The sequence below is a fragment of the Stenotrophomonas sp. WED208 genome, from assembly GCF_040984485.1.
GTDB lineage: Bacteria > Pseudomonadota > Gammaproteobacteria > Xanthomonadales > Xanthomonadaceae > Stenotrophomonas > Stenotrophomonas riyadhensis.
The window spans coordinates 341,226-454,047 of record NZ_JAZARB010000001.1 but is presented as its reverse complement, the minus strand read 5'-3'; the positions used below and the strand labels follow the sequence as shown (position 1 = coordinate 454,047).

The following is a 112,822-nucleotide window of genomic DNA, read 5'->3' as shown; positions in this document are numbered from 1 at the left end:
TCGGGCAGCTACTTCGGTGTGCCCGGGCGCGTGGTGGTGATGCTCAGCAGCCTGGGCATGAGCCTGTTCTTCATCACCGGCTGGATGCTGTACCTGGACCGCCGACGCAGCCAGCGTGCGGCGCGAGGGCTGCGCCGGTCGCTGCCCACGACGTCTGCCGCGGGTGCCGGCGCACCGTGGCTGGTGGTACACGCCAGCCAGAGCGGCCTGGCCGAACAGCTGGCGTGGCGTGCGGCCGCACAGCTGCAGGCCGCCGGTCATGCGGTGCAGGTGCTGCCGCTGGCCCGCGCCGATGCCGCGAAGCTGCAGGCCAACTCCCAGGCATTGTTCGTGCTGAGCACCTTCGGCGACGGCGAGCCGCCGGATGCAGCGCGGCGCGCTGCACGGCTGCTGCTCGCGCAACGCCTGGACCTGTCGCGCCTGCAGTTCGGCCTGCTCGCACTGGGTGACCGCCAGTACCCGCAGTACTGCGGCTTCGGCCGCCAGTTCGATGGCTGGTTGATCGGCAACGGCGCGCGGCCGCTGTTCGAGCGCATCGATGTCGATGCCGCCTCGGTGCCGACCCTGCGCCAGTGGCAGCAACAGTTGGGCGCACTGACCGGCATCACCACCGATGACAGCGTGCTGCCAGCCGCGACGCAGATGCATGACTGGCGCCTGCTCGGCCGTGACCGTCTCAACCCGGGCAGCATCGGTGGCGCGATCTGGCGTATCCGCCTTGCCACGCCGGCCGATGTGCAGTGGCAGGCAGGTGACATCCTGCACATCGCGCCGCGCCACAACGCGCGGCATGCCAGCGCGGTGTTGAAGGCACACGGGCTGGACCCGCTGCAGCCGCTGCTGGTCGATGGCCATCCGCGCACGCTGCTGGCGCTGGCCAGCGAACGCGACCTGCCCGAAGCCGATGCTGCGCTGGCGGTGCAGGATGCCTGCCTGTGGCTGGCCGGGCTGCCACTACTGCCCAGCCGCGAATATTCGATCGCCTCCTGCACGGATGACGGCGTGGTGGAGCTGGTGGTGCGGCTGGTGCATGACGCCTCCGGTCGAGCCGGGCTGGGCTCGGGCTGGCTGTCGCTGCATGCGCCGATCGGTGCCAGCATCGTCGCCCGTGTGCACCACAATCCTGGATTCCATCGTGTCGGCACTGCCCCGATGGTGCTGATCGGCAACGGCACCGGCATTGCCGGCCTGCGCAGCCTGTTGCGCGAAGCTGCCCACGCAGGCGAGCACGGGCACTGGCTGCTGTTCGGTGAGCGCCAGCGCGCACACGACTTCCTGTTCGCCGACGAGATCGAGGCCTGGCAGGCCGACGGCCATCTTGCACGGGTGGACCTGGCGTTCTCGCGCGATGGTGAGGGTGGCTACGTGCAGGATCGCCTGGGTGCGGCCGTCGATGCGCTGCGCGAGTGGATGCAGCGCGGTGCGGTGATCCATGTCTGCGGCTCGCTGCAGGGCATGGCCGAAGGCGTGGACCAGGTGCTGCGCGCCGCGCTGGGTGATGACGCGGTGGAAACGCTGCTGGAGACCGGGCGCTACCGCCGCGACGTGTATTGAGCCACAAGGGTAGTGCCGGCCGCTGGCCGGCATGATCATGGACGGTGCCGGCCGGCGGCCGGCACTACCGGAACAGAATCAGGCCGCAGCGCGCGCCCGTGGCATTGGCTGCAAACGGAACGCGCCCACGGCTTCTGCCAGGGCATGCACCTGCGCCTGCATCTGCGCAGTCGAGGCCCCCGCCTCTTCCACCAGACTGGCGTTGCGCTGGGTACTGGCCTCCATCTGCACGATGGTCTGGTTCACCTGTGCGATGCCGGCATGCTGGTCCTGCGACGCGCTGCGGATCCCGGCCAGCAGATCCGCCAGCTGCTGCACGCTGCCGACAATTTCGCCCATCGTGGTGCCAGCCTGCTCGGCCTGCTGGTTGCCCTGCCCGACACGCGTCACCGAATCCTCGATCAATCCCTTGATCTGCTTGGCCGCCTCGGCACTGCGCTGTGCCAGCAGGCGCACTTCAGCAGCCACGACAGCGAAGCTGCGGCCCTGCTCTCCGGCACGTGCCGCTTCCACCGCCGCGTTGAGCGCGAGGATGTTGGTCTGGAAGGCGATGCCATCAATCAGCTGGGTGATGTCACCGATCCGCCGTGAGGCTTCGCTGATGCCATGCATGGTTGCCACCACCTGGCCGACCGCCTCACCGCCGCGCTGGGCCACTGCCGCCGCGCCCTTGACCAGCGCGTCCGCGCGGCCAGCGGCGTCAGCATTGCGGCCCACGGTATCGGTCAGCTCATGCATCGACGCTGCGGTCTCTTCCAGGTTGGCGGCCTGCTGCTCGGTGCGCTGTGACAGGTCGTGGTGACCGGCGACGATCTCGCCAACGCCGGTATCGAGGCTGGACGTGGCCTGCTGGATCCGGGTGACGATGCGGCCCAGTTGCGCGACGGTGGCGTTGGCATCATCGCGCATGCGCGCGAACACGCCCTGCAGTTCACCCTCCATGCGTACGCTGAGATCACCACGGGCGAGCGCAGCCAACAGCGCCTGCAGATCGCCGAGGTTGGCCTCGAAGGTGGCCAGCAAGCGGTTGATGCTGGTGGACAATGTACGTACGAAGCCCTGCTTGCCCTCCAGCGCGATGCGCCCGTGCAGGTCACCGTGCGCGGCCGCGTCGACCAGGGCCGCCACTTCGGTTTCCAGCAGGGTTTCCAGCGCGCGGCTGCGCCATTCCACCGCCACGCCGAGGAAATGCTCCTCGTCGACAATGGGATTGGCGACCAGCTGATAGCGCACACCGGAATGGCCGATCTCGCGTTCTTCGCGTTGTCGCACGCCAGCCAGGCTGGCCAGCGCCGGATGCAGGCCTAGCGCATCGCTGCCCACCAGCTCATCGCCCTGGCGTTCCAGCTGCAGCAGCAGCGCCGGGTTGGCATAGGCCACCTGGCCTTCGGCATCGACCACCATCAGCCCGGTCTGCGCACTGTCCAGCGCCTGGCGCACGCGGGTGTTGCCGCGCGCCACAGCACGTTCGGTCTCGATGCGCGCGCGCAGGCGCTGCTGCATGTCGACCAGGCGCTGGGCAAGCTGACCGATCTCATCGTTGGCGTTGTACACACGCAACGTCGTGTCCAAGCGGTCGTCGGCGATATCGCTGGCGAAGCGCAGGGTGTCCTGGATCGGCTGACGCACCGCGCGCAGCACCAGCACCAGGCTGGTGATCAGCACGCCAGCGACCAGCAGCAGGGTCAGTACGAACAGCACGCTCATGGTGCGTGCGCCGGCCTGCTGGCGCGCCTGCGCCCTGGCCAGCGCCGCCACCTGGGCCTGCTGGAAGGCGGCCAGCGCCGGTGCCACGCCGGCAGCGGTATCCAGCAGCGACTGCGCCTCCACATCCAGGCCGACGCGGGCCGCGGTGTAACCCAGCAGGGCAACCTGGTAGCCCTCCATTCCGCTGCGCAGGGCATCCTGCACGTCGGTGGACAGGCCCGCCAGCGCGAGATCGAACGGCAGTTTCTCCTCGCTGGCGCGGTCGGCATGGACGGAGTCACCATCCAGCAGCAGCAACGCCTCCTGGCGGCGCATCTTCTGCAGGGACAGCGCCAGCGCGGGCCGCTGCTGCGCATCCACCTGCGCCTGCAGTGTGTCTGCAGCCTGTTGCAGCTGCGCAGCGAGGCCGGCCTCGCCGCGGCCCATCTCGTCGACCCGTTCGAACAGGGCCGCCACGCCCTGCGAGAAGGCGTCGGCGGCTTCGGTCAGCGCCTGCAGCGCCTTGCGCCGGCCGGCATCCATCGGCATCGCGCGCAGCGCCTGCAGGTCGGCCTGCAGCGCCTTCTGCATGGCCAGCAGCTGGCTGCGGTCAGCATCATCGAAACTGCGTGCATACTGGGTCTGCAGGCGGCGTGCTTCCGCCACGCGGGTGGCCAGGCTGGCGGCCAGGTCACTACCGCGCTGGTAGCTGGCCTGGGTGCGTGCGGCCTGCGCACTGCCATGTCCAGTCCAGGCGTGGACGGCGGCGATCGCCACCAGCCCCAGGCCACAGACCCACAGGGTCGCCTTGAGCTTGTTGGCTACGCTGAGCCGGTGTGGTTGCAGCCACAGCAGCAGGCCGGGGGACGCCGAACGCAACGTGGCAAGACGCGTGCGCAGGGACCGGAGGTGGGGAACAACGGCCGACATGACAGACTCCAGGCGGAAGGACGCACCTGTATCGGCTGGATATGGAGCAACTTTAGGGGTTTTTTTGGTTCAGTCGCACCGACTGCTGGCGGACGCCGCCTTTGTACCCGGCACACGCGACGGGGCGATGACACCAGCACGGTGCTTGACCTCAACCCCGGTTGGGGGAGCACAGTGGACCTCCCTTCCCCGCCCGGTGCCCCCATGACGACGCTCGATGTTCCCCGCTACCTGCAGCGCCTGCAGCTGGATGCGCCGCCGCCGCTGACGCTGGCCGACCTGACCCTGCTGCAGCAGCGCCACAACGCGCTGCTGCCGTTCGAGACCCTCAGCTGCCTGCTGCGCGATGCGGTACCGATCGACCTGGACAGCGTGCAGCGCAAGCTGCTTGACGACCGCCGTGGCGGTTACTGCTTCGAGCTCAACGGCGGCCTGCTGGCGCTGCTGCAGGCGCTGGGCTTCGATGCGCAACCGTTGAGCGCGCGCGTGCTGCTGGCCGCCCAGGACGGCCAGCTGACGGCGCGTACCCACCTGCTGCTGCGCGTGCACGTGGACGGTGATGACTGGCTGGTGGACGCCGGTTTCGGCAGCCTGACCCCGACCGTACCGCTGCGCCTGCATGACCCGCAGCCGCAGGCCACGCCGCACGAACGCTACCTGTTGCAGCGGTTGGAAGACGGTGGTGATTTCGTGCTGTCGGCCGAATCCAGCGAGGGCTGGCGGGCGATGTACCGCTTCGATCTGCAGGCGCCGGCGCCGATCGACAACGTGGTGGGCAACTGGTACGTGTGCACCCATCCCGACTCCAGTTTCCCCGGCCAGCTGCGCGCATCGCTGACCGGCCCGGACTGGCGCCGCACCATCGGCAGCGGCAACTACACCGAGTATCGCCTCGGGCAGGCGCCGGACAAGCGCCCGCTGCATGACGTCGGAGACGTGCGCGACGTGCTGGAGCAGCGCTTCGGCATCCAGCTTCCGGACGACCCGCGGCTGGATCCCGCGATCAACGACTGGCTGCAGCGCTCACGCGCCGCGACGGTGTAGAGCCGAGCCGATGCGCGGCTGAGCGTTGGCAGCTGGGTCAACAGCAGCCGAGCATAGGCTCGGCTCTACAGAACCGCGCGCGCCTGCAATGCAATCCGGTTGCCTTCGCTGTCGCGGATCTCGGCCACGCGCCAGTCGCCGGCATCTGCCGGGCCGAAGCGCAGCTCGGCCCCGGCCTGCAGCGCACGCTCGAGGCTGGCATCCAGGTCATCGACACCGATATAGATGCGCGTGCCCTGCTCGGAGGGCCGGTAGTCCGCTCCCTGCACCAGCGACATGCTGGCGCCGGCGGCCTCATCGGCAAACGGCAGGTACGCCATCCTGCAGTCGTGCAGCAGGACCGGCTCATCCACCACCACCTGCAGCCACTGCTGGTAGAAGGCGATCGCACGGGCCAGGTCAGTGGCCGGGATCTCGACATGCAGGATCGGGTTCATTGGCGCTCCTTGCGCGGCTGACTCAGATGATGCGCAGGGTAATCGCCTTCAGGACCGCGCGGGTACGGTCGCGGGTGCCGAGCTTGTCCAGGATGGCGGACACGTAGTTCTTCACCGTGCCCTCGGCCAGGAACAGGCTGCGCGCGATCTCCTTGTTGCTGTAGCCCCCGGCCAGCAGGCGCAGGATTGCCACTTCACGTTCGCCGAAGGTATCGGTGGGCGGCGCTTCATCGTGGAAGCGGTAACGCGCGCGCACCGGATCGGTACTGACCGGCAGCAGCAGGGTCTCGCCAGCAGCAACGCGTTCGATGGCCTCGCGCAGGTCGGCCGGCGCGGCATCCTTGAGCAGGAAGCCCTGCGCACCGGCCTCGCTGGCGCGCAGCAGCAGATCACTTTCATCGAAGGTGGTCAGCAGCAGCCACGGCGTGGCATCGCCGCGCGCGCGCAGCTGGCGCAGTGCCTCGATCCCATCCAGCCCGGGCATGCGGATGTCACTGAGCACCACGTCCACGCGCTGCGTATCCAGCGCATCCAGCAGGGCCTGGCCATCCTCGGCCTCCAGCACCGCGTCCACCCCCAGGCCCTGCAGCAGCGCACGCAGGCCTGCACGCACCAATGCCTGGTCGTCGGCCAGCGCTACGCGGATTGCCGCCGGGCTCATGCCGGCAACCGCGCGGTCAGATGCATGCCGCCCTGCGCGGTTCGGGCCAACTCCAGCCGCCCCTGCACAGCCGCCAGGCGCTCGCGCATGCCGGCGATGCCATTGCCCTCGCGGATGCGTTCGGCGCGCTGGCCATCATCGCGAATATCGATACGCAACTGGGATTCCTCTTCATTGATCGTCAACCACACGGTGTCTGCATTGCCGTGCCGGGCGGCATTGGTCAGGGCTTCCTGTACCAGCCGCAGCACGGTCTCGGCCATCAACGGGTCAGCCACGCGCACCCCGTCGCCGATCTGCAGCTGCAGCTTCGGTCGTGGGAAGGGTGCGGCCAGCGCATGCAGCGCGGTGGACAGATCGAGGCCGCGATCATCGCGCATCGATTGCACTACCTGGCGGATGTCGGCCAGCAACTCGCCGGACAACTGTTCGGCCAGCACCAGCCCTTCGCGACCGGCCAGCGCAGGGTCAGCGGCCAGGGCGCGCAGGTTGAGCCGCATCGCGGTGAGCTTGTGCCCGGCCACATCATGCAGTTCGCGGGCCAGGCGCAGGCGCTCGGCATCGCGTGCACTGTCAGCCAGCAGCGCGCGGGTGGCCAGCAGGTCGGCATTGACCCGTGCAAGATCATCGCGGGCCAGCGCCGTGCTGCGGGCATAGTGCGCGGTCAGCGCGGCGAAGGCCTGGAAACCGCCATACAGCAGCACCACCAGCAGCGGCTGGCTGAAGCCGCTGTGGCGCAGCACGGCATACACCGCCAGGTTGGCCAGCAGCGCAACACCCAGCACAAAGCGCGGCGGCCAGTGCTCGGCCAGCTGTGCAACCAGCACCACCAGCAGCACCGGGGCGGTGCCGGTACGCGGCTGCAGCGCAACCAGCACAACCGCCAGCAGCGCCTGCAACACCGCAGCGGCGGCGCGCACGCGGGATGGCATCGACGCCCAGCCGTGCACCACGAACAGCAGCAGGAACACAGCAAGCAGCAGCAGGCTCAGCCCGGCGCCGCTGCGCTGCACTGTGAACGACAGGCCGACCACCAGCACGGTGACCAGGCCGGCGAGGCTGAGCGGACGCAACAGGTGGCGGAACAGGCTGGGCATGGCCAGATGCTGACGGCCGCGCACGCCGGCGGCAATGGGTCCGGCGCAGAAAGTGACTTCTGGCACGTCGAATCGATGACCACTGGCCCTGAACCCGGTGCACCGCCCGACGCAGACTGGCTCCACACCGCCTCACCCACTTCCGGAGCCACCGCCATGATCCGCACCGCCCTGCTCAGCACCGCCCTGACTGCCCTGGCCCTGGCCGGCAGTGCCCACGCCGCCGACCTGGCCGTGACCGTGCACGACGTCCGCGTGCAGACCGGCACCCTGCGTGCTGCCCTGGTTGACAGCGCGGCCGCCTGGGACGGCAAGGCCAGGCCCGTGCAGGCCCAGCAGGCAGCGCCCAGCGGTGACAGCGCCCGCTTCGTGTTCAAGAACCTGCCGGCCGGCACCTATGCCGTACTGCTCACCCACGACGAGAACGACAACGGCAAGCTCGACACCAACCTGGTCGGCATGCCGGTGGAAGGCTACGGCTTCAGCAACAACCCGCAGGTGATGCGCAAGCCGACCTTCGACGAGGCGCGCGTCGACGTGCCGGCAGCTGGCACCGCCATCGACATCACCCTGCGCTGATACCCGCATCCAGACCCGAGGCCACCATGGACCGTCGCCGCTTCCTTCGTACCCTGCTCAGCAGCAGTGCCTGCCTGGCCCTGGGCGCCACCGCGCTGCGCAGCGCTCCCGCCTTCGCCGGCGACCCGGCGCGGTTCGCGCAGGGCATGCAGGAACACCCGTGGCTGCTCGGCTGGCGCAGCGTCGGCAGCGAAAGCCTCGGCCCGGCCACCGTGCAACTGCAGGGAAAGCTGCCAGCGGGCCTGGCAGGCACGCTGTACCGCAACGGCCCGGCCTGGACCGAGCGCGATGGCTTCCGCTACGACCACTGGTTCGACGGTGACGGCATGGTGCATGGCTGGCGCTTCAATGGTGACGGCAGCCTGACCCATCACGGGCGCATGGTCGCCACGCCGAAATTCACCCGTGAACAGAAGGCCGGCCGCTTCCAGTATCCAGCGGCCGGCACCAGCGTTCCCGGTGCGCTGGCAGTTCGAAACAACGACGATGCCAACGTGGCCAATACCTCGGTAACCATGATCAATGGCCGCCTGTTCGCGCTGTGCGAGTCCGGCTCGGCGTTCGAAGTAGACCCCGATTCCCTGCAGACGCTGGGTCCGGTGACCTGGCGTCCGGACCTCGCCGCACTGCCGTTCTCGGCGCACCCGCTGCGCGACCGCGACGGCAGCGTCTGGAACTTCGGCTCGATCAGCCTGATGGGTGGCCATGGCCTGCTGGTCTGGCACATCGGTGCGAACGGCCAGCTGCGCAGCGCCAATGTGATCGAAACACCCGAGCATGGCTACCTGCATGCCTTCGCGATGACCGACCAGCACCTGGTGTTCGTGATGATGCCGTTCGATTTCACCGGCACAGGCGGCAGCTTCTTCGAGCGCATGCAGTTCGCACCGCAGCGCCCCGTGCGCATCGCGGTGGTCGCCAAGGATGCGCCGGACAAGGCGCAGTGGTTCGAAGCCCCGTTCGCGGCGATCTACCACTTCGGCGATGCGTTCACCCGCGATGGCGGCATCGTGCTGCGTGCAGTGCGCCACGATGACATCAATGAGGCGCGCTCGCCGATGAAGGAAGCGATGGCCGGTGATGGCGCACACGCCGCCAACAGTGGCGCCAGCCTGGTCGAGCTGCATCTGGACCTGCGTGGTGGCCAGGCCCGCTGGCAGCCGCTGGGCATCAGCGCGGTGGAGTTCCCGCTGTTCGACCCCCGTTCCGCCGATACCCGCGGTGCGCGCCTGTACGCGCCGACCATCGACGGCCCGGCCACCGCACCGTACTTCAATGCGGTGGCCGCGTTCGACATCGAGCGCGGGCGCCGCCAGCTCTGGAACTATGGACCGGACATCATGGCCGAAGAGCATGTGTTCGTACCGCGCCCGGGCAGCCGCAACGCCGATGATGGCTGGCTGATCGGCACCCTGCTCGATCCGGTGAACAAGCGCAGCGGCCTGGCGGTGCTCGATGCCCGTCACCTGGACGACGGTCCGCTGGCACAGGCCTGGCTGCCCTATGCGGTACCACTGGGCTTCCACGGCACCTTCGCCGCGCGCGGCTGATTCCACGCCACGCGGACACCGTTGTTGGCATGCTGGGTCTCCCCTGCCCCGTGGAGTTCTGCATGTCCCTGGCCGACCACCGACGTACGCTGGCACCGCACGGTTTCCTGCGCGTGGCGATCAACCTGGGCAACCCGGTGCTGGCACAGGGCGATGCGCGCTCACCGCGCGGCCCCTCGCTGGAACTGGCCACAGCGTTGGCGCAACGGATGGGGGTGCAGGCACGCTTCACCTGCCACGATGCCGCAGCCTCGGTGGTCGCCGCAGCAGGCGAAGACGGTTGGGACCTGGCCTTCCTGGCCATCGATCCGGCACGCGCCGACCACATTGCCTTCAGTGCCCCGTACGTGGAGATCGAAGGTACCTATCTGGTTCGCGCGGACAGCCCTGCGCAGCAGGTAGCCGACCTGGACCGCGACGGACTGCGCATCGCGGTCGGCCGCGGTGCGGCCTACGACCTGTTTCTCAGCCGTGAACTGCGCCACGCCACGATCGAGCGGGCGGAGACCTCGGCGGCGGCCATCACGCTGTTCGATCAGCAGCGCCTGGATGCCTCCGCCGGTGTACGCCAGCCGCTGGAAGCATGGGCGCAGGCGCATCCCGGCCACCGTGTGCTGGCCGGCCGTTTCACCGCGATCCAGCAGGCGGTGGCGGCACCGGCCTCACGCCCGGCCGATGCATTGCGGGCGTTGTTCGAGGAAGTGGAGGCGATCAAGGCCGGCCCGTTGCTGGGCGAAGCCTTCGCGCGTGCCGGGCAGGAAGTCACGCTGGTGCGATGACTGTAGCGTCGGGCACAGGCCGTCGAGCATGGCTCGATGCTGCAGGGCGCGCATACGGCTTACTGGAACAGATACTTCAAGCCGATCTGCGCGCGACGGCCGTAGTACTCCACCTGCAGCGGGCGCTGTGGGCTGCCCTGGTAGTACTTCAACGGCTCGTTGGTGAGATTGCTCAGCTCGGCGAACACCGTCCAGCGATCGAAGGTATAGGAGGCGCTGAAGTCAACCGAGGTGTTGGCACCGTACCAGGCGTCGGTGACACTGCTGTCGCCGTGCGCTTCGATGTAGGCACCCTTGTGGTTGGTGGCCAGGCGGGCTGCGAACGCGCCGTCGTCGTAGTACACGGTAACGTTGTACAGGCGGTCGGCCTGGCCGGTGATCGGCACGTTGCCATTACGACCCGGAATGCGCATGCGCGAGTCCATCAGGGTCAGGTTGGCGTTGATGCCGAAGTTGCTCCATAGGCCGGGCAGGAAATCGAAGCGGCGCACGAAGGCGAACTCGGCCCCCCACAGCTTGGCGTCGTCGCCGTTCTCGGGCCGGTAGAAGGTGACGTTGGGATTGCCGTTGAAGTTGCCGGTACTGCTGCTCTGGAACACCGGATTGCTGATGTTCTTGTAGAACACGCCGCCGGACAGCAGGCCCAGTGGACCCGCATACCATTCGGCCATCAGGTCCAGGTTGTCCGAATAGGTCGGGTCCAGGTTGGCGTTGCCGGAGGTGAAGGTGCCATCGGCTTCCATGAACGAGCCACCCGGGTTGATGTCACCGAAGTTCGGGCGGGCGAAACTGCGGGTCAGGCCCAACCGCAGGTTGAGATCGCTGAGTGGTGAGAAGCGCACGTTGAGCTGCGGCAGCACCGAGGTATAGCGCTTGCGGCCCAGGTTGGGCACCAGCGCGCTGCTGCCATCGGCATCGCGCTCCAGCACCAGCCCACGCACATCGGTGGCGGTCCGCTCCAGGCGCACACCGCCCACCACGTCCCAGCGTTCGTCCGGCTTCCAGGTGGCCATCGCATACGTCGCGTACTGCTTCTCGGCCACGTCGAAGTTGCGGCCCAGCGCTGCACCGTTGGCCACCAGCGCCGAATCGCCCGGTACCAGCACCAGATGCTGCTTGTTCTGCCGGTACCACTCGGCCAGTGCCTGCATCGGCACCACCTGCGAGAAATCGCGGGCGTAGTCACGGCCATTGCCGACGTCGTAGCCCCTGCGGTCCGGCTGGTCCATCAACGGGAAGTCGGCCAGGGTCGGCACCGGGCCGCCGGTGGCGGTGTTCCAGGCATAGAACTCGTCGGAGAAGCGCGCGCGGCGCTGCTTGTCGCGGTACTTGGCCCCCATCTTCCAGGTCAGCGTGTCGCTCGCGTCGAAACTGAAGTCCAGCTGCGCGACCGCCTTGTCCTTCTCATTGATCGCCACCCGGTACAGCTCGACCGCGCTCAGCGGCATTTTCCGCGGATCCATCGCGAAGCCCGGCGGCAGATGGGTATCAGGGGTGTCGGCGGCAACGTTGCCGCCATCGACGGTGTTGTACGAATTGCGGCCCACGCCACGGTCCTGCAGGCCCTGGTAGCCGACCTTGCCCTGGTTGAACTGGACCACGAAGTACGCATTGTCGGCACAGGTGGGAATGCAGCCGTAGCGGAAGTCGTTCTCGGCGCTGGCCAGCTTCCAGTCCACCTGGCCGCGACCGAAGGTGTGCTGGCCACCCAGCTCGAAGGTCTTGAACTCGGTGATCAGCTCGTTGTGGATGTTCTGCAGCTCCACGCGGTCCTTGTCGAACCGGTAGCGGTGCTTGTAGTGGGTCTCATCGTCGCTCAACTCGCCATACTGGCCACGCACGTACAGGCGATGGCCGTCGGCCGGAAGGAATTCCAAGCCACCGTTGACGCCGCGGGTGGTGCGCTCGCCAGTGTAGTCGCGCAGCTCCAGCCGGTAGACACCCAGGCCGTCGGCACTGCGGCGCGGCTCGAAGTTGTCGGTCGCCCACGGGCGCTTCCAGTAGGTGCCGTTGATCAGGAAGCCGAAGCGGCCATCGGCACTGCGGTCACCGTACAGCACGTTGGCGCTGGTGCCGGTGTCGACCGCCTTGTCGTTGTAGTTGCCGGCCACGCTGGCGGCAAAGGTGCGTCGTGTCGGTGCGGTGCGGGTGACGAAATTGACCTGGCCACCGATGGCGTCGCCTTCGCGATCGGGCGTGAGCGTCTTGCTCACTTCGATGCGCTCGATCAGCTCGGTCGGGAAGAAGTCGAATGCCGTGGCACGGCTGGTGGTTTCCTCTTCAGCGGTCGGCAGACGGTCACCGTTGAGGGTGGTCGAGTTCCACTGTGCCGGCAGGCCACGCACGGCAACGAAGCGGCCTTCGCCCTGGTCGCGTTCGATCGACACACCGGGAACCCGCTGCACGGCTTCGGCCGCGTTGTGGTCGGGCAGCTTGCCGATGCCATCGGCGCTGACCACGTTCATCAGGTGACGGGCCTCACGCTGGGCATCCAGTGCCTGTTTCTCGCCACTGACGATGCTGCCGACCACGGTGACGGTATCCAGGTCGACGGCGGAGGTGGCGGGCACGGTATCGGTCGCGGCCGGCGCGGCAGCCTGGGCGGCCAGCGGGGCATGCAGCAGGGCGAGCAGGCCCAGGGTAAGCGGGTGGCGCAAGGGCAGTGTGGACATGGCGATGGCGGCGGCAAGGGAAAGTGGGCCGCTCCGGCGGGAGCGGCGATGGCGGCCACTTTCGATCAGTGCGGTGAAGCGCAGGCGGCATCCACTAGGCAGGTCGGGGCAGTTGTCTAGGTGTTCGCGCCGTAGCGGCTACTGGGCCAGCAGACGACGGCCGGCCACCCAGACCTCGGCCACGTAGTCCGGCGCGGATCCACGCACCCGCAGCAGATCGGCGCGCAGGCCTTCGCCGATGCGACCGCGATCCTGCAGGCCCAGCACCTGCGCCGGTGCATGGCTGAGCGTGGCCACCGCACGTGGCAGGCTCCAGCCCAGCTGCGCGCACAGCACGCCCAGCGCCGGCAGCAGGCTTGCAGGCACATAGTCGGAGGACAGCACATCCAGGCAGCCGGCGCCGGCCAGCTCCAGCGCCGCCACGTTGCCGGAATGCGAGCCGCCCAGCACCAGGTTGGGGGCGCCGGCGACGATCGTCAGGCCGGCCGCGCGTGCGGCCGCAGCGGCCTCCAGCGTGGTCGGGAACTCGCAGATGCGCGCCCCGCAGGCCACGGCTTCACCCACATCCGCAGCCACCGTGTCGTCGTGGCTGGCCAGGCACAGGCCGCGCCCACGCACCCACTGCAGTACCTGTTGCAGGTGTGCGGGGCGATGGCGCGCCTGCTGCGCACGGCGTGCCTGCAGCAGGTCGTCCAGGTAACCGGTCTTCGTGTCGGTCGGCAAACCGTAGTAGGCCGCATAGCGCTGCAGGTTGCGGAACTGGCGCTGCCCCGGTGTGTGATCGGTCAACGACAGCAGGCGCACCGCCGGGTCATCCAGCAGGGGCTCCAGCAGCGGCAACAATCCGGGATAGGGCAGCTCGGCACGCAGGTGCAGGTAGTGGTCAGTGCGCAGGCCACCCGCACGGCGCGCCTCGGCCAACGCGGCATGCGCGGCCTGCAAGGTACGCACGCGCACGCTGTCGGCCTCTACGTCGCCCACTGCCAAGGCATCGCAGGCGGTGGTGATGCCTGCCGCCAGCAGCTGCGCATCGTGCGCCTGCACGGCCGCCGCCGCAGGAAACGCCACACCCGGGCGCGGCACCAGATGCTTCTCCAGATTGTCGGTGTGCAGCTCGACAAACCCGGGCAGCAGCCAGTCGCCGCCACAGTCTTCGGCACCCGGCAGGGCCACCCGCCCCTGCCCCACCGCGCGGATGCCAGGTCCATCCAGCACTACATGGCCGTGCACAACCTCGTCGGCCAGCACCAGCTTCAGGTTGTCGAGGATGCGTTCGCTCATGGATTCCGCCATCTGTGTCATGCCGTTGCAACCGCAACGCGTTGATATGCCTGCACGTGCAGTGCACCTGTCTAGTCCAGCAGCCGCAGATGGAGGTTTGATGACCATGACCGACACGGTCCTGACGCCGCGCGATTCGGCGCTGCCGCTGTGGCAGCAGATCGAGCAGGCGCTGCTGCGGCAGATCCGCGAACGCCAGCTGGTGGAAGGCGACCAGCTGCCCTCCGCGCAGGTGCTGGCCAAGCGCTTCGCGGTCAACCGCCACACCGTACGGCGTGCGATCGAGGCGCTGGAGGAGCGCGGCCATGTGCGCACGGAGACCGGCCGCGGCAGCTTCGTGCAGGAGCATCCGTACCACTACCCGATCAGCCGACGCACGCGCTTCGGCCGGGCCATGCATGACCTGAACGTGGAAAGCCACTACACCCTGCTCGATACCCGGGTGCAGGTGCCGAGTCGGCAGGTCGCGCGCGCACTCGGCCTGATCGCCGGCGAGCGGGTGCATCGGGTGGTGTACTCCAGCCAGGTGGAAGGCCGCACGGTAGACCACAGCGAAGCCTATTTCCCGGCCACCCGTTTTCCAGGGCTGGGCGAGGTGTTCGCGCGCACGCCGTCGGTGACCCGCACGCTGGCCGCGTTCGGAGTCACCGACTACCTGCGCCGGCATACCACGGTGATGGCGCGCCTGCCCGATGCCGAGGTCGCGCGCGTGCTCGGGCAATCGACGCGCCGGCCGGTGCTGTGCGTGCATTCGCTGAATGTCGATCCACAGGGGCAACCTGTGCAGTTCGGCATCACCTGCTTCGCCGGTGACTGGGTGCAGCTGATGGTCAGCAGCGACCTCTAGGGAAAGCGCGGCGGGCATTGCACCCGCCGCGTGCAGCGCCTCACGCTGCGCGGCGCAGTGCCGTGTAGCGACCGTCCACCAGTTCCTCGGCCAGGCCAAAGCTGAGCGTCATGCCCAGGCCACCGCCGCCGATGGCGTTGACGATGGTCACGCCCGGTGCCGGCTCGGCGACGAATTCGCTGCTGCCATCCAGCAGCTTGGGATAGATGCCGTGCCAGGTCTGCGCGATGCGCGCGTCGGGTACCTGCATGAAACGGGACAGGTAATCGAGCACCTTCTGGTTGATGGTGTGCTCGTCGAACGGATCATGCGTATGTGCGTAGGCATGCGAGTCACCAATGGTGATTTCGCCCAGGCCGTTCTGTGCGGCCATCACGTGGATGCCGAGCTCGATCAGGTCGGCATGCTCGGCCTGGTAGCGCGCCTGCAACGGCGCGACATCGGCGGCCTCGCGGAAGCCGGCGTAGTGCACCAGCGACAGGCCGCCACACAGGGCAGCGCCCAGGCGGAACCCGGAGGGCTGTGCGGCCAGCCGCAGCATCTGCAGCTTGCAGCGGGTCAGCGGCGCCGCCGCGTACAGCTCCGGATACAGCTGTTCGAATTCCGGACCGCTGCAGACGAACACCTGGTCGGCCTCGAACAGGCGGCTTCCGGACCACGCCCTACCGCTCTCCACCGCCGTCACCGGCGTGCGCCAATGGAACTGCACACCGTGCTGTTCATGCAGCACGTCCGGCAGCGCGCGAATCGCCTGGCGCGGATCGACCACCAGCTCATCGGCATTGAACAGCGCGCCGCGCAGCTCGCGCGCGACCAGTGCCGGTGACTTCGCCAGTGCCGCATCCCGATCCAGCAGGCGGCATGGGCGCAGCGGTGCATTGGCCGCCGCGTACTGCTGCAGCACGGCCCATTCGTCGGCGGCGTGGGCAACGTGCAATGAGCCACTGGGGTCATGCCAGAGGCCGGCGACATCGATCAGCTCCTGCCAGATCTGCCGTGAGCGCAGCGCGCGCTCATACAGCGGGCCATTCGGCACGCCGATCGGCCAGACCATGCCGAAGTTGCGGATGGAGGCGCCGACAGCGCGCTCATGGCGCTCCAGCACGGTGACCTTGCAGCCACGTACGGCCAGCGCACGGGCCACGGCCAGGCCGACGATGCCGGCACCGACCACGAGGGCGGTTGTGTTCTTCATGGGGGATGGACTCAGACGGAGGCGAGTGCCGGCATGCGGGCCAGGCGCACGGCCTTGTGGTGGAAGTACAGCAGGGACAACAGCAGGCAGGCACCGCCCAGCAGCGACAGATGGATGACCGCACTGGAGAAGAAGCGCACCCACGACAGCTGCAGGCCGGAGAATTCGTGGCCAAGCAGGACCAGCACACTGCCCAGGTAGCCGAACGCATCGGCCAGGTACATCACGAAGCCGACGTTGCCGGCGACCTTGAAGGTGGCGATCAGGCGTTCGAAGAACACGCAGTTGAACGGCACGTAGGCCAGGTACAGGCCGAAGCCCACCAGGCCCAGCCACGCCAGCGGATGCAGCATGCCTTCGCGGAATGCCAGCGTGCTCAGTCCTGCAGTGGCCAGGCCGATGAACATCAGCGCGTGCAACGCCATCAGGCCGTTGAGGTTGTTGCGGAACCAGGTCAGGCCGGCGGTCAGCGCCAGCACCGCGAACGCCACCGGCGTTTCGATGGCGGCAAAGACACCGGCACTGCCACCGTAGCCCAGCTCGCGGAACAGCTCGGCTTCAAAGCTGTCGCGGAAATCGCGGACTACGGTCAGGCACACGTAACACAGGATCATCAGCGCCAGCCCCGGCAGGAAACGACGCACGAAGGCACGACGCTGCGCGCGGTCCATCGGTAACCGCGGCGAGCGCTCGCGCAGGTCGGCGGCATCCGGAGCGGGAATGCGTTCCAGCATGCGTACCGACACCAGCAGCAGCGGCAGGAACAGCAAGCCGCACAGGAACGGCATCCAGAACTCGCTCACCCCCTGCAGCAGCAGCCATTTGCCGACCGACTTCACCACGCCGGACGCCATGATGAAGCTGGAGGCGAGGATCGCGCCCATCGCTTCGGTGGTCCGTCGCCCTTCCAGGTAGCTGAACACCAGGCCCCAGACCATGCCCAGCGGCAGGCCGTTGAGGAACAGGAACGGGATGTTCCACGGCGCCGGCACCAGTGCGAAGCCAAGCAGGGCCAGCCAGGACATGCCGATCAGGCCCAGCAGCAGGCTGGCGCGGCGCTCGGCGCGCAGTTCGCCGATCACCCGCACGCCGATGAACTTGCTGCACATGTAGCCCAGCACCTGCGCCACCACCAGCCACACCTTGTAGTCGGCGCCGAACAGGTGCTGGCCATCGAACGACGCGGCGGCAAACGGTTTGCGGAAGGCATACATGCACGCATAGGTGGACAGCGCGGCACTGCCGGCGAACACCGTCAATGCCAGCGGATGCCCGTGCAGCCGCGCCCGCAGCGAGGGCCTGCTCATGCAGCGGCAACCGTGCCGGAAGGTACCAGCCCGAGCAGTGCCGGCAGGCGATCGAGGTGGTCGATGATGTGGTCCGGGCCATGCGGCAACAGCTCGGCGCGGGTGAACGCGCCGGTGGTGATCGCCACGTTCAGGCCGACGCCGGCATTGCGGCCTTCGTTGATGTCGACTTCGGTATCACCCACCTTCACCACGGCGGCGGCATCATCCACGCCGGTGCACTGCATCAACGCCTGGATCATGTACGGTGCGGGGCGACCCGCCGGCACCTCGTCGCTGGCCACCAGCGCATCGATGCGATCCTGCCAACCGAGCCGCTCGATGATCACCTCGGCGATGTCGCGCGAGAAGCCGGTGTCCAGGCCAATACGGATCCCGTGTACGCGCAGCGTGTCGAACAACGCCTCGGCGCCCGGCAGCGGCGCAATGCCCGGTGCATGGCGATAGCACTCGAGCATGCGCGCCACGAAGTCGGTGTGGATCGGTGCCACACGCGGGTCGTCCACCGCGGTCCCCAACAGCCGCGCGATCGCCTGCGGCTTGGGGTAGCCCATCAACGGGCGCACGTCCTCCACCTCGATGGCCCGGCCGGCGGCGGCCATCGCTTCGGCGAAGGCATGGGCGACCAGCCCCGGGTCGGCAACGGTGGTTCCGGCGATATCAAGGACGACGAGGCGGTAGCGCATGGCGGCAGGGGGTGTTGAGCGGAGGTGCCCAGCATCGCCGCACCCGGCCACGCCCTGATGACAGTGCCCGGACAGGCCGGTGCACCTGTCTAGCCGGGCGGCCCCTGCGCTGCCATGTGCCGCACGTGCTCGGCGGCCTGCGCATGCAGCCAGTCGCGGAACGCGAGGAAGCCACGATGGCTGGCCGAGCGCTGCGGGTACACCAGCCAATGCGGCCAGGCGGTTTTCAGGCGCAGGCTGGACAGCGCGACCAGCTGGCCGGATTCCAGCAGCAGGCGTGCCCGCGTCACCCGCCCGAGCGCTACGCCTACCCCGTCCAGCGCCGCACGGTGGTGTGCCTCCGAATCATCCAGCACCGCCACGAAGCGCGGTGGCGGACTCTGCCCACTCAAGGCGAACCAGGCGCCCCACGCGCCGTCGGGATCACCGAGCAGCGGCCACTGGGTCAGCGGTACACGGTCGATGCCCCCCATGCGTTCGATCAGTGCCGGGCTGGCCATCGGCAGCAGCCACTCGTCGAACAGCGGTTCCACCACCAGCCCGGGCCACTGCCCGGTGCCCAGCCGCAGTGCGGCGTCGAACTGGCGCTGCCGCTCGAAATCGACCAGGCGTTCACTCGACTGCAGGTTGATCTCGATCTGCGGGTGCGCGGCCACGAAGTGGCCCAGGCGTGGCACCAGCCAGGCCGAGGCCATCGACGGCACCGCACTGATCGTCAGCACGTGCTCGGCGCGTGCCGCATAGGGTTGGAAGGCTTCGTTGATCGCATCCAGATGCGGTCCGACCTGGTCGAGCAGGCGCTGCCCTTCCAGGGTGAGGGTGACACCACGCGCCTGGCGGATCAGCAACGGTTGGCCAAGGCGCTCTTCCAGCTGCCGCATCTGGTGGCTGAGCGCACTGACGGTCACATTCATCGACGCGGCGGCACGCGACAGGTTGCCGAGCCGGGCGGCAGCCACGAAGCCCTGCAGGGCATGGAGTGGAGGGCGGGACATCAGGCTTGAATTCCTCTCAAGTCCACCTTGCGGAAATGTCGCTTTTTACCCGTCCATGCTGCCCGTATCGTGCAATCCACTCAAGTGGAGGCACGCTCATGAACATCTTCAGCGGCTTGTTGTTCCTGCACGGCCACGTGGCCAGCACCGAGCTGGCACGCCAGCTGGCCAGCCCGTCGCCGCCGCCCAGCACCATCCCCGGTAGTGCCGGCCGCTGGCCGGCAACCTCGTCGACCGGGAAACCTGCAGCTGCCAGCCAGCGCCCCGCGCACCCCTAACGCTGCAGTGCCTCCTGCACCGCCGCAGCCACATCGGTGTTGTCGATGTAGCTGCCGTCGTTCCAGCGCACATGCTGGCGGTAACCGGCATCGACGCCCCGCACGCGCTGGCCCAGCAGCTCCGCGCCCGCGCCCTTGGCCCACAACGGCACCAGCGCATTGGAATGGTTGCCGGTCGGGCGGAAGCTCATCCCCGGCATGCGTCCACGGCCGTTGTTGCGTACCGGCTCGAAGGCAACGTTCTGTGCATCCGGGCCCATCGGCATGCTGTTGTCGTGGTCGGTGGTGACGATCAACAGGTTGCGTTCCCAGCCACCGTTGCGCTCGATCCAGTCGACCACCGCCGCCACCGCGTCGTTGAACTCCACGGTTTCCTCGATCAGCCGGCCGTACTGCGGCTGGTCGCTGCACTGGCCGTAGTGCCATTCGGTGCCGCAGGCACTGGTATGCGCCGCCCAGTCGGTGGCGCCGCCTTCCACCATCAGGAACAGGCCCTTGGCCGAACGCTGCTGCAGGAACTGCAGCGCGCCACGCGTCATGGTCGCAAGATCCGGCACGCTGTCGATCTTCCTCACACCGGAAGGCGTGGCCGCATCCTTGCCCAGCACCTGCAGCTGGCGCGCCTGCTGCAGCGTGTTGGCCACGCGCGGCACGCCGATCAGCGGCCGGTCGGCCGGCAGCCGTCCCTGCGCCAGCGCGGCGAACGCCTCCTTGCTGCGGATCAGGCGCCACGGCCCCGACGGATTGCCGGCAATGGTGCTGCCCGCTTCCAGCTGCTGCCAATCCTGCTGCGACACCCATTCCCACGGGTTCGCGCAGCCCTCGGCCTTGGCCGCGCCGGCACTCTCATCACAGGCGCGACCATCAACGCTGTAGCCGGGACCGCCGATGCCCATCACCAGGTCCATGTGGCCTTGCGCCAGCATCTGGTGCGCGATGGCGTGATAGTTGTTGCGCGATTCGTTCTGCGCCGCGAACGCGGCCGGCGTGGCATGCGCGAACGGTACCGAAGTCACCACACCGGTCGCCATGCCCAGCCGCTTGGCGCGCAGCGTGTTGAACTCGACCGGATTGCCATCGTTGCTGTAATTGATGGCGTTGTTGTAGGTCTTGATGCCCGAGGACAGCGCCGTACCGGCCGCAGCACTATCGGTGGCGACCGCGGCCAGGTACTGGTAGCCGACGAATGGCAGGTCCTGCGCCGGCACCGGTTCGCTGTCCCAGGCCTTTCCCGCGTCGTAGCCCAGGGTCTGCGCGTTGTCGCGGGTCGGCTGGCTGCTGGCGTTCAACGGGAAGGTGGTCACCGCCAGGCGCTGCGGAAAATCCGCATACGGCGCCCCTTCGCGGCTGCCGTATTGCCAGTAGGCGGCGGCGTCCCAGGTGCCCCAACCGGCACCGTCGTTGATCATCACGATCACGTTGTGCGGGCGCGCTGGGCCGGAAGCAACAGCCTCGGCGCGCAGGTTGGGCTGGCAGCCACCCAGCGTAGCCAACGCAAGCAGCAGCGAGGAATGGAGCCAACGGCGTGGCATGCGTGCAGTCATCGGATGTCCCGTCGGGCCAACGGCGGCCCACAATGACGGTACGTTATATCGTTTCAATATTGCAGCTTCATGCAGCCGCCGCGGGCTATCCTGCAGGCCCTCCTCCATCGGCCCATCCATGCCGTCTCCTGCTACTGAGCGCGCGCCGTTGTCCTCGATCACCCTCGATGCGGCAACTTTCGCGGTGGTCCATCAGCACAACGCGGACATCGCGCGGCAACCGGCCTCGCTGACCAAGCTGATGACCGCCTATGCGGCATACGAATGCGTCGAAGAGAACGGAGGCGCGTGGGACGAAGCGGTCACCATCGCCGCCGAGGATGTGCAGGCGGTGGCCGATGATGAAACGCGCATGGGCCTGGTGCCCGGTGAAACAGTCACCCTCGCGCGCCTGCTGGAAGGACTGATGATCGTCTCCGGCAATGACGCGGCGCTGGCCATCGCGCGCCATCTGGACGGATCACAGCCTGCGTTCCTGGACCGCATGAACCGGCACGCACGCCAGCTCGGCCTGCGCAGCAGCTGGTTCGCCAGCGTGTCCGGCATCACCACCCCGCACCATGCTTCCAGCGCGCGCGACATGGCAGTACTCGCCGCCTGCCTGCTGAATGACCATCCGCAGATACTGGCAATCACCGCGCAGCGCGCGTTCGCGCATGGCAGCTTCGGCCGCAACAACCAGAACGCGCTGCTCGGTGATGACGGCGTGGATGGCTTGAAGACCGGCTACACCCAGGCCGCAGGCTTCTGCCTGGCCGCCACCGCATGCCGGGCAGTGCCCGGGCGGGATCAGCCGGTACGCCTGATCACCGTGGTGCTGGGTTCTGAAAGCCGCGACGCACGCGATGCCCTTGTGCGCGAACGGCTGGCCGCCGGGTTTGCGGCGCTGGCCGACAGCACCGCCGACGCCTGAGCGGCTCAGCGTCGCTTGACCGTTGCCACGATCAGCCGCTGCAGCTCGGCTTCGGCTGCGGCCTTGTCCAGCGCGCCTGCTGCTACGGCTTCGGACAGGACTTCGGCCGCACCGAGAATCGCCCAGCGCCCGGCCAGTGGCACCGTGCCGTCGGCAGCAAACGGGCCCAGCCAGGTGTCGCAGTTGTCGATGAAATCCTGCTGGTAGCGCCGCCGCACCTCGCGCAGTTCAGGTGCACCGACCAGCGCGGCAAGGATGCCCTGCACTTCACTGCCTTGGCTGAGGATGCAGTCGATGTAGCCGGAGGCGATGGCCGCCGCACGATCGGCCAACTGCGCCCGGGCGCGGCCGATGCGCTCGTTGAAGACCTGCGTCTGGCGGCCGTCGTAGTCATCGTAGAGCGCGGCCAGCAGCCCATTGCGGGTCACGAAGTGATCGTAGGCCACCGGCTTGGTCACGCCCGCAGCCTCGGCCAGCCGCCCCAGCGTCAGCGCGTCGGTGCCTTCGTCGCCGACCAGCGCCCAGGCCACATCCAGCAACTGGCGGCCGCGTTGCTCACGGGTCAATCGGCGGCGCGTGGGAGCGGCATTGGCAGGCATCGGCAGGGCACGGCGGTCAGCGCATCGGAGTACCGATTTTACGTCCGATCGACTCTGCCGACTGCAGATGCACCTCGGCCGCACCGGAATCCGCATCCAGCAGCAGTTCGGACGACAGCACGCGCGCGCCGCAGTAGTCGAAGATGCCCATGTCGATCTGGGTCTTCATCGCCGCGCCGTAGCCGCGCCGTTCGATCATGTCCGCGCCGGCCCCACCGATGCCGACCAGGTGCACGCGCAACCGCTGCAGCTTCTTCTGCAGCTTGCCGTCGGCACCGTCCTGGTAGGCCCAGCCCTGGGTGAACACGCGATCGATCCAGCCCTTCAGCAGTGCGGGGAACGACCACCAGTACAGCGGATAGACCAGTACCAGCGTGTCGGCAGCATCCAGCCGCGCCTGCTCGGCGGCGACGTCGGCTGGAGGTGCGCCGGTGCCACGGAACAGCGCCTGGTCGTGCGTGTTGAAGCGCGGATCGAAGCCTTCGGCCATCAGATCGGCGAAGGTCACGGTGTTGGCGGCATCCGCTGCGGTGATGGCTTCGCCGATGCGCCTGGCGATGGCATGGGTCAACGCGGCGGATTCAGGATGGGCGGTAACGATGAGGGTGTGCATGGGGGATGTCCGGAATTCACTAACTACCAATAGTAAGTAGTGACGCCCGGGACACCAGCGCCATGCGTGGGACGCTGTTTCCGCATCCACCGTATAGTGCGCCGGTTCCCGCTGAGATACCCGACGATGCACCGATACCTGCTTGCCCTTCTGCTGGCCCTGCCGATGGCAATGGCCGTTGCGCCAGCGTTGGCCGGTGAACTCAGTCCGGAAGACTCAGCCACATTGCGCAAGGATGTGCAGGCGATGATGGACGCCTTCGCCCGTGGCGATACCGAGCTGATCATCGCGCGCACCCATCCCAGCCTGAAGCAGCTGGCCGGCGGTGATGAGGCCTATGCACGGATGACCCGCGACACGGTAAAGGAACTGCGCAAGGCCGGCGTCACCATCATCAGCGACGAAGCGGGCGTGCCGGGCCGCACCTATGCGGCCGGTGACGAGGAAGTCTGCTTCGTACCGCGCCAGTCACTGCTGCGCGTGCGCGAAGCGCCGATGCGCAGCACGTCATTCATGGTCGCTGTGCGGCGCGTCGGTACCACGCAATGGCGCTATCTGGATGGCGCCGCGCTGCCGGACAACCCCGGGCTGTTGCAGCAGCTGCTGCCCGACCTGGAACCAGGCGTGGTCCTGCCGGAGAGTGAGACGGAAGCGCTGTAGGCGTAGGCGCATCCATCCACGCATGGCGTGGATCTACTGTCCCTGCTGGTCAGAGTCCGCACCGAGGTTTCCGTCAATGGAACAGCGCGTTCAGCGCCGCACCCGAGGCCGCCTGCTGCAGGCCATCGAAGCGTCCGTCCTGCACGATCGGCTGGGTCGCCTGCATCAGCCCACCCCACGCCGCACGCGCCAGCGCACCGCCCAGGCTGACCCGGCGCACGCCGAGTGCGGCGATGTCCTGCAGGCTCAACGGTGTCGGTCCACCGACCAATAGGTTCACCGGCTTCGATCCCGCAGCGGCGACCACCGCGCTGATCTGCTCGCGTGTGTTGATGCCCGGTGCATACAGCACATCGGCACCGGCCTCGGCATAGGCGCGCAGGCGCTGCAGGGTGTCCTGCAGATCCGGCACGCCGACGAAGAAGTTCTCGGCACGGCCGACCAGCAGCACGTCGCCACCCGCGCGGTCGATGGCTGCACGGGCAGCGCGCAGGCGCTCGACCGCCTGATCGATCGAACGCAGCGGTGCATCGGCGACGCCGCTGGCATCCTCGATCGACAATGCCGCGATGCCGGTGTCGATCGCCGCCGCCACCGCCTCCTGCACCGCTTGCGGCGTATCACCGAAGCCATCGCCGAAATCGGCGTTCAACGGCAGCGGCGTCGCTGCCGCCATCAGGCGCAGATGGTCCAGCGTGGCCTGCAGCGAAACCGCTCCGTCCGGCCGCCCTTCACTCCAGGCGCAGCCGGCACTGGTCGTGGCCAGCGCCTGGAAGCCCTGCCGCTGCAGGTAGCGGGCACTGCCCACGTCCCACGGATTGGGCAGTACGAAGCACCCTGCTGCATGCAGCTGGCGGAAGGTCGCGCGCTTGCGTTGGGTATCGGCATCGGGCGAGGTCATGGCGGGCTCCGGGGCGACAGACCTGCACCCTAGCCCGCCCCGCAGCCGCGCTCAATGACGACCAGGTCGAACCTGCATGAGGTGATGCCGCCTGCTTATTGGACGCTGTGGATGCAGGTGCCCGAGCGTGCTTGCCTGCCCACACGATGCCGCCACGGAGCCCTCCATGCACCCGGACCCGCAGACCCTCGTCGACGCCAGCGACGATGACGCCCACTGGGCCGACCTGCTCTCACCCACGCGCCGACGCCTGATCGCCTCGGCCGGACTGGCCGCCGGTGGGCTGGCCAGCGCGTCGACCGCCACCGCAGCCCCGCGCGGCGACAGTACGGTGAACACCACCGAACCCGGGCGCGCTGGCTTCCGCGCCATCGTCCCGCCGCCGGTGAAGGGCAGCAGCCCCTGGGGCCAGGCCACGGCCAGCGAACCGACCCCGCGCCCGGCCAGTGTGCGTCCCGGCGAAGCCACGCTACCCAGCGCCCCGCGCGCGTACACCGACATCAAGAGCTACCACGCGCATATCTATTTCGACGAGGGCAGCTTCGAGAAGGCGGCCCTGCTGCGACGCTGGGCCGCCGAGCGCTTCCCGGTCGAGCTGGGCAACTGGAACCTGGAGCCCCGTGGACCGCACGTCACGCCCTCGTTCTACTTCGGCTTCACCAACGACCTGCTGCCGGTGCTGGTGCCCTGGCTGCAGCTCAACAGCCTGGGCCTGACCATCCTGATCCACCCCAATACCGGTGATGGCCGCGCCGACCATCTGTATTACGCGTTGTGGGTGAACCGGGCGCAGCCGGTCAATGCCTACAACTGGCCGGCGCCGAAGCCGGGGGAAAGGGAGCCGCTGGAGGAGGTGTTCCCGAACGTGGTGCCGACGGTGCCGCTGGAGACCTGAGCGGCCCGGTACCAGGGGGCTTCGTGGTGGGTGCGTCGCTTGCTGCGCACCGAACTCCGCCATCCACGCATGGCCTGGATCTACGGCATCACGGCCCATGGCGGCAGCCCCCATCGCCCGGCCTGCCGCCATCGTCGGCCTACGTGCATGCATCCCCGGCCTGCAAGGCGTTCAGCGCGCCTTGATCCAGCGCCCGCCATACGGCCACAAGCGCTCCGGCAGATTTCAAACGGTCGATTGAAACGCTGCAAACTTCGCCGAACTGGACAGCATCCACCGGTTCCGCCAGACTGCCGCCCTTTCCCGTCTTCCGGATCCCATGGCGAAGCTGCTGGTCCTGCACGGCCCCAACCTCAACCTGCTCGGCACCCGCGAGCCGGAGGTCTACGGCCACACCACGCTGGCCGACATCGACCAGGCCCTGGCCAGCCAGGCATCGGCCGCCGGGCACGCGGTGGAGAGCCTGCAGTCCAATGCCGAGCATGTGCTGGTGGACCGCGTGCAGGCCGCACGCAACGACGGAACCGCTTTCATCCTGATCAACCCCGCCGCCTTCACCCACACCTCGGTTGCCCTGCGCGATGCGCTGGCAGCGGTGGCGGTGCCGTTCATCGAGATCCACCTGTCCAACCCGCATACCCGCGAACCGTTCCGCCAGCACAGCTACTTCAGTGACAAGGCGGTGGGCGTGGTGTGCGGCTTCGGTGCCGACAGCTACCGCTACGCGATGGACGCGGCGCTGCTGCGGGTATCCGCCACCTGATTGTCGACCCGGGCGCCCACGGCGCTCTCCTCACCTAGATAGAAACCAAAGAGGCCCTCATGGATCTGCGCAAAATCAAGAAGCTGATCGACCTGCTGGAAGAGTCGAACCTGGCTGAAATCGAAATCAAGGAAGGCGAAGAGTCGGTGCGCCTGTCGCGTGCCCCGGTGGCCGGCTATGCCGCCCCGATTGCGGCCCCGGTGTACGCCGCTCCGGCCGCCCCGGCGCCGCAGGCGATGCCGATGCAGTCGCCGACCGAGGCCTCCACCGGCGGCACCGCCAAGCCGGGCCCGGCACTGCCGGAAGGCCACGTGCTGCGCTCGCCGATGGTCGGCACCTTCTACGCCTCGTCCGCCCCGGACAAGCCGGCCTTCGTCACCGTTGGCCAGCAGGTCAAGGAAGGCGAGACCCTGGCCATCATCGAAGCGATGAAGATGTTCAACCCGATCGAAGCCGACAAGTCCGGCACCATCGTCGCCATCCTCGGTGAGAACGGCCAGCCGGTGGAGTTCGACCAGCCGCTGTTCGTGATCGGCTGAGGGGCACGCCATGCTCGACAAAGTCGTCATTGCCAACCGAGGGGAGATCGCGCTGCGCATCCTGCGCGCGTGCCACACCCTCGGCATCCGCACGGTGGCCGTGCACTCCACGGTCGACCGCAACCTCAAGCACGTGGCCATGGCCGACGAGTCGGTCTGCATCGGCCCGGCACCGTCGCCGCAGAGCTACCTCAACATTCCGGCACTGATCGCCGCCGCTGAAGTCACTGACGCCCAGGCCATCCACCCGGGCTACGGCTTCCTGTCGGAGAACGCCGACTTCGCCGAGCGCGTGGAGGAATCCGGCTTCATCTTCATCGGCCCCAAGGCCGACACCATCCGCATGATGGGCGACAAGGTCGAAGCCATCCGCGCGATGAAGTCCGCCGGCGTGCCGTGCGTACCCGGTTCGGGCGGCCCGCTGGGCGAAGACATCGTCGCCAACACCAAGATCGCCCGTGAGATCGGCTACCCGGTCATCATCAAGGCGGCCGGTGGCGGCGGTGGCCGTGGCATGCGCGTGGTGCACGCCGAAGCCTCGCTGAAGACCTCGATCGAAACCACCAAGAGCGAGGCCAAGGCCGCGTTCGGCAATGGCGAGGTCTACATGGAGAAGTTCCTGGAAAATCCGCGCCACGTGGAGATCCAGGTGCTGGCCGACGGCCAGGGCAACGCCATCCATCTGGGTGAGCGCGACTGCTCGATGCAGCGCCGCCACCAGAAGGTGGTGGAAGAAGCGCCGGCACCGGGCATCACCGCCGAACAGCGCGAGCAGATCGGCAAGGTGTGCGTGGAAGCCTGCATCCGCATCGGCTACCGCGGCGCCGGCACGTTCGAGTTCCTCTACGAGGACGGCCGCTTCTACTTCATCGAAATGAACACCCGCATCCAGGTGGAGCACCCGGTCACCGAAATGGTCACCGGCATCGACCTGGTGGCCGAGCAGCTGAAGATCGCCGCCGGCCAGAAGCTCTCGATCAAGCAGAGCGACGTGGTGCTGAACGGTCATGCGATCGAATGCCGCATCAACGCCGAAGACGCTGAAACCTTCGTGCCGAGCCCGGGCACCATCACCGGCTTCCATCCGCCGGGTGGCCCTGGCGTGCGCGTGGATACCCACATCTACAGTGGCTACCGCGTGCCGTCGAACTACGACTCGATGATCGGCAAGCTGATCGTGCACGGCCCGGACCGCGAAACCGCCATCGCCCGCATGCAGGTGGCGCTGAGCGAAATGGTGGTTGATGGCATCAAGACCAACGTCGCACTGCAGCAGCGGATCATGCGCGACAAGGGCTTCCAGGCCGGTGGCCAGAACATCCACTACCTGGAAAAGCGCCTTGCCGAGCGCAAGAACAAGCCGATCGCGTTGACCTGATCGGCAGCAGGTGCTGGACATGAAAAGGGCGGGGAATTCCCCGCCCTTTTCTGTTGCTGTAGCGCCGAGCGTGGGCTCGGCTCTATGGCAGGCGCTTCAGCGCTTGTCGGCAGCTTCGGCCGGAATCTGCGAGTTCGCCAGCGGACGCACGCCATTGGGCGAGGTCGGATCGACGATCACCATGGTCTCGGTCGAACCATCGGGCCACACCACCTGGAAAGTGCTGCCGGCCGGCAACGAGGCGAACGGCATGCCACTCTGCGCGCGATAGACCGCGGCGACCTGGCTGGCACCCGCGCGGCGCACGTCTTCCTGCGCCTTCACCGTGGTCAGTTCCACTTTCGACAGATGCCGGTAACGATCTTCGTAGGTATCGATCATCAACAGCCCGACCGCACCGGCCGAGTAAGCCACGAACAGCGCCACCCAGAACCAGAACTTGGCCCCATGCAGGAATCGACGGTAATTCATTGCCCGTCCCTCTTTCCAACCAATCGCTTGATCCACTGCTTCATCTTCCCCGCACCTTGCCGCGAAACCGCAGCGTCATACACAAAATCCCGGAAATCCTGCGTCCCATCCTGCGAACAGATCCCTCCATTCGCACAAAAACTGTTGACCAGCACACTGTCGGCCCCACACGGTAGACCGAGTTCGCAGGCCGCAAGCCGCCATGCCAGTTCACTGAGCTGCTCGCCGGCCACCAGCCCATCGAGTGCGCGGTCCCCCGCCGCGCGCGCGCCCATGCCCGGCGCGATCGCCATGAAGGCTTCCGGATCACGCGAAGTGCGCACCCGCTCGACCAGGTCACGGCGGTACTCGGGGCTGTCCTGCAGCGGCTCGCCTTCGGCGAACAAGGATGCTTCCGCGGCCAGGTTGCCCTGCGCGGCCGCCGTGCGACGTTCAGCCAGCACCAGGGCCGACCCCAGCTTGTCGCCCGGCACGAAACCACCGCAGCGCTGCGCCACGCGCTCACGCGCCTGCACCATCGCCGGTGCGGCGGTCAGGCCCAACCCGGCCAGCACGTTGTTGTCCAAGCGGTAGCCACCGGGATCGATGGCGTACTGCGCGCAGTAGTCATAGACCCGGCTCAGCATCCAGCGCGCCTCGTGGTTGCCGTCGTCGGCCTGCACGCGCAGGCGCTGCGCATAGGCGTAGAGATCGGTGGCATCCTCGATGTCGGCGCGCAGGTCCAGCGGCAGGCCCGAAGGCAGCGCATTGCCGCGCTCGAACGCCGCCAGGCGACGCGCCAGCGCTTCCGGTATCACCGGCAACGGCGGGTTGCTGTCACCGGCAGCCAGTGCCGTCGACAGTTCCGGCGAAGGCACAGTGACCGCCCCGGCATGCCCGCTGGCCCGATACCCGGCCACGCCCAGCACGGCCACCGCCGGCAGCACGAGCAACCAGGTTTTCAGGGTCGGAGCCAAGGCCATCGGCAACAGTGAGCGTTCACGGCGCACAGGAAAGCACGGAGTTTAGCAAGGCCCGGCAGACCTGTCTGAACTGGCCCCGTTCATCCCCGGGCAGCATCTCAGGCAATACGGAGACGCCCCGATGGTCTAGCATGGCCCCCTTTCCCGTGATTGCCCCCACCGCCATGCCGTTCCTGGAACTGACCCTGCGTTGCACCGAAGCCACCCAGCCCCGCTATGAAAATGCGCTGGAGGACGTCGGCGCACTGGCCGTCACCCTGCTCGATGCCGAAGCCGATACCAGCAACGAACAGGCCATCCTCGAGCCGGGTGTGGGCGAGACCCCGCTGTGGGACACCCTGGTGCTGAGCGCGCTGTTCCCCGCCGACAGCAACGCCCTGTTGCTGCTTGCCGCGCTGGAAGCCTTCGATCCGGAACTGGACTGGAGCAACGGCAGCTTCCGCGCCGTAGAGGACGAAGACTGGGAGCGCGCGTGGCTGGACCAGTTCCAGCCGATGGATTTCGGCAGCCGCACCTGGATCGTGCCGTGGAACCATGAACTGCCGGAAGCTGCACAGGCCGCCGATGCTGCCGTGGTGCGGCTGGACCCGGGCCTGGCCTTCGGTTCGGGCACCCACCCGACCACGGCCCTGTGCCTGCGCTGGCTCGACCAGTTGGCCGTCGACGGCGTGCTGCAGGGCCAGCGCGTGCTCGACTTCGGTTGCGGTTCGGGCATCCTCGCGCTGGCCGCGCTGAAGCTGGGTGCCGCTGAAGCCATCGGCGTGGACAACGATCCGCAGGCTCTGGTCGCCACCGCCGACAACGCCGAGCGCAACGGCGAGCAGGCGCGCATGCATGTGTACCTGCCGCAGGACGAACCCGTCGCGACCTACCCGATCGTGGTCGCCAACATCCTCGCCTCGGCGCTGGATGCGCTGGCCGAACTGCTGGCCGCGCGCGTCGCTGCCGGTGGTCGCATCGCTCTGTCGGGCATCCTGCATGGCCAGGAAGGCGAGCTGCTGCAGCGCTACGCCGCGTGGTTCGACGACCTGCAGGCCACCCAGGATGGCGACTGGATGCGCATCACCGGCGTGCGCCGCGCCTGATCGTGGTTGAATGACCGCTGGATCCGAGCCCGCACCCTGAGCATGTCCGAGCCGAACCCACCGCGCCGTCCCCTGGCCACCTTCCTGCGCACGACGCCGGAGGGTGAGGCTGCGCCTGCGACCGATGCGCGCACGCAGCACGACGTTGAGCACACAGCGCCTGCAATGCAGGCGCCGACCGAGCCCGTTGATCTGGCACATGCGCCGACGGCGGAGATGCGACACGACGATGACACGGTCATCGTTGATGACACCGCGGCCATCGAACCGGCACCGGTCGTACTACCGGCAACGACGGTTGCCACCGATGCACCTAGTTTCCTCGGCAACCCGCGCCCACGTGCCCTGCCAACGCCGCGCTGGTACTGGGTGCTGGTCGCCGCGCTGGCGCTGCTGCTGGTCCTGCAGAGCGTGCTGGCCGACCGTACGCGGCTGGCCGCCGACGCCGGCAACCGCGCATGGCTGGGCACGCTGTGCGGCGTCCTGCGCTGCAGCCTGCCCGCTTGGCACGAGCCCACTGCGTTCACCATGACCAGCCGCGAGATCCGCCCCCTGCCGGGCCGGGCCGGCGTGCTGCAGGTGCAGGCCAGCATCCGCAACGATGCGCGCTGGGCACAGGCATGGCCAGACCTGCGGTTGTCATTGTCCGATGCCGATGGCCGGGTGATCGGCAGTGGCGTGTTCACGCCCGCGCAGTACCTGGGGGAGAACCCCGGGGCAGCCCTGCTGGAACCGGGACAGAGCGCCCGCGTCGCCTTCCGCGTACAGGAGCCCGCCGCATCCACCGTCGCATTCACCTTCGACTTCCTATGACCGCAAGTGGCCGCCCGGTCATGGCAGGCCGGGCACGCTCGCGCTAGACTGACCGCCACCACCTCATCCGGCCGCGCGCTTCGCGCGCACGGGCCAACCGAATCGGGAACCCCCTTGAACGCTGTCCTTTCTCGTCCTGACAACAGTCGTGGCGCTCCCCGGCCACCGCTGCGTGAACATGTCGCCCAGTCCGTGCGCCGTTACCTGCGTGACCTTGATGGCTGCGACGCGGACGATGTCTACGAGATCGTGCTGCGTGAGATGGAAATCCCGTTGTTCGTGGAAGTGCTCAACCACTGCGAAGGCAACCAGAGCCGCGCCGCCGCGATGCTGGGCATCCACCGCGCCACCCTGCGCAAGAAGCTGAAGGAATACGGCATCAGCGCCTGAGCGCGCGCGCGGGTAGTGCCGGCCGCTGGCCGGCAACCCCATGAACGATGGCAGGATGTTGCCGTTGCCGGCCAGCGGCCGGCGCTACCCGTAGTTCCACGCCATGCGTGGATGAAGCCCCCGCGGAATCAGCCGCCGCCGCCCGCCTTCCAGTAGTACCGCACCACGTGGAAGAACACCGGCGCAGCAAAGCACACCGAGTCCAGCCGGTCGAGCATGCCGCCATGGCCCTCGATCATGTGGCCCCAGTCCTTGATGCCGCGATCGCGCTTGATTGCCGACATCACCAGGCCGCCCCAGAACCCCATCAGGTTGATCAGCAGCGACAGGCCGAACGCCTGCAACGGCGTGAACGGGGTGATCCACCACAGCGCCGCACCCAGCGCACTGGCGCTCAACACACCGCCCACGAAGCCCTCCACCGTCTTCGACGGCGACAGCTTGGGCGCGATCAGATGCCTGCCCAGCAACTTGCCCCAGATGTACTGCAGCACGTCCGAGGACTGCACCACGATCACCAGGAAAGCGAACAGCAGCACGTTGCGCGACGGATCATGCCCGGGCACATGCAGGTTCAACAGCAGCGGCACGTGCGAGATGCAGAACACGCAGATCATCAATCCCCACTGCACCTTCGCGGTCCGCTCCAGGTAGTGGGTGGTGTCACCGCCGATGGTCGACAGGATCGGCAGGAACAGGAACGCATAGACCGGGATCAGCAGCGTGTACATGCCGTACCAGTCGATCCACACCAGGTAGTACTGCCAAGGCAGCACGATGTAGAACGCGGCCAGCAGCGCGTAGTAGTCGCCTGAACGGGTCGGCGCCAGGGTGATGAACTCGCGCAGCGCGAACAGCGAGATGATCGCGAACAGCACGATCACCCCGGCACGGCCGAAGAACAACGCCAGCCCGACCACGATCGCCATCACCCACCACGCGCGGATGCGCGACACCAGGTTGGCGATGACCGCGCTGGGCTGCCCGCGCTGACGCCAGCGCAAGGTCTCGGCCACCAGCGTGGCCAGTACCAGCACCGCACCCACGCCAGCGAACAGCAGGCCGGTCTGCTGGCCCACGCTGCGCGCGGCCAGGTCACCGGACACCTCCATCAGATAACTCATGCGCGCCCTCCATTCGGCGCCAGGTCCAGCAGCGCCTGCCGGCTGCGGGCCAGGAACGCGGCCTTGTCTTCATCGGCCTGCAGCCGCAGCGGCGTGCCGAAGGTGGCCGTGCACAGCAGCGGCAGCGGCAGGAACCGGCCCTTCGGCATCACCCGCTTCAGGTTGTCGATCCACACCGGCACGAACTCCAGCTCCGGCCGTTGCCGCGCCAGATGGTAGATACCACTCTTGAACGGCAGCAGCGGTTCATCGCCTACATTGCGGGTGCCTTCCGGGAACAGGATCAGCGAGCAGTCTTCGTCCACCGCATCGCGCAGTACCTGCAGTGGATCCTGCTGGCGATGGCCGGCCTCGCGCTCGACCAACACACCGTTGAACACCGCATCGATCAGGTAGCGGCGCAGGCCGTCGCGCTGCCAGTACTCGGCTGCGGCAACCGGGCGCACCTGGCGCCGCAGTGCCGGTGGCATCGACGACCAGATCAGCACGAAGTCACCATGGCTGGCATGGTTGCCGTAGTACACGCGACGCTCGCTGGACGGCGCGCAGCCGATCCACAGCGCGCGCGCACCGGTCACTACGTGGATCGCGCCACTGCAGGCGCGGGCAATCAGTTCGGCGAACATCGGTTCCTCCCGTTCACGTCTGCGGCCACACCACGGCCAGCACCAGCAGCACTACCTGCACACCTGTCAGCAGGTACTGCCGCAGCAGCAGGCGGCGCATGCCGGCCCAGCGCAGGTCCCAACCGCGCAGCGGCGCATCGGGCGGTGCGCGGCGCAGACCGCTGTCGTGCAGCAGCTGGTCGGTGCGGCGCGCGGCAGCCTCCCCTTCCAGGCCTTCATCACGCAGCAGCTGCAGCAGGCTCGCGTCCAGTCCAACCCGCCACGCGTGATACGCCTGCACCAGCCCTGCCCCAGCGCTGGCCAGCAGCAGGCCGGCGGCAATCATCGCCAGGCCCGGCTCGGTGCCGAGCAGCAGCAGCGCCACCAGCAGCAGGCCCAGCGACAGGCCGGCCGGCCAACGGCCCTGCCGCAGCAGCAGCTGCATGGTCGCCAGGTCGGGAACCGTACTCATGCGCGCGCGCCTGCTGCAGCAGTGATGGCATGCAGATGCGCGACGCCCAGCACGACGCCGGGACGCGCAGCACGCACGATCGCCACCGCACCATCGGCGTCGGCGGCGCGACCACTGCGCAGCAGCCAGGTCGCTACGCTGGCGGCGCTGCGCGAATAGCCCAGCGCGCAGCACACCAGCAGCGGTCCGTGCGCGCGCAGCCGCTCGATGACCTCTGCAGCCTCGAGCAATTGCTCCGGCGCAGGCGCCACCAGGTCCAGCATCGGCACGCTGGCGTACGCCGCGGCCGGTGCACCACAGGACAGCTCGGCACAGGCATCGACCACGCCCACCAAGGGTGCCGGCAATGCAGCGCAGGGAATACGCCCCAGCCACACACCGTCCATCACCGGCACCGGCTGCGGTGCCCGGCGCGTCCACAACCGTGAATTGATCCAGGCCGCACCCAGGTACGGCGCCAGCAGCCAGCGTGACGCCATGGTCAGGCGTCCGTCGGCGCGCTTCTGGAACACCGCCGTACCCAGCCCGGCATAGGCCAGCGCCACCAGCAGCAGCGATACCACCGGCCACAGCAGCCACAACGCCACACCCCGCAGCAGGATCACTGGCACCAGCAGCAGCGCCGCCCCGAGCAGGTACAGCCCCGCCAGGCGCCAGCGCTTGGCATCCCGCGTCGTGCGCCACGCACGCAACGGTGGTGTGCCCTGCTCGGGCCACAGCCAGACGCACAGCCAGCCGGCCAGCAGGCCGGTCGGGATGTCGATGAAATGATGCTGGAACGTGGTCAGCACCGAAACGCCGATCAGCAGCGCCCACACATGCAGCACCCAGCGCCACACCCCGTGCAGGTACTGCGCGAACTTCACCCACAGCACGATGAGCAGCACGATGTGCAGCGATGGCGCCTGGTTGAACGGCTTGTCGAAGCCCAGCAACACATCGAACAGCCAACCGAACACGCCGCCGATCTCTGGCCGCTCGAAGCTGAAGCGCAACGGCCACAGCAGGAAGCAGGTCACTGCGATCAGCTGTGCACTGAACAGGCGCAGCGCGTGCCGGTCCAGTTCCAGCCGACGCCGGCACAGGAAGAACGAGATCGCGTAGAACAGATCGATCGACCAGTACGGCACGATCGTCCACGGCACGAACGGAATCTGCGTTTCCCATCCGAAGGCCATCACCGGCAGTTCGGCATGGCGGCCCGCCATCCAGTTGGCGAAGCCATAGCTGGCGAAGAAGAACGGGCCCAGCAGGGCCAGCCACAGCAGGGCGCGCCGCCAGGGGCGCCCCTCTGCGGCCAGCGGGGTGGCGGCGAGCGTCGCCATCACGCGGTCCGGCGTGCCAGCGACACGGTGAAAATGCCGAAGTCGTCGATACGCTGCGCCACCTTCTCGAACCCGGCCAGGCGCACCAGCTCGTCCATTTCCTGCTGGGTACGGCGGCGCATCACCCACGCTGCGCCACCACGATGGCTGGTCAGTGCGCGTGCGATGAACTCCAGCTGCGGGTGCCAGGGCTGGCCGGTATAGGCCAGGTAGCCGCCCACCGGCACCGTCGCAGCAATGCCCTGCAGCGAGCGCAGCACCGCATCGTTGTCGGGGAACAGTTCGTACAGGCCCGATACCACGGCCAGCGTCGGTGCGGGTTCCACCTTGGCCAGCTGCGCCGGATCGAACGCATCGCCCTGTTCGAAGCGGGCAATAGCGGCCGCCCCCAGGCGCTCAATCAACGCTTGGCCCTGGGCCACGTTCAGATCGCTGAAATCACGCAGCACGATGCGATCGGCGCGCTGTTCGCCCTGCCCCAGCGCTTCCAGCACGTAGCGACCATGGCCAGCAGCTACGTCCAGCACGTGCACCGGCGTGCCCTGCCCACGCAGGCGCTGGGCAGCGTCGCGCAGCAGTTCCTGCAGGTGCTGGCCACGCACGCGGATGCCACGCCAGCCGATCGCATCCAGATAGTTGCGGTCGACCATGCGACCCAGCGGGCCCTTGCCACGCGCTTCGTCGCGATAGATGTAGTCCAGCGTGCTGCCGGAATCGAAACCGGTCTGCAGGCCCAGCGCGATGCCTTCGGACAACGTTCCGCCAAAACGCAGGCCGCCACGTACCACGCGCCAGCGCAGGTCGGCCAGGCTGTTGCGCTCCGGTGGCCAGGCCAGGATCTCCGATTCCTCGAAGGTCGGCCCGTGGCGGTGCGCGTCGCGCCGTGACAGCTCGCGCAGCGGCTCGGCAAAACGCGCCTGGATGAAGCTGCGGATGCGCGCCAGTGCTGGTGCACGATCGCGCTCGCCCAGCGTGTCGTGGAAGAAGCCCGGCAGATGCACGCGCTCCTTGATCGGGCTGGACAGGCGCTCGTAGAAGCGGTCCTGCGGGCCACGGTGCACGACGAAATCCGAGCCGGACACCAGCAGCTGCACCGGTACGCTGATCGCCTGCGCATCGGCCACGATGCGGTCGGCCGCCTCGTACAGGCCCAGCAGCACGCGCACCGAGATCGGCCGGGTGATCAGCGGGTCGGTGCGATAGCTTTCCACCCGCGCCGGGTCATGGGTCAGCCACTGCGGCTTGACGTAGCTGTTGACGAAGAAATTGCCGCGCAGCTTCTGCATCAGCGCCAGGCCCGGGCGTGCGAACGGCACGTACAGCTTCACCTTGAACGCCGGCGAAGCCATCACCAGCGCGCGCAGGCGTGGTGCGTAGTCGTGCACCCAGGTGGCGGCGACCACCGCCCCCACGCTCTGTGCGATCACCACGATGTCCTGCACCGCGATACCGTGCTCGGCGCCGATGTGGGCGATGAAGCTGTCGAGGTCACGCACCAGCGCCGGGAAGCCCGGTGCATCGCCACGCGTACCCGGCGAACGGCCATTGCCGCGCGCATCCCAGGCGAAGAAGGCGGTGTCGGGCAGGTCCAGCTCATCGACCAGGTGGGTGACCCGCCCGGAGTGCTCGTGGCCGCGGTGCAGCAGCACGATGGCCTTGGTGGCCGGCGTTGCAGTGGTGCCCGCCCAGTACCGGTAGAACAGCGGTACCTGGTCGAAGCTGTGGAATTCCCGTTCCTGCGCCTGACGCATGCAATCTCCTGATTGTCTTCTTGTATCTGCTTGATTAGTTCGGCGAAACCGCCGCTTCCCGCAGTCCGCGACGGACGCGATTGATCATGGTCAGCATGCACAGCACCGCCATGGCCGCGGCCGCGCCAGTGACCGTCATCGCGCCAACCCACTCACACGCCAGCAGCAGGCCCAGCGCACCGATCACGAACGCGCGGTCGCTCTTGCCCATCGGGCCGTCGTAGCGGCGGCTGGCACCGACCATCAGCCCCAGCACCCCGGCGTACTCGCTCAGTGCCGCGGTCCAGGCCAGCAGCCACAGCGTTTCCGGGCGTACCCCAGGCACGCTCAGCAGGCTCAGGTACAGCGCCGCATCGGCAATCACATCGCACAGCTCGTTCAGATAGGCGCCCAGCCGCGACTGCTGGCCGAACTCGCGGGCCAGCATGCCATCCACCGCGTTGAGCGCCATGCGCAGCAGCATCCACAGCGGCAGCAGCAGGTACAGCAGGGGCTGGGCCGGCGCGCAGCACCACACGGCAACGGCCACCAGCAGCGAAACCACGGCGGCGGCCACGGTCACCGCGTTGGCGGTGATCCCCATGCGGTACAGGCCGCGTACGGCCGGACGCAACAGGTCCTGGAAACGTCCTTTCAGTGCATAGATCGACACGATCTGTATCCGCTGGTCCTTGGCAGTGCGGCCACAGCCTACCCCATCAAATACGGGTACCGGCAAGTTCCGCCGGGCCCAGCCAGTCCTGCCATGGCAGCTGCGGATCGATATGGCGGCGCAACCAGACCGCGTCATGGCTGCGCTGCATGGCATTGCTCACCGCCTGCACGGCCCGCTCCCGCGCCCCAGCATCGGCGAACCCCGCCTGCAGCGCCAGCAGCCGGTACACACCGCCGGGCGAGCGTTGGAAGTGGATGATGCCGCCGGCGGGCAGCACGATGGCGCCCTCATCCAGGCCATCGGCGTACAGATACAGCTCGAACGGGTCCAGCCAGTACTGCGCATGCATCACCTGCAGCAGTTCGGCCACGCTCGGTGCGCGCCGGTAGGGCGCGATGGCATCGCCATACCAGCACTTGTCGTCGTCCAGGTAGACCTTGAACTCCAGCCGCCGCCAGCGCCGGCGTTCACGGCGCTGCACGTCCCAGGACAGGATCTCGGCCTGCTCACCCCAGCGCTCGGCGGCTTCAGCCTGCAGCGTCGGTACATCGGCCGAGGCGCACCAGGCCGCGGCCTGGCCACAACGCGCGTGGCGCACATAGCGGGCCAGGAACAGCAGCGCCCCTTCGGCATCGAGGGCGGCCTGCAGGCGCTTGGCGACGGTCATGGGGCGGCATCCTGCACACGGGGGACAGGCGGCACCGTGCCGTGCCCGGCGATGGCTGACAAGCCCGCCAATCGTGCCCATCACGGTCAAGCCGGCCTTGAACGCGGCGAATCTGCTCCTGCGGCACCCGCCACCGGCCCCCACCGCCTACAATATCGGCCCCGCTCCGCTGCCGATTCTGTCCCATGACTGCCGATCTGTTGCCCGTCCGCCGGGCCCTCCTCTCCGTTTCCGACAAGACCGGCCTGGTCGAGCTGGCCACTGCGCTGGCCGCACGTGGCGTGGAACTGCTGTCCACCGGCGGCACCGCAAAAGCCATTCGCGACATGGGCCTGGCCGTGAAGGACGTCGCCGACGTCACCGGTTTCCCGGAGATGATGGACGGCCGGGTCAAGACCCTGCACCCGATGGTGCACGGCGGCCTGCTGGGCCGTTCCGGCCTGGATGATGCGGTGATGGCCGAGCACGGCATCGGCGCCATCGACCTGCTGGTGCTGAACCTGTATCCGTTCGAATCGGTCACCGCCAAGGCCGACTGCACCCTCGCCGACGCGGTCGAGAACATCGACATTGGCGGCCCGGCGATGCTGCGTTCGGCAGCCAAGAACTTCGCCCGCGTGGCGGTGGCCACCGACCCGTCGCAGTACGCCGAGCTGCTGGCCTCGCTGGACGCCAACGACGGCCAGCTGTCGGCCGCCACCCGCTTCGCGTTCTCGGTAGCCGCGTTCAACCGCGTCGCCCAGTACGACGCCGCGATCAGCAACTACCTGTCGGCGGTCACCGCCACCGACGCCGCCGTACCGGCACGTGCCGAGTACCCGGCGCAGATGAACTCCACCTTCGTGAAGGTGATGGACCTGCGCTACGGCGAGAACCCGCATCAGAGCGGCGCGTTCTACCGCGACCTGTACCCGGTGCCGGGCACGCTGGCGACCTTCCAGCAGCTGCAGGGCAAGGAACTGAGCTACAACAACCTGGCCGATGCCGACGCGGCGTGGGAATGCGTGCGCCAGTTCGATGCACCGGCCTGCGTCATCGTCAAGCACGCCAACCCGTGCGGCGTGGCCGTCGGTGCCGGCAACGGCGACGCCTACGAGCTGGCCTACGCCACCGACCCGACCAGCGCCTTCGGCGGCATCATCGCCTTCAACAAGCCGCTGGACGCCGCCACTGCCAAGGTGATCCTGGACCGCCAGTTCGTGGAAGTGCTGATTGCCCCGGACTACGAGCCGGCCGCGCTGGAATACGCACAGAAAAAGGCCAACGTGCGCGTGCTGCGCATCCCGCACGGCGATGGCCTGAACAACTTCGACAGCAAGCGCGTCGGCTCGGGCCTGCTGCTGCAGTCCTCGGACAACCGCGGCATGACCCGCGACGAACTGAAGGTGGTCAGCAAGCTGGCGCCGACCGACAAGCAGTTCACCGACCTGCTGTTCGCCTGGAAGGTGGCCAAGTTCGTGAAGTCCAACGCGATCGTCTATGCCAAGGACAACCGCACCATCGGTGTCGGTGCCGGCCAGATGAGCCGCGTGTACTCGGCCCGCATCGCCGGCATCAAGGCCGCCGACGCGAGCCTGGTGGTCGAGGGCTCGGTGATGGCCTCCGATGCGTTCTTCCCGTTCCGCGACGGCATCGATGCCGCTGCCGCCGCCGGCATCAAGGCGGTCATCCAGCCGGGCGGTTCGATGCGCGATGCCGAAGTGATCGCCGCCGCCGACGAACATGGCCTGGCCATGGTGTTCACCGGCGTGCGCCACTTCCGCCATTGATCCTGGAGCGACACGGATGTCCACAGTTTCAATGAAATCGCTGGCCGCCCTCGCCCTCGCGGGTGCGGCCGTACTGGCGGGCTGCAAGCCTGCCGGCGAGCCCAGCGTGGCGCCGAAGGCGGATGCGCCTGCAGTGGCCCCCGCCTCACCGGCGCAGCATGTCAGCCGCACCGCACGACTGCAGGCTTTCCTGGTCCAGCGCTACGGCAGCAACGCCAAGCTCTCCGCTGAATGGCGCGGCAGCTGGACCGACGATGGCGACACCCATGCGGTGGACTGGCAGGTCTGCGCGGAACAACCGGTGGTGAGCGGAGACAGCTGGCAGCAGTTGTTGGCCGTGTGCGGTGCGCTGGTCGATGGCGCGCACATCGACCCGGGAACGATCGAGTTCTTCGTGCTGCGCCCCAAGGACAATGGCTTCGAGGTGACCAGCGAACTGACCGGCGAGCGCTTCGGTAGCGGCGGCCAGCCCGGCACCGCCAGCATCATCCGCGCCGGCAGTGACTTCTATGGTTTCCGCGTCGAGGACGGCTGGTTCGGGCAGGGTTTCTCGCTGCTCTCGCAGTCGCTGATCCTGCCGGGCCCGAACGGCCTGGTGGCCAGTGGCAGCGTGCGCAGCCATATCGACAATGACGCCCAGTACGAGTGCGACGCCAGCACCGACCCCGACACGGCCAACGACTGCCGCACCCGCCGTTTCAGCATCGATTTCGCACTGCGTTTCGACGACAGCGACCGCAGCGCGCGGGTCTGGCCGCTGCTGATCGAAGAAACCGGAACCACCTGTGGCGGCAAGCAGGTCCGGCAGCAGCACCGCTTCACCCTGGACCCGAAGACCTGGGCCTATTCCTTCCCCGAATCGCTGCGACGCGAAGGCTGCGAGTGAAGCACGCGCGCCGCCGGGGATATCGATCTTCCCTTCCCACGCAATCTGGAATCTCGTGATGAACGTACTTGTCATCGGCTCTGGCGGCCGCGAACACGCCCTGGCATGGAAGCTGGCCCAGTCCTCCCGTGTCACCGAAGTGATCGTGGCGCCCGGCAACGCCGGCACCGCCAGCGAAGACAAGTGTCGCAACGTGGCGGTCAAGGTTACCGATATCGACGGCCTGCTGGCGCTGGCACAGGCCGAATGCGTGGCGCTGACCGTGGTCGGCCCGGAAGTACCGCTGGTGGCCGGCGTGGTCGACCGCTTCCGCGCCGCCGGCCTGCGCATCTTCGGGCCGACCGCCGCTGCCGCGCAGCTGGAAGGCAGCAAGGCCTACGCCAAGGACTTCCTGGCCCGCCACAACATCCCCACCGCGTTCTACGCCGTGCACACCGACGTGGACGCCGCCCTGGCCTACATCCGCGAGAAGGGCGCACCGATCGTGGTCAAGGCCGATGGCCTGGCCGCCGGCAAGGGCGTGATCGTCGCAATGACCCTGGCCGAAGCCGAAGACGCGGTGCGTGACATGCTCTCCGGCAACGCGTTCGGCGATGCCGGTGCACGTGTGGTGATCGAGGAATTCCTCGACGGCGAGGAAGCCAGCTTCATTTCGATGGTGGACGGCGTGCATGCGCTGCCGATGGCCACCTCGCAGGACCACAAGCGCGTCGGCGACGGCGATACCGGCCCGAACACCGGCGGCATGGGCGCCTATTCGCCGGCCCCGGTAGTGACGCCGGAGGTGCATGCCCGCGTGATGCGCGAGGTGGTGAACCCGACCGTGCAGGGCATGATCGCCGACGGCATCCCGTTCACCGGCTTCCTCTACGCCGGCCTGATGATCGATGCCAGCGGCGCGCCGAAGGTGATCGAATTCAACGTGCGCTTCGGCGATCCGGAAACCCAGCCAGTGATGCTGCGGCTGCAGTCAGACCTGGTGGAGCTGGTGGAAGCCGCCATCGACGGCCGCCTGGACCAGGTGGAAGCGCACTGGGATGCACGCCCGTCGCTGGGCGTGGTGCTGGCCGCCAGGCCGTACCCGGAATCGCCGATCACCGGCGACGTGATTTCCGGCCTGGACGACGTGCCGGCCAGTGCCAAGGTGTTCCATGCCGGCACCACGCTGGACGCACAGGGCCAGGTGGTCAGTGCCGGCGGCCGCGTGCTGTGCGTGGCGGCGCTGGGCGACAGCGTGCGCGACGCGCAGGCCAATGCCTATGCCGGCGTGGCCAAGGTCAGCTGGGCCAACGAATTCCACCGCAACGACATCGGCTGGCGCGCGATCGCACGCGAGGGCTGAGGCCCACGCGATAGCAGAGCAGCCACGCATGGCGTGGCTCTACTGGAATCAGCAGTAGATCCACGCCGTGCGTGGATTGAACACCTCGGAAAAGCAAAGGCCCGGCAGAACCGGGCCTTTGCTTTACAGGACTGCTTCGAGTCCCTTCCGATCAATCAGGTTCAGCAACTTCAGTGATGGTCCGCTGGGCTTCTTCTCGCCCTGTTCCCAGCTGCGTACGGTGGAAACGCTGGTATTGAGAACTCCAGCAAAGACCGGCTGACTGAGCTGTAATGACGCACGCAGGGCACGGATCTGGGCACTGCTGTATTCAGGGACCGGCTCAAGGCAAAGCGCTTCGTAGCTGCTCAACCGACGCTTATCGATGAAGCCATGTGCGTGCAGACTCACAGCCGCATCATGCACCGCCTCAAGAAGCGCACTTTTCGCGCGCCGTCGCTCAGGGGTCTTCGTCATGGCTGATCTCCTGTAGATCCCCCTACTGCACGGCACGATTCAGCTGCGCCGTACTCATTTTCAAGAACTCCGATGCGTACAGCTGCAGCGCATCGCGTTCCGCATTCGTGATTGCAGCACGTTCATTCTTCTCGTAGCCGAAAAGGAAGAACCAATGCCCGCCTCGCTGTGTGGCGACGATGGTTCGGACGCTCCCACGCTTTCCTCGCCCCGGCAAGGCAACGCGCTTCTTGAAGATTCCGCCGCCAAGATCAGCATCCACCAGACCCCCTTCCATTTCACGTACCGACCGGTACAGCGCAGCGTCGGACAGGGTGGTCCTGCGCATGCTGCGATTGAAACTTCGTGTGCGGAAGACGCGTGGCATGATCATACCGTGCCACTGCGTGGTACGGCGTGAACATCAGCATCCAGCACATGATCCGGTCGGCGCAATCACCGCTTTGGCGTCAGACTAGAGCCACGCCATGCGTGGATGAGAACGCCACCAAAAAGAAAAAGCCCGGCATTGCCGGGCCTTTCCTCAATCCAGCGCCACCCCGCTTACGCGGTGAACAGCGCCTTCATCTTCTTCAGCGCATTCGCTTCAACCTGGCGGATGCGCTCGGCCGACACGCCGTATTCGTCAGCCAGTTCCTGCAGCGTCACCTTGCTGTCCGCATCCAGCCAGCGACGGCGGATGATGTCGCGCGAGCGGGCGTCCAGCTCGGCCAGGCCTTCGCGCAGCAGCTGCATCTGGTTGTCTTCGCTGTCGGCACGTTCGTAGGCCATCGACGGGTCTTCGTCGTTGGCGACCAGGAACGCGGCCGGCGACGGCGGCGCGTGCTCGTTGTCCTCATCGGTCGGCGCATCGAAACCGATATCGCGACCGGACAGGCGCGACTCCATTTCCATGACCTCGCGTTCGGACACGTTCAGGTCCTTGGCCACCGCGCTCACTTCAGCCGCGTTCATCCAGCCCAGGCGCGTCTTCGACTTGCGCAGGTTGAAGAACAGCTTGCGCTGCGCCTTGGTGGTGGCGACCTTCACGATGCGCCAGTTCTTCAGGATGAACTCGTGCATCTCGGCACGGATCCAGTGCACGGCGAAGGAGACCAGGCGCACGCCCATGTCCGGGTCGAAGCGCTTGACCGCCTTCATCAGGCCGATGTTGCCTTCCTGGATCAGGTCACCCAGGGCAAGGCCGTAGCCGTTGTAACCGCGGGCCACGTGCACCACGAAGCGCAGGTGCGAATGCACCAGCTCGCGGGCGGCGTCCAGATCGTTGCCGTCGCGGAAGCGACGGGCCAGGTCCTGTTCGTCATCGACCGACAGCACCGGGATCTGGTGCACGGCACCGATGTAGGCGTCCAGCGAACCGAGCGCACTGGGAATCGGGAGATTGTTTGCCACAAGGGCAGTAGAGGTGTTCTGGCTCATAGGCACCCATCTTAGCAGTCCGGCATTTGGACTGCTAAAGGAGGAAAAAGTTCCAGCGTCCCATCAATGCAACACTGGTCCCAAACAGAGCCCTACCGTAGCGCGATTTGATGACAGTGGCGAGCACGCTTTTCGGGATTCACAATCCCTTGGAATTCAAGTAATTACCCACCGGAAAGCGGCCGATTCCGGTCAAGCGGAGCTGAACGGGCCGCCGAAAGGCCCCTTCAGGGGCCGGGAAGGTTGCCCGGCGTTCAGCCCCGGCCATCCGCCAGGGCTCAAAGCGCCGAACGCGGCGGCAGCGACCAGTCGATCGGGGCCTGGCTGCGGCGCTGCAGGTACTCGTTGGCCATCGAGAAATGCCGGCAGCCGAGGAAGCCACGATGGGCCGACAGCGGCGACGGATGCGGCGACTTCAGCACGCGATGGCGGCGGGTATCAATGACCTTGCCCTTCTGCTGCGCATACGCGCCCCAGAGCATGAACACCAGGCCTTCGCCTTCGCGGTTGAGCACATCCACCACGTGGTCGGTGAAGCCTTCCCAGCCACGGCCCTGGTGCGCACCGGCCTTGCCCTCTTCCACCGTCAGCACCGCATTGAGCAGCAGCACGCCACGCTGCGCCCACGGGATCAGGCAGCCGTGGTCCGGACGCGGGATACCGAGATCGCTCTCGATCTCCTTGTAGATGTTCAGCAGCGACGGCGGCACCGGCACGCCCGGCGCCACCGAGAAGCTCAGGCCATGCGCCTGGCCGCGGCCGTGGTACGGGTCCTGGCCGAGGATCACCACCTTCACCTGCTCGAACGGCGTGGCATCGAACGCAGCGAAGATCTGCGGCCCAGGCGGGAACACCGCCGCGCCACTGGCCTTGCGCTGGCGCAGGAAGCTGGACAGCTCGCGCATCTGCGGCTGCAACAGGTAATCGCCGACATGCTGCTTCCAGCTCGGTTCCAGCTGGATCGTCGGGGTGTCGGCTGCTTCATCCATCATCGAATCAGGGGTCCATCGTTCAATCGGGCCAGCCGCAGCTGGAACAGCACCTTGGTGACCAGCAGCCGTTCTTCAATCGGCTTGAGCACCAGGTCGTTGGCACCGGACTGCAGCAGCCCGGTCTGGTTGTGCGGATTGCCGTCGCCAGTCATCACCAGCACCGGCAGGCGGCGCTTGCCGTAACCGAAGTCCACGCGCACCCGCTGCACCACGTCGCGGCCGCTCAGTTCGCCCTTCAGGGTAACGTCGGTCAGCACCAGGTCGATGCGATGGCGGCTGCGGCCCAGCGACTCGGCGGTGAGCAGGGTGAACGCTTCTTCGGCGCTGACCACGTGCAGCACGTTCAACTGCTGGCGTTCCAGCATGCGCTTGGTGGCCTCGGCGACCACGCGACTGTCCTCGATATAGAGGATGGTGGCGCCGGGAATGGTCTGCGGCTGCACATAGCCGCGGATGAAGGTCGCCAGTGCCTCGTGGCCCAGCGCCTTGTCGAAATAGTCGGTGACGTACTCGGTGAAGCGGCGCTGCTCCAGGTGCTGCTGGGCATCGCCGGAGACCACGATCACCGGCACATAGGCCTGGCCTGCGGCTTCGCGGACCATCCGCGCCAGCGCCAGGCCGTCGCCATCACGCAGGGTCAGCGAGGTGGTCACCAGATCCACCGGCCCCTGTGCCAGCGCCTGCTGTGCGTCCTCGATGCTGTCGCAGCCGATCACCTCCACGCCCGGCAGGTCACGCTGCAGGACGTCGGCGATCAGCTTGCGCACCAGCTTCGAGCCATCGACCACCATCACCCGCGTCGCGGGCCCCTCAAGGTGCTTCAGCGCTTGCGGTTGCATGCCGGTCTCAGGTGTCGGTCGGGCGGGTCTGGCGGAGGAAGTGGCCGGTCACCAGCCATGCCCCCAGCCAGCCCAGCAGCAGCGTGCCGAGCAGGACCAGGCCGCCATGCAGCAGGTCCAGGCCATGCAGCACGAACGGGCTGCCGTAGCTGCGGGAGAGTTCGGCCAGCGGCACGCGCAGCGCGGCACCGGCGCCGCCGATCAGGGCCAGTGCCACCGCGCCGGCACCCAGGCCGTACCACGCGCCCAGGTACAGGAACGGGCGGCGGATGAAGCCATCGCTGGCTCCCAGCAGCTGCAGCACGCCGATTTCCTCGCGACGGGCCTGGATGTCCAGACGCACGGTGTTGCCGACCACCAGCGCGGCGCCCACGCCGAGCAGCACCGACAGCACCTGCACCAGCCGCGCACCGAACGCCAGCCAGGCATCCAGACGCTGGCGCCACAGTGCATCGTGTTGCACCAGGTCGGCCTCGGGCAGGCTTTCCAGCGCGCGCGCCAGGCGCGCGTCGTCCTTGCCCTGGCCGGGGGTGATCACCAGCAGCGAGGGCAGTGGATTGTCGTTGAGTGCGTCGATCGCCTCACCGAGGCCGGCATCGCGCAGTTCCTGCAGGCCCTGCTCGGGCGTGCGCACGTTCACTTCGGCCACGTCGTCGCGGTCGCGCAGCTGGCCCGCCAGGCGCAGCGCGCCGGGACCATCGACGTTGCCCTTCAGGAACACGTTGATGTCGCGCGACTGCTGCACGCTGCCGGCGAACTGCTTGAGGTTGTCCAGCGCGATCGACAGGCCCAGCGGCAGGGCCAGTGCCAGCGCCATGACCATCACCGTCAGCAGGGTCGCCCATGGCTTGCGGCAGGCGCGGCCCAGGCTGAACACCACGCTGTGCACGTGGTGCTGGAACCAGACGCCCACGCGCGACGGGGCGGCGGCTTCGCTGTTTTCGTTCTTCGCCATCGGTTACTCCGCCAGATCCTGCGGCGAGATGTCATCCACCAGCCGGCCGTGGTCGAGGATCAGCACGCGCTTGCGCATGCGGCGCAGCAGCGGCAGGTCGTGGCTGACCACCAGCACGCTGGTGCCGCGCGAGGGCAGCTCGGCGAACAGGGCCATGATCTCCGCCGCCAGGGTCGGGTCGAGGTTGCCGGTTGGTTCATCGGCCACCAGCAGCTTGGGCTCGCCGACGATCGCGCGGGCGATGCCGACGCGCTGCTGCTCGCCGGCCGACAGCTGCGAGGGCAGCGCCTTCTCGCGGTGGCCCAGGCCCATCCGTTCCAGCACCGAGCGCACGCGCTTGCTGATGTCGCCACGGCGGGTGCCGCGCAGGATCAGCGGCAGCGCCACGTTCTCGGCGATCGAGCGGTCCATCAGCAGGCGATGGTCCTGGTAGACCGCCCCCACTGCGCGCCGATGGCGCGGCACATCGCCGCCACGCACCTTCAGCAGGTTGCGCTCGTCGAACACCACCGCGCCGCGGCTGGGCCGCTCGTCCAGGTGGATCAACTTGAGCAGGGTGCTCTTGCCCGCACCGGAATGGCCGGTGACGAACAGCATCTCGCCCGGCGCGACCTCGAAGCTGACATCGGTCAGTGCCTCGTGGCCACCGGCGTACTGTTTGCTGACATTATCGAAGCGCAGGACACTCATGCCCCGATTATGCAGGAGCGGCGCCACCGATCGGTAGCGCCGGGCGTTGCCCGGCAGAATCTTCGATCTGCCACTGCGCCCGCCGGACTTCCCCGGGCGCTACCCTTCCCTGCGGGCGTGCAGGACCACCAACGCGTTGTTGTCGCGGTATTCATCCCAGAAGCCGGGAGGCCGGTCCTTGCATTCCGCCGCTGTCGGCACCGGCGCCTGCCACTGCAGCCCGGGCAGCCCCGCGCGGGCGGCCGCCTGCTGGTGCTGGTCCGCGCGCCATTGATGGTCGGTGACGCGGGCCACGGCCGCATCGGCGAACGCGACCTCGACCAGGTGATGATCATCCAGCGCCTGCTGCCGGACGATACGCGCGCCGTAACGCGAAAAGTCGCCCTTGGCCAACCGGAAGGCAGGATGGGTGACGATGCCCAGCAGCCGTCCGCCCGGTTTGAGGACGCTGGCTGCTGCCCGGTACATGCGCTCCAGTTCCTGCAGCGTATCGGCGTGGTTGAACAGCCAGACCGCCACGGCAACATCGAAGCGGGCCGGCATGTCCAGGCGGGTCGCGTCGCCGTGCAGGAACTGCATGGCGTCACCGCCCTGCGCGGAAAGCCGGCGCGCCTGTTCGATCATCGCGGCGGACAGATCGACGCCGAGGGCGCTACGGGCCCCGTGCAGCAGGAGGTGGCGGCCGAAATCACCGGAACCGCAGGCCAGATCGATGACATCCCGCCCCTGCAGTGGGCCGGCCAGCTCCAGCAGTGTCCGGCGTTCCAGCGGACGGGATGCAGAGGCCGCCACGTGCTGCGCGTAATGCAGATCGAATGCGTCGTAACAGGGTACGGATGCCATCGCGTGACGCCTCCGGATGCGGGAGGCATCAGCTTGGATGGAAGCCGGAGGGCGCGGCCAGAGTCAGATGCGACAAGGTTGCGTGGCAGGCGCCTGCGCGGCATGCCGGCCCCGGCCAGCGGCCGGCACTACCATGCCTCGTGAGGCTGTAGAGCCGAGCATGGGCTCGGCTCGGTGCGGACCAAGGTCCGCACCCACCCCCGGTGGCTTAGTTGCCCGACAGCATCCGGCGGATCTTGCGGCCGATGCGGGTCAGGAACGAATCACCGGTATCGGCCGCAGTGCGCACCGGCTTGGCCACCACCTGCACCGGGGTGACCGGGCTGGCGCCATTGCCGGCCGTGGCCTGCACGCCTTCGGCACCTTCGACCGGACGGCCGTGGCGACGACGACGACGCTTGCGCGGCTTGCGCTCGCCATCCACCGCACCTTCCGGCGCACCTTCGGCACGCGGCGGACGCGGCGGGCGCGGAGCATGGGCGACAGCGGCTTCAGCACCTTCCACCGGAGCGGCCGCAGCCTGCTCGCCTTCCACGCGCGGCTTGCGCGGGCCACGCGAACGGCGCTCGCCGCTGCGCTCACCGTCGCGACGCTCACCGCGGCCACCGCTGGAGCGGCCACCACTGCGGCCACCGCCACGACGCTCTTCCTCGGCGGCGCGGGCTTCGCGCGCTTCCCGGAAGATCTGGCCAACGCTCTCGTTCTCTTCGCCGTCCTCGCCTGCGGCCGGGGCCGGGCGTTCCGGGCGCGGCAGCGCGGTCAGCAGCTCCTTGGTGACCGGCTCGGACGGAATCTTCTGCTCGATGTAGGCCTCGATGTCCGGCAGGCTCATCGCATAGCGTTCGCAGGCGAAGCTGATCGCATCGCCTTCCTCGCCCAGGCGGGCGGTACGGCCGATGCGGTGCACGTAGTCTTCGGCGTCGAACGGCAGGTCGTAGTTGTAGACGTACTTGATGCCGTCGATATGCAGGCCGCGCGCGGCCACGTCGGTGGCCACCAGGATTTCCAGCTGGCCCTTCTGGAAGCGGTTGAGCAGGCTCTCACGCTTCTTCTGCGGCACGTCGCCGGACAGCACGCCGACGCGGTAGCCGGCCTTTTCCAGCGAACGGGCGACGCGCTCGACGAACACCTTGGTGTTGACGAACACCATGGTGCGGGCGCCTTCGCTGCGCGACAGCAGGCCCAGCAGCAGCGGGATCTTCTCTTCGTCGGCCGGGAAGTACAGCTTCTGGCGCACGCGTGCGGCAGTGACCGTCTCGGCTTCGACCACCAGCTTCTGCGGCTCGTTCATGTGCTCGTAGGCCAGCTCCAGCACGCGGTGGCTGAGGGTGGCGCTGAACAGCAGGGTCTGACGGGTGGTGCGCTCCGGCATGCGGCGCAGCAGGAAGCGGATGTCCTTGATGAAGCCGAGGTCGAACATGCGGTCGGCTTCGTCCAGCACGCAGATCTCGCAGGCATGCAGCGAAACCACCTTGTGCTGCTTCACGTAATCGATCAGGCGGCCCGGGGTGGCGATGATCACGTCCACGCCCTGCTGCAGGATCTCGCGCTGCTTGTCGTAGTCGACACCGCCATAGACCAGCGCGAAGCGCAGGCCCAGGTCGGAACCGAACTTCACCGCGTCCTTGTGGATCTGGATGGCCAGTTCGCGGGTCGGGGCGAGGATCAGCGCGCGCGGGTCTTCCGGCTTGCGGTCGGCCAGCGCCGGCTTGCTCAGCAGGCGGTTCACGACCGCGACCAGGAAGGCCAGGGTCTTGCCGGTGCCGGTCTGGGCCTGGCCGGCAACATCACCGCCGGCCAGCGCGACCGGCAGGGTCAGCGCCTGGATCGGGGTGCAGCGGGTGAATCCGGCTCCTTCAAGGCCGGCCTGCAGGGCCGGATGCAGCTCGAAGGAGGAGAAGGTCAAATCGGTCAGCGGTTTGTCGCTCATGAGTCCGTCTTGGTATGGCCGCCGGCCCGTAAGGCGGCTGGCACTTCATCGTCTAGGGGGCACCGTCGCAAACTGCGGCCCCTGCGGCGGGTTGGCAGGCTGGGACCACCGGGTCCGCGCGCCGCACAATGCCCCAGTTTAACGCACTCGGGCGGGCAAACCGGAATGAGCCGTCTCAAAGATACGAGAGACGCTCGACCTTCACCCAGCAACACCGGACTTGAACGGTCCTTCCAGAGGCGCTGGTGTCGCCCACTGCCAGCCCCATGTACAGGAAGACAGTGAAATCCGACACATACCGGCCATCGAAGCGATCACGATACGCTGGGTTCCAGCCGGCGCCTGTCCCTGCCCTGCGATAGGGGTACACTGCCGGCCGTGAGCGTCCAGGCATCCCGCCGAACGCACCGCGGCAGTGCGCCGCGAGGCAACGACGAGGGTCGCGCCACCGGGCATGGCCCAGTTCACCCACCTCCGGCATGACCGGGTGCAATCCAAGACGAGAAACCAAGATGAGCGACAAGGTTGTACATGTCGGCGACGCCGACTTTGATAGCGCAGTGCTGAATTCCAAGGAACCGGTGCTGGTCGATTTCTGGGCCGAGTGGTGTGGCCCGTGCAAGATGATCGCCCCGGCGCTGGACGAGCTGGCCGATGCCTACCAGGGCCGTGCCAAGATCGCCAAGGTCAACGTCGACCACAACCGTGCGCTGGCCGCCAAGTACCACGTGCGTTCGATTCCGTACCTGGTCGTGTTCAAGGATGGCGAGAAGGTCGCCGAGCAGATCGGTGCGGTGGGCAAGGCCCAGCTGGCCGGCCTGCTGGACAAGGCCCTGGCCTGATCCTGCAGTTCCCCGGCAGCCGTCGACCACGGCTGCCGGTGGGGCGCCCCGCGCCCATGATGAATGCTGTTCCCGGTGACCCTTGCATGGCGCCGCGGGCCGATGATAGTGTCGGCATATCCGGCCGCGTTCGCGTGCCGCACCCTCTGGACGCAGTTTCTTCCAGACCCATTCCCAACGTTCGCCGCCCCAGCCGGGCGCTCGCACCTTGAAGCGAGGAATAACGCTCTTGTCCGATAACACTTCCGAAACCGGCAGCGCCGATGCGCCCGCCGAAAAGCGCGTGCGCAAGCCCCGCGTGAGCAAGGCCGCCGCTCCGGCAGCCGCCGAAACCAGCGCCGCTCCGGCGCAGCCGACCCTGCCGCTGGCCGCCGCGCCCGAGGCGCCGGCACCGGCCGCCGCCGCCGCCGCACCGAGCGCGCCCGCCGCCGAGGCCCCTGCCAGCAGTGGCGGCGGCGAAGGTGGTGAGGGTCGCGAATCCGGCCAGCCGCGCCAGCAGAACCACCAGGGGGGCGGCCAGAACCAGGGCCAGAACCCGTACAACCAGAACGGCCAGCAGGGCCAGGGGCAAGGTCAGGGCAATCGCCGCGACCGCTTCCGCAACCGCCGCGACCGTGACCGCAACAACCGCTTCCGCGACGATGGCCTGCCCAACGACGGCGGCGAGCAGCAGCCGTTCGTGCCGCGCCCGCACGCCAACGTGCCCGAAGGCTTCCCGGTCTACTCGCTGAGCGACCTCAAGCGGATGCCGGCGCAGAAGCTGCTGGAAATCGCCGAGCAGCTGCAGATCTCCGAAGGCGTGGCACGCGCCCGCAAGCAGGATGTGATCTTCGCCCTGCTGAAGGTATTGACCCGCCACGGTGACGGCGTCGCCGCCGACGGCGTGCTGGAAATCCTGCCGGACGGCTTCGGCTTCCTGCGCGCGGCCGAAGCCAGCTACCTGGCCGGCCCGGACGATACCTACATCTCGCCCAGCCAGATCCGCCGCTTCAACCTGCGCACCGGCGACCATATCTCCGGCCGCATCCGCTTCCCGAAGGACGGCGAGCGCTACTTCGCGCTGAACATCGTCGACACCATCAACGGCGAGCCGATCGAAGCGTCGAAGAACAAGGTGCTGTTCGAGAACCTGACCGCCCTGTTCCCGCGCCGCCGCTTCACCCTGGAGCGCGGCAACGGTTCGTCGGAAGACATCACCGGCCGCATCCTTGACCTGATGGCGCCGCAGGGCAAGGGCCAGCGCTCGCTCATCGTGTCGCAGCCGAAGGCCGGCAAGACGATGATGATGCAGCAGGTCGCCACCGCCATCACCACCAACCACCCGGACGTGCACCTGATCGTGCTGCTGATCGACGAGCGCCCGGAAGAAGTGACCGAAATGCAGCGCACCGTGCGCGGCGAGGTCATCAGCTCGACCTTCGACGAACCGGCCGCGCGCCACGTGCAGGTGGCCGAAATGGTCATCGAGCGCGCCAAGCGCCTGGTCGAGCACAAGAAGGACGTGGTCATCCTGCTCGACTCGATCACCCGCCTGGCCCGTGCCTACAACAACGTGGTGCCGAGCTCGGGCAAGGTGCTGACCGGTGGTGTGGACGCCAACGCCCTGCATCGCCCGAAGCGCTTCTTCGGTGCCGCGCGCAACGTGGAAGAAGGCGGCAGCCTGACCATCATCGCCACCGCACTGGTCGACACCGGTTCGAAGATGGACGAGGTGATCTACGAAGAGTTCAAGGGCACCGGCAACAGCGAAGTGCACCTGAGCCGCCGCATCGCTGAAAAGCGTGTGTTCCCGGCCATCGACATCAACCGTTCCGGCACCCGCCGCGAAGACCTGCTGATCGAACCGGAACTGCTGCAGAAGATCTGGATCCTGCGCAAGCTGCTGCATCCGATGGATGAAATGGCCGCGATGGAGTTCCTGCTGGACAAGATGAAGAACACCAAGTCCAACGACGAGTTCTTCGGTTCGATGAAGCGCTGAGCCCCGGCGCTGCATCGGAAGAAACCTGCCGCTCGCTGCGGCAGGTTTTTTTTTGCCTGCAGGGCGACGCACTTCACTTCGCTGGCGCCCGCTTTTGGCGATAATCCGCGCGATACCCTGCCCGGCCCCCGTGGGCCCGGCCACCGATTCCCGCTGTCGCCCCTTCCGGAGAACCGGTCGGGTCCAGCCTCCTGCCGGATCCGTCGACGCATGCGAACGCTGTCCCCCCGCCTCAACCTGGGCAAGCTGATCCTCGCCCTGGCCCTGCTCAGCGCCATCATCGCGCTGGCCAACACCCTACTGGCCAGCTACCGGGTGCAGCGCGACCAGCTGGTCGGCAATACCCTGGAAGCCAACCGCGTCTACGCCACCAAGCTGGCCGAGACCACCCAGAACTTCCTGCTGGCCGCGCAGCAGCAGCTGGCCTATGCAGCCACCCGGCTCGGCCAGGGCGACCTTGATCCGAAGCAGGCCCAGGACGAAGCCAGCCGCCTGCAGTTGCAGTCCAGCAGCTTCAACTCCTCGCTGGTGGTGGATGCCGATGGCCTGGTGATCGCCACCTCGCCGCAGACCCTGCAGCTGCAGGGTGAGGTGCTGCACAGTGTCGGCAACAATGCGGCACTGGCCGCGCGCCAGCCGATGATCAGCGATCCGTACCAATCGGCCACCGGCAAGCTGCTGGTCTCGCTGTCGCACCCGATCTTCGACCGCCAGGGCCGCTATCGCGGCTATGTCAGCGGCACCCTGTACCTGCGCCAGCGCAGCGCCCTGCATACGCTGCTGGGCAAGCACTACTACCGCGACGGCTCCTACCTGTACGTGGTCGACCGCCATGGCCGCCTGCTGTACCACGCCGACGGCAAGCGGGTTGGCGACTACGTGGTTGGCAACCCGGCGGTGAAGGCCGTTGTGCGGGGCGAACGCGGCGCGCAGCAGGTGCGCAACAACCGCGGCGTGTCGATGCTGGCTGGCTACGCACCGGTCGCAGCCACCGGCTGGGGCATCATCGCCCAGCGCCCGACCGAGGCCACGCTGCAGCCGCTGTCGCGGCTGATGACGGCGGTGATCTGGAACGCGATTCCGCTTGGCCTGCTGTCGCTGCTGGTCACCTGGTGGTTCGCGCGCCGCATCTCGATGCCACTGTGGCAGCTGGCACGCAATGTTCAGGGCGGCGAGGACACCGGCAACGCCATCAACCATGTCAGCGGCATCCGCGCCTGGTACTTCGAGGTCGCCCAGCTCAAGCAGGCGGTGCTGCACAGCTTCAATGCCCTGCAGGATCGCATCGGCACGCTCAACCGTGCCAGCCGTACCGACCCGCTGACCGGCCTGTTCAACCGCCGCGGACTGCAGCAGGCGCTGGACGCGCTGCAGGTGCAGGGCATCCCGTTCGCGATCCTGGCGCTGGACATCGATCGCTTCAAGTCGATCAACGACAGCCATGGGCATGACGTCGGCGACAACGCCATCGTCCATATCGCCGACCAGATGCGTCGCTACTCGCGCGACAGCGACATCCTCTGCCGCGCCGGTGGCGAGGAATTCCTGCTGCTGCTGCCGGGCATCAGTACTGAATCGGCGCGCCAGGCCGGCGAACGCCTGCGCCAGCACATCGCCGACCATCCGTTCGAACCGGTCGGCACCATCACCGTATCGCTGGGCGTGGCCCACTTCCCCAGCTTCCATGTCGACGCAGAACAGGCGCTGCGGCTGGCCGACAAGGCGCTGTACATGGCCAAGCAACAGGGCCGCAACCGGGTGGTGGTCTACCCGTATGCGGACTGACGCGGAGCCGGATTGCCCGGCTCCGCTCCCACAATCAGCCCTGTTCCAGCGGGGTCAACAGGCGCACGCCGCGCTTGGCGCCATCGACCATGTACACCCCACCCTCCGGCAGCAGGTCGCTGCCGGCCTGTTCGATCGACCGGCGTTCGCGCCACGGCGCAGCCTGGCGGGGCCCGGGGATGAAGGCGCGCCAGCGGCCATAGCGTTCCTGCCCTGCGTTGCGGTCATTGCCCAGGGCGAAGCTCACCGGGATGCGTACCGTCCAGCTGTCGTGTGTGCTGCTTTCGCCGGTGGTCGGTGGGTTGAAGGTCCAGCTGCGGGCGCTGCTGATACTGGCCTTGGCCAGGATGTCGCGCATCTTGGCCATGGCCCGTTCCGGGCCGACCACGGCCATGTTCACCTGCTCGGCGATGACATCGGCCACCGTGCCGTCACGCGCCACCTTGATCATCAGCAGCACTTCACCCTGCGCACCATTCCGATAGGCGTCTTCCGGATAGCGCGGCGGGGCCATCTGCTTCCGGGTCACCGAATCGGTAGCCTTCGGATCATATTCACTGAAATCGACACTGGTCATGCTGACCTGGTAGCCACCATCGGCCATCTGCGTCCCCCTCAGCCGCACCCGCATCGGGGCGCGTGCAGCCACTGCCTTGCCATCGCGCAGCGTGGGTTCGAAGCGCCAGCCGCCGATCGTGCCTTCCACGAAGGAGGCGATGCTTGGAGTCAAGGCCGATTTCTGGTCCAGTACCAGCGAGCTGACCTCACCCTCAGGCGTGATCTCGATATGGCCGGACAGCACCATGCTCATTTCCGCGGTGGCACGCACCGCACGCGCGGTCTGTGCACTGGCCTCGCCAGCAAGCAACGGGGTGCCGGCACCTACGGCCAGCGCGAGAGCGAGAAACAGAGGGGAACGCATCATTGCCGGATCCTTGGTGATGAACGGCGAGCGTACCCCAGTCCCAGCCGCCATGACAGCCGCCTCAGGCCAACCGGTGCACACCCGCATAAGGGGGCGTATCCGGATAGTCACCGCGGGCGAAGCGTTCCTGCAGGCCCTGCCACCAACCCGGGTCGAACAGGTGCCGGTAGTGCTCGCGCACTGCGGCCAGTTCACCTGCCGGCAGGCCCATGAACGGGCCGAAGCGCTCCGGGAACACATCACGCGGGCCGACATGGAACCAGGGCTCGTCGGCCATCGCTTCCTCGGGCGTGCGTGGCTGCGGCCACGCGCGGAACACGCAGTCGCTGACCAGGCACAGCTCGTCATAGTCGTAGAACACGGCCCGGCCATGCCGCGATACGCCGAAGTTCTTCGGCAGCATGTCGCCAGGGAAGATGTTGTTGCGCGCCATGTCGGTGATGGCCTGCGCGTAGTCGAGCACCGCCGCGCGCACGGCCTCGCCTCCCTGCTCGCGCAGGTACAGGTTCAAGGGGCGGAAGCGGCGCTGCACATAGCACAGTGCGACTTCAACCTCATCGCCATCGATGCGTACGCTCTGCGCGCATTGCTGCAGCAGCTCTTCCAGCAAGGCCGGTGCGAAGCGGTCGCCTGGAAAGCGCAGATGACGATAGGGCTGTGCATCGAGCAGGCGGCCGACACGGTCCAGGTTGAACACCAGCGCGTATTTCTCTTCCACCTGCTGGCGCGACATCGACTTCGGCCACGCGAAGCGGTCGCGGATCAGCTTGAACACCAGCGGGTAACTGGGCAGGGTGAACACCGCCATGACCATGCCCGGTGTGCCCTCTGCATGCACCAGCCGCTCCTGCGGGTGCTCGTTGAAATGACGGAAGAAGGTGCGGTAGCGCTCGGTCTTGCCCTGCTTGGCACGGCCCAGCACCGTGTAGATCTCGTCGATGGGCTTGCCCGGCAGCAGGCTGCGCAGGAACACCACGGCGTCGCCCACCGTGCCCAGGTCAGCCTGGAAGTAGCTGCGGGACACGCCGAACAGGTGAGCAACATCACGGCGCCGGGTCAGCACTGCATCGGCACGCAGGCCGCGCTCGTCGTTGACCAGGGCGATCACGCACGGCGAGAAGCGGTGCTCGCCGAACACGCGTCCGACCAGGTAGGCGCGACGCTCGCGGTAGAACACGGTGTCGAGCAGCTCGATGCTGCGTACCGGCGTGTCACCCCAATGGGCGAGGTCGTCCTGCAGGCGCACGGCAATGGCCGCCGCGCAGCGCAGCTGGTGCGCATAGGGGATGTCGAAGCGATAGTCGGCCAGCACCCGCTGCAATGCCTCCACCGGCCGCGTCGGCGAGACGGCATAGGTATGCCGTGCCACGGGATGGGTGATTGCATCGGAGGGTTCGACATCGAAGGCGATGAACTCCAGCGCCGGGTCCACGCCCCGGGTGGCGAACAGGCGCCGCGACAGCGTGTTGTAGAAGGTCTTGTACAGCTCGGCGTCGATCAGCCCCTGCAGCAGCGCGCTGTAGCGGGCATGCACCTGCAGCCACAGCACGCGCTCGCCGATCGCGTCACCGGCGAGGCGACGCAACGCATCCATCTGCTCGGCGATGCACAGGTCGTACAGGGCGATGCGCTCGACCGCATCCTGGCGTGCCGCTGCCCAGTCGCGCTGCTCGAAACGCAGCCGCGCACGGGCGGTGATTGCCGCAAAGCGGGCGTGGTACTGCTCGAAACCATCGCGGATGGCGCCGGCGATACGCGGCGCCAGTTCGGCAGCGATGTCAGGCTCGGACATGCACGGCTCACCGGGGAGGACCGGCTTTACCATACGCTGGCGTGTGTGATGCCGTCGAGCGCAGAGGTAGTGCCGGCCGCTGGCCGGCAGCCCCTGGACCGCCGGTGGATCCATGCAGATGCCGGCCAGCGGCCGGCACTACCGGCTCAGATCGCCAGTTCGGCCTCTACGTCCTGCACCTTGCGCCGGGCCAGCGCCAGGTTGGACTTGGTACGGTCCAGCACGAGGTAGAAGAACAGGCCCTTCTTCTTCGCCACCGGGCGCATGATGTGGTAGGCCTTGCCCAGCGAGATCAGGATGTCCTCGATGCTGTCGTTGAGGTTCAGCGACGCGGCGGTCTTCATCTTGGCGCGGATCACTTCGGTGTTGCCGGCGGCGGCCACTTCCATGTCCATGCCGGCACCGGCTTCGCCCAGCAGCATGCCGCTTTCGTAGTCGACCAGCGCCACTGCCTGCGCGCCGTCGATGCCCATCAGTGCATTCAACGATTCATTCAATCCAGCCACGTCGCACCCCTTGTCGATGTTGGTTCGAGCCCCTCGTTCCCCTGCGGCCGGGCTCACGATCCGCCGAGTTCGGCCAGGATCGCCTGGCCACATTCCCTGCTCTGCCACAGCACCTGGCCGATCACGCTGCGCTGGTCGCAGGCCGCCATCAGCAGCAGCGGTGCGCGCCCTTCAGCCAGGATCGCCAGCATCAGCACCTTGCCGCCCGCAGCCTCCAGCATCAGCGTCTGCAGATCGCCCAGCACCAGTTCGCGGCCCACCGCCGCGGCCAGTGCCAGCATCGCGCTGGTCATCGCTGCCAGTCGTTCGCCACGCCCATCGGCGCCGGCACTGACCAGGGCAAAGCCATCGACGCTGGCCAGCACTACCGTACGCACGCCTTCGACGCGCTGCTGCAGGTCCTGCAGCAAGGGCTGCAGGCGCTCACGCTGGCCGGCATCGGGCAGGACTGCCGCCTGCCCGTCAGCCATGTGCCGCCACCAGCGCGTGCGCTTCCATTTCGCTCATCAACACATCCATCAGCAGCAGCCCCTGTTCGCGGTCGCGGGCGTCCACCGCCAGCAGCGGTAGTGGTTGGTCGTCGAGGCAGGCGCGCGTGGCCCAGTCATCCAGCGCGGCGCGTGGCGCCTGGTCGAGATGGGTCACCGCCACCACCAGCGCCAATGACGATGCGAACGGCTGCAGCACCTGCAGGTAGTCCTCCAGCTCGCTGGCCAGCCCGGCACGACGCGCATCCAGCAGCAGCACCGCACCACGTGCCCCCTGCAGCAGGATCGGCCACAGGAAATCGAAGCGCTGCTGGCCAGGTGTGCCGTAGAGACGCAGGCGTTCGCCGTTGGGCAGGTCGATGTCTGCGTAGTCCAGCGCCACGGTGGTGGACGCCTTGTCGGCGCCGAGGCGGTCACTGTTGGCCACATCGGTGTCGATCACCGCGCCCGCTGCGATGCTGCGTACCAGGGTCGACTTGCCGCTGCCCATGCCACCCAGCACCACCACCTTGTGCTCACGCATTGCGTTCGCTCCCGCGCAGGTGCCGCCACAGGCGGGCAAGCAGGCCGTTGTCGGTGCCCGTGCCGCTGCCACGTCCTGCCGCCATCGGGGCCACCGGGGCGCTCTGCAACTGCGCGTAGCCGCACAGGTAGGCGGCATGGATGAAATCGCGCACCGCCGCAGCCGGCAACTCAAGCAGCATCGCGCACTCGTCAACCGTGCACGCGCGCTTGAGCAGCAGCGAACACAGGCGGAAGCCATCATGGTCGTGGCCCAGTACGCGGAAGTCGGGCCAGCGCAGCAGCTTCACTGAGGCGCCACGCAGGCGTTCGTCCAATGCCTGCCAATGGCGGCTGCGCTGTGCCCACTGCCACAGCAGCGGTCGCAGTGGTTGGCGTGGCCGCTCGCCGGCCAGCGCCTGCAGGCGTGCCGGCGTCAGCGCATCCAGTTGCAGGCGTTCGAAGGCATCGGCCAAACGCTCCACCAGCGCCGCAGCCGGTTCCTGCAGCAGCACGGCCTGGTCGTGCTCCAGATCCATCAGCAGCAGAGGCTCGCCCGCATCACTCAACAGTGCCTGGCCCTGTCGCAGCGGCAGCCGCTCGCGCAGCAGACGGGTGATGGCATGCGCACCATCAGCCAGACGGATCGGTGCGGCTGCGTGCATGGCCATGGGCTCCACTGCCAACTGCATGCCGCGCAATGCACGGCCGATGGCACTGTCATCAAGTACATCCTGGTGCCCATCACCGTCGCGCAGCTGGCCTCCCAGGTCCTCGATCCAGCACTGCAGTCGCGGACGCTGCTGGCGCATGCGCAGGGCCGCGTTGCGCAGCGCCGGCGTATCGCGGATGACCAGCAGATCGCAATCATCCAGGTCCTGGCTGCGGCGGATCTGGCCGTCCGGCAGGGCCGATGCCACGCGCAGCCGCTGCAGCAGGGCCTGCTCGCCCTGGATGTCGGTTCCCACTACCAGCACGCGTGCCATCCGTGTTCCCCGTGCGGCCACCTCCCCGGTGGCCTCGCGTCGCCAAGGCTAGGGCATCGCCAGCGGCAGCCGTCGTGATCGACTGCTCAGATCGAGGGCGGCTGCAGATCCGCTCATATCGGTTCTGCGACGGCCATCGTGGGCAAGTTTCATGCCCCTTTGACGGCATTCCGACAGCCGACGGAAGTCGCGGTTTCATCGCCTGGGGTCAGATCCCTTTTGCATGGCAAAAGGGATCTGACCCCAGAGCCAAAAAGAAACCCGCGCCGAAGCGCGGGTTCCGGTGTCACGGCCGAACGGCAGTGGATCAGCCGCGCAGTTGCTCCAGCGCGGCGTTGAAGGTCGCGCTCGGGCGCATCGCCTTGCTGGCCTTGGCCACGTCCGGGCGGTAGTAGCCGCCGATGTCCACGGCCTTGCCCTGCACCGCGATCAGTTCTTCAACGATCTTCTGCTCGTTGTCGGTCAGCGCCTTGGCCAGCGGCGCGAAGCGTGCCTTCAGTGCAGCATCTTCATTCTGCGCGGCCAGGGCCTGGGCCCAGTACAGCGCGATGTAGAAGTGGCTGCCGCGGTTGTCGATGCCACCCAGCTTGCGCGACGGCGACTTGTCGTTGTCCAGGAACTGGCCGTTGGCTTCGTCCAGCGCCTTGGCCAGCACGCGGGCTGCGGCGTTGTCGTAGCGGTTGCCCAGGTGTTCCAGCGACGCTGCCAGGGCCAGGAACTCACCCAGCGAATCCCAACGCAGGTAGTCCTCTTCAACGAACTGCTGCACGTGCTTCGGAGCCGAACCACCAGCACCGGTCTCGAACAGGCCGCCACCGGCCATCAGCGGCACGATCGACAGCATCTTGGCGCTGGTGCCCAGCTCCATGATCGGGAACAGGTCGGTCAGGTAGTCGCGCAGCACGTTGCCGGTCACCGAGATGGTGTCCTCGCCCTTGCGGATGCGGTCCAGCGAGAACGCGGTGGCTTCCACCGGCGGCAGGATGCGGATGTCCAGGCCGTTGGTGTCGTGGTCCTTCAGGTACTGCTCGACCTTGGCGATGACCTGCGCGTCGTGGGCGCGGGCGGCATCCAGCCAGAACACGGCCGGGGTGCTGCTCAGGCGGGCGCGTTCGACGGCCAGCTTGACCCAGTCCTGGATCGGCGCGTCCTTGGTCTGGCACATGCGCCAGATGTCACCGGCCTCCACGGCGTGCTCGAACACCACGTTGCCGGCGTCGTCGGTGACCTTGACCACACCATCGGCAGCGATCTGGAAGGTCTTGTCGTGCGAGCCGTACTCTTCGGCCTTCTGCGCCATCAGGCCGACGTTCGGCACCGAACCCATGGTGGCCGGATCGAAGGCGCCGTGCGCCTTGCAGTCGTCGATGACGGCCTGGTACACGCCGGCGTAGCAGCGGTCCGGAATGACCGCCTTGGTGTCCTGCAGCTTGCCTTCGGCGTTCCACATCTTGCCGGAGTCGCGGATCATCGCCGGCATCGAGGCGTCGACGATCACGTCGCTCGGCACGTGCAGGTTGGTGATGCCCTTGTCCGAGTTGACCATGGCCACGCCCGGGCGCTGCGCGTACTCGGCAGCCAGGTCGGCTTCGATCGCCGCACGGGTGGCTTCAGGCAGCGACGGCAGGCGCGCAGCCAGGTCACCGATGCCGTTGTTGGCATCGAAACCCGCCTGCTTGAGCACGTCGGCATGCTTGGCCAGCACGTCCTTGTAGAACTCGTTGACCGCCACGCCGAACATGATCGGATCGGAGACCTTCATCATGGTCGCCTTCAGGTGCAGCGAGAACAGCACGCCCTGGGCCTTGGCATCGGCGATCTGCTCGCCGATGAAGACGGCCAGTGCCTTGCGGCTCATGACGGCGGCGTCGACGATCTCGCCCGCCTTCACTGCGGTCTTTTCCTTCAGCACGACGGTGCTGCCGTCCTTGCCGTGGAAGGTGATCTTCAGTGAACCGGCGTTGGCCAGGGTGGCCGACTTTTCGCTGCCGTAGAAATCACCGGCGGCCATGTGCGCGACGTGCGACTTCGAATCCGACGCCCAGGCGCCCATGCGGTGCGGATGCTTGCGCGCATAGTTCTTCACCGACAGCGGTGCGCGGCGGTCGGAATTGCCTTCGCGCAGCACCGGGTTCACCGCGCTGCCCTTGACCTTGTCATAGCGCGCCTTGTAGTCGCGCTGCTGGTCGTCAGCCGGGGTTTCCGGGTAATCCGGCAGCGGATAGCCCTGGTCCTGCAGTTCCTTGATGGCCGCCTTCAGCTGCGGCACCGAGGCGGAGATGTTCGGCAGCTTGATGATGTTGGCGTCCGGGGTGGTCGCCAGCTGGCCCAGCTCGGCCAGGTCGTCGCTGACCTTCTGCGCGTCGCTGAGCAATTCCGGGAACAGCGACAGGATGCGGCCGGACAGCGAGATGTCACGGGTTTCCACCACGATGCCGGCAGTGGCGGTGTAGGCACCAACGATCGGCAGCAGCGACTGGGTGGCCAGGAACGGTGCTTCGTCGGTCAGCGTGTAGAGGATCTTGGACATGGGGGACTTGGACTCTGTAGCAATGCTCAGGGGAAGGCCGGCGCCAGCGCCGGGCCACGTGCAACCGTGTCGCGCGCGGGGCCAGGCCCCACGCTTTCCCCCGTCGCCGTCAGGGTGGGCGCGCGGCGGGGAAACCCCTGCATTGTCGCGTTTTCAGCCGCGCGGGGCAAAGCCACGCCATACGCGGCGGTACTGCACCACTGTGTTGCGCCGCTGGCTCGCTTCCGGTCTGGAAGCTGAGGCTTGATGGCTAATTCGACTTCCCGCTCGTTGAGGCACGCATGACCCACTCCGACAATCGCGGCCCCCACTCGGCATGCCTTGGACAGGTCAATGTCTGTGAGCGCTTGCTTTGCTGGAAGTTGCAGATGCGGAATCCCCCAACAACGGCGGCCAGGCTGGCGAGTTCATCAGCCGTCGCTGCAGAGCCTCGGATGTGCAGCGAACCGGCGCCAGACGATCCGGGTCGAACGTAGACGTCGTACCGGGTGGAACCTCCTTCCGCCCTTGCATACCCCGACACGACATATCCGCCGTCCGTGAAGCGCAGATCCGGCGTGCTTCCTGACGCAGGCTTTTCGGGGGCATCGCCCTCGTAGATCAAGGCGACTTCCCGATCATCGCTTCTGACGCGGTGCACGCCGAAGTCAACAGGTGCCTCGTAGGTCACGGACATGCCTGTTGGCACGCGCAGACAAGCGCCATATAGGAAGTGGTCGCAACTGTAGCTCCACAGGCTAGATTCCTGGGCCCACGAAGTGAGCGGGCACAAGAAACCGAAGAAAACCAAAATGCGTGCAAGCATCTCAACGCTCCCGTTTTTGAACCGCCGAATCGCCTTCTACAATTCCACCGATGGTATGGCTGTCAACCACACCGGGAACCCTATTCATGATTCCGTCGCCACGTGCAGGATTGGGCAGCCCCGTCGTCTTGTCATAAAGATCATCCACACCGCCAAGATGTGACACTTCATGAGGAACAACACCCTTGTCAAATCTATCCAGGACATTGATCTCGCCCTTCTTTCCGCCCAACTCCGCGAAACTCCGTCCGCTGCGGTGGGAGGTTTCCCCGTTGACAAGCTTTATCTCATTACGGGCGGCCCGCGGAGTACTTCTATCAATGTCAGTGACCTCGACCGTCACGCGCGTCTCCTTCCCGCCAATATCATAGGTTCCTGACATTGACGCCACCTGCTCTTTGAAGGTCGCTATGTTCTTGGGTGTCGCACCATCCCCTGAAAACCTTGTTGGGAAGCTGATTTTCACCGAACCGTCCTTCATCCACGTAACTACAGGAACTCTGCCGTCAGGATCGACAAAGTTGTAAGGACTGCTATTGGCGTATCGGTACCTGTTGAAGAGGGAAGATTTCCCACCATAGGCAGCGACGGGATCTACACTGAGAAAAGCACCGATTTCAGGAGAATAATATCGTTGCTGCATGTAATTGAGACCTGTCGTGGAATCAAACACATGGCCTGAGTAGCCAGGACCATCTGCAGCGACGATTCCAACGACAGAGCCATAAGGCTCATATGCGAATCTCTCGACCACCTTCCCGTTTGAGTCCGTAATAGCCACCGGACTCCCAAGTGCATCCGTATGAACATAGGTGACTACTTCACCGTCCGTCGACGCCATTGCCAGCGTGAGAACAATCCAGTTGAGCACCCCATCCCTCCCACGTTTCCATATTCCGTTCAGCGTACCCGAGATCCCCCTCGATCGAGTATCGCCCAATAAAAAAGGACGCAGCCTCGCGGCTGCGTCCATCGTGAGCCCTGCCGGGAGAGAGTCGGCAGGACTTACTTGACCTCGAACTCCTGCGGCGTTCCGGCCGCCTTGCCATCGACGGTGACTTCGGCGCGGTACTTGCCGGCCGGCCAGCCCTTTGCATTCTTGAACGTGACGTTGGTGGTTTCCGCGCCACTGGTGTTCAGGGTGGCGTTCTGTTCGCCGGCCACCTGGCCGTCCTGGTAGGTCAGCTTCGCGCCAACAGTGACGTTGTTGGCAGCGCCGTCGGTCTTGACCGAGACGATGACGTCATCCTTCGGTGCGAACAATGCCGTCGTCGCAACCGACTTGTCGGCGGCTGCGGTCTTGCCGACGGTGACGGCCGAGACGCTGACTGCAGCGGCTTCTGCCATCGGCGGCGGCGCGCCGGTCATCGGCGCCGGGGCCGGCTCAGCCGGCGCGGTCGCTGCCGGAGCGGCATTGCTGTCGGTCGACTCTTCCTTCTTCTTGCAACCGACCAGGGCAACGCTGCCCAGCAGGGCGGCGATCAGGGCGGTCTGGAGCGGGGTGGTCTTGATCATTCGGGGTTCCTCCCAGGGATTGTCGGACGGCGTTCGATCGCCGGCTTACTTCGGCGGCAGTTTCAGGGTCTGGCCCGGGAAGATCTTGTCCGGGTCATCAAGCACATCGCGGTTGGCTTCGAAGATCTTCTTCCAGGCGTTGGCATCGCCCAGGTGCTGCTTGGCGATCTTCGACAGCGAGTCACCCTTCTGCACGGTGTAGGTGCCGCCGCTCACAACGTCGGCGGTGCTGTCCACCGAAGCGCTCACGCCGGAGAAGTCCGCCTTCGGCACCTGTTCGGCGGTACTGTCGACGCTGGCACTGACGCCGGAGAAATCGGCTTTCTTCTCGGTACTCATCCACAACTCCCGTCTGCATGACTACGTGGTTCGCACGGTGCCATGGAGGTTGTTAAATGGGGATGGTGCAGATGTGAAGCCGCCCCCGGGGGCGGCTGAACAATCGGGAGAGACGGTGCCCGGTAGTGCCGGCCGCTGGCCGGCTTGCGCTGGTCCTGGATGCGGGTTCCCTGCGGTTGCCGGCCAGCGGCCGGCACTACCCGTAACCGCCTGCGGCGGTTACTGCCGCAGTTCGCGGTAGGTCGCGGCCGGGGCAGCGATGCCGGGGCTGGCACGCCAGGGATTGATATCCAGGCCACCACGGCGGGTGTAGCGGGCCTCCACTTCCAGCCACTGCGGCTGGCAGCGCGCAGACACCTCGCTGAAGATCCGCTCAACGCACTGCTCGTGGAACTCGGCGTGCTCACGGTAGCTGACCAGGTAGCGCAGCAGACCCGCACGGTCGATCTTCGGCCCACGATAGCGCAGGCTGACCGTGGCCCAGTCCGGCTGGCCGGTGACCGGGCAGTTGGACTTCAGCAGCGCCGAGACCAGGGTCTCCTCCACCACTTCGCTCGCGTTGGCGGCGAGGAAGTCCGACTGCGGCGGACCGTAGCAGTCGATCTCCACGTCCAACCCGTCGATGGATTCACCGAGCGGCGTCTCGCGCAGGCCCGGCAGGCCGAACTCGACCTGGACCGGCGCACCGGCGCAGGCCGACAGATCGGTCACCAGGCGTTCGCGCAGTGCCTCGGCGCTGTCGATGCGGGTGCTGTTGAGGGAGTTGAGGTACAGCTTGAACGACTTCGATTCGATCAGCCGCGGCGAGGTGCACGGCACCTGCACGGTGGCGACGGCGACCTGCGGCTTGCCACGCGGGTCGAGCCAGCTCAGCTCGAAGGCATGCCAGCGGTCATGGCCGACGAACGGCAGCGCGGCGTCATCGAGGCCGATCTCGGCGCGGGCGCCGATGCGCGGGATGGGAAACAGCAGGCCGGGATCGTACTGCGACGGGTAACTGACCTCGCGACCGAGGCTGGAATCCTGTGGGGTGTTCATGGGGGTCATTGTATCGCGCGGAGGGCGGGCCTTCGGCCCGGCCGGCCAACGGCGGAGCCCCTCCGTGGTGGTTTTGTTGGTTGGTCGTGGAAGGCGGTCTATCGGCTTGGCCGGGTGGGTAGGCGGGTCGGGGGACGCCGTAAACCCGTCCTTGGGGGCTTGGCCGCGGCATCCATGCCGCGGACACTCCCGCCCCGCCTACCCACCCGGCCCCTGACAGTTCCCTGCACGCGGCCACAACCACGGGAAAGATCAGAAAAATCAAAATCAAAAGCCAATCCTTCAGACATTCCGGATGTCTGCCCGTGTCGACCAAGGTCGACACCCACCAACAGCCGCGTGAACCTGTCGGGGGCAGGGCTGCAAGCCCTGCCGGAAACCCTCAGCCCGCAGGAGTGCCGGCACCGTTCAAGTAATCCAGGCTCACCTGCAGCAGCGCCCGCAACCCGACATCCAGCGCCTTCTCATCCAGCAGGAACTTCGGCGAATGGTTCGCCGGCGCCGTCGCCGGGTCGATGCCCACGCTGGTCGAACCCACGAAGAAGAACATCCCCGGCACTTCCTTCGCGTACAGCGAGAAATCCTCCGCGCCCATCTGCAGCGGCGGCTCGTACACGTTGTCCTTGCCCACCACCGCCTGCAGGCTCGGCAGCATCTTCGCGGTCAATGCCGGGTCGTTCACCGTGGCCGGGTTGCCTTCCGATTCGTAGATGTCGGTCACCGCCTTTGCCCCGTGCGCGGCGGCGGTGTGCTCGGCCACGTTGCGCAGGTCGGCGAAGATCTGCTGGCGCATGCCTTCATCAAAAGTACGGATGGTGCCGACCATTTCCACTTCATCGGGAATGATGTTGTAACGGATGCCACCGTTGATCGCGCCGAAGGTCAGCACCGCCGGCTGCTTCGACAGGTTGGCGCGGCGGCTGACGATGGTCTGCGCGGTACCGACCAGATCGGCGGTGGCGACGATCGGATCAACACCGTTCCATGGCGCCGAACCGTGCGTCTGCCGCCCGATCACCTTGATGCCGAAACGATCCGAAGCCGCCATCAGCGGACCACCACGCACCGCGATCTGTCCTGCCTGCACGCTGGAAAACACATGCAGGCCGAATACGGCTTCCGGCTTGAAGTCGGCGAACAGCCCTTCCTTCAGCATCAGGGCAGCACCACCCTCTTCCGGCGGCGGTGCACCCTCTTCGGCAGGCTGGAAGATCAGCATCACCTGGCCCGGAAGGTCCTTCTTCATCGACACCAGTGCTTCGGCCACGCCCAGCAGGGTGGCGGTGTGCGCGTCATGGCCACAGGCATGCATCACGCCCACGGTCTGCCCGCGGTACTGGTCGGTGGCCTTGGAGGCGAACGGCAGGCCGGTCTGTTCGGTCACCGGCAACGCGTCCATGTCCGCACGCAGGGCGATCTTCGGCCCGGGCTTGCCGCCTTCGATGATCGCCACCACGCCGTGATGGGCGATGCCGGTCTTCGGCTTCAGGCCCATCGCACGCAGCCGCTTGGCGACCTCGGCCGAGGTGCGCGCCTCGCGGTTGGACAGTTCCGGATGCTGGTGGAAGTCGCGGCGCCATTCGACCACCTTGGCCTGCAACCGCTGCGCGGCAGCGGTCACCTCCGGGCGCTGCCCGTCCTGGGCATGGGCAAGGGCCGGCAGGGCCAGCAGCAGGGCGGACAGCAGCAGCGAACGGCGCATCACGATCTCCACGGCAAGGGGTTCCAGCTGAATGTAGGGCAACACCGGCGCTACGGGAACCTCCCCGGCCGGATCCGGTCTTAGCGCCCGTCCCATCCGTCATGCAGGAAACGCGATGTGGCACAGGTATGCTTTGCGCATTGCCCCCGGGGTCCCGCCCGGTCCAGCCCTCTTGGAGTCCTCGTAATGTCACGTGTTTGGAAGATCGTGCTGCTGGTCGTGGCGGTACTGGTGCTGGCCGTGGTCGGCCTGCGCGTCGTCGGTGGGGGCAAGGACAAGGCTGGAACACCCGCTGCGGGCGCGCGCCAGGGCGGCGAGGATCCGGATGCCGGCCCGGTGCCGGTCACCGTGGTCGACGCTACGCGCCAGGACGTGCCGGTGTATGCCAGCGCACTGGGCACGGTGACCGCGATGAACACCGTTACGGTCAGCCCGCAGGTCGGCGGCCAGCTGATGAGCCTGAATTTCCGCGAAGGCCAGGAAGTGAAGCAGGGTGAGGTGCTGGCGGTGATCGATCCGCGCACCGCCCAGGCGAGTTACGACCAGGCCGCCGCGGCCAAGCGCCAGAACGAAGCGCTGCTGGCTACCGCGCGCTCCAACTACCAGCGCTCGAACGCGCCGGAGTATCGCCAGTTCGTCGCCAAGACCGATCTGGATACACAGCGAAACCAAGTGGCACAGTACGAAAGCGCAGTCGCGGCGAACGAGGCCAGCATGCGCTCGGCGCAGGTGCAGCTGCAGTACACCAAGGTCACCGCGCCGATCACCGGCATCGCCGGCATCCGCGCGGTCGATGCTGGCAACGTGGTCAATGCCGGCACCGCGCTGGTCACGCTGACCCAGATCCACCCGATCCACGTACTGTTCAACCTGCCCGAGCGCCAGCTTGGCGACGTGCGCCAGGCGCAGGCTGCCGGCGCGGTACCGGTGGCGGCGCTGGACCGCGCCGACTCGCACGTGCTGTCCGGTGACGGCAAGCTGGATGTGGTCGACAACCTGATCAGTGCCGACAGCGGCACGTTCAAGGCGCGCGCCCTGTTCGACAACACCGACAACGGTCTGTGGCCGGGCCAGTTCGTCAACGTGCGCATGCAGCTGCGCACGATTACCGGTGGCGTGGTCATCCCGACCCAGGCGGTGCTGCGTGGCCCGGACGGCGAGTACGTCTACATCGTGCAGGGCGACAACACGGTAAAGATGCAGACCGTGCGCAGCGGCGTGGAAGTGGGCGACAGCCAGGTGCAGATCGCCGAAGGCCTGAAGGGCGGCGAGCGGGTGGTCAGTGAAGGCCAGTTCCGCCTGAAGCCGGGCAGCAAGGTCAACGCGCTGAAGCCGGGCGAGACCCCGGCCGCACCGACCGAGGCCGAGCTGAAGGCGGCCGAGCAGAAGAACGGTGGCGGCAGTGGCCGTCGCGGTGGTGGCCCGCGCTGAGCGCAGGCCACAGTTCTCCCTCGCGCCGGCACACCTGCCGGCGCCGACATTGAAGTGCCAGCAAGGATCAGTCCGTGGGCTTTTCGACGATCTTCATCCGCCGCCCGATCGCCACCTCGCTGCTGATGGCGGGCCTGTTGCTGCTCGGCATCCTCGGTTACCGCAAGCTGCCGGTCTCGGCGCTGCCGGAAATCGATGCCCCCAGCCTGGTGGTCACCACCCAGTATCCGGGTGCCAACGCCACCACCATGGCCTCGCTGGTCACCACGCCGCTGGAGCGCCAGTTCGGGCAGATCTCCGGGCTGGAACTGATGACCTCCGACTCGTCGGCGGGCCTGTCGACGATCATCCTGCAATTCTCGATGGACCGCGACATCGACATCGCCGCGCAGGACGTGCAGGCGGCGATCCGCCAGGCCACCCTGCCCTCGTCACTGCCTTACCAGCCGGTCTACAACCGGGTGAATCCAGCCGACGCGGCCATCGTCACCCTGAAGCTGACGTCTGATACGCGTCCGCTGCGCGACGTCAACAACTACGCCGACTCGATCCTGGCCCAGCGCCTGTCGCAGGTGCAGGGCGTGGGCCTGGTCTCGATCGCCGGCAACGTGCGCCCGGCCGTGCGCATCCAGGTCAATCCGGCGCAGCTGTCGAACATGGGCCTGACCCTGGAACAGCTGCGCAGCGCGCTGACCCAGGCCAACGTCAATGCGCCGAAGGGTTCGTTGAACGGCAAGACGCAGTCCTACAGCATCGGTACCAACGATCAGCTGGCCAGCGCCGCCGAGTACCGCGACACCATCATCAGCTACAAGAACGGCCGTCCGGTGCGGTTGTCCGACGTGGCCGAGGTGATCGATGGCGTGGAGAACGACCAGCTGGCCGCCTGGGCCGATGGCAAACCGGCGGTGCTGCTGGAAGTGCGCCGACAGCCCGGTGCCAACATCGTGCAGACCGTCGAGCGCATCCGCGCGCTCCTGCCGCAGCTGCAGGGCGTGCTGCCGGCCGACGTGCACCTGGAGATCTTCAACGACCGCACCGAGACCATCCGCGCCTCGGTACATGAAGTGCAGTTCACCCTGATCCTGACCATCGGCCTGGTGGTGGCGGTGATCTTCGTGTTCCTGCGCCGGTTGTGGGCCACGATCATCCCGTCGGTCGCAGTGCCGTTGTCGCTGGCCGGCACCTTCGCGGTGATGGCCTTCGCCGGCATGTCGCTGGACAACCTCTCGCTGATGGCCCTGGTGGTGGCCACCGGCTTCGTGGTCGACGATGCGATCGTGATGATCGAGAACATCGTGCGTTACATCGAGCAGGGCAAGAGTGGCAAGGAAGCGGCCGAGATCGGCGCGCGCCAGATCGGCTTCACCGTGCTGTCGCTGACCGTCTCGCTGGTGGCGGTGTTCCTGCCGCTGCTGCTGATGCCCGGTGTCACCGGCCGCCTGTTCCACGAGTTCGCGTGGGTGCTGAGCATCGCCGTGGTGCTGTCGATGCTGATCTCGCTGACGCTCACCCCGATGATGTGCGCCTACCTGCTCAAGCCCGACGCCCTGCCCGAGGGCGAGGATGCGCATGAGCGCGCGGCAGCGGCCGGCAAGCAGAATCTGTGGACGCGCACCGTCGGCCTGTACGAGCACAGCCTGGACTGGGTGCTGGGCCACCAGCGCCTGACCCTGGCCGTGGCCGGCGGCGCGCTGGTGCTGACCGTCCTGTTGTACGTGCTGATTCCCAAGGGCCTGCTGCCCGAACAGGACACCGGCCTGATCACCGGCGTGGTGCAGGCCGACCAGAACATCGCCTTCCCGCAGATGGAGCAGCGCACCAAGCAGGTGGCCGAGGCACTGCGCCATGATCCGGACGTGACCGGCGTGTCGGCCTTCATCGGTGCCGGCAGCATGAACCCCACGCTCAACCAGGGCCAGCTGTCGATCGTGCTGAAGGAGCGCAGCCAACGCGATGGCCTGGACGAGATCCTGCCGCGCCTGCAGAAGGCGGTGGCCGGTATTCCGGGCGTGGCCCTGTACCTGAAGCCGGTGCAGGACGTGACCCTGGATACCCGCGTGGCCGCCACCGAGTACCAGTACTCGCTGTCGGACGTGGATTCGGCGACGGTGGCGACCCAGGCCACGCGCCTGACCGAAGCGCTGCGCAAGCGCCCAGAACTGGCGGACGTCGACAACAACCTGTCCAACCAGGGCCGTGCGCTTGAGCTGAACATCGACCGCGACAAGGCCAGCGTGCTGGGCGTGCCGATGCAGACCATCGATGACACGCTCTACGATGCGTTCGGGCAGCGCCAGATCTCGACCATCTTCACCGAGCTCAACCAGTACCGCGTGGTACTGGAAGTGGCGCCGGAGTTCCGCACCAGCACCGCGCTGATGGAACAGCTGGCCGTCGCCTCCAACGGCGCCGGTGCACTGACCGGTACCAACGCCACCAGCTTCGGCCAGGTCACCTCGTCGAACTCGTCGACCGCCACCGGCATCGGCGCGCAGAACACCGGCATCACCGTCGGCGCCGGCAACATCATCCCGCTGTCGGCCCTGGCCGAAGGCAAGGTCAGCAGCGCGCCGCTGCTGGTCAGCCACCAGCAGCAGCTGCCAGCAGTGACGGTGTCGTTCAACGTGGCGCCGGGCTATTCGCTGTCCGAAGCCGTGCGTGCGATCCAGGAGACCAAGGACAGCCTGGACATGCCCACCCACCTGCATGCCGAGTTCATCGGCAAGGCCGCCGAGTTCACCGGCAGCCAGACCGACGTGGTGTGGCTGCTGCTGGCGTCGCTGGTGGTGATCTACATCGTGCTGGGCGTGCTGTACGAGAGCTACATCCACCCGATCACGATCATCTCCACGCTGCCGCCGGCCGGTGTCGGCGCACTGCTGGCGCTGATGCTGTGCGGGCTGAGCCTGTCGGTGGACGGCATCGTCGGCATCGTGCTGCTGATCGGCATCGTCAAGAAGAACGGAATCATGATGGTCGACTTCGCGATCGAGGCGCGCCGCGCTGGTGCCAACGCGCACGAAGCGATCCGTCGTGCCTGCCTGCTGCGCTTCCGCCCGATCATGATGACCACCGCCGCGGCCATGCTCGGTGCACTGCCGCTGGCGCTGGGCACCGGCATCGGCTCGGAACTGCGCCGCCCGCTGGGCATCGCCATCGTCGGTGGCCTGCTGCTGTCGCAGCTGGTCACCCTGTACACCACGCCGGTGATCTACCTGTACATGGAGCGCTTCTCCGAGTGGCTGGCGCGCCGCCGCGAGCAGCGCGCCCTGCGTGACGGCACGCTGCAGGAGCCGCAGGCATGATCCACGCCCCGCTGCTGCGGGGGGCCGCACGATGAACCTGTCCGGCCCCTTCATCCGCCGCCCGATCGGCACCGCGCTGCTGGCCATCGGCCTGTTCATGGTCGGCCTGATCTGCTACCTGCGCCTGGGCGTGTCGGCACTGCCGAACATCGAGATCCCGGTGATCTTCGTGCACGCCAGCCAGTCCGGCGCCGACGCGGCGACCATGGCCTCCACGGTCACCGCGCCGCTGGAACGCCATCTCGGCCAGCTGCCGGGCATCGACCGCATGCGCTCGTCGAGCTCGGAAGGCAGCTCGCTGGTGTTCATGATCTTCCAGAGCGGCCACAACATCGATTCGGCGGCACTGGACGTGCAGACCGCGATCAACTCGGCACAGGCCGACCTGCCCTCGGGCATGGGCTCGCCGATGTACCAGAAGGCGAACCCGAACGACGACCCGGTCATCGCCATCGCGCTGACCTCGCAGACGCAGTCGGCCGACGAGCTGTACAACGTCGCCGATTCGCTGCTGGCGCAGCGCATCCGCCAGATCAGCGGCGTTGCTTCGGTCGACATCGCTGGCGCCTCAACGCCGGCGGTGCGCGTGGACGTCAACCTGCGCCTGATGAACGCGCTGGGCCTGACCGCCGACGACCTGCGCAACGCCGTGCGCGCGGCCAACGTGACCTCGCCCACCGGCTTCCTCAGCGATGGCAACACCACCACCGCGATCATCGCCAACGATTCGGTGGCACGCGCCGCCGACTTCGCCGACCTGGTGGTCAAGACCCAGGGCGATGGCCGGGTGATCCGGCTGAAGGATATCGCCAACGTCTACGACGGCCAGCAGGATGCCTACCAGGCCGCGTGGTTCGACCACAAGCCGGCGGTGGTGATGTACGTGTTCACCCGTGCCGGCGCCAACATCGTGGAGACCGTGGACCGGGTCAAGGCGCAGATCCCGACCCTGCGCGACTACCTGCAGCCGGGCACCACGATGACGCCGTACTTCGACCGTACGCCGACCATCCGCTCGTCGCTGCATGAAGTGCAGATCACCCTGCTGATCAGCCTGGCGATGGTGGTGCTGACCATGGCGCTGTTCCTGCGCCGGCTGGCACCGACGCTGATCGCGGCGGTGACCGTGCCGCTGTCGCTGGCCGGTGCCGCGCTGGTGATGTACGTGATGGGCTTCACCCTGAACAACCTGAGCCTGCTGGCGCTGGTGATCGCGATCGGCTTCGTGGTCGACGATGCGATCGTGGTGATCGAAAACATCATGCGCCACCTCGACGAAGGCATGCCGCGGATGCAGGCAGCGCTGACCGGCGCGCGCGAGATCGGCTTCACCATCGTCTCGATCACCGCCTCGCTGGTGGCGGTGTTCATCCCTCTTCTGTTCGCCAGCGGCATGATGGGTGCGTTCTTCCGCGAATTCACCGTCACCCTGGTCGCGGCCATCGTGGTCTCGATGATCGTGTCGCTGACGCTGACCCCGGCGCTGTGCAGCCGCTTCCTCAGTGCGCACGACCACAGCGCGCCGCCGTCGCGCTTCGGCCGTTGGCTGGATGCCGGCCATGAGCGCATGCTGCGCATCTACACCGTGTTCCTCGACTTCTCGCTGCGCCACGCGCTGCTGATGTCGCTGACCCCGCTGATCCTGATCGGCGTCACCGTGTTCCTGTTCGGAGCAGTGAAGAAGGGTGCGTTCCCGCCGCAGGACACCGGCCTGATCTGGGGCCGCGCCAACTCCAGCGCCACTGTCTCCTTCGAGGACATGGTCGCCCGCCAGCGCCGCATCACCGACATGCTGATGGCCGACCCGGCGGTGAAGACCGTCGGCGTGCGCCTGGGCAGCGGCCGCCAGGGCTCCAGCGCACAGTTCAACATCGAGCTGAAGTCCCGCAGCGATGGCCGTCGCGAAACCACCGCGCATGCGTTGGCGCGACTCAGTGCCAAGGCCGATCGCTACCCGGACCTGCAGCTGCGCCTGCGCGCGATCCAGGACCTGCCCAGCAACGATGGCGGCGGTTCCAGCCAGGGCGCGCAGTACCGCATTTCCCTGCAGGGCAACGACCTGGCCGCACTGCAGGAATGGCTGCCCAAGCTGCAGGCGGAACTGAAGAAGAACCCGAAGCTGCGCGATGTCGGTACCGACGTGGACAACGCCGGCCTGCGCCAGAACATCCAGATCGACCGCGCCAAGGCCGCACGCCTGGGCATCACCGTGGGTGCCATCGACGGCGCGCTGTACGGTGCGTTCGGCCAGCGCCAGATCTCCACCATCTATTCGGACATCAACCAGTACAGCGTAGTGGTGAACGCCCTGCCCTCGCAGACCGCCACGCCAGCGGCGCTGGATGAAGTGTATGTGCGTGCACGCAACGGCGACATGGTGCCGATCACCGCGGTGGCCACCCAGGTCCCGGGGCTGGCACCGTCGCAGATCACCCACGAGAACCAGTACACGACGATGGACTTGAGCTACAACCTCGCTCCGAACGTGAGCATGGGTGAGGCCAAGGCGATCATCGACGCAACGGTGGCGGGCATGCGCATGCCCGGCGACATCCGGCTGGCCGACGATGCGGGCTTCGGCTTCAATTCCGATCCCAGCGACATGCTGATCCTGGTACTGGCGGCGATCCTGACCGTGTACCTGGTGCTGGGCATGCTCTACGAGAGCCTGATCCACCCGGTCACCATCCTGTCCACGCTGCCGGCGGCGGGCGTCGGTGCGCTGCTGGCGTTGTTCGGCACCAACACCGAGCTGTCGGTGATCTCGATGATCGCGCTGGTGCTGCTGATCGGCATCGTCAAGAAGAACGCGATCATGATGATCGATTTCGCGCTGGTGGCGCAGCGCGAGCATGGGCTGGCACCGCGCGACGCCGCACGCGAGGCCAGCATCGTGCGCTTCCGCCCGATCATGATGACCACCATGGTGGCGATCCTGGCGGCCGTACCGCTGGCGATCGGCCTGGGCGAAGGGTCGGAGCTGCGCCGCCCGCTGGGCATCGCGATGATCGGCGGCCTGCTGTTCTCGCAGAGCCTGACCCTGCTCAGCACGCCGGCGCTGTACGTGATCTTCTCGTGCCTGGCCGAACGCTGGCGGGCCCGTCGCGCACGCAAGCGCGAAGCGAAGCTGCTCAAGCGCGCGCAGCGGGCGTAACTCGGTAGAGCCGGCCGCTGGCCGGCTTCCTCCGTACAACGCATCTGCCGGCCAGCGGCCGGCACTACCGTGGTGGTCCGCCCTCCATATTTCACGCGCACCCCGCAATAATGGTGGGAGATCCTTCCGCCGAGCCTGCATGTCCGCCCGCCAATCCCGTCTCAGCCGCCTGTGGGCCCACGAGAAGGCCAGTTACGGCCTGCGGGTGTTCATCGCCCTGACCGCAGCGCTGGCGGTGTGCTGGCAGCTGGATGCGCTTACGGCCCTGCCCGGCGTGTTCCTGGGCATCATCGCCAGCGCCATCGCCGAGACCGACGACAACTGGTGGGGCCGGACCAAGGCCGTGGCGCTGTCGCTGCTGTGTTTCTGCATCGCGGCAGCCTCGGTGATCTGGCTGTTCCCGTGGCCGTGGATCTTCATCGGCGCGCTGGCGCTGTCCACCTTCGGCCTGACCCTGCTGGGTGCGCTCGGCGAGCGCTACGCGTCCATCGCCCAGGCCACGGTAACGCTGGCGATCTACACCATGATCGGGCTGGAGCAGCATGGCGCCAGCGACCTGCACAGCGCGCTGGACGCGGTCAGTCACCTGTTGGCCGGTGCGGTCTGGTACGGCCTGCTGTCGATCCTGTGGACCGCACTGTTCGCCAACCGTCCGGTACGCGAACGCGTGGCGCGACTGTACGTTGAACTGGGCCGCTACCTGCAGTTGAAGGCAACACTGTTCGAGCCGGTGCGCGAGGCCGACCTGCAGCGTCGCCAGCTCGACCTGGCCGAACAGAACCGGCGCGTGGTCGCTGCATTGAATGAAGCCAAGACCGCGATCCTGGCCCGCTTCGGCCGTTCCGGACGGCCCGGCGTGAACTCCGGCCTGTACCTGCGCCTCTACTACATGGCACAGGATTTCCACGAGCGCGCCAGCTCCTCGCATTACCCGTACGGCGCGCTGGTCGATGCCTTCTTCCACAGCGATGTGCTGTACCGCTGCCAGCGCCTGCTCGACCTGCAGGGGCAGGCCTGCGCACGGCTGGGTGAGGCGATCCGCCTGCGCCGTCCGTTCGTGTATGGCGAAAGCAACCAGCAGGCCGGGCGCGACCTGGCCGATGCGCTGGCCTATCTGCGCGACCAGCAGCGGCCGCAGTGGCAGCGCCTGCTGGGCTCGCTGGATCTGCTGGTGCACAACCTGCGCAGCATCGAGCGCCGCCTGCTGGATGCGGAGCGTTCCGAGGCCAGCCTGGACAACGTCGATACCCGCCTGCGCGACAGCAACCCGCACACCCTGCGCGAGATGGGCGTGCGCGTGCGCCAGCAGCTCACGCCCGGCTCGGTCCTGTTCCGCCACGGCCTGCGCATGGCATTGGCCCTGATCGCCGGCTTCGCGGCGATTCGGCTGTTCAACGCCCAGAACGGCTCGTGGGTGCTGCTGACCATCGTGTTCGTGTGCCGCCCCAACTTCGGCGCGACCCGCCAGCGCCTTGCACAACGCATCGTCGGCACCGTGGCCGGCCTGGTACTGACCTGGGCGCTGCTGCAGCTGTTCCCGCAGCTGCACGTGCAGCTGCTGATCGCGCTGCTGTCGGCACTGTTGTTCTTCTTCACCCGCACCGACCGCTACCTGGTGGCATCGGCGGCGATCACGGTGATGGCCCTGACCTGCTTCAACCTGATCGGCGATGGCTTCGTGCTGATCGTGCCGCGCATGGTCGATACGCTGCTGGGCTGCGCGATCGCCGCCGCCGCCGCGTTCCTGATCCTGCCCGACTGGCAGGGCCGCCAGCTGCACCTCGTGCTGGCGCGCGTGCTGGACACCGCCGCGCGCTACCTGGATTCGGTGCTGGGCCAGTACCGCAGCGGCATGCGTGATGACCTGGCCTACCGCATCGCCCGGCGCGACATGCACAACGCCGACGCCGCGCTGTCCACCGCGCTGTCGAACATGCTGCGTGAGCCCGGCCACGTGCGCCGCAATCTGGATGCCGGCTTCCACTTCCTGGCGCTGTCCAACACGCTGCTCGGCCATCTGTCTGCATTGGGCGCGCATCGTGACCAGGTGGACAGCTATGCTGGCGACCCGCTGGCATTGGCGGCCGGTGAACGCGTGCGCAAGGCACTGCAGCAGCTGGCCTCGGCCCTGACCGCACGGCAGCCGGTCAGCGAGGACGACAACGACGCTGATCGCGCGGTGGCGGCCGAACTGGAGCAGATCGACGAGGCGATGCCGGCGAAGCTGCAGTTGATCCGCACCCAGATGGCGCTGGTACTGCGGATGCTGCCGAAGGTGCGGGCGGCGGCCAATAAGGCAGTGCGCAGCCTGACCTGATCCCTCACCACTGAATCAGGCATTCCAGCCACGCATGGCATGGATCCACCGCGCCAGGTGCAACAGCGCGTTGCGTCTGGCGCTGCAGCCCGATCACGCGCCTGCGCGGATACTGGGTCATCCCCTGCTCCGGATTCCCCCATGAAGATCGAACTCGCCGGTCGTACCGCGCTGGTCACCGCCTCCACCGCCGGCATTGGCCTGGCGATCGCCCAGGGCCTGGCCACCGCAGGTGCGCGGGTCATTCTCAATGGCCGCAGCACCGACAGCGTCGAGCGTGCCCGCCAGCGCCTGCTCGACGCTGTTCCGGGTGCCGACGTGGCCGGCGTCGCCGCCGATCTGTCCGATGCGGCCGGTGTCGATATGCTGCTGGCCGGCCTGCCCAAGGTCGACATCCTGGTCAACAACGCCGGCATCTTCGGCCCCGAGGACTTCTTCGAGACCGAAGACGCGACCTGGGAACGCTACTGGCAGACCAACGTGATGTCCGGCGTGCGCCTGTCGCGTGCGCTGCTGCCGGCGATGGTCGATGCCGGCTGGGGTCGCGTGCTGTTCATTTCCTCCGAATCGGCGCGCAACATCCCCGCCGACATGATCCACTACGGTGTCAGCAAGACCGCGCAGCTGTCGCTGTCGCGCGGCCTGGCCAAGCGCGTGGCCGGCAGCGGCGTCACCGTCAACGCGGTGCTGCCCGGCCCGACCCTGTCCGACGGCTTCGCGGCAATGTTCGAAGATGAACGACAGCGCAGCGGCAAGCCACTGGAGCAGATCGGCCGCGAGTTCGTGATGGCGCACCGGCCGTCTTCGGTGATCCAGCGCACCGCCACGGTCGAGGAAGTGGCCAACATGGTGGTGTACCTGGCCTCGCCGCAGGCCTCGGCCACATCCGGTGCCGCCCTGCGCGTGGACGGCGGCGTGGTCGACGATATCGTCTGAGATCGCCGGAGGTTTGCGGACCGACGGTCCGCACCCACAGGTCCGCACCCACAGCGGATAGGCAGGAATGCTAGGCTGCGCCGGTCAAGGAGGCTCCATGTCCGGTCACAACCAGTTCGCCCTGCTGCGCCAGCGCCGTTTCCTGCCGTTCTTCGTGGTCCAGGCGCTCGGTGCGTTCAACGACAACGTGTACCGGCAGGCGATCATCAGCATGTTGCTGTTCATGGCCGTGCCGGAAGAAGAACTGGGGCTGTATGCCACGCTGGCGCCGGCCATCTTCATCCTGCCGTATTTCCTGTTCTCAGCGCTGGCCGGGCAGATCGCCGACAAACTGGAAAAATCGCGGCTGATCGTGATCACCACCACCATGGAGATCGTGATCATGTCGCTTGCGGCCACCGGCTTCCTCACCCAGAGCCTGCCGGTGCTGCTGGTCGCCCTGTTCTGCACCGGCATGCAGTCGACCCTGTTCGGCCCGGTGAAGTACTCGGTGCTGCCGTCGGTGCTCAAACCCGAAGAGCTGACCGGTGGCAACGGTCTGGTTGAAATGGGCACCTCGATGTCGATCCTGTCCGGCATGATCGTCGGCGGCCTGGTGTTCACCGTGGCCGGCAGCCACGGTACGGTGGTGGCGGCCTGCGCGATCATCGGCCTGGCGATCTGCGGCAACATCGCCGCCCGCCTGATTCCCAAGGTCGATGCCGGCGATCCCACCCTGAAGATCAACTGGAACCCGTTGCCCGAATCGCTGGCGGTGCTGCGCATGGCACGCCAGCAGAAGGCCGTGCGCAACTCGATCCTGGGCGTGTCCTGGTTCTGGTTCGTCGGCACGGTGCTGACCTCGCAGCTGCCGGCCTATGCGGTGACCAACCTCGGCGGTGAGCCGACCCTGTACATCTTTGCGCTGGCCCTGTTCTCGGTCGGCACCGGCATCGGTTCGCTGCTGTGCGAAAAACTGTCGGCACGCACGGTGGAAATCGGCCTGGTGCCGCTGGGTGCGTTCGGCATGACCGCGTTCCTGCTCGACCTGTACTTCGCCCGCAGCGGCGAGGCGACGGTGCACGGGCTGACCATTGGCACCTTCCTGCAGCAGCCCGGCAGCATCCGCATCGTCATCGACCTGATCGGCATCGGCCTGTTCACCGGCATCTTCGTGGTGCCACTGTTCGCGCTGATCCAGAGCCGCACGCCGAAGGCGCAGATGTCGCGCGTGTTCGCGGCGCTGAACATCCAGAACTCCGGCTTCATCGTCGGCGCAGCCCTGTTGTCACTGGCCGCGCACAAACTGCTGCACTGGAGCATCCCGCAGCAGTTCCTGGCGCTGGCCATCGCCAACGCGCTGGTGGCGATCTACATCTTCACCATCGTCCCCGAATTCCTGATGCGCTTCCTCAGCTGGCTGATGGTGCGCACCCTGTACCGGCTGCGCCCGCACGGCATCGAGGCCAACGTGCCCGACGAGGGCGCCGCGCTGCTGGTCTGCAACCATGTCAGCTACATGGACGCACTGATCCTGTCGGCGACGATTCCGCGCCCGGTGCGCTTCGTCATGTACTACCGGATCTTCAACATCCCGGTGATGCGCTGGATCTTCCGCACCGCCAAGGCGATCCCGATCGCCGGCGCGCGTGAAGACCCGGCACTGATGCAGCGCGCGTTCGACGAGATCGACGCCGCGCTGGCCGAAGGCGAGCTGGTCTGCATCTTCCCGGAAGGCGCGCTGACCAAGGATGGCGCGATGGCACCGTTCAAGTCCGGCGTCGAGAAGATCCTCGAACGGCGGCCGGTACCGGTGGTGCCGATGGCCCTGCGTGGCATGTGGTCGAGCATGTGGAGCCGGCGCGACAGCCGCCTGGGTCGCATGCGTGTGCCGCGCCGTTTCCGTGCCACCGTCGAAGTTGTAGCGGCACCGGCCGTGGATGGCCACAGCACCAGCGCCCCGGTACTGGAGGCCCAGGTGCGGGCCCTGCGCGGCGATCACGCCTGACGGAATCGGCCCGCCAGGCGGGTCCGGCAATCTCCCCCGCATACGTCACCGTTCACTGGCGTACGCGACATGCCGTGACTGTAAACGCATACATGCAACGCAGGTTGCGGTAGATTACGCACCCACAGGGGGGAGGTCCGGCCGATTCATCATGGCCGGCCACCAAGGAATGGAGTCTCGCTTTGAATCAACCACCACCGCTCAGCCGTCCGGTCTACATCCCCAACCATCTGGTCTGGGCGATCCTGACGACGCTGTTCTGCTGCCTGCCGTTGGGCGTGGTGTCGATCGTCTATGCCTCCCAGGTCGATGGCCGCCGCGCGGCCGGCGATCTTCCGGGGGCCTACAGTGCGTCGCGCAAGGCGGGCTGGTGGGCGGCGGCTTCGGCCGTGGCCCTGCCGGTCCTGTTGCTGTTGTGGTTCGGGCTGTTCGGCGGCTTGGCCGTACTGGGCGCTCTTTCCGACCAATGATCCACCACCACCACCCATCAAGGAGCTTGAACCCATGAATACTGCTACTCCGCAGGTCCCGAACAATCTGGTCTGGGCGATCCTGACCACCCTGTTCTGCTGCCTGCCGGCCGGCATCGTGTCGATCGTCTACGCCGCCCAGGTCAACGGCAAGCTGGCCGCTGGCGACATCGCCGGCGCCCAGGACTCCGCCGCCAAGGCCAAGAAGTGGGCCATGTGGTCGGCCATCGCCTGGGTCGTGCTGGTCGTGCTGTACGTGCTGTTCTTCGTTGTGCTCGGCGGCATGGGCGCGATGAGCAACGGCAGCTACTGATACGCCTGGACGGATCCGGCGCCAGCGCCGGATCCGTTGTTGCAATGTCCGCGCTTCCCGCTCGCTCCCGACTCGCCCGCTGGGCGCCGCTGCTGGTTTCTGCCGGCCTGGCCGTGGGTGCCGCGCTGGTGCTGCGCAACGTCAATCCGTATGTCGCCGGCAATCCCCTGCCGAGCTGCCCGCTGTACGCGCTGACCGGCCTGTACTGCCCGGGCTGTGGCAGCACGCGCTGCCTGTACTCCCTGGTCCATTTCGACCTTCCCGGTGCGATGGCGATGAACCCGCTGCTGGTCATCAGCCTGCCGTTCCTGCTGCTGATGCTGCTGAACATCGCCGGCATCCGCCCGCGTGTGCTCGACCCGCTGATGCGGGTGCTGGCCAATCCCGTGTTCTGGCTCTGGGTGCTGCCCGGGTATGCGCTGCTGCGCAACCTGCCGTGGGCACCGTTCACCGCACTGGCACCGGTCTAGGTTTCCAGCCAACGGCGCAGCCCCTCGTGGTGGGCGGGGTTTTTCGATCATGGGGTTGGCCGGGTGGGTGGGCTGCGCAGGGGTCGCTGCAAGTACGTCCATGTAAGCTCGGTCGCCGCATCCATGCGGCTCACGCCCCTGCGCAGCCCACCCACCCGGCCACGGACAGTTTCCGTGTGCGTCCACCACGGAAAAGAAAGAGAAGATCAAAAGCGGAAGCGGATCGCTTCGCTGCGCATCCACGCATGGCGTGGATCTACCGTGTCGACCAAGGTCGACACCTACCAACAGCCGCCGGAATCTGTCGGGGGTGGGGCGGTGTGGGGCTGCAGGACCGTTGGCGCCATGGGCCCGAGGCATGCCTCGGGCGGGTTGGGCAGGAGGCCCAACCCCGGTCTTGCCGTGTGCGCAGGACAGCGCACACGAGCAAGGCGCCATCGAGCCCCCAGGGACGGGTTTACGGCGTGTCCTGCAGCCCCACACCGCCCCGCCCAACCCTCAGCAACCCAGAGCCGCTTTGGCTTTGGCTTTGGCTTTGGCCTCTGCAGGTGCAGGGCTGCAAGCCCTGCCAGAACACCTACGTCACCCAGCCTGCAATCACCAGCAGGGCGAGGATCGCCAGCCACAGCAGCAGCATCCGCCACACCAGGCTCATCGCATCACGCAGGTCCGGCAGCCGCTGCCATACCGGCAGCAACCCGGCCTCGGTGTAATCGTGCGCATCCTCGCGCAGCTCGGCGTTGACGCTGGCCCGCGCCACTGCGCCGAGGAAACCGATGTCCCCCGTCAGGCGCTCGCCATGGGCCTGCCGCCAGGCCTTCCACGCCGTATCGAAGTTGCCCACCAGCGCCATCGAGAATGCCATCAGCTGCGCCACCGGCCACTCGACCCAGCCCAGCAGGCGCTGTGCCAGTGCCAGCGGCTCCACCGGCACGCGGGCGCGCATCGGGCTTTCCGCCATCAGCGCCAGCAGCCGGTAACCCAGCGCACCGGCCGGGCCCAGCAGCAGGAACCAGAACAACACCGCGAACCAGCGCCGCAGCGCGTTGAGCACGGTTGCCTCGACCAGTGACGGCACATCCTCGCGCAGGCTGCCACCGGCCGCCTGCAGGTTGCGTACCGCGGCCTGGCGCGTCGCCGCGTCATCGGCATCGATGATGGCCTCGATATCGCGGTCCAGATCGCGCGGGCCCCAGCACCACGCCAGCACCGCCACGCCCAGCAGCAGCGACGGCAAGCCGAACAGCACCCCACGCAGCAGCCACGCCAGCAGCGCCATCAGCAGCAGCGGCGGCAGCAGCGCCAGCGCCACGCCTGCCGGCCCTTGCCAGGCCTTGCCACCGCGCGCGTCCAACCAGCCCAGCCAGCGCCGGAAGCCGTCGAAACGGCGCAGCGCCGCGGCAGCGGCCGGGGCAACATGGCCCAGGGCCAGTGCCACCAGCACGGCGGCCAGAGTGGTGAACATGGCAGGTCTCCCTACGAAACAGAACGCTCGGCGTCGCTACCTTACCTGTCGCAGCGACGCCCTCAGCGGTGACCCGCACTGTAACCCGGGCCGTGTTCAGGTGGCGGCAATACAGGCGCTACCATCAGCCCCGCTCAGCCCTTCTGCTGCCGGTACCAGTGTTCGATCAGGCCGCGCGAAATCGAGATCGGCGGCGACAGGCGGATGCCCTGGCCATCGTCCTCGACATCGCGGGCCAGCGCCGCGCCGACCTCGTCGGCACTGAACCAGCGCGCGTCTTCCAGCTCGCCGTCCACGGTCGGCAGATCGTCATGCGCCTGCGCACGGAAGCCGACCATCAGTGCGCCCGGGAACGGCCACGGCTGAGAGCCCAGATACTGGCAGGCGGTCACCCGCACCTTGCTCTCCTCGTGCACTTCGCGCACCACGGTCTGCTCGAAGGTCTCACCCGGTTCAACGAAGCCGGCCAGTACCGAGTAACGACGCGGTGCCCAGTTCGACTGGCGGCCAAGCAGCAGCCGGCCCTGGTTCTCCACCGCCACGATCACGGCAGGATCGACCCGCGGATAGTGCTCGGTGGAACACTGCGCGCAACGGCCGACGAAGCCGCCACGGGCAAACGCCACAGCACCACCGCACACGCCGCAGAAGCGGGTGCGCGAATGCCAGTAGGACATGCCGCGGGCATAGCTGAAGGCGGTCGCATCGGCCATCGACCACAGCAGTGCGGCCTGGCGCAGGTCGAGGCGGCGCGGCGCGGTGACGGTAACGTTGGCGGCTTCGACCGAGAACCAGGCCTGCTCGCCACGCAGGCCGAGGAAGATCGCGGCACCGGGGCCACCGCCGATGTCGGCGCCGCTCAGCGCCAGTGGCTGATCGTCATCGCCAGTGAAGGCGCTGCCGTCCTGATCGAGCACGAGAATGCGCGCGCCCGGCCACAGGCGCGCCAGTGCATCGGCATCTTCGCGCAGGGCATCGGCGCGCTCCAGCGGTTCGCCAACGAAGGCGAAACCGGAAAGCGGCGAAGGAGTATTGGGCATCCGGCAAGCGTGCCGCCAATCGATGCGGGAGGCAAGGTCGGCGCTGTGCGCAATCTGCCGGTGTGGGCGTGGAGGCACGGAACATCCACGCGTGGCGTGGATCTACTGATCCGCTCTGGTAGGTGCCAACCTTGGTTGGCACATCCCGCCCACAGGGTTCTTACATGCTGAAGCTGCTGCCGCAGCCGCAGGTGGTCTTCGCATTCGGGTTGCGGATCACGAACTGGGCACCGGTCAGGCTCTCGGTGTAGTCCACCTCGGCGCCCATCAGGTACTGCAGGCTCAACGGGTCGACCAGCAGGGTCACCCCACTGGTCTGCACCGCCAGGTCATCCTCGGCACGGTTCTCGTCGAACTCGAACCCGTACTGGAAGCCCGAACAGCCACCGCCTTCGATGTACACGCGCAGGGCCAGGTCGGGGTTGCCCTCTTCCTGGATCAGGGATTTGACCTTGGCGGCCGCCGACTCGGTGAAGTTCAGCGGGCGCTCCAGCGACTGGTAATCGGGCGCGGCAACCGGGGTGGCGCCGGGCAGGGAGACTAGCGTGCTCATGCCGTCAGCATGGGGGTGCCGGCGATGGCTTTCAAGCCATCGCCTCGGCCAGCTTGCGGCGTGCGGCGGTGTCGCCCTTGCCACCATTGGCGTCGTCGCCTTCCGGGGCCGGCAGGGCCGCCATCGGGGCGCTGGCATGGATCAGGCGGCCGTTCAGCTGGGCGCCCGCATTCATCTCCACCACCTGGTAGTGGACGTTGCCATTGACCCGTGCGCTCGGGGTCAGCTCGACCTTCTCGGTGGCGTGCACGTCGCCGTCCAGACGGCCACTGATGACCACCACCTGGGCGCGGATCTCGCCCTCGATCACGCCATGCTCGGCGACCGTCAGGGTCGCGCCACTGGCGCCTTCGGCGGCGATCACCTTGCCATGGATGCGACCTTCCACATACAGGCCCCCACTGAATTCCACATCACCACGGATCACCACCTGGTTGCCGATCAGGGCATCCACCACCAGCTGGCCTTCACGGTTGGATTTGCTGCTTCCGAACATCTGCCTACTCCCCTTTGCTGGCCGGCGCACCGGCCTGTTTCCAGTCGAATACCTGGGTGGTACCCCCCGTACCACTCCCCAATGTCACCCGCACGCGTTGCGGGGTGAAGTCAGCCGGCAGCATCACGCTGCCGGTGATCTGCTGGAAGTACCGGAACGAGTAATCCTGTCCCGGCACCTTGCTGCGCTGGTGCAGATCATCCCAGCTGATCGTGGCCAGCTTGCCGTTCTTCACGCCTTCCACGGTGAAACGCATCTGCCCCTGGCTGATGGCGCCGCGGTTGAGGTTCTGGGTCAGCACGGCGGTGTACTGCCAGGTGCCGGCCGCTTCCGGGCTGAACTCGATCGAATGAGTGTTCAGGCCCTTGCGCTGGCTGGTCGAACCCACCAGGCGCTCATAGAAGGCAACGTCGGCACGCAGGCCGGCGATTTCCTCATCGCGCTCGGCCAGCGAGGACTGCACCTCGGTGTTGGCGGCGCGGCTGATGCGGTCGGAGGCTTCCAGCGTGGCCTGCTTCTGGCGCAGTTCGGTCAGCTGCGCCTGCAACGTCTCGGCACGCTTCTCGGCGGCCTGCAGGCGCTGGCCCTGGGCATCGCGCGGCGTGGCCATCCAGCAGCCACCCAGCACCGCCAGCACCAGGCTGAGCAGCCAGATGCCGCCGATCACCAGCAGGCGGCGACGGTCGGCCGGCGGTTGCGGCGCGCCGGGCAGGCGGACCTGCACGCGCATGGGAGGACGGTTGGTCATGGGTGGTTTCCGGGGCATCGCGAGGGCGACACCGGTACGGCCCCTGTGGCAAACGACGGGCTAGTGTATGACAGGACGGGTGGGTTTCCTGCGCAGTGGCGGGCCGCGGTCTGTGGCGTTCAGGCACGCCATCGTCGATAGTGTGGCCCCCTGCACAGTTCCGTCGCCGGAGCACCGCCATGACCGAAGCCCACCTGTTCGTGATCGGCATCCTGCTGGCCTGGCTGGCCGGCATCCGTGTCTACCTCACCGTGTTCGGCGTCGGCCTGGCCGGCCTGCTCGGCTGGGTCGACCTGCCGCCGGCCCTGCAGGCCACCGAATCGTGGTGGGTGCTGGGCACGTCCGCAGCGCTGGCAGTGACCGAATTCTTCGCCGACAAGATCCCCGGTGTGGATTCGGTCTGGGACCTGGTGCAGACACTCGCGCGCGTGCCTGCCGGCGCCTTCCTTGCCGCTGCCACGCTGTCGCCGGACGGCCAGCTGGGCACCGGCGCACTTGCCGCCGGCGCCGGTGTGGCGCTGGCCAGCCATGGCCTGAAGGCCGGCACCCGCGCCCTGCTCAATACCTCGCCGGAGCCTGCCAGCAACTGGGTCGCGTCCGCCGCCGAAGACACCGTGGTGATCGGCGGCCTCGCCCTGGCCCTGGCACATCCCTGGATCGCGCTGATCGTGGTGCTGGCCTGCAGCCTGGCCGGTGCACTGCTGGTGTGGCTGGTGTGGCGCGCCCTGTGGAAGGGCGTGCGCTGGCTGGCACGCAGCGCATCACCGGACAGTGCGCGGCAACCCGGCACCGGTTGATCGCCGGGCTTGTCGCATAATGGACGCGAACACCAGGAGCACCGATGGCCGCAAACGAATCCCCCGCGGGCGCCCGCCCGGGACGCGCTGAAACCCCTCCGGCCGATCATTGGCAACGCTGGACCGTCGAGACGGTCACCAGCGCTCCGGCAACACCTGTGGCGGTCATGCCGCAGAGCGCCGTTGCCGATGCTCCGTCGATCCACAGCGCACCACCGCCGCTTCCCGGCCCGGCCGTGCTGGCCGAGGCTGGCAACAACGACCAGGCACCGCCGCCGTCCGATTCGCCGTACCGCGTGCTGATCGTCGAGGACGATCGCGCCCAGGCGCTGTTCGCCCAGAGCGTGCTGCACGGTGCCGGCATGCAGGCGATCGTGCACAGCGATGCCGACGGCGCGCTGCAGGCGATCAGGGAACATCGCCCCGACCTGATCCTGATGGACCTGCACCTGCCTGGCCTCGATGGCATGCGCCTGACCGCGCTGATCCGCCAGCAACCTGGCCTGCAGCTGCTGCCGATCGTGTTCCTCAGCGGCGATCCGGACCCGGAGCGCCAGTTCGAAGTGCTCGACAGTGGCGCCGATGACTACCTGAGCAAGCCGATCCGCCCGCGCCACCTGATCGCTGCCGTGGCCAACCGCATCCGTCGCGCACGTGCGCAGGCCGCGACCCTGCCCGGTGCGAGCGGCGCACCGGCCACCAGCAATCCGGAAACGGGGTTGCCGACGCGTCATCACGTGCTGCAGCAGCTCAACGCTGCGCTCGCCCACCGCGACCCGGGCGGCGTGCTGTTCGTCGAAGTGTCCAGTGCGCTGGGGCTGCGCGAGCGCTATGGCTATGCGGCCTTCGAGCGTCTGATGGTGCAGGCCGGGCAGCGCCTGGCGGAAGCCGGTCACCCGCATCTGTTGGCACGCCTGAATGACAACAGCTTCCTGCTGCTCGTACGCAATACCGATGAGGACAGCCTGGAAGGTATCGCTGCGACGCTGCGCGAGCAGTTGTCGGCGCGCGCCTTCGTGATCCGCGACGATGAATCCGTGCACCTGCGCGGCGTGGTCGGCTACGCGCCGCTGTCGTCCGGCTTCGAGGATGCCAACAGTGCGCTGGAGGCCGTCGAACGCACCACCCTGCAGGCGCGCCTGCTCAGCGCCGGCGTGGCTGGCCACGTGCATCGCGACGTGATCAGCGAACAGGAGCACCTGGCGTTGCTGGAAGGCCAACTTGAGCTGGCCTATCAGCCGATCGTCGCCGTCGCCGGTGGCAACACCGCGCAGTACCAGCTGCTGCTGCGCCTGCGCCAGGCCGATGGCACGGTGCTGGCAGCCGGCCAGGTGATCCCGGCCGCGGAAGCCGCCGGGCGCATCGCCGACCTCGACCAGCAGGTGATGGATCACGCGCTGGGCCTGCTGGACCTGTACCGGCACGCAACGCAACCGCTGAACCTGTTCGTCTCGCAGTCGCTGCGCACCCTGCAGCGCGACGCGTTCGCCGACTGGCTGCTGGAATCGCTGCAGCAACGCGACCTGCCCGGCAGCGCACTGGTGATCGACGTGCGCCTGCCCGACGCGCTGATCCACACCGTGCCGCTGCAGCAGTTCTGCCAGCGCATGGCCGGGGCCGGCGTGCGCTTCTGCCTGAGCCAGTTCGAGCCCAGCGGCGAGGCCGATGCACTGCTGACCCAGCTGCCGCTGTCGTTCGTGCGCATGGCCGCGCGCTTCTCCAGCAGCCACTCCAATCCGGCCACGCGCGAAGAACTGCGCAAGGCGATTGAACGCGCACACGCCACCGGTCAGCAGATCATCGGCCAGCAGATCGAGGACCCGCAGGCTGCGGCCGCGATGTGGGTCGGCGGAGTCGATTACATCCAGGGCAACATGGTGCAGTCGGCCGGCAGCGACCTGAACTTCGACTTCCACAACGCGGTGCTCTGACGTGCCGCTGTGGGGCGTGCTGCTGGTTGCCCTTGCTGCGGCCGTCGCACTGCTGCTGTTGGGCCTGCGCCTGCGCGCGCGCAACCGGGCACTGGCCCAGCTGCAGCGCGAGCGCAGCCTGCTGGCCGCCGAACGCGACCAGCTGCGCCACACCACTGAACGCCAGGGCCAGCTGGAGCAGCAGCTGCTGCAGGCCAAGCAGGCCGCCGAAGCGGCGGTGCTGGCCAAGGGCGAATTCCTGGCCACGATGAGCCACGAGATCCGCACGCCGCTCAATGGCATCCTGCCGATGCTGGAACTGATCGCGCGCGGGCCGCTGGGCGAGGACCAGCGGCAGATGCTGGCCACTGCTTCGGCCAGCTCGCAGCAGCTGCTGCGCATCGTCGACGACATTCTCGACTACTCACGGCTGGAAGCGCAGGCACTTGAGCTGGAGATCACCAGCTTCAACCTGCGTGACCTGCTCGATGGTGTCGTGCAGCTGATGCAGCGCGCGGCCGACTCCAAGGGCCTGTCGCTGGGCCTGCAGCTGGATCCCTCCGTGCGCCTGCCGGTGCGCGGCGACCCGGTGCGCCTACGCCAGGTGCTGAGCAACCTGCTGGCCAACGCAATCAAGTTCACCGCGCGCGGCCAGGTACAGCTGCGCGTGCAGCGGCTGGGCGAAGGTCCTGCACAGCATCAGCTGCGCTTCGAGATCATCGATACCGGCATCGGCATCGATGCGGCCCTGCAGGCTCGCCTGTTCCAGTCCTTCAGCCAGGCCGACGCCTCCACCACCCGGATCTATGGTGGTACCGGCCTGGGCCTGGCCATCTGCAAGCGCATCATCGACCTGATGCACGGGCGCATCGGCGTGCAGTCCACGCCGGGCCAGGGGGCAACGTTCTGGTTCGAGATCCCGCTGTTGAAGGTACCCGGCGACCTGCCGGCGATGGCGCGGACGCCGGTCCCGCTGTTGCTGTTCAGTACCGATGCGATCCTGCAGGCGCGCATCGAGCGCATCGCAGCCCATCATGGGCTGCAGGTGCACGCGCTGGCGCAGGCCGACGCCGTGGTCGAGCGCCTGCGCGCGATGCCACGGCCCGGGCAACCGGCACCGGCCTGGCTGATTGTCGATGCACGTGCGCGCCGCATCAGCGAAGCCACCTTGCAACAGGCGTTGGCCGAGCGTGGCGAGGACGACACGCTGCAGGCCTTGTGGTTGCAGGACGATGCCCTTCCGGCACGCCCGCGCCAGCGCCAACTCCCCACGCACTTCGATGACGCCGCCCTGCATGCGCTGCTGGCTGCACCGGCCGCGCCTGCGCGCCCTGCCGCGCTGCTGGCCAATGCCGAAGAGGGGCAGCCCACACCCATGCTGCCCCCCTTGCACCTGCGCGTACTGCTGGTGGAGGACAACACGGTCAACCGGATGGTGGCCGAGCAACTGCTGCGTGTGTTCCAGTGCGAGGTCCGCAATGCCGCCGATGGCGAACAGGCGCTGCTGGCCCTGCGCGAGGGCGATGTGGATGTGGTGCTGATGGATTGCCAGATGCCGGTACTGGACGGCTATGCAGCCACCCGTCACTGGCGCGCCGAGGAGCGGGAAACTGGGCGCACGCGGCTGCCGATCATCGCGATGACTGCCAATGCGATGGCCGGTGACCGCGAACGCTGCCTGCAGGCCGGCATGGACGACTACCTGTCCAAGCCGATCGCACGCGTCACCTTGCATGCGCTGTTGAAGCGCTGGGGGGACGGTAGAGCTGCATCACCTGCACGGCCTTCTGTAGAGCCGAGCCATGCTCGGCTGACGGCCAATAGCAGTCGCGCTCCATCAGCCGAGCATGGCTCGGCTCTACAAGACGATGACAGCCGAGTCGGCTCCAAGCCACAGCCGGTGCTGGACCGCGATGTGCTGGACGAACTGCACGCGGTGATCGGCGACACCGCCTTCCAGATCATCATGGTGTTCCTGGACGATGCACCGGCGATGGTGCAGCAGCTGCAGCAGGTCGCGCAGGGCAGCGACGAGCCGCGACTGCAGGCAATCGCCCACAGCCTCAAATCATCGAGTGCGAACGTTGGGGCGTTGTCGCTGTCGGCGGTCGCGCAGCGGATCGAACATGAGGCCCGCAATGGCAGCCTGCAGCGCCCCGCCGTAGCAGTGGCGCTGCTGGTTGCGGAATTTGCCCGGGCACGCGTGGCGCTGACGGGCTACCTGGCACAGCATCGCGCCGGCCAGGCCGGCTGACTTACTCTTCCAGCTTGCTCAGCAGGTACTTCGGCTCGCCGATGCGCTCGATCAGGTCGAGCTGGGTCTCCAGCCAGTCGATGTGTTCTTCTTCCGAATCCAGGATCTTCACGAACAGCTGGCGGCTGACGTAGTCACCAACCGAATCGGAATAGGCCACGGCCTCGCGCAGGGTGACCACGCCGTCGCGTTCCAGCGACAGGTCGCACTGCAGGATCTCGGTCGGGTTCTCGCCGATGCGCAGCTTGCCCAGTGCCTGGAAGTTCGGCAGGCCTTCGAGGAACAGGATGCGGTCGGCGAGCATGTCGGCATGCTTCATCTCGTCGATCGATTCCTTGTACTCGTGTTCGGCCAGTTCCTTGATGCCCCAGTTCTTCAGCATCTTGGCGTGCAGGAAGTACTGGTTGATCGCGGTCAGCTCGTTGTAGAGGACCTTGTTGAGGAATTCGATGACCTTGGTGTCGCCCTTCATGGGGATGCTCCTGCACGCTGAAAACGCAGGCACTTTAGCGCCTTGCGTGCGGTCGTGAAGGAACGCGAATCGTGCGCATTGGCCTGTGCGGCCGCACGTGAAGGGTGCGAAAGCGCGGCGTCAACGCGCCGCGAAGAGACGATCAGGCGACCTGGGCCAAGCCCAGTACCGGCAGCGGCAGATCGTGGGTGGCACGCGCCTTGGCCAACAGATCGCCGGCCATGTCCAGGCAGGAACCGCAGGTGGCACCGCAACCGGTACGCATGGTCAGTTCGGCCACCGTGCTGACGCCATGGCTGGCGGCTTCGCGGATCTGGTGGTCGGTGACTCCGTTGCAGATGCAGACGTACACAGGCGTGGACCGGGCTGACAGGCCAGAAGCGGCCTGTTGGCTATTCCAATGGAAACGAGAATGGTTGTCAATCAGAGACCTGAACCATTCTCGATACCGTTCAGCCGTTCACGTGGCCGGACCATCGCCGGTGGCCTTCTTCGGCCAGTAGCCGCGGGTCCGCGGGCGCTTGCGTGGGCGGTCATGTCCGGCGGTATGGCCTGGCATCCAGGCCTCGGCGGCACTCTTGGGCATGGCGGTCACGCCCTGCCCGGCCACCCCGCGCGCCAACGGCGCCAGATGTCGCAGGGCGCGCGCATAGACGCCGCGTTTGAACATCACCACGTGCTCTACCGGGTACCAGAAGTCCACCCAGCGCCAGTGGTCGAACTCGGGCGAGTCGGTGTGGTCCAGCTTCACATGGGATTCGTCGCCGGTCAGGCGCAGCAGGAACCAGACCTGCTTCTGGCCGATGCAGACCTGCCGCTCGTTGCGGCGGATGGCCCGCGCCGGCAGCTTGTAGCGCAGCCAGCCGGGTGTCGCCCCGAGCACTTCCACATGCTCAGGCAGCAGGCCGGTCTCTTCCTGCAGTTCACGATACATGGCCTCGACAGGCGTCTCGTCGGTGTTCATGCCACCCTGCGGGAACTGCCAACCGTCCCGGCGCACGCGTCGTGCCCAGAACACCTGGCCGTCCTGCCGCATCAGCACGATGCCGACGTTCGGTCGATAGCCGTCCGGATCGATCACGATGCGGACTCCTAAAAAAATCTACTGGTCAGGACTATCCCATGCCCTCTGTCGGCCCACAAGCACGACACAAAAGTGTTGACAGGGGCGATACACATCCGCAGAATAGCGGGCTCACCAAGGCTATGTAGCTCAGCCGGTTAGAGCACAGCACTCATAATGCTGGGGTCGGTGGTTCGAGTCCACCCATAGCCACCACACTGAAAATCAAGTTGTTTTTCAGTGTGAAAAGTGAGAAAATAGTTGCACGTTTTGCCCCGTCGCCAAGCGGTAAGGCACCTGACTCTGACTCAGGCATTCGGTGGTTCGAATCCATCCGGGGCAGCCAAACAAAAAAGAAAAAAGCCTGATCGAAAGATCAGGCTTTTTTCTTTTTTGTTTGGTCACGCATCCCCCCTTATCCCCGCGCCTGTCGGCGCGCGCCCTTGAACATCAAGGGGACTCTTCTCCAGAGAGGTCCGGGGTCGGATCCTTTTCCAAAGGAAAAGGCTCTGACCCCACCCCATCGCCAGCCACTGGCCGGCAACCTGGAAATGCATGACCCCGAAACGACAAAAGCCCGGCCGAAGCCGGGCTTTTGCTTTTCCATCCAGCGGGCTCCCGAAGGAGCCCAACCAGGCGCGGTAAATCAGCGCTTGGAGAACTGGGTGGCGCGGCGGGCCTTGTGCAGACCAACCTTCTTACGCTCGACTTCACGGGCGTCACGGGTCATGAAGCCAGCCTTGCGCAGCTCGGACTTCAGGGTTTCGTCGTACTCGACCAGAGCACGGGCGATGCCCAGACGGATCGCACCGGCCTGGCCGGTGGTGCCGCCGCCAGCGGCGGTGACCAGGATGTCGAAGCTTTCGGTGTTCTTGGTCAGCTCGAGCGGCTGGCGCACGATCATGCGCGCGGTCTCACGACCGAAGAACTCGTCCAGCGGACGGCCATTGACGGTGATGTTGCCCGAACCCTTGCGCAGGAACACGCGAGCGGTGGAGGACTTGCGGCGGCCAGTGCCGTAGTTTTGAGTGATAGCCATGATTAGATATCCAGAACCTGCGGCTGCTGTGCGGCGTGCGGATGCTCAGTGCCGGCGTAGACCTTGAGCTTGCGGTACATCTGGCGACCCAGCGGGCCCTTCGGCAGCATGCCCTTCACGGCGATCTCGATCACGCGCTCCGGGTGGCGCTCCAGCGCCTGGGCCAGGGATTCGGTCTTCAGGTTGCCGATGTAACCGGTGAAACGGTGATACATCTTGTCCTGCAGCTTCTTGCCGGTGACGGCAATCTTTTCTGCATTGATGACGACCAGGTAGTCGCCGGTATCAACGTGCGGGGTGTAGACCGGCTTGTGCTTGCCACGCAGACGGCGGGCCAGCTCGGTGGCGAGACGGCCCAGGGTCTTGCCCTCGGCGTCGACGAGGTACCAGTCGCGCTGGACGGTCTCGTTCTTGGCAGTGAAAGTGCTCATGAAGAACTCTAGGTTAGGTCGGGCTCATTGCGGCGAAAGGCTCGCCGGAACTCTGCCACGCGTTGTGAAAAGGTGAAGCGTAAGAGGCGGGATTGTACGCAGGTCAGACCAGGGTTGCAAGCAGGGCCCTGACCGGGTTGGCAGGGGCGCGGGGCCGGGCGAGAATCGCGGGGTCTTCCGCCCCACCGTGTACCGCCATGACCGTGCTCCGCCAGATCACCCCGCTGGACCACCTGCTGACCGAGGCGCAGCGCGCCCTGGACACGGTGTTCGGCAACCCGCCGGCGGCCCGCTCCTATCCGGCTGCGGACACCGACGAGCCGGGCATGGACAGCACCGAACGCCGCCACGCGGCCGGCCTGATGCGGATCAACCACGTCGGCGAGGTCTGCGCACAGGGCCTGTACTTCGGCCAGGCCGCCGTGGCCCGCGACCCGGCCACGCGTGAACATCTGCTGGAAGCGGCCCAGGAAGAAACCGACCACCTGGCCTGGTGCGCCACCCGCCTGGGCGAACTGGACAGTCGTCCGAGCCTGTTCAACCCGCTCTGGTACGCCGGCAGCTACACCATCGGCACCCTGGCCGGGTTGCGTGGCGACGGCTGGAACCTGGGCTTTGTGGTCGAGACCGAGCGCCAGGTGGAGGCGCACCTGGACGAGCACCTGGTCGACCTGCCGGCCGGCGACCTGCGCAGCCGCGCGGTCATCGCCGTGATGAAGGAAGACGAGGCCCGCCATGCGGACCACGCCGAGCAGGCCGGCGCACGCCGCCTGCCGTTCCCGATCCCGGGCGCGATGGCGCTGGCTTCCAAGGTCATGAAGACCATCGCCTACCGGCTGTAAGCCCCGGGGAGTGCCGGCCGCTGGCCGGCAACCACGCAGGCACCGCAGAAGATCAGGAGGTTGCCGGCCAGCGGCCGGCACTACCGATTAATTGGGCGAGACCAGCTTCAGGCCGATCACACCGGCCACGATCAGGCCCACGCAGGCCAGGCGGGCCGGCGATGCGCTGTCATTGAACAGGTAGATGCCCAGCACCGCCACGCCCATGGCGCCGATGCCGGTCCAGATCGCGTAGGCCGTACCAACCGGAATGCTCTTCATCGCCTGGCTCATCAGGTACAGGCTGATCAGGGCGGACACCACCGTGGCAACGGTGGGCAGGGGTTTGCTGAAGCCTTCGGAGTACTTCATTCCAAGGGCAAAACCGATCTCGAACAGGCCGGCCAGCAGCAGGTAGATCCAGGGCATGGGTGGGGGCTCCTTACCTTTTTTGAGAAAAACGAAACGGCCCGGTGTTTTCACACCGGGCCGTGGGTCGGTACATCACCGTGGAACTATAACGCGTGCGGGGCACTGGTTCCACGGGGCGGGTCGTCCCGGCTGAGCGGCGATGCCTGCGGGCATCGCACATGGGGTTTACTCGGACAGGTTCCGGCCGTGGAACAGCTCTTCGATCTCGCGCTTGAGCAGCGCTTCGATCTTCATGCGTTCCTTGAACGACAGGTTCTTGGCCTTTTCCTCGAACAGGTACTGGTCCAGGTCGAAGTCCTTCAGGTGCATCTTCGTGTGGAAGATGTTTTCCTGGTAGACGTTGACGTCGAACATCTCGTAACGCGACTTGATGTTCTTGGCCAGGAAGTTCTGGATCGAGTTGATCTTGTGATCGATGTAGTGCTTCTTGCCCTTCACATCGCGGGTGAAGCCACGGACGCGGTAGTCCATGATCACGATGTCCGACTCGAGGCTTTCGATCAGGTAGTTCAACGCCTTCAACGGCGAAATGACGCCGCAGGTGGCCACGTCGATGTCGGCGCGGAAGGTGGCGATACCTTCCTGCGGGTGCGTTTCCGGATAGGTGTGCACGGTGATGTGCGACTTGTCCATGTGCGCGACCACGGCATCGGAGATCAGCTCCTTGCCGGCCTGCTTCTTGTCGATCACCGGTTCTTCGGAGATCAGGATGGTCACCGAGGCACCCTGCGGGTCGTAGTCCTGGCGGGCCACGTTCAGGATGTTGGCGCCGATGATCTCGGCGACATCGGTCAAGATTTGAGTCAGCCTGTCGGCGTTGTACTCTTCATCGATGTATTCAATGTAACGCTGACGCTCCTCTTCGGTGCGCGCGTAACACACGTCATAGATGTTGAAGCTCAGCGCCTTGGTGAGGTTGTTGAAACCCTGCAGCCTCAGGCGAGGCAACGGCTTGACCACGGCGGTCGATTCCTGTGTAAGAAGGGAAAGGGGGAATTATGGGGCAAACTGTCCCCGGGGGGAACGTGAAGAGCGCTCACATCTGGCACACTGTTTGCCCTTAACAATTGCGCTGGTTAAGCTCCGCTATCGACCCCGTGAATCCGTTCATGCGCAGAGGGAGCGCTCCTATCGTGTCAACCGTGCGCCTAGCTAGCAGTCCACTGGCCCTGGATATCGCCACAATCGATCGTTTCCTGGCGCACAGCCACAGGCGGCGATACCCCACCCGTACCGACGTCTTCCGACCCGGTGACCCGGCGGGAACCCTGTATTACGTCATCAGTGGCTCGGTTTCGATCATGGCCGAGGAAGATGACGATCGCGAGCTGGTGCTGGGCTACTTCGGTGCCGGCGAGTTCGTCGGCGAGATGGGCCTGTTCGTTGAATCGGACCGCCGCGAGGTGATCCTGAGGACCCGTACCGCCTGCGAGCTGGCCGAAATCAGCTACGAGCGCCTGCATCAGCTGTTCCTCGGCCCGCTGTCGGCCGATGCCCCGCGCCTGCTGTACGCGCTGGGCCAGCAGATCTCCAAGCGCCTGCTCGACACCAGCCGCAAGGCCAGCCGCCTGGCATTCCTGGACGTTACCGACCGGATCGTGCGCACCCTGCACGACCTGGCGCAGGAGCCGGAGGCGATGAGCCATCCGCAGGGCAGCCAGCTGCGCGTCTCGCGCCAGGAACTGGCCCGCCTGGTCGGCTGCTCGCGCGAAATGGCCGGCCGTGTGCTGAAGAAGCTGCAGACCGACGGCCTGCTGCATGCCCGCGGCAAGACCGTGGTGCTGTACGGCACCCGTTGACCGTTGAGCACCCGGTGGGTGGTGCGGACCTTGGTCCGCACTCCTTGGCGCGCTAGGCTCGGTACATGGAACTGAGCAGCGCATTCTGGTGGTTCATCCTCATCGGCCTGGGCGCCCAGCTGGTGGACGGCGCGCTGGGCATGGCGTTCGGCCTGGTGTCGTCGTCGGTGATGCTGGCCATGGGCATTCCGCCCGCGCAGGCCAGTGCAGCCATCCACACCGCCGAGGTGTTCACCACCGGCGCCTCCGGCGTGTCGCATCTGGTCGCCGGCAATGTCGATAAGCGCCTGTTCCTGCGCCTGGCGCTGCCCGGCGCAGTAGGCGGCGCAGTAGGTGCCTACGGGCTGACCCAGCTGCCCGGCGAGGTGATCCGCCCGCTCATCTATCTCTACCTGCTGGTGCTGGCCATCATCATCCTGGCGCGTGCCGCCGGCCGCCTGATGCCCAAGGGCGAGGTCAAGCGGGTGCCCGTGCTGGGCTTCGTGGCCGGCTTCCTGGATGCCAGCGGCGGGGGCGGCTGGGGACCGGTGGCCACCTCCACCCTGCTGGCCCGCGGCGGCCAGGCGCGCACCACCATCGGTACGGTGAACGCGGCCGAATTCGTGGTCACCCTGACGGTTTCAGCTACGTTCCTGCTGTCGATGGGCCTGCATCACCTGCAGATCGTGGCCGGCCTGCTGATCGGCGGCATGATGGCCGCACCGGTGGCGGCACTGCTGGTGAAGCGCCTGAAGGAGCGCTGGGTACTGGTGGCCGTCGGCGTGCTGGTACTGGGCATCAGCCTGTTCCAGATCGGGCATGCGCTGACCGGGTATCTGGCGCGCTGAACGTTTGCCGGCCAGCGGCCGGCACTACCAGGACGGAAAAGGGGTAGTGCCGGCCGCTGGCCGGCAGATCCATCACCGTGCGGCGGGATCAGGCCTTGTCGCCGCCACGGTCCACGCAGCCCCAGTTGAGGATGCGGGTGCCGGCCGGCAGCACGCGGCGGAAGAAGTCCACGCGGCCCGGCTTCGGGTTCACCACCACCGGCGCCTTGGCGGCCAGCAGCAGCGGCAGGTCGGCAGTACTGTCGGAGTACGCGACGTCGATGTCGCCATAGCCGCGCTCGCGCAGCATGCGCATCTTCTCTTCGTTGTGGCAGTGGCGGGTCGGGCCGACGCCGCCCAGCCGCGGGCCGACCTCGGTGCCGATCACCGGCACGTCCTGGTGGGCCACGAAGGCCAGGATCGCGCGCGCCAGTTCCGGCGGCGCGCCGGTAGCGACCACCACGCGGTCGCCCTTGGCGCGGTGCGCAGCAAAGACCTCCAGCGCCTGCGGCAGCAGCTTGGCGCGCATCTGCGCCTCGTTGCGCAGCACGTAGGCGTCGATCACCTTGTTGAAATCACGCGCACGGTGCAGGCCGAAGCTGCCGATCCACACATAGACCGAAATGCCGGTGCGACGCGTCGGCAGCATCGCCACCAGCGGCCCGGCGATCGGCGTGACCAGCAGCGCCGCCAGCATCCGCAGTGGGTTGCGCTTGATCAGCGAAGCGAACAGGTGAGTGCCCGAATCGCCGTCGTAGAGGGTGTGGTCGAAGTCGAAGACCACCAGCGGCGCATCCTCGCGCGGCGTCGGATAGTGCGTTGTCATGCCGCGAAGAATAGCTGACGCAGGCCCTCGCCCGGCTCTTCCACGCGCATGAAGGCCTCGCCGACCAGGAACGCATGGATACCGGCATCGCGCATCAGCGCCACGTCCTGCGGACCGAGGATGCCGCTCTCGGTGACCAGCAGGCGATCGCGCGGCACCGCCTTCTGCATGTCCAGCGTGGTCTGCAGCGACACCTCGAAGGTGCGCAGGTTGCGGTTGTTGATGCCGATCATCGGCGCCGGTACCTGCAGCGCACGCTCCAGCTCGTCGATGTCGTGCACTTCCACCAGCACGTCCATGCCCAGCGACAACGCCAGTTCGGACAGCGTGGCCAGCTGGGTGTCGTCCAGCGCGGCGACGATCAGCAGGATGCAGTCGGCGCCCAGCACGCGCGCCTCGTACACCTGGTAGGCGTCGATCACGAAGTCCTTGCGCAGCACCGGCAGCGTGCAGGCTTCGCGGGCCTGCTGCAGGTAGGCGTCGGCGCCCTGGAAGAAGTCCACGTCGGTCAACACCGACAGGCAGCTGGCGCCACCGAACTCGTAGCTGACCGCGATGTCGGCCGGGCGGAAGTCCGGGCGGATCACACCCTTGGAGGGGCTGGCCTTCTTCACCTCGGCAATCACCGCCGGGTCGCCGTTGGCCACCGCCGCCTGCAGCGCGCGCACGAAGCCACGTACCGGCGGGGCGCTGGCCACGGCGGCCTGCAGCTCCTCGAGCGGGCGCTGGGCGCGGCGCTGGGCCACTTCTTCGGCCTTGCGGGCCAGGATCGTCTGCAGGATGTCGCTCATCGTCTTCGGTTCGGTGCGGGGGCGGTGAGGACGGCCATTATCGGCCATCAAGAGGGTCAGGCTGAACCGCGCGCTCAGGCAACCAGCGCGCGGGTAGTCTCTACATACTGCTGCAGGCGCTGGCGGGCGCTGCCGTTGGCGATGGCGGCACGGGCGCGGGCCAGGCCGTCGCCGATGTCGCTGGCCACGCCGGCCACGTACAGCGCGGCGCCGGCATTCAGGGCCACGATGTCCAGCGCCGGACCGGGCTGGTTGTCCAGCACCGCGCGCAGCATCGCAATGGACTGCTCCGGGCTGTCCACGCGCAGGTTGCGGCTGGCCGACATGGCGATGCCGAAGTCTTCCGGGTGGATCTCGTACTCGCGCACCTTGCCATCGCGCAGCTCGCCCACCAGGGTGCCGGCGCCCAGCGAAATCTCGTCCATGTTGTCGCGACCCCAGACCACCATGGCGCGTTCGGTACCCAGCTCGCGCAGCACCCGTGCCTGGATCCCCACCAGATCGGGGTGGAACACGCCCATCAGTACCGACGGTGCGCTGGCCGGGTTGGTCAGCGGGCCAAGGATGTTGAAGATGGTGCGCACGCCCATCTCGCGGCGGACCGGCGCGACCACCTTCATCGACGGGTGATGGATCGGCGCGAACATGAAACCGATGCCGGTCTGTTCGATGGCCGCGGCCACCTGCGCCGGCTGCAGCTCGATGGCCGCACCCAGTGCTTCCACCGCATCGGCGCTGCCGGACTTGGACGACACGCTGCGGTTGCCATGCTTGGCCACGCGCGCACCGGCCGCAGCGGCGACGAACATCGCGCAGGTAGAGATGTTGAAGGTGTGCGAGCCATCGCCACCGGTGCCGACGATGTCGACCAGGTGGGTGCTGTCGGCCACCGGCACCGCCAGCGCGAATTCACGCATGACCGTGGCCGCCGCGGCGATCTCGTCGATGGTTTCCTTCTTCACGCGCAGGCCGGTGAGGATCGCGGCGGTCATCATCGGCGAGACGTCGCCGCGCATGATCTGCCGCATCAGGTCGACCATTTCGTCGAAGAAGATTTCGCGGTGCTCGATGGTGCGTTGCAGGGCTTCCTGGGGGGAGAAGCTCATGGGAATGCTCCTTGGATCAGGCCGCCGGACGCTGCAGGAAATTGCGCAGCAGGGCGTGGCCGTGTTCGGTGAGTATGGATTCGGGATGGAACTGCACGCCTTCCACCGGGAACTGGCGGTGGCGCAGGCCCATGATCTCTTCGATCGAGCCGTCGTCGTTCTCGGTCCAGGCGGTCACTTCCAGGCAGTCCGGCAGGCTGTTCTTGTCCACCACCAGCGAGTGGTAGCGGGTGGCCTGGTAGCGGTCCGGCAGGCCAGCGAACACGCCCTTGCCTTCATGGCGGATCGGCGAGGTCTTGCCGTGCATGATGTTGCCGGCACGGATGACCGTGCCGCCGTAGACCTGGCCGATGCCCTGGTGGCCCAGGCAGACGCCGAGGATGGGCGTGGTCGGGCCCAGGCGCTGGATCAGCTCCAGCGACACGCCCGCTTCGTTGGGCGTGCACGGGCCGGGCGAGATGACGATGCGCTCGGGCTTCTGCGCGGCGATCTCGTCCACGCTCATCGCATCGTTGCGCACCACCTTCACCTCGGCGCCCAGCGTCTGCAGGTACTGCACGAGGTTGTAGGTGAAGCTGTCGTAGTTGTCGATCATCCACAACATGGTCAGGTTCCGTCGCTTATCAGGAAAATGGCGTACACGTTTTCGGTGTAGGTGATGGGACCGGCCTCGATCGACTCCGGTGCCATGGGTGCGGGCGCTGCAGCGCTGCCGGTCAGGGTGATATCGGTAAGGCGTGGCTCAGGCACGCCGCTCACCTCACCCTCGACCGGCTGTGGCCATCGGCCGGCCTGGATGCCATAGGCGAAGTCCGGGGCCACGTCGGAGATGCTGTACAGGCCTCGCAGCTGGGTGCCGTAGGCCTTGGCCAGGCCCTGTGCGGACTCGCGGGTCCTGGCCGCGGCCTCGCCCTTGAGTTCGCGGCGCAGCGCCACTTCGCCCGAGTAGGTCGGGGCCACGCTGCTGACCTGCAGGTTCTCGTTGGCCTTCAGTGCAGCCAGCGTTGCCTGCATGGCCTGCACACTGGCGAAGCTCGCACGCAGCTGGCGCGCCACGCGGGTACCGATGAAGACCTGCTTGCCATTGTCGTAGCGATGGGCTGGACCGATCCGCAGGTTGTCCGCACGCACGCTGCCTTCCACCGCCTTGTTCTGCTTGAACAGCGCCAGCACGCGCGCGACGTTGTCCTGCACGCGGCGGCGCGCGGCGTCGGCATCCATGTCGGTCTCTTCGATGTTCAACTGCAGGCCGAACCGGTCCGGCATCACCACGCGGCGCGCCTCGCCCTTCACCAGCAGGTGCGGCTGCGAGGGAATGGTATTGGCCTGCGCCCACGCAGACGGGGCCATCGTGGCCAGCAGTGACGACCACAGCAATGCGCTCAGCAGCTTCATGCAGTACTCCTTGTCTTGAACGGGAACGGCGGAACGACCACGGCGCAGCGGCCGTGGCGAGGCAGGCTTACAGGCCCTTGGCGGCCTGGGCGACGGCGCGGAACAGCGCGCGGCCCTTGTTCATCGTCTCGTCCCATTCCTTGTCCGGGTCCGAGTCGTAGACGATGCCGGCGCCGGCCTGCACGTACAGGCGGCCATCCTTGATCACCGCGGTGCGGATCGCGATCGCGGTATCGGCGTCGCCGTGCCAGCCGATGTAGCCGATGCTGCCGGCGTAGACATTGCGCTTGATCGGTTCCAGCTCGCGGATCACTTCCAGCGCACGGATCTTCGGCGCACCGCTGACGGTGCCGGCCGGGAAGGTGGCGCGCAGCACGTCGGCGTAGCTCAGGCCCGGCTGCAGCTGCCCGGTCACTTCGCTGACGATATGCATGACGTGGCTGTAGCGCTCGATCACGAACTGCTCGCCCACTTCCACGGTGCCGGCCTTCGATACGCGACCAGCATCGTTGCGGCCGAGGTCGATCAGCATCAGGTGCTCGGCACGTTCCTTCGGATCGGCCAGCAGCTCGGCTTCCAGCGCCAGGTCCTGCTCGACGGTCGCACCGCGCGGACGCGTGCCGGCGATTGGACGCACGGTGACTTCGCCATCCTGCAGGCGCACCAGGATTTCCGGCGAGGAACCGACCACCTGCAGGTCGCCGACATCGAGGAAATACATGTACGGCGAGGGATTCAATGCGCGCAGCGCGCGGTACACATCCACCGGGCGCGCCTTGAACGGCACGCTCAGGCGCTGGCTCAGCACCACCTGGAAGATGTCGCCGGCACGGATGTATTCCTTGCTGCGCTGGACCGCATCGACGAAGCCTTCGCGGGTGAAGCCGGAGACGAAATCGGACTCGTCCAGCACGTCGCTGTTGAGCGGCGCGGGATAGCCGGCCCCCGGTGCGCGCAGCTTGGCGGTCAATGCATCCAGGCGTGCCTGGGCCTGCTCGAAGGCACCGTCGACACGCGGATCGGCATGCACGATCAGGTACAGCCGGCCCTTGAGGTTGTCGAACACCGCCAGCTCGTTGGAGTCCAGCAGCAGGATGTCCGGCGTGCCCAGCTCATCGCGGCCGGCCGGCGGCGCCAGGCGCGGTTCGATGTAGCCGATGCACTCGAAACCGAACCAGCCGACCAGGCCGCCGGTGAAGCCCGGCAGGCCTTCCAGCTTCGGCACCGAGTGGGCGCTGCGCAGTGCCTCGACTTCGGCGAACGGGTCGGCCACCTCGCGGGTTTCCACCACCTGGCCGTCTTCGCGCACGGTCAGCGTGTGGCCGTGGAAGGCGTACACGCGACGCGCCGGCAGGCCGATGATCGAGTAACGACCAAAGCGCTCGCCGCCTTCGACGGATTCAAACAGGTAGGTATTGGGGCCGTCGGCGAGCTTCAGATAGACCGAAAGCGGCGTGTCCAGGTCGGACAGCACTTCACGGACGACGGGAATATGGGTGTGGCCTTCAGCGGCCTGCAGCTGAAACTGAGCGTGCGAGTTCAAGACGACTTTCCTTCCGGGACACAGCGTTATGGGGGCGGACGACGGCAACGGGCCACCATCGCCACCAACGGCGTGCGGAAGAAAGGGTATGCGGGGTCGTCAGGCTGGACACCCCTTGACTGTATCGCAGCTTGGACGGGAGGGGAACCCTGTGAAACTGAACCACGGGCCGCCCCGGGGCGGCCAGGGAGACCGGCGCTACGCCGGGGCATTCTCAGCAGAGGCCCCAGCAAGCAACGGGCATCCGGTCGGCAGATGCATCCGCACCCTGCCCGGCACGCACGCGATGCGGAACTGGCGGGCTTGTACCGGTTCGCCGTCCAGGTTGAGCGTCAACGGGCGCTCGGATTCCACCTGCAGCCACGGCAGGCGCGCGCGCGTTGCCAGCTGTTCCAGTGCGGCCTGGGTGCCCGACTTCAGCATCTGGCCGAGCGTGGCGGTGACTTCACCCTCCAGCTCCGGAAGCACCGTCACGTCCAGCTGCCCATCATCGATCAGTGCCTGCGGGCACAACTGCTGGCCACCACCGGCCTGGCGGCCATTGCCGATGCCGAGCGCGATGAAGTCGCCCTCCCATGCGAAATCCGGACCTGACAGGCGCGCATGGATCGGCTCGATCCGCCCCAGCTTGGCGATGCCGGTGATCACATACGCCAGCCCGCCCAGCATCTTCTTCAAGCCGGCATCGGTCTCCACCGTCACCTGCGTGCCGAAGCCCCCGCTGGCGAGATTGGCGCACCACCAGGGCGTGCCATCGGCGTCCACGCGCAGCAGATCGATGGCGTGCGGCACCGCCTGCGCGATCAAGGCAAAGGCCTCCTTCGGCGCGGTCGGAATGCCGGCCGAGGTGGCGAAATCGTTGGCGGTCCCCATCGGAATCAGTGCAAGCGAGGGCAACGCATCTGCCGCTTCCTCACGGTGCGCCAGCGTCTCGGCCACGGCACTGAGCGTGCCATCACCACCGGCAGCGACGATCACGTCCACGCCATGATCGATGGCCTCGGCCACGTAGCGCTCGGCGTCACCGTCCTCCCAGGTCACCCGCACGTCCAGCTGCACGCCTTGCCCACGCCAATGACCGACCGCGTCGCGCAGCGCGTCATTGCCTGCGGATTTTCCGTTGAGGATCAGGCGCCAGCGCGGGGTGGTCATGCGGTGCTTCCAGGACGGGGGTGGCACAGGCTAGCAATGCGCCGTTTGTCCGCAGTGAATGTCACGCAGGTGTCATTCAGCTGCTGGAGAATGGAAGGCCATAGCAGGGACGACGGATGGAGGCAGGATCAGCCTCCCACGCATGCAGCGAGGCCACGCCAGTGATTGGCGTGGCTTTTTTTTCGGAGCTCGGAGGGCGTGCGAACCAAGGTTCGCACCCACCGGGTTGCGGTTCACACACACCAGGTTGGTAGATCCACGCCATGCGTGGATGCACTTCGCCTCAGCCGTTGGCGAACTCGTGCAACGCCTGGCCCTGCAGCCGGTACACCGTCCACTCGTCCTGCGGCGTGGCACCAGCGGCGGTGTAGAACTCGATGGCCGGGGTGTTCCAGTCCAGCACCGACCATTCGAAACGGCCGCAGCCTTCGGCCACGGCCTGGCGTGCGATGTACTTCAGCAGCGCCTTGCCGGCGCCCACACCACGCTTTTCCTGGCTGACATACAGGTCTTCCAGGTAGATGCCCTTGCGGCCCAACCACGTGGAGTAGTTGTAGAAATACACCGCATAGCCGATCGCTTCGCCGTCGACTTCGCAGATCAGCGCGCGGGCCGTGGCATCGGCGCCGAACAGGCTCTCGGCGATGCCGATCTCATCGGTCTGCACCGAATGCTCGGCCTTCTCGTAGATGGCCAGTTCGCGGATGAAATGCAGGATCAGGCCGGCATCAGCCACAGTGGCCGGACGGATGTTCAACAGAGCCATGGGCGAAAAAGGGATGGAGGGAATCAGGCGAGCTTAATCCCCTCCGTCCCTTTTTTGTCAGCGTGCCGCAGCGACATTCGCGCGCATCTGCGCGATCACGTCCTGGTAGCTGGTCTTGGCGTTGAAGATGGCCGAACCGGCAACGAAGGTATCGGCGCCGGCGGCGGCGATCTCGCCGATGTTGTCGGCCTTCACGCCGCCGTCGATCTCCAGGCGGATGTCCTTGCCGCTGGCGTCGATCATCTTGCGCACCACGCGCAGCTTGTCCAGCGCCGAGGGAATGAAGGCCTGGCCACCGAAGCCCGGGTTGACCGACATCAGCAGCACCAGGTCCAGGTCATCCAGCACCCAGTCGAGGATGTCCACCGGCGTGGCCGGATTGAGCACGATGCCCGGCTTGCAGCCCAGCGAGCGGATCAGCTGGATGGTGCGGTGCACGTGGCGGCTCGCTTCCGGGTGGAAGCTGATGTAGGTGGCACCGGCTTCGGCGAAGTCCGGGATGATGCGGTCCACCGGCTCGACCATCAGGTGCACGTCGATCGGCGCGGTCACGCCGTGCTTGCGCAGGGCCTGGCAGACCATCGGGCCGATGGTCAGGTTCGGCACGTAGTGGTTGTCCATCACATCGAAGTGGACCCAGTCCGCGCCGGCGGCGAGGACGTTGTCGACTTCCTCGCCGAGGCGGGCGAAGTTGGCGGACAGGATGGAGGGGGCGATGAGGCAGTTGGACATGGCCGGGCCTTGCAACGAGGGGAAAGTGGGTCAGCGCTTGCGCAGGGTCTTGATGCGGTCGTAGGCGGCATTGATCCGCCGCGACTTCTGCTCGGCCTGCTGCTGCAGCTCGGGGGCGGCGCCGCCGAGCTTGTCGGGGTGGTACTGCGAGATCAGCCTGCGGTAGGCGCGCTCGACCTCGGCATCGGTGGCCTCGGAGGTCAGCCCCAGCTCCCGGTACGGGTTCTCCTTGTTCAGGCGGAACCAGTCCGAGTCGAAGGCGTGGCCGATCAACAGGCCGACCACCGCGCCGAACAGCGGATTGGGCCGGAACAGCAGGGCGCCGGCGATGAATCCGAGCAGTTTTCCGTACCAGCGCATGGCGCTCCGGGGTCGACCGACGAAATGGACGCTCATTTTACGTCACAGCGGGCCCGGACCGCTTTACACTAGGCCGCCCGCTGGTCAGCGGGCCCGCCGGGTCCGTTGGGCAGCAGCCGTATCGACAACGCCCCAGGAGTGCCCGTGCCAACCACGCTGTTGCAATCCGATCTCCCCGGCCTGCCCTTGCGCCATCGCGGCAAGGTGCGTGATGTGTTCGATATCCCGCGCGAGCGGCTGCCAGCCGGAACCCCGCCGGGCGAATACCTGCTGATGGTGGCCACCGATCGCCTGTCGGCGTTCGACGTGGTCCTGCCCGACCCGATCCCGGGCAAGGGCGAGATGCTCTGCCAGGTCTCCAACTTCTGGTTCGCCAAGACCGCGCACCTGATGCCCAACCACCTGACCGGCATCGACGTGGCCAGCGTGCTGCCCGAAGGCGTGGACCCGACCCTGTACGCCAAGCGCGCGGTAGTCACCCGCAAGCTGAAGCCGGTGCCGGTGGAAGCGATCGCCCGCGGTTACCTGATCGGCAGCGGCTGGAAGGACTACCAGCGCACCGGCAAGGTCAGCGGCATCGACCTGCCGGACGGCCTGCGCCAGGCCGAGCAGCTGCCTGAGCCGATCTTCACCCCCTCGACCAAGGCCGCCGTGGGCGACCATGACGAGAACATCGATTTCGATGCGATGGTGAAGCAGGTCGGTGCCGAGATGGCCGAGCGTGTGCGCGACGCCACCCTGCGCATCTACAAGTTCGCCGCCGATTACGCCCGCGAGCGCGGCATCATCCTGGCCGATACCAAGTTCGAATTCGGTACCGATGCCGATGGCCGCCTGTACATCATGGACGAGATGCTGACGCCGGATTCCTCGCGTTACTGGCCGGCCGACGAGTACGAGGTGGGCACCAGCCCGCCGAGCTACGACAAGCAGTTCGTGCGCGATTACCTGGAGACGCTGGACTGGGGCAAGACCGCCCCGGGCCCGACCATCCCGGCCGAGATCATCGAGCGCACCCGCGCCAAGTACGCCGAGGCGCTGCAGCGCCTGGCCGGGATCAGCGTCGACTGATCCCCTGCGCCCCCGGCCGGTCTGGCTGGGGGCGTTCTGAATGCGGTACCGCCGGCCGCTGGCCGGCAACCTCGCGAACTCGGCTATGCTCTGGCTTGCCGGCCAGCGGCCGGCACTACCGTTGTCCGAGGAAGCGACGCAGCATGCAGACATCCACCGAGCTTGCGCGGCCGATCGACCGCTATTTCGCCAGCTACTCCGACGACCACCGCAATGTGATCAACCAGCGCATCCACGTGGTGGCGGTACCGGCAATCCTGTGGTCGGTGGTGGCCCTGCTGTGGTGCCTGCCGCCACTGATCACCTGGCTCCAGTACGGCATCTGGTCGGCGTTCGCGATGTTCAGCGCCTGGTGCTTCTACAACAAGCTGTCGCGCCCGCTGGGCATCGGCATGCTCATCCAGTTCTTCGTGTTCGGCTGCCTGTGCCGCCTGCTGGAGGCCGAGATCGGCCTGCACAACCTGTTCTGGCTGGCGGTGGGCGTGTTCGTGGTGGCCTGGATCGCGCAGTTCATCGGTCACAAGTTCGAGGGCCGCAAGCCCAGCTTCCTGACCGACCTGACCTACCTGCTGATCGGCCCGGCCTGGGTGATGGCCAAGTTCTACCGCAAGCTCGACTGGCGCTACTGACCTGCCCGTGGCCGACCGCGCCCCTCGTTTCCTGAACGGGCAGATTCCGTCACCCGCACTCCACGACGGCCCTGCCAGCCTGCACCGGTGATCCGTTCCCCATCGCCCGCCCGTCGACGGCAGCCCCTGTGCGACAGGGCCTGCGGTCTCCCTGCGTGGGCGTAGGGTGTCCCCCGAGGGCAACCGGGGAGGGGCCGCAGCAACGTGATGCTGCGCTGCAGAAAAAATGAATCAGCGGACGTTACATGCAATTGATCGCTGTTCGATGGGTTTCGGCGACATTTCGCAGCCTGTTATCCTCCCTGACCTGCTCGTGAATCATGGATTCCCTGCATGCTCCCCAGCCTGCCCCTGCTGCTGGCCCTGCCGTTCCTGATGGCAGCGGCTGTTGCGGCCTTCCCCCGTAGTTCGCGCTCGACTGCTGCCTGGCTGGCGGCGCTGGCGCCGTTGGGCGGGCTGGCCATCCTCGGCTGGCTGACCCCGTCGGTGCTCGACGGCCAGGTGGTGCGGACGATGGTCCCTTGGCTGCCGCAGATCGGCCTGGACTTCACCCTGCGCCTGGACGGGCTGGCCTGGATGTTCGCCGGGCTGGTGCTCGGCATCGGCGCGCTGGTGGTGCTGTATGCGCGCTACTACCTGAGCCAGCAGGACAACGCCCACCGCTTCTACTGCTACCTGCTGCTGTTCATGGGCGCCATGCTGGGCATGGTGCTGTCGGGCAACCTGCTGTTGCTGATGATCTTCTGGGAAATGACCAGCATCAGCTCGTTCCTGCTGATCGGCTTCTGGTCGCACCGCCAGGACGCCCGCGAGGGCGCACGCATGGCGCTGGTGATCACCGGCGGCGGTGGCCTGGCCCTGCTCGGTGGCGTGCTGCTGATCGGCCGCATCGTCGGCAGCTTCGACCTGGACGTGGTGCTGGCCGCCGGCGAGCAGATCCGCGCCAGCGCGCTGTACCCCTACGCCCTGTTCCTGGTGCTGGCCGGCATCTTCACCAAGAGCGCGCAGTTCCCGTTCCACTTCTGGCTGCCGCACGCGATGGCGGCGCCCACGCCGGTCTCGGCCTACCTGCATTCGGCCACCATGGTGAAGGCCGGCGTATTCCTGCTGGCGCGCCTGCACCCGGCGCTGGCCGGCAGCGACCTGTTCTTCTACACGGTCAGTGGCATCGGCGCGCTGACCCTGCTGATCGGTGCCTGGAATGCGATCTTCCAGCACGACCTGAAAGGCCTGCTGGCGTACTCGACCATTTCCCACCTTGGCCTGATCACCCTGCTGTTCGGCCTGTCCACGCCGATGGCGGTGGTGGCCGGCGTGTTCCACATCCTCAACCACGCCACCTTCAAGGCCTCGCTGTTCATGGCCGCCGGCATCATCGACCACGAAACCGGCACCCGTGACATGCGCAAGCTGGGCGGCCTGCGCAGGCTGATGCCGTTCACCAGCGCGCTGGCGATCATCGCCTCGCTGGCGATGGCCGGCATCCCGCTGCTCAACGGCTTCCTGTCCAAGGAAATGCTGTTCGCCGAAGCGCTGACCGCCGGCGGCGGCCCGGGCGCCATGCGCACGGCGGTGTCGATCGCGGCGCTGCTGGCCGGTGTGTTCGGCGTGGCCTACAGCCTGCGCTTCGTGCACGACACCTTCTTCGGCCCCGGCCCGCACGACCTCGACCGCGTGCCGCATGAGCCGCCGCGCTGGATGAAGGTGCCGGTGGAACTGCTGGTGGTGATCTGCGTGGCGGTGGGCGTCGCCCCGGCACTGACCGTGGCGCCGGTGCTGCATGCCGCCGCGGCCTCGATCCTCGGCAATGCCATGCCCGAGTACAGCCTGGCGGTATGGCACGGTTTCAACCTGCCGCTGGCAATGAGTGCGATCGGCGTGGTCGGTGGCGTGGCGCTGTACTTCGGCCTGCGCAGGCTGATCAATCTGCACGGCGTGGAAACCCGTACCACCGGCCGCAATGTGTTCCATGCGCAGCTGGATGCGCTTTCCGCGCTGGCCATGCGCCTGACCAACGGCATCGCCAACGGCAGCCTGCAGCGCATGCTGCTGGGCCTGGTGCTGGTGGCGATCGTGGTCGCCGCCGCACCATTCGTGGCCAATCCGGCCTCGCCGAACTGGACCGCGCCGCAGCCGATCCCGCTGCTGGGCTGGGCGCTGTGGCTGGTGATGATGGCCTGTGCGGTCGCCACCCTTCGCGTCTACAAGCAGCGCCTGCTGGCGGTGCTGCTGGTCGGCGGCGTCGGCCTGATGGTGGCGCTGACCTTCGTGTTCCTGTCCGCGCCCGACCTCGCCCTGACCCAGCTGCTGGTGGAGATGGTGACCCTGGTGCTGATGCTGCTGGGCATGAACTACCTGCCCGCGCAGTCCGGGCCGGAGCGGCCACGCTGGCGCAAGCGCCGCGATGCGGTGATCGCGATCATCGCCGGTGCCGGCCTTGGCGCGCTGGCGTACTCCGCGATGACCCTGCCGCCGAACACCATGGCCGGCGAGCTGCTGGGCCGGGCACTGCCCGAGGCCTACGGCCAGAACGTGGTCAACGTGATCCTGGTCGACTTCCGCGGCTTCGATACCTTCGGCGAGATCACCGTGTTCGGCATCGCCGCGCTGGTGGTGCACGCGCTGCTGCGGCGCACCCGCATGGCGCCGGAGCAGATCATGCCCGGCCCGCCAATCAAGCTGCCGGTGCCGGCCGACCTGGCGCAGATCATGTTCCCGCTGACCCTGACCGTATCGATCTTCCTGTTCCTGCGCGGCCACAACGCGCCGGGCGGTGGCTTCATCGCCGGCCTGGTGCTGGCGGTGCCGCTGCTGATCCAGTACGTGATCCAGGGCACCGCGTCGGTGGAATCGCGCTTCGGCTTCGACTACATCCGCTGCATCGGCACGGGCCTGTTGATCGCCCTGCTCAGCGGCAGCGCGTCGATGCTGTTCGGCGTGCCGTTCCTGACCAGCGGCCACCTCGACCTGCACCTGCCGCTGATCGGTGACGTGCCACTGGCCAGCGCCATCGGCTTCGACATCGGCGTGTACCTGGTGGTGTTCGGTGGCGCCATGCTGATGCTGTCGATGATGGGCACGATCAAGCCGTCGCGTACCCGTACCGCCCGCAAGGGTGAGATCGACCTGCAACGCCGTTCGGCACGCACCGGGGAGATGCACTGATGGAACTGGCCCTGGCTACCGCGATCGGCGTGCTGACCGCGATCGGCGTCTACCTGCTGCTGCGTGCGCGCAGCTTTGACGTGATCCTCGGCATGACCTTCCTGTCCTATGCGACCAACCTGCTGATCTTCGCCGGTGGCCGCGTGGTGCTGGGCAAGGCGCCGGTGCTGCAGGAAGGCGTGGACAGCCACCTCGGCAACTACACCGACCCGCTG

General features: G+C 67.1%; 107 protein-coding genes and 2 tRNA genes (2 of these 109 only partly in view). 43 read left to right on the top strand and 66 right to left on the bottom strand.

What is annotated here, in order from left to right; all coding sequences use genetic code 11:
• Window positions 1-1,554 carry the 3' portion of a PepSY domain-containing protein gene (locus VPH47_RS01995; protein WP_368850009.1) on the top strand. It extends 969 nt beyond the left edge of the window, so the window shows 1,554 of its 2,523 coding nt (coding positions 970-2,523); the start codon falls outside the window, past its left edge; its stop codon occupies window positions 1,552-1,554.
• Between the two features lie 78 nt (window positions 1,555-1,632).
• On the opposite strand, the gene VPH47_RS01990 is transcribed toward VPH47_RS01995, so the two are convergent.
• Window positions 1,633-4,170, bottom strand: a complete 2,538-nt coding sequence (locus VPH47_RS01990) for a methyl-accepting chemotaxis protein (protein WP_368850008.1) — start codon at window positions 4,168-4,170, stop codon at window positions 1,633-1,635.
• A 204-nt stretch (window positions 4,171-4,374) separates the two neighbouring features.
• Here VPH47_RS01990 and VPH47_RS01985 point away from each other — a divergent pair, with 204 nt between their 5' ends.
• Window positions 4,375-5,214, top strand: a complete 840-nt coding sequence (locus VPH47_RS01985; RefSeq protein ID WP_368850007.1) for an arylamine N-acetyltransferase — start codon at window positions 4,375-4,377, stop codon at window positions 5,212-5,214.
• Between the two features lie 65 nt (window positions 5,215-5,279).
• On the opposite strand, the gene VPH47_RS01980 is transcribed toward VPH47_RS01985, so the two are convergent.
• From VPH47_RS01980 to VPH47_RS01970, 3 genes are read right to left on the bottom strand one after another with little or no spacing between them, the layout of a single operon-like run.
• Entirely contained in the window at window positions 5,280-5,651 is a 372-nt protein-coding gene (locus tag VPH47_RS01980; protein WP_110713913.1) for a VOC family protein, read from the bottom strand.
• Window positions 5,652-5,673: 22 nt separating this feature from the next.
• Complete coding sequence (locus tag VPH47_RS01975) at window positions 5,674-6,312, bottom strand: response regulator (RefSeq protein WP_368850006.1); 639 nt, start codon at window positions 6,310-6,312, stop codon at window positions 5,674-5,676.
• Window positions 6,309-7,409 (bottom strand): sensor histidine kinase, encoded by a 1,101-nt coding sequence (locus VPH47_RS01970; RefSeq protein ID WP_368850005.1) that lies wholly within the window; start codon window positions 7,407-7,409, stop codon window positions 6,309-6,311. Before VPH47_RS01970 ends, VPH47_RS01975 begins: the two co-directional genes overlap by 4 nt.
• Before the next feature lie 156 nt (window positions 7,410-7,565).
• On the opposite strand from VPH47_RS01970, the gene VPH47_RS01965 reads away from it, so the two are divergent.
• The 3 genes from VPH47_RS01965 (at window position 7,566) to VPH47_RS01955 (ending at window position 10,317) form a co-directional block, all read left to right on the top strand.
• On the top strand, window positions 7,566-7,988 hold the full coding sequence (locus VPH47_RS01965) for a DUF2141 domain-containing protein (RefSeq protein WP_110713916.1): 423 nt from the start codon (window positions 7,566-7,568) through the stop codon (window positions 7,986-7,988).
• Between the two features lie 26 nt (window positions 7,989-8,014).
• Window positions 8,015-9,538: a carotenoid oxygenase family protein gene (locus VPH47_RS01960; protein ID WP_368850004.1), complete on the top strand. Its 1,524-nt coding sequence runs from the start codon at window positions 8,015-8,017 to the stop codon at window positions 9,536-9,538.
• A gap of 62 nt (window positions 9,539-9,600) precedes the next feature.
• Window positions 9,601-10,317, top strand: a complete 717-nt coding sequence (locus VPH47_RS01955; RefSeq protein WP_197611017.1) for an ABC transporter substrate-binding protein — start codon at window positions 9,601-9,603, stop codon at window positions 10,315-10,317.
• Between the two features lie 59 nt (window positions 10,318-10,376).
• On the opposite strand, the gene VPH47_RS01950 is transcribed toward VPH47_RS01955, so the two are convergent.
• The gene (locus VPH47_RS01950; RefSeq protein ID WP_368850003.1) at window positions 10,377-12,989 is read right to left on the bottom strand and encodes a TonB-dependent receptor; all 2,613 of its coding nucleotides are present in this window, start codon (window positions 12,987-12,989) and stop codon (window positions 10,377-10,379) included.
• Between the two features lie 138 nt (window positions 12,990-13,127).
• Window positions 13,128-14,270 carry an alpha-D-ribose 1-methylphosphonate 5-triphosphate diphosphatase gene (locus VPH47_RS01945; RefSeq protein ID WP_368850002.1) on the bottom strand — a complete coding sequence of 381 codons (1,143 nt, stop codon included), beginning with the start codon at window positions 14,268-14,270 and terminating at the stop codon, window positions 13,128-13,130.
• A 106-nt stretch (window positions 14,271-14,376) separates the two neighbouring features.
• Here VPH47_RS01945 and phnF point away from each other — a divergent pair, with 106 nt between their 5' ends.
• Window positions 14,377-15,117 carry a phosphonate metabolism transcriptional regulator PhnF gene (gene phnF, locus VPH47_RS01940; RefSeq protein ID WP_164160897.1) on the top strand — a complete coding sequence of 247 codons (741 nt, stop codon included), beginning with the start codon at window positions 14,377-14,379 and terminating at the stop codon, window positions 15,115-15,117.
• A gap of 40 nt (window positions 15,118-15,157) precedes the next feature.
• Here the strand turns inward: phnF and VPH47_RS01935 are convergent, their stop codons facing one another.
• The 4 genes from VPH47_RS01935 to VPH47_RS01920 all read right to left on the bottom strand — a co-directional run bounded on the left by VPH47_RS01935 (window position 15,158) and on the right by VPH47_RS01920 (window position 19,300).
• Window positions 15,158-16,312 (bottom strand): TIGR03364 family FAD-dependent oxidoreductase, encoded by a 1,155-nt coding sequence (locus VPH47_RS01935; protein WP_368850001.1) that lies wholly within the window; start codon window positions 16,310-16,312, stop codon window positions 15,158-15,160.
• 11 nt (window positions 16,313-16,323) lie between these two features.
• Window positions 16,324-17,619, bottom strand: coding sequence for a DUF5690 family protein (locus tag VPH47_RS01930; protein WP_368850000.1), 1,296 nt, complete (start codon window positions 17,617-17,619; stop codon window positions 16,324-16,326).
• Window positions 17,616-18,305, bottom strand: coding sequence for an HAD family hydrolase (locus VPH47_RS01925; protein ID WP_368849999.1), 690 nt, complete (start codon window positions 18,303-18,305; stop codon window positions 17,616-17,618). The genes VPH47_RS01930 and VPH47_RS01925 overlap by 4 nt, the downstream gene beginning before the upstream one ends.
• 89 nt (window positions 18,306-18,394) lie before the next feature.
• Window positions 18,395-19,300, bottom strand: a complete 906-nt coding sequence (locus VPH47_RS01920) for a LysR substrate-binding domain-containing protein (RefSeq protein WP_164160903.1) — start codon at window positions 19,298-19,300, stop codon at window positions 18,395-18,397.
• Between the two features lie 98 nt (window positions 19,301-19,398).
• On the opposite strand from VPH47_RS01920, the gene VPH47_RS01915 reads away from it, so the two are divergent.
• Complete coding sequence (locus tag VPH47_RS01915) at window positions 19,399-19,578, top strand: hypothetical protein (protein ID WP_110713920.1); 180 nt, start codon at window positions 19,399-19,401, stop codon at window positions 19,576-19,578.
• Here the strand turns inward: VPH47_RS01915 and VPH47_RS01910 are convergent.
• On the bottom strand, window positions 19,575-21,122 hold the full coding sequence (locus VPH47_RS01910) for an alkaline phosphatase (RefSeq protein ID WP_368849998.1): 1,548 nt from the start codon (window positions 21,120-21,122) through the stop codon (window positions 19,575-19,577). The two genes, VPH47_RS01915 and VPH47_RS01910, sit on opposite strands and share 4 nt — an antisense overlap.
• Before the next feature lie 118 nt (window positions 21,123-21,240).
• Here VPH47_RS01910 and VPH47_RS01905 point away from each other — a divergent pair, with 118 nt between their 5' ends.
• The gene (locus VPH47_RS01905; protein WP_180854019.1) at window positions 21,241-22,035 is read left to right on the top strand and encodes a D-alanyl-D-alanine carboxypeptidase family protein; all 795 of its coding nucleotides are present in this window, start codon (window positions 21,241-21,243) and stop codon (window positions 22,033-22,035) included.
• A 5-nt stretch (window positions 22,036-22,040) separates the two neighbouring features.
• Here VPH47_RS01905 and VPH47_RS01900 read toward each other — a convergent pair whose 3' ends face one another.
• Window positions 22,041-22,634 (bottom strand): TetR/AcrR family transcriptional regulator, encoded by a 594-nt coding sequence (locus VPH47_RS01900; protein ID WP_368849997.1) that lies wholly within the window; start codon window positions 22,632-22,634, stop codon window positions 22,041-22,043.
• A gap of 16 nt (window positions 22,635-22,650) precedes the next feature.
• Window positions 22,651-23,247 (bottom strand): NAD(P)H-dependent oxidoreductase, encoded by a 597-nt coding sequence (locus tag VPH47_RS01895; protein WP_368849996.1) that lies wholly within the window; start codon window positions 23,245-23,247, stop codon window positions 22,651-22,653.
• A gap of 126 nt (window positions 23,248-23,373) precedes the next feature.
• Here VPH47_RS01895 and VPH47_RS01890 point away from each other — a divergent pair, with 126 nt between their 5' ends.
• On the top strand, window positions 23,374-23,907 hold the full coding sequence (locus tag VPH47_RS01890; protein WP_368849995.1) for a hypothetical protein: 534 nt from the start codon (window positions 23,374-23,376) through the stop codon (window positions 23,905-23,907).
• Between the two features lie 73 nt (window positions 23,908-23,980).
• Here the strand turns inward: VPH47_RS01890 and VPH47_RS01885 are convergent, their stop codons facing one another.
• The gene (locus VPH47_RS01885; protein ID WP_180847461.1) at window positions 23,981-24,808 is read right to left on the bottom strand and encodes an oxaloacetate decarboxylase; all 828 of its coding nucleotides are present in this window, start codon (window positions 24,806-24,808) and stop codon (window positions 23,981-23,983) included.
• A gap of 166 nt (window positions 24,809-24,974) precedes the next feature.
• Here VPH47_RS01885 and VPH47_RS01880 point away from each other — a divergent pair, with 166 nt between their 5' ends.
• The 4 genes from VPH47_RS01880 to accC all read left to right on the top strand — a co-directional run bounded on the left by VPH47_RS01880 (window position 24,975) and on the right by accC (window position 28,383).
• Window positions 24,975-25,703: a DOPA 4,5-dioxygenase family protein gene (locus VPH47_RS01880; RefSeq protein ID WP_368849994.1), complete on the top strand. Its 729-nt coding sequence runs from the start codon at window positions 24,975-24,977 to the stop codon at window positions 25,701-25,703.
• Window positions 25,704-26,022: 319 nt separating this feature from the next.
• Window positions 26,023-26,466: a type II 3-dehydroquinate dehydratase gene (gene aroQ, locus VPH47_RS01875; protein ID WP_110713928.1), complete on the top strand. Its 444-nt coding sequence runs from the start codon at window positions 26,023-26,025 to the stop codon at window positions 26,464-26,466.
• A gap of 59 nt (window positions 26,467-26,525) precedes the next feature.
• Window positions 26,526-27,005 (top strand): acetyl-CoA carboxylase biotin carboxyl carrier protein, encoded by a 480-nt coding sequence (accB, locus tag VPH47_RS01870; protein ID WP_049443248.1) that lies wholly within the window; start codon window positions 26,526-26,528, stop codon window positions 27,003-27,005.
• Between the two features lie 10 nt (window positions 27,006-27,015).
• Window positions 27,016-28,383, top strand: a complete 1,368-nt coding sequence (gene accC, locus VPH47_RS01865) for an acetyl-CoA carboxylase biotin carboxylase subunit (protein ID WP_049446715.1) — start codon at window positions 27,016-27,018, stop codon at window positions 28,381-28,383.
• Window positions 28,384-28,479: 96 nt separating this feature from the next.
• Here the strand turns inward: accC and VPH47_RS01860 are convergent, their stop codons facing one another.
• Together VPH47_RS01860 and VPH47_RS01855 are read right to left on the bottom strand one after the other, a co-directional pair.
• Window positions 28,480-28,854 carry a hypothetical protein gene (locus VPH47_RS01860; RefSeq protein ID WP_010481078.1) on the bottom strand — a complete coding sequence of 125 codons (375 nt, stop codon included), beginning with the start codon at window positions 28,852-28,854 and terminating at the stop codon, window positions 28,480-28,482.
• Window positions 28,851-29,816, bottom strand: coding sequence for a hypothetical protein (locus VPH47_RS01855; protein ID WP_110714389.1), 966 nt, complete (start codon window positions 29,814-29,816; stop codon window positions 28,851-28,853). Before VPH47_RS01855 ends, VPH47_RS01860 begins: the two co-directional genes overlap by 4 nt.
• Before the next feature lie 164 nt (window positions 29,817-29,980).
• On the opposite strand from VPH47_RS01855, the gene prmA reads away from it, so the two are divergent.
• The 3 genes from prmA to fis all read left to right on the top strand — a co-directional run bounded on the left by prmA (window position 29,981) and on the right by fis (window position 32,104).
• Window positions 29,981-30,901, top strand: coding sequence for a 50S ribosomal protein L11 methyltransferase (prmA, locus tag VPH47_RS01850; protein WP_110713929.1), 921 nt, complete (start codon window positions 29,981-29,983; stop codon window positions 30,899-30,901).
• Window positions 30,902-30,943: 42 nt separating this feature from the next.
• On the top strand, window positions 30,944-31,714 hold the full coding sequence (locus VPH47_RS01845) for a DUF3426 domain-containing protein (protein WP_368849993.1): 771 nt from the start codon (window positions 30,944-30,946) through the stop codon (window positions 31,712-31,714).
• Window positions 31,715-31,828: 114 nt separating this feature from the next.
• Window positions 31,829-32,104, top strand: coding sequence for a DNA-binding transcriptional regulator Fis (gene fis / locus VPH47_RS01840; RefSeq protein ID WP_005419706.1), 276 nt, complete (start codon window positions 31,829-31,831; stop codon window positions 32,102-32,104).
• Window positions 32,105-32,232: 128 nt separating this feature from the next.
• Here fis and VPH47_RS01835 read toward each other — a convergent pair whose 3' ends face one another.
• Genes VPH47_RS01835 through VPH47_RS01805 form a run of 7 tightly spaced genes read right to left on the bottom strand, consistent with a single transcriptional unit; the run spans window position 32,233 to window position 38,703 of the window.
• Window positions 32,233-33,228, bottom strand: a complete 996-nt coding sequence (locus VPH47_RS01835; RefSeq protein ID WP_110713931.1) for a phosphatidate cytidylyltransferase — start codon at window positions 33,226-33,228, stop codon at window positions 32,233-32,235.
• Entirely contained in the window at window positions 33,225-33,854 is a 630-nt protein-coding gene (locus VPH47_RS01830) for a 1-acyl-sn-glycerol-3-phosphate acyltransferase (RefSeq protein ID WP_014038692.1), read from the bottom strand. Before VPH47_RS01830 ends, VPH47_RS01835 begins: the two co-directional genes overlap by 4 nt.
• 13 nt (window positions 33,855-33,867) lie before the next feature.
• Window positions 33,868-34,305, bottom strand: a complete 438-nt coding sequence (locus VPH47_RS01825) for a hypothetical protein (RefSeq protein ID WP_110713932.1) — start codon at window positions 34,303-34,305, stop codon at window positions 33,868-33,870.
• Complete coding sequence (locus VPH47_RS01820; protein ID WP_180854028.1) at window positions 34,302-35,606, bottom strand: phosphatase PAP2/dual specificity phosphatase family protein; 1,305 nt, start codon at window positions 35,604-35,606, stop codon at window positions 34,302-34,304. Before VPH47_RS01820 ends, VPH47_RS01825 begins: the two co-directional genes overlap by 4 nt.
• A 23-nt stretch (window positions 35,607-35,629) precedes the next feature.
• Complete coding sequence (locus VPH47_RS01815; protein WP_197611001.1) at window positions 35,630-37,381, bottom strand: bifunctional alpha/beta hydrolase/class I SAM-dependent methyltransferase; 1,752 nt, start codon at window positions 37,379-37,381, stop codon at window positions 35,630-35,632.
• A 34-nt stretch (window positions 37,382-37,415) separates the two neighbouring features.
• The gene (locus VPH47_RS01810) at window positions 37,416-38,036 is read right to left on the bottom strand and encodes a CDP-alcohol phosphatidyltransferase family protein (protein WP_368851559.1); all 621 of its coding nucleotides are present in this window, start codon (window positions 38,034-38,036) and stop codon (window positions 37,416-37,418) included.
• 43 nt (window positions 38,037-38,079) lie between these two features.
• Entirely contained in the window at window positions 38,080-38,703 is a 624-nt protein-coding gene (locus VPH47_RS01805) for a hypothetical protein (RefSeq protein ID WP_368849992.1), read from the bottom strand.
• 185 nt (window positions 38,704-38,888) lie between these two features.
• Between VPH47_RS01805 and purH the strand changes: the two genes are divergently transcribed.
• From purH to purD, 3 genes are read left to right on the top strand one after another with little or no spacing between them, the layout of a single operon-like run.
• The gene (gene purH / locus VPH47_RS01800; protein ID WP_110713936.1) at window positions 38,889-40,472 is read left to right on the top strand and encodes a bifunctional phosphoribosylaminoimidazolecarboxamide formyltransferase/IMP cyclohydrolase; all 1,584 of its coding nucleotides are present in this window, start codon (window positions 38,889-38,891) and stop codon (window positions 40,470-40,472) included.
• A 16-nt stretch (window positions 40,473-40,488) separates the two neighbouring features.
• Window positions 40,489-41,358 (top strand): hypothetical protein, encoded by an 870-nt coding sequence (locus VPH47_RS01795; protein WP_110713937.1) that lies wholly within the window; start codon window positions 40,489-40,491, stop codon window positions 41,356-41,358.
• 58 nt (window positions 41,359-41,416) lie between these two features.
• Window positions 41,417-42,700, top strand: coding sequence for a phosphoribosylamine--glycine ligase (gene purD, locus VPH47_RS01790; protein WP_368849991.1), 1,284 nt, complete (start codon window positions 41,417-41,419; stop codon window positions 42,698-42,700).
• Window positions 42,701-42,823: 123 nt separating this feature from the next.
• Here the strand turns inward: purD and VPH47_RS01785 are convergent, their stop codons facing one another.
• The 9 genes from VPH47_RS01785 to rhlB all read right to left on the bottom strand — a co-directional run bounded on the left by VPH47_RS01785 (window position 42,824) and on the right by rhlB (window position 50,824).
• Window positions 42,824-43,156, bottom strand: coding sequence for a DNA-binding transcriptional regulator (locus VPH47_RS01785; protein ID WP_014038700.1), 333 nt, complete (start codon window positions 43,154-43,156; stop codon window positions 42,824-42,826).
• Between the two features lie 22 nt (window positions 43,157-43,178).
• Window positions 43,179-43,523 carry a type II toxin-antitoxin system RelE/ParE family toxin gene (locus tag VPH47_RS01780; protein ID WP_368849990.1) on the bottom strand — a complete coding sequence of 115 codons (345 nt, stop codon included), beginning with the start codon at window positions 43,521-43,523 and terminating at the stop codon, window positions 43,179-43,181.
• 176 nt (window positions 43,524-43,699) lie between these two features.
• The gene (rpoH, locus tag VPH47_RS01775; RefSeq protein WP_006473441.1) at window positions 43,700-44,575 is read right to left on the bottom strand and encodes an RNA polymerase sigma factor RpoH; all 876 of its coding nucleotides are present in this window, start codon (window positions 44,573-44,575) and stop codon (window positions 43,700-43,702) included.
• A 278-nt stretch (window positions 44,576-44,853) separates the two neighbouring features.
• Window positions 44,854-45,567 (bottom strand): uracil-DNA glycosylase, encoded by a 714-nt coding sequence (ung, locus tag VPH47_RS01770; protein WP_368849989.1) that lies wholly within the window; start codon window positions 45,565-45,567, stop codon window positions 44,854-44,856.
• A complete protein-coding gene (locus VPH47_RS01765) occupies window positions 45,564-46,406 on the bottom strand; it encodes a response regulator (protein WP_005411271.1) in 843 nt (280 codons plus the stop codon). The genes ung and VPH47_RS01765 overlap by 4 nt, the downstream gene beginning before the upstream one ends.
• A gap of 7 nt (window positions 46,407-46,413) precedes the next feature.
• Entirely contained in the window at window positions 46,414-47,361 is a 948-nt protein-coding gene (gene ftsX / locus VPH47_RS01760; protein WP_110713941.1) for a permease-like cell division protein FtsX, read from the bottom strand.
• A 3-nt stretch (window positions 47,362-47,364) separates the two neighbouring features.
• Window positions 47,365-48,051 carry a cell division ATP-binding protein FtsE gene (gene ftsE / locus VPH47_RS01755; RefSeq protein WP_049424090.1) on the bottom strand — a complete coding sequence of 229 codons (687 nt, stop codon included), beginning with the start codon at window positions 48,049-48,051 and terminating at the stop codon, window positions 47,365-47,367.
• 99 nt (window positions 48,052-48,150) lie between these two features.
• Complete coding sequence (locus tag VPH47_RS01750) at window positions 48,151-48,894, bottom strand: class I SAM-dependent methyltransferase (RefSeq protein WP_180860306.1); 744 nt, start codon at window positions 48,892-48,894, stop codon at window positions 48,151-48,153.
• A 208-nt stretch (window positions 48,895-49,102) separates the two neighbouring features.
• Window positions 49,103-50,824, bottom strand: coding sequence for an ATP-dependent RNA helicase RhlB (rhlB, locus tag VPH47_RS01745; RefSeq protein ID WP_368849988.1), 1,722 nt, complete (start codon window positions 50,822-50,824; stop codon window positions 49,103-49,105).
• A gap of 512 nt (window positions 50,825-51,336) precedes the next feature.
• Between rhlB and trxA the strand changes: the two genes are divergently transcribed.
• The 3 genes from trxA to VPH47_RS01730 all read left to right on the top strand — a co-directional run bounded on the left by trxA (window position 51,337) and on the right by VPH47_RS01730 (window position 55,432).
• Window positions 51,337-51,666, top strand: a complete 330-nt coding sequence (gene trxA, locus VPH47_RS01740) for a thioredoxin TrxA (RefSeq protein WP_088027548.1) — start codon at window positions 51,337-51,339, stop codon at window positions 51,664-51,666.
• A 229-nt stretch (window positions 51,667-51,895) separates the two neighbouring features.
• On the top strand, window positions 51,896-53,647 hold the full coding sequence (gene rho, locus VPH47_RS01735; RefSeq protein ID WP_368849987.1) for a transcription termination factor Rho: 1,752 nt from the start codon (window positions 51,896-51,898) through the stop codon (window positions 53,645-53,647).
• A gap of 210 nt (window positions 53,648-53,857) precedes the next feature.
• Window positions 53,858-55,432 carry a diguanylate cyclase gene (locus tag VPH47_RS01730; RefSeq protein WP_368849986.1) on the top strand — a complete coding sequence of 525 codons (1,575 nt, stop codon included), beginning with the start codon at window positions 53,858-53,860 and terminating at the stop codon, window positions 55,430-55,432.
• Between the two features lie 34 nt (window positions 55,433-55,466).
• Here VPH47_RS01730 and VPH47_RS01725 read toward each other — a convergent pair whose 3' ends face one another.
• The 12 genes from VPH47_RS01725 to VPH47_RS01670 form a co-directional block, all read right to left on the bottom strand.
• Window positions 55,467-56,357, bottom strand: coding sequence for an energy transducer TonB (locus VPH47_RS01725; protein WP_368849985.1), 891 nt, complete (start codon window positions 56,355-56,357; stop codon window positions 55,467-55,469).
• Between the two features lie 61 nt (window positions 56,358-56,418).
• Complete coding sequence (gene aceK, locus VPH47_RS01720; protein ID WP_368849984.1) at window positions 56,419-58,149, bottom strand: bifunctional isocitrate dehydrogenase kinase/phosphatase; 1,731 nt, start codon at window positions 58,147-58,149, stop codon at window positions 56,419-56,421.
• Between the two features lie 146 nt (window positions 58,150-58,295).
• Window positions 58,296-58,655: a hypothetical protein gene (locus VPH47_RS01715; RefSeq protein ID WP_180847468.1), complete on the bottom strand. Its 360-nt coding sequence runs from the start codon at window positions 58,653-58,655 to the stop codon at window positions 58,296-58,298.
• A gap of 53 nt (window positions 58,656-58,708) precedes the next feature.
• Entirely contained in the window at window positions 58,709-59,125 is a 417-nt protein-coding gene (locus VPH47_RS01710) for a roadblock/LC7 domain-containing protein (protein WP_153854672.1), read from the bottom strand.
• Window positions 59,118-59,666: an ATP/GTP-binding protein gene (locus VPH47_RS01705; protein WP_110713949.1), complete on the bottom strand. Its 549-nt coding sequence runs from the start codon at window positions 59,664-59,666 to the stop codon at window positions 59,118-59,120. The genes VPH47_RS01710 and VPH47_RS01705 overlap by 8 nt, the downstream gene beginning before the upstream one ends.
• Entirely contained in the window at window positions 59,659-60,630 is a 972-nt protein-coding gene (locus VPH47_RS01700) for a hypothetical protein (RefSeq protein WP_153854673.1), read from the bottom strand. The genes VPH47_RS01705 and VPH47_RS01700 overlap by 8 nt, the downstream gene beginning before the upstream one ends.
• A gap of 307 nt (window positions 60,631-60,937) precedes the next feature.
• Entirely contained in the window at window positions 60,938-63,160 is a 2,223-nt protein-coding gene (locus tag VPH47_RS01695; protein ID WP_368849983.1) for an NADP-dependent isocitrate dehydrogenase, read from the bottom strand.
• Between the two features lie 806 nt (window positions 63,161-63,966).
• Window positions 63,967-64,836 carry an RHS repeat-associated core domain-containing protein gene (locus VPH47_RS01690; protein WP_368849982.1) on the bottom strand — a complete coding sequence of 290 codons (870 nt, stop codon included), beginning with the start codon at window positions 64,834-64,836 and terminating at the stop codon, window positions 63,967-63,969.
• 134 nt (window positions 64,837-64,970) lie between these two features.
• Window positions 64,971-65,480, bottom strand: a complete 510-nt coding sequence (locus VPH47_RS01685; RefSeq protein WP_197610989.1) for a hypothetical protein — start codon at window positions 65,478-65,480, stop codon at window positions 64,971-64,973.
• A 45-nt stretch (window positions 65,481-65,525) separates the two neighbouring features.
• Window positions 65,526-65,819, bottom strand: coding sequence for a LysM peptidoglycan-binding domain-containing protein (locus tag VPH47_RS01680; protein WP_049401651.1), 294 nt, complete (start codon window positions 65,817-65,819; stop codon window positions 65,526-65,528).
• Between the two features lie 219 nt (window positions 65,820-66,038).
• A complete protein-coding gene (queF, locus tag VPH47_RS01675) occupies window positions 66,039-66,857 on the bottom strand; it encodes an NADPH-dependent 7-cyano-7-deazaguanine reductase QueF (protein WP_368849981.1) in 819 nt (272 codons plus the stop codon).
• Window positions 66,858-67,239: 382 nt separating this feature from the next.
• A complete protein-coding gene (locus tag VPH47_RS01670) occupies window positions 67,240-68,559 on the bottom strand; it encodes a M20 family metallopeptidase (RefSeq protein ID WP_110714390.1) in 1,320 nt (439 codons plus the stop codon).
• Window positions 68,560-68,745: 186 nt separating this feature from the next.
• Between VPH47_RS01670 and VPH47_RS01665 the strand changes: the two genes are divergently transcribed.
• The 9 genes from VPH47_RS01665 (at window position 68,746) to VPH47_RS01625 (ending at window position 82,945) form a co-directional block, all read left to right on the top strand.
• Complete coding sequence (locus tag VPH47_RS01665) at window positions 68,746-69,990, top strand: efflux RND transporter periplasmic adaptor subunit (RefSeq protein ID WP_368849980.1); 1,245 nt, start codon at window positions 68,746-68,748, stop codon at window positions 69,988-69,990.
• A gap of 74 nt (window positions 69,991-70,064) precedes the next feature.
• A complete protein-coding gene (locus VPH47_RS01660) occupies window positions 70,065-73,298 on the top strand; it encodes an efflux RND transporter permease subunit (protein ID WP_197610980.1) in 3,234 nt (1,077 codons plus the stop codon).
• 31 nt (window positions 73,299-73,329) lie between these two features.
• Entirely contained in the window at window positions 73,330-76,452 is a 3,123-nt protein-coding gene (locus VPH47_RS01655) for an efflux RND transporter permease subunit (protein WP_368849979.1), read from the top strand.
• A gap of 139 nt (window positions 76,453-76,591) precedes the next feature.
• Window positions 76,592-78,769 carry a YccS family putative transporter gene (gene yccS / locus VPH47_RS01650; RefSeq protein ID WP_368849978.1) on the top strand — a complete coding sequence of 726 codons (2,178 nt, stop codon included), beginning with the start codon at window positions 76,592-76,594 and terminating at the stop codon, window positions 78,767-78,769.
• A 141-nt stretch (window positions 78,770-78,910) separates the two neighbouring features.
• On the top strand, window positions 78,911-79,705 hold the full coding sequence (locus VPH47_RS01645; RefSeq protein ID WP_368849977.1) for an SDR family NAD(P)-dependent oxidoreductase: 795 nt from the start codon (window positions 78,911-78,913) through the stop codon (window positions 79,703-79,705).
• 97 nt (window positions 79,706-79,802) lie between these two features.
• On the top strand, window positions 79,803-81,692 hold the full coding sequence (locus VPH47_RS01640) for an MFS transporter (protein ID WP_368849976.1): 1,890 nt from the start codon (window positions 79,803-79,805) through the stop codon (window positions 81,690-81,692).
• A 182-nt stretch (window positions 81,693-81,874) separates the two neighbouring features.
• A complete protein-coding gene (locus tag VPH47_RS01635) occupies window positions 81,875-82,162 on the top strand; it encodes a CD225/dispanin family protein (protein WP_110713959.1) in 288 nt (95 codons plus the stop codon).
• Window positions 82,163-82,196: 34 nt separating this feature from the next.
• Window positions 82,197-82,475, top strand: a complete 279-nt coding sequence (locus VPH47_RS01630) for a CD225/dispanin family protein (RefSeq protein WP_110713960.1) — start codon at window positions 82,197-82,199, stop codon at window positions 82,473-82,475.
• Between the two features lie 44 nt (window positions 82,476-82,519).
• A complete protein-coding gene (locus tag VPH47_RS01625; RefSeq protein ID WP_368849975.1) occupies window positions 82,520-82,945 on the top strand; it encodes a DUF2752 domain-containing protein in 426 nt (141 codons plus the stop codon).
• Between the two features lie 577 nt (window positions 82,946-83,522).
• Here VPH47_RS01625 and ampE read toward each other — a convergent pair.
• The 5 genes from ampE to VPH47_RS01600 form a co-directional block, all read right to left on the bottom strand.
• Entirely contained in the window at window positions 83,523-84,410 is an 888-nt protein-coding gene (gene ampE / locus VPH47_RS01620; protein ID WP_110713961.1) for a regulatory signaling modulator protein AmpE, read from the bottom strand.
• A gap of 134 nt (window positions 84,411-84,544) precedes the next feature.
• Window positions 84,545-85,450, bottom strand: coding sequence for an NAD(+) diphosphatase (nudC, locus tag VPH47_RS01615; protein WP_110713962.1), 906 nt, complete (start codon window positions 85,448-85,450; stop codon window positions 84,545-84,547).
• Window positions 85,451-85,610: 160 nt separating this feature from the next.
• Entirely contained in the window at window positions 85,611-86,003 is a 393-nt protein-coding gene (erpA, locus tag VPH47_RS01610; RefSeq protein ID WP_005419789.1) for an iron-sulfur cluster insertion protein ErpA, read from the bottom strand.
• A gap of 31 nt (window positions 86,004-86,034) precedes the next feature.
• On the bottom strand, window positions 86,035-86,499 hold the full coding sequence (locus tag VPH47_RS01605; protein ID WP_099554096.1) for a polymer-forming cytoskeletal protein: 465 nt from the start codon (window positions 86,497-86,499) through the stop codon (window positions 86,035-86,037).
• 4 nt (window positions 86,500-86,503) lie between these two features.
• Window positions 86,504-87,247, bottom strand: a complete 744-nt coding sequence (locus VPH47_RS01600; protein WP_100442148.1) for a DUF6776 family protein — start codon at window positions 87,245-87,247, stop codon at window positions 86,504-86,506.
• A 179-nt stretch (window positions 87,248-87,426) separates the two neighbouring features.
• On the opposite strand from VPH47_RS01600, the gene VPH47_RS01595 reads away from it, so the two are divergent.
• Genes VPH47_RS01595 through VPH47_RS01585 form a run of 3 tightly spaced genes read left to right on the top strand, consistent with a single transcriptional unit; the run spans window position 87,427 to window position 92,208 of the window.
• A complete protein-coding gene (locus VPH47_RS01595; RefSeq protein ID WP_110713963.1) occupies window positions 87,427-88,044 on the top strand; it encodes a DUF4126 domain-containing protein in 618 nt (205 codons plus the stop codon).
• 44 nt (window positions 88,045-88,088) lie between these two features.
• Complete coding sequence (locus tag VPH47_RS01590; protein WP_110713964.1) at window positions 88,089-89,975, top strand: EAL domain-containing protein; 1,887 nt, start codon at window positions 88,089-88,091, stop codon at window positions 89,973-89,975.
• A 1-nt stretch (window position 89,976) separates the two neighbouring features.
• Window positions 89,977-92,208: an ATP-binding protein gene (locus tag VPH47_RS01585; RefSeq protein ID WP_368849974.1), complete on the top strand. Its 2,232-nt coding sequence runs from the start codon at window positions 89,977-89,979 to the stop codon at window positions 92,206-92,208.
• A gap of 1 nt (window position 92,209) precedes the next feature.
• On the opposite strand, the gene bfr is transcribed toward VPH47_RS01585, so the two are convergent.
• The 3 genes from bfr to VPH47_RS01570 all read right to left on the bottom strand — a co-directional run bounded on the left by bfr (window position 92,210) and on the right by VPH47_RS01570 (window position 93,761).
• Complete coding sequence (gene bfr, locus VPH47_RS01580; RefSeq protein ID WP_005419804.1) at window positions 92,210-92,680, bottom strand: bacterioferritin; 471 nt, start codon at window positions 92,678-92,680, stop codon at window positions 92,210-92,212.
• A 142-nt stretch (window positions 92,681-92,822) separates the two neighbouring features.
• Entirely contained in the window at window positions 92,823-93,032 is a 210-nt protein-coding gene (locus VPH47_RS01575; RefSeq protein WP_005411309.1) for a bacterioferritin-associated ferredoxin, read from the bottom strand.
• A 108-nt stretch (window positions 93,033-93,140) separates the two neighbouring features.
• Entirely contained in the window at window positions 93,141-93,761 is a 621-nt protein-coding gene (locus VPH47_RS01570; RefSeq protein ID WP_032127170.1) for an RNA pyrophosphohydrolase, read from the bottom strand.
• Window positions 93,762-93,882: 121 nt separating this feature from the next.
• Between VPH47_RS01570 and VPH47_RS01565 the strand changes: the two genes are divergently transcribed.
• Both VPH47_RS01565 and VPH47_RS01560 read left to right on the top strand, forming a co-directional pair.
• Window positions 93,883-93,959: transfer RNA gene (locus VPH47_RS01565), tRNA-Met, on the top strand.
• 55 nt (window positions 93,960-94,014) lie between these two features.
• Window positions 94,015-94,089: transfer RNA gene (locus tag VPH47_RS01560), tRNA-Gln, on the top strand.
• A 300-nt stretch (window positions 94,090-94,389) separates the two neighbouring features.
• On the opposite strand, the gene rpsI is transcribed toward VPH47_RS01560, so the two are convergent.
• Both rpsI and rplM read right to left on the bottom strand, forming a co-directional pair.
• Window positions 94,390-94,782, bottom strand: coding sequence for a 30S ribosomal protein S9 (rpsI, locus tag VPH47_RS01555; RefSeq protein ID WP_005411311.1), 393 nt, complete (start codon window positions 94,780-94,782; stop codon window positions 94,390-94,392).
• Window positions 94,783-94,784: 2 nt separating this feature from the next.
• Window positions 94,785-95,213, bottom strand: a complete 429-nt coding sequence (rplM, locus tag VPH47_RS01550) for a 50S ribosomal protein L13 (RefSeq protein ID WP_005414692.1) — start codon at window positions 95,211-95,213, stop codon at window positions 94,785-94,787.
• Between the two features lie 197 nt (window positions 95,214-95,410).
• Between rplM and coq7 the strand changes: the two genes are divergently transcribed.
• Window positions 95,411-96,055, top strand: coding sequence for a 2-polyprenyl-3-methyl-6-methoxy-1,4-benzoquinone monooxygenase (coq7, locus tag VPH47_RS01545; protein ID WP_368849973.1), 645 nt, complete (start codon window positions 95,411-95,413; stop codon window positions 96,053-96,055).
• Between the two features lie 87 nt (window positions 96,056-96,142).
• Here the strand turns inward: coq7 and sugE are convergent, their stop codons facing one another.
• Together sugE and speD are read right to left on the bottom strand one after the other, a co-directional pair.
• Entirely contained in the window at window positions 96,143-96,463 is a 321-nt protein-coding gene (gene sugE / locus VPH47_RS01540) for a quaternary ammonium compound efflux SMR transporter SugE (RefSeq protein WP_005419816.1), read from the bottom strand.
• Between the two features lie 168 nt (window positions 96,464-96,631).
• The gene (speD, locus tag VPH47_RS01535; RefSeq protein WP_006473908.1) at window positions 96,632-97,426 is read right to left on the bottom strand and encodes an adenosylmethionine decarboxylase; all 795 of its coding nucleotides are present in this window, start codon (window positions 97,424-97,426) and stop codon (window positions 96,632-96,634) included.
• A gap of 149 nt (window positions 97,427-97,575) precedes the next feature.
• On the opposite strand from speD, the gene crp reads away from it, so the two are divergent.
• Complete coding sequence (gene crp, locus VPH47_RS01530) at window positions 97,576-98,265, top strand: cAMP-activated global transcriptional regulator CRP (RefSeq protein WP_010482649.1); 690 nt, start codon at window positions 97,576-97,578, stop codon at window positions 98,263-98,265.
• A gap of 65 nt (window positions 98,266-98,330) precedes the next feature.
• Window positions 98,331-99,092, top strand: coding sequence for a sulfite exporter TauE/SafE family protein (locus tag VPH47_RS01525; protein WP_014038735.1), 762 nt, complete (start codon window positions 98,331-98,333; stop codon window positions 99,090-99,092).
• Between the two features lie 88 nt (window positions 99,093-99,180).
• Here VPH47_RS01525 and VPH47_RS01520 read toward each other — a convergent pair whose 3' ends face one another.
• The 10 genes from VPH47_RS01520 to VPH47_RS01475 form a co-directional block, all read right to left on the bottom strand.
• Window positions 99,181-99,897: a haloacid dehalogenase-like hydrolase gene (locus tag VPH47_RS01520; RefSeq protein ID WP_368849972.1), complete on the bottom strand. Its 717-nt coding sequence runs from the start codon at window positions 99,895-99,897 to the stop codon at window positions 99,181-99,183.
• Window positions 99,894-100,688 (bottom strand): indole-3-glycerol phosphate synthase TrpC, encoded by a 795-nt coding sequence (trpC, locus tag VPH47_RS01515; RefSeq protein ID WP_106550927.1) that lies wholly within the window; start codon window positions 100,686-100,688, stop codon window positions 99,894-99,896. The genes VPH47_RS01520 and trpC overlap by 4 nt, the downstream gene beginning before the upstream one ends.
• A 74-nt stretch (window positions 100,689-100,762) precedes the next feature.
• Complete coding sequence (gene trpD / locus VPH47_RS01510; RefSeq protein ID WP_110713969.1) at window positions 100,763-101,794, bottom strand: anthranilate phosphoribosyltransferase; 1,032 nt, start codon at window positions 101,792-101,794, stop codon at window positions 100,763-100,765.
• A 16-nt stretch (window positions 101,795-101,810) separates the two neighbouring features.
• A complete protein-coding gene (locus VPH47_RS01505) occupies window positions 101,811-102,398 on the bottom strand; it encodes an aminodeoxychorismate/anthranilate synthase component II (RefSeq protein ID WP_014648668.1) in 588 nt (195 codons plus the stop codon).
• A gap of 2 nt (window positions 102,399-102,400) precedes the next feature.
• Entirely contained in the window at window positions 102,401-103,189 is a 789-nt protein-coding gene (locus VPH47_RS01500) for an SIMPL domain-containing protein (protein ID WP_110713970.1), read from the bottom strand.
• A gap of 67 nt (window positions 103,190-103,256) precedes the next feature.
• The gene (trpE, locus tag VPH47_RS01495) at window positions 103,257-104,732 is read right to left on the bottom strand and encodes an anthranilate synthase component I (protein ID WP_110713971.1); all 1,476 of its coding nucleotides are present in this window, start codon (window positions 104,730-104,732) and stop codon (window positions 103,257-103,259) included.
• A gap of 198 nt (window positions 104,733-104,930) precedes the next feature.
• A complete protein-coding gene (yegS, locus tag VPH47_RS01490; RefSeq protein ID WP_164161303.1) occupies window positions 104,931-105,884 on the bottom strand; it encodes a lipid kinase YegS in 954 nt (317 codons plus the stop codon).
• Window positions 105,885-106,167: 283 nt separating this feature from the next.
• Window positions 106,168-106,650 carry a GNAT family N-acetyltransferase gene (locus tag VPH47_RS01485; protein WP_110713973.1) on the bottom strand — a complete coding sequence of 161 codons (483 nt, stop codon included), beginning with the start codon at window positions 106,648-106,650 and terminating at the stop codon, window positions 106,168-106,170.
• A gap of 57 nt (window positions 106,651-106,707) precedes the next feature.
• Entirely contained in the window at window positions 106,708-107,382 is a 675-nt protein-coding gene (gene rpe / locus VPH47_RS01480) for a ribulose-phosphate 3-epimerase (RefSeq protein WP_032127160.1), read from the bottom strand.
• Between the two features lie 30 nt (window positions 107,383-107,412).
• Complete coding sequence (locus VPH47_RS01475) at window positions 107,413-107,742, bottom strand: DnaJ family molecular chaperone (RefSeq protein ID WP_014038745.1); 330 nt, start codon at window positions 107,740-107,742, stop codon at window positions 107,413-107,415.
• Between the two features lie 144 nt (window positions 107,743-107,886).
• Here VPH47_RS01475 and VPH47_RS01470 point away from each other — a divergent pair, with 144 nt between their 5' ends.
• The 4 genes from VPH47_RS01470 to VPH47_RS01455 all read left to right on the top strand — a co-directional run.
• Window positions 107,887-108,813, top strand: a complete 927-nt coding sequence (locus VPH47_RS01470; protein ID WP_368849971.1) for a phosphoribosylaminoimidazolesuccinocarboxamide synthase — start codon at window positions 107,887-107,889, stop codon at window positions 108,811-108,813.
• Window positions 108,814-108,956: 143 nt separating this feature from the next.
• Window positions 108,957-109,442, top strand: a complete 486-nt coding sequence (locus VPH47_RS01465; protein WP_153854691.1) for a DUF962 domain-containing protein — start codon at window positions 108,957-108,959, stop codon at window positions 109,440-109,442.
• A 333-nt stretch (window positions 109,443-109,775) separates the two neighbouring features.
• Window positions 109,776-112,607 (top strand): monovalent cation/H+ antiporter subunit A, encoded by a 2,832-nt coding sequence (locus VPH47_RS01460; RefSeq protein WP_368849970.1) that lies wholly within the window; start codon window positions 109,776-109,778, stop codon window positions 112,605-112,607.
• Window positions 112,607-112,822, top strand: the 5' portion of a protein-coding gene (locus tag VPH47_RS01455; protein ID WP_153854693.1) for a Na+/H+ antiporter subunit C. It continues 177 nt past the right edge of the window; 216 of the gene's 393 nt are visible here — the first part of the coding sequence; it begins with the start codon at window positions 112,607-112,609; its stop codon lies beyond the right edge, outside the window. The genes VPH47_RS01460 and VPH47_RS01455 overlap by 1 nt, the downstream gene beginning before the upstream one ends.

Bases quoted from the DNA above. Each gene is read 5' to 3' on its own strand.
- VPH47_RS01830 (WP_014038692.1), bottom strand. From the start codon at position 33,854: ATGTTCGCCGAACTGATTGCCCGCGCCTGCAGTGGCGCGATCCACGTA.
- VPH47_RS01710 (WP_153854672.1), bottom strand. From the start codon at position 59,125: ATGGCTGACGGGCAGGCGGCAGTCCTGCCCGATGCCGGCCAGCGTGAG.
- VPH47_RS01705 (WP_110713949.1), bottom strand. From the start codon at position 59,666: ATGCGTGAGCACAAGGTGGTGGTGCTGGGTGGCATGGGCAGCGGCAAG.
- VPH47_RS01785 (WP_014038700.1), bottom strand. From the start codon at position 43,156: ATGACGAAGACCCCTGAGCGACGGCGCGCGAAAAGTGCGCTTCTTGAG.
- VPH47_RS01640 (WP_368849976.1), top strand. From the start codon at position 79,803: ATGTCCGGTCACAACCAGTTCGCCCTGCTGCGCCAGCGCCGTTTCCTG.
- VPH47_RS01725 (WP_368849985.1), bottom strand. From the start codon at position 56,357: ATGATGCGTTCCCCTCTGTTTCTCGCTCTCGCGCTGGCCGTAGGTGCC.
- VPH47_RS01980 (WP_110713913.1), bottom strand. From the start codon at position 5,651: ATGAACCCGATCCTGCATGTCGAGATCCCGGCCACTGACCTGGCCCGT.
- prmA (WP_110713929.1), top strand. From the start codon at position 29,981: ATGCCGTTCCTGGAACTGACCCTGCGTTGCACCGAAGCCACCCAGCCC.
- VPH47_RS01990 (WP_368850008.1), bottom strand. From the start codon at position 4,170: ATGTCGGCCGTTGTTCCCCACCTCCGGTCCCTGCGCACGCGTCTTGCC.
- VPH47_RS01880 (WP_368849994.1), top strand. From the start codon at position 24,975: ATGCACCCGGACCCGCAGACCCTCGTCGACGCCAGCGACGATGACGCC.
- VPH47_RS01605 (WP_099554096.1), bottom strand. From the start codon at position 86,499: ATGTTCGGAAGCAGCAAATCCAACCGTGAAGGCCAGCTGGTGGTGGAT.
- VPH47_RS01955 (WP_197611017.1), top strand. From the start codon at position 9,601: ATGTCCCTGGCCGACCACCGACGTACGCTGGCACCGCACGGTTTCCTG.
- VPH47_RS01950 (WP_368850003.1), bottom strand. From the start codon at position 12,989: ATGTCCACACTGCCCTTGCGCCACCCGCTTACCCTGGGCCTGCTCGCC.
- ampE (WP_110713961.1), bottom strand. From the start codon at position 84,410: ATGTTCACCACTCTGGCCGCCGTGCTGGTGGCACTGGCCCTGGGCCAT.
- VPH47_RS01835 (WP_110713931.1), bottom strand. From the start codon at position 33,228: ATGAGTTATCTGATGGAGGTGTCCGGTGACCTGGCCGCGCGCAGCGTG.
- VPH47_RS01600 (WP_100442148.1), bottom strand. From the start codon at position 87,247: ATGACCAACCGTCCTCCCATGCGCGTGCAGGTCCGCCTGCCCGGCGCG.
- ftsE (WP_049424090.1), bottom strand. From the start codon at position 48,051: ATGAGTGTCCTGCGCTTCGATAATGTCAGCAAACAGTACGCCGGTGGC.
- VPH47_RS01905 (WP_180854019.1), top strand. From the start codon at position 21,241: ATGCCGTCTCCTGCTACTGAGCGCGCGCCGTTGTCCTCGATCACCCTC.
- VPH47_RS01910 (WP_368849998.1), bottom strand. From the start codon at position 21,122: ATGACTGCACGCATGCCACGCCGTTGGCTCCATTCCTCGCTGCTGCTT.
- VPH47_RS01465 (WP_153854691.1), top strand. From the start codon at position 108,957: ATGCAGACATCCACCGAGCTTGCGCGGCCGATCGACCGCTATTTCGCC.
- ung (WP_368849989.1), bottom strand. From the start codon at position 45,567: ATGATGGATGAAGCAGCCGACACCCCGACGATCCAGCTGGAACCGAGC.
- VPH47_RS01780 (WP_368849990.1), bottom strand. From the start codon at position 43,523: ATGCCACGCGTCTTCCGCACACGAAGTTTCAATCGCAGCATGCGCAGG.
- VPH47_RS01520 (WP_368849972.1), bottom strand. From the start codon at position 99,897: ATGACAACGCACTATCCGACGCCGCGCGAGGATGCGCCGCTGGTGGTC.
- VPH47_RS01625 (WP_368849975.1), top strand. From the start codon at position 82,520: ATGTCCGCGCTTCCCGCTCGCTCCCGACTCGCCCGCTGGGCGCCGCTG.
- VPH47_RS01595 (WP_110713963.1), top strand. From the start codon at position 87,427: ATGACCGAAGCCCACCTGTTCGTGATCGGCATCCTGCTGGCCTGGCTG.
- VPH47_RS01700 (WP_153854673.1), bottom strand. From the start codon at position 60,630: ATGGCACGCGTGCTGGTAGTGGGAACCGACATCCAGGGCGAGCAGGCC.
- coq7 (WP_368849973.1), top strand. From the start codon at position 95,411: ATGACCGTGCTCCGCCAGATCACCCCGCTGGACCACCTGCTGACCGAG.
- rpe (WP_032127160.1), bottom strand. From the start codon at position 107,382: ATGTCCAACTGCCTCATCGCCCCCTCCATCCTGTCCGCCAACTTCGCC.
- VPH47_RS01525 (WP_014038735.1), top strand. From the start codon at position 98,331: ATGGAACTGAGCAGCGCATTCTGGTGGTTCATCCTCATCGGCCTGGGC.
- VPH47_RS01590 (WP_110713964.1), top strand. From the start codon at position 88,089: ATGGCCGCAAACGAATCCCCCGCGGGCGCCCGCCCGGGACGCGCTGAA.
- purH (WP_110713936.1), top strand. From the start codon at position 38,889: ATGACTGCCGATCTGTTGCCCGTCCGCCGGGCCCTCCTCTCCGTTTCC.
- VPH47_RS01505 (WP_014648668.1), bottom strand. From the start codon at position 102,398: ATGTTGTGGATGATCGACAACTACGACAGCTTCACCTACAACCTCGTG.
- VPH47_RS01855 (WP_110714389.1), bottom strand. From the start codon at position 29,816: ATGGCCTTGGCTCCGACCCTGAAAACCTGGTTGCTCGTGCTGCCGGCG.
- VPH47_RS01845 (WP_368849993.1), top strand. From the start codon at position 30,944: ATGTCCGAGCCGAACCCACCGCGCCGTCCCCTGGCCACCTTCCTGCGC.
- VPH47_RS01670 (WP_110714390.1), bottom strand. From the start codon at position 68,559: ATGCGCCGTTCGCTGCTGCTGTCCGCCCTGCTGCTGGCCCTGCCGGCC.
- VPH47_RS01895 (WP_368849996.1), bottom strand. From the start codon at position 23,247: ATGCACACCCTCATCGTTACCGCCCATCCTGAATCCGCCGCGTTGACC.
- VPH47_RS01695 (WP_368849983.1), bottom strand. From the start codon at position 63,160: ATGTCCAAGATCCTCTACACGCTGACCGACGAAGCACCGTTCCTGGCC.
- nudC (WP_110713962.1), bottom strand. From the start codon at position 85,450: ATGCCCAATACTCCTTCGCCGCTTTCCGGTTTCGCCTTCGTTGGCGAA.
- VPH47_RS01930 (WP_368850000.1), bottom strand. From the start codon at position 17,619: ATGAGCAGGCCCTCGCTGCGGGCGCGGCTGCACGGGCATCCGCTGGCA.
- rhlB (WP_368849988.1), bottom strand. From the start codon at position 50,824: ATGAGCGACAAACCGCTGACCGATTTGACCTTCTCCTCCTTCGAGCTG.
- accC (WP_049446715.1), top strand. From the start codon at position 27,016: ATGCTCGACAAAGTCGTCATTGCCAACCGAGGGGAGATCGCGCTGCGC.
- VPH47_RS01655 (WP_368849979.1), top strand. From the start codon at position 73,330: ATGAACCTGTCCGGCCCCTTCATCCGCCGCCCGATCGGCACCGCGCTG.
- trpD (WP_110713969.1), bottom strand. From the start codon at position 101,794: ATGAGCTTCTCCCCCCAGGAAGCCCTGCAACGCACCATCGAGCACCGC.
- VPH47_RS01915 (WP_110713920.1), top strand. From the start codon at position 19,399: ATGAACATCTTCAGCGGCTTGTTGTTCCTGCACGGCCACGTGGCCAGC.
- VPH47_RS01935 (WP_368850001.1), bottom strand. From the start codon at position 16,312: ATGAAGAACACAACCGCCCTCGTGGTCGGTGCCGGCATCGTCGGCCTG.
- VPH47_RS01985 (WP_368850007.1), top strand. From the start codon at position 4,375: ATGACGACGCTCGATGTTCCCCGCTACCTGCAGCGCCTGCAGCTGGAT.
- VPH47_RS01685 (WP_197610989.1), bottom strand. From the start codon at position 65,480: ATGATCAAGACCACCCCGCTCCAGACCGCCCTGATCGCCGCCCTGCTG.
- VPH47_RS01970 (WP_368850005.1), bottom strand. From the start codon at position 7,409: ATGCCCAGCCTGTTCCGCCACCTGTTGCGTCCGCTCAGCCTCGCCGGC.
- ftsX (WP_110713941.1), bottom strand. From the start codon at position 47,361: ATGGCGAAGAACGAAAACAGCGAAGCCGCCGCCCCGTCGCGCGTGGGC.
- sugE (WP_005419816.1), bottom strand. From the start codon at position 96,463: ATGCCCTGGATCTACCTGCTGCTGGCCGGCCTGTTCGAGATCGGTTTT.
- VPH47_RS01815 (WP_197611001.1), bottom strand. From the start codon at position 37,381: ATGCGTCAGGCGCAGGAACGGGAATTCCACAGCTTCGACCAGGTACCG.
- queF (WP_368849981.1), bottom strand. From the start codon at position 66,857: ATGAACACCCCACAGGATTCCAGCCTCGGTCGCGAGGTCAGTTACCCG.
- VPH47_RS01890 (WP_368849995.1), top strand. From the start codon at position 23,374: ATGCACCGATACCTGCTTGCCCTTCTGCTGGCCCTGCCGATGGCAATG.
- VPH47_RS01475 (WP_014038745.1), bottom strand. From the start codon at position 107,742: ATGCGCTGGTACGGAAAACTGCTCGGATTCATCGCCGGCGCCCTGCTG.
- phnF (WP_164160897.1), top strand. From the start codon at position 14,377: ATGACCGACACGGTCCTGACGCCGCGCGATTCGGCGCTGCCGCTGTGG.
- trxA (WP_088027548.1), top strand. From the start codon at position 51,337: ATGAGCGACAAGGTTGTACATGTCGGCGACGCCGACTTTGATAGCGCA.
- aceK (WP_368849984.1), bottom strand. From the start codon at position 58,149: ATGTCCGAGCCTGACATCGCTGCCGAACTGGCGCCGCGTATCGCCGGC.
- VPH47_RS01750 (WP_180860306.1), bottom strand. From the start codon at position 48,894: ATGGCATCCGTACCCTGTTACGACGCATTCGATCTGCATTACGCGCAG.
- VPH47_RS01825 (WP_110713932.1), bottom strand. From the start codon at position 34,305: ATGAGTACGGTTCCCGACCTGGCGACCATGCAGCTGCTGCTGCGGCAG.
- yegS (WP_164161303.1), bottom strand. From the start codon at position 105,884: ATGACCACCCCGCGCTGGCGCCTGATCCTCAACGGAAAATCCGCAGGC.
- rpsI (WP_005411311.1), bottom strand. From the start codon at position 94,782: ATGGCTATCACTCAAAACTACGGCACTGGCCGCCGCAAGTCCTCCACC.
- VPH47_RS01630 (WP_110713960.1), top strand. From the start codon at position 82,197: ATGAATACTGCTACTCCGCAGGTCCCGAACAATCTGGTCTGGGCGATC.
- VPH47_RS01765 (WP_005411271.1), bottom strand. From the start codon at position 46,406: ATGCAACCGCAAGCGCTGAAGCACCTTGAGGGGCCCGCGACGCGGGTG.
- VPH47_RS01920 (WP_164160903.1), bottom strand. From the start codon at position 19,300: ATGTCCCGCCCTCCACTCCATGCCCTGCAGGGCTTCGTGGCTGCCGCC.
- aroQ (WP_110713928.1), top strand. From the start codon at position 26,023: ATGGCGAAGCTGCTGGTCCTGCACGGCCCCAACCTCAACCTGCTCGGC.
- rpoH (WP_006473441.1), bottom strand. From the start codon at position 44,575: ATGAGCCAGAACACCTCTACTGCCCTTGTGGCAAACAATCTCCCGATT.
- VPH47_RS01860 (WP_010481078.1), bottom strand. From the start codon at position 28,854: ATGAATTACCGTCGATTCCTGCATGGGGCCAAGTTCTGGTTCTGGGTG.
- VPH47_RS01645 (WP_368849977.1), top strand. From the start codon at position 78,911: ATGAAGATCGAACTCGCCGGTCGTACCGCGCTGGTCACCGCCTCCACC.
- trpC (WP_106550927.1), bottom strand. From the start codon at position 100,688: ATGAGCGACATCCTGCAGACGATCCTGGCCCGCAAGGCCGAAGAAGTG.
- purD (WP_368849991.1), top strand. From the start codon at position 41,417: ATGAACGTACTTGTCATCGGCTCTGGCGGCCGCGAACACGCCCTGGCA.
- VPH47_RS01665 (WP_368849980.1), top strand. From the start codon at position 68,746: ATGTCACGTGTTTGGAAGATCGTGCTGCTGGTCGTGGCGGTACTGGTG.
- VPH47_RS01885 (WP_180847461.1), bottom strand. From the start codon at position 24,808: ATGACCTCGCCCGATGCCGATACCCAACGCAAGCGCGCGACCTTCCGC.
- VPH47_RS01900 (WP_368849997.1), bottom strand. From the start codon at position 22,634: ATGCCTGCCAATGCCGCTCCCACGCGCCGCCGATTGACCCGTGAGCAA.
- VPH47_RS01925 (WP_368849999.1), bottom strand. From the start codon at position 18,305: ATGCGCTACCGCCTCGTCGTCCTTGATATCGCCGGAACCACCGTTGCC.
- VPH47_RS01965 (WP_110713916.1), top strand. From the start codon at position 7,566: ATGATCCGCACCGCCCTGCTCAGCACCGCCCTGACTGCCCTGGCCCTG.
- rplM (WP_005414692.1), bottom strand. From the start codon at position 95,213: ATGAGCACTTTCACTGCCAAGAACGAGACCGTCCAGCGCGACTGGTAC.
- VPH47_RS01500 (WP_110713970.1), bottom strand. From the start codon at position 103,189: ATGAAGCTGCTGAGCGCATTGCTGTGGTCGTCACTGCTGGCCACGATG.
- VPH47_RS01945 (WP_368850002.1), bottom strand. From the start codon at position 14,270: ATGAGCGAACGCATCCTCGACAACCTGAAGCTGGTGCTGGCCGACGAG.
- bfr (WP_005419804.1), bottom strand. From the start codon at position 92,680: ATGAAGGGCGACACCAAGGTCATCGAATTCCTCAACAAGGTCCTCTAC.
- crp (WP_010482649.1), top strand. From the start codon at position 97,576: ATGCGCAGAGGGAGCGCTCCTATCGTGTCAACCGTGCGCCTAGCTAGC.
- VPH47_RS01960 (WP_368850004.1), top strand. From the start codon at position 8,015: ATGGACCGTCGCCGCTTCCTTCGTACCCTGCTCAGCAGCAGTGCCTGC.
- erpA (WP_005419789.1), bottom strand. From the start codon at position 86,003: ATGAGCACGCTAGTCTCCCTGCCCGGCGCCACCCCGGTTGCCGCGCCC.
- VPH47_RS01975 (WP_368850006.1), bottom strand. From the start codon at position 6,312: ATGAGCCCGGCGGCAATCCGCGTAGCGCTGGCCGACGACCAGGCATTG.
- VPH47_RS01730 (WP_368849986.1), top strand. From the start codon at position 53,858: ATGCGAACGCTGTCCCCCCGCCTCAACCTGGGCAAGCTGATCCTCGCC.
- VPH47_RS01805 (WP_368849992.1), bottom strand. From the start codon at position 38,703: ATGACCGTCGCCAAGCGCCTGCAGGCCGCCCTCGATGCCGAAGGGGCG.
- VPH47_RS01485 (WP_110713973.1), bottom strand. From the start codon at position 106,650: ATGGCTCTGTTGAACATCCGTCCGGCCACTGTGGCTGATGCCGGCCTG.
- accB (WP_049443248.1), top strand. From the start codon at position 26,526: ATGGATCTGCGCAAAATCAAGAAGCTGATCGACCTGCTGGAAGAGTCG.
- yccS (WP_368849978.1), top strand. From the start codon at position 76,592: ATGTCCGCCCGCCAATCCCGTCTCAGCCGCCTGTGGGCCCACGAGAAG.
- VPH47_RS01680 (WP_049401651.1), bottom strand. From the start codon at position 65,819: ATGAGTACCGAGAAGAAAGCCGATTTCTCCGGCGTCAGTGCCAGCGTC.
- VPH47_RS01460 (WP_368849970.1), top strand. From the start codon at position 109,776: ATGCTCCCCAGCCTGCCCCTGCTGCTGGCCCTGCCGTTCCTGATGGCA.
- VPH47_RS01795 (WP_110713937.1), top strand. From the start codon at position 40,489: ATGTCCACAGTTTCAATGAAATCGCTGGCCGCCCTCGCCCTCGCGGGT.